Below are 115,343 nucleotides of genomic sequence, written 5' to 3' on the forward strand. Positions count from 1 at the left end.
AAAAGGGGAGTACCCTCTGCTTTAGAACGTTACTTAAAAGTACACACTGTAATATAAATTGAAACGCCGTATACGAGACCCGTATGTACGGTGTTGTGAGAGGGGCGAAAATAAGTTAACTTATTTTCCCTCTACTCGATTCAGTAAAAAGGTGATTAAGATGATTATTACTACTTCAGCAAGAACAAATAGTTTATATATACAAATGGCTAAACAAATTGCGAGTGATTTAGGTGTGAACTATCATGAACGTGGCCGCGACTCGATTCAAGACTTGCAAGAGGCACTTAAAGAAGAAGTCCTTGTAGTTGGGAAAAACCGACTTGAACTATATATCCCGAGCGTTGATCAATCAATATTTTTCCATCCGAATTCAGCAATGTTTCGAATGAAAAGGCTCTTAAGCGGTAATCATGATCCTTTCGTGGAAGCTTGCCAGTTGTCACAAGGAATGTCCATTTTGGATTGTACGTTAGGTCTTGGATCTGATTCGATTGTAGCGAGCTATAGTGTTGGAAGTGGTGGTAGAGTTACAAGCCTTGAAGGAAGCAAGACTTTAGCCTATTTAGTCCAAACCGGATTAAAAACTTGGGATACCCAGATTCCTGTCATGAATGATTCAATGCGAGCCATTCAAATTGTATCTACACCCTATCAAGACTATTTAAAAAAGTGTCAAGACAAATCAATGGATGTTATCTATTTTGATCCTATGTTTGAAGATTCAATTGAAGGGTCTGTCGGTCTACAAGGAGTAAAAAAGCTAGCGATCTATGATGATTTAACAGAAGAATCGATTGAAGAAGCAAAACGAGTAGCCACTGGGCGTATCGTGTTAAAGGATCACTGGAGAAGCAATCGTTTTGAAAGACTAGGCTTTACTCCCATCCATCGAAAATCAGCTAATTTCCATTATGGCGTTATTGAATTAGGATAATCCAAATGATTGTTGGAAAGGTTAAACCTTATGGAGGTGAAGACATGTCTAAACGCAAAAAAGATCCATCAAAAGGAGCATTACACTCTCCAAATGTGGAAGGGCAAGGTACCACTACTACCGAAACAGGCTCGAGTGCCCTTGATTCTTCACGAAAAAAGCAGAAGAAGGGCTAGTAAAACTCGCAGACAACTGCGGGTTTTTGTTTGTTTAATCCTTGAAGTTTTTAGTTAAATACGAATTTCAAAAAAACATAAAAAAAGACCCGTAAAAACGAGTCATCATCAATCGTGGTCTGTTACACACATAAAAGTAAAAAATGCTAAAGTAAGAAGACTAGTTATGGTTAAAATTAGTTCAACATTCATTTATTCTGCCTCCAAAAAAAGTTATGTACTCATACTTTAATCTTACCATGTTTTGACGAATTTATGAAATAAACTTAATTATGTAAAAAAATTGACTAGAATGATAGGCTTCTAGATTTAATTGTTGTATAATATAGAAAATTGAACAAGTAAACAGGGGTGAAGACATGCCAATCTGGATAAGAAAAACCCTTGTGGTAATGTTTACAATTCTTACTTTTGGTCTTGTAACACCGCCACAGTTAATCATTGCAGACACTAAAGCTAGCGATGCAACAAAATCGAACCTTTTAGAGAGCTCTAACGAAACCGAAACCATAACCTTATCGAATACATATATAGATGACTTGCATATTGAGAAGGCATTTATTCAACATGCAATTAATAAAGCAGAACAGCAGTCCATTCAAAAATTTGGTCCCATTATTGAAGAATCAATCGGCGATGAATTTCGAGATGTAATTCTCCCGAAAATTGAGGAAGTCATTATGACCCTTTCTTACTCAATGACAAAAGGTGAACTAAGTAACCTTGTTATATCCAATCATCCATCTGGTGGTACTGGCGAAAAGATATTTCATATTTATGATAGCCAAAGCGGGAAGGATATCATTCGATTTCATGTAAGACGAGATCGTCCACCTCTTGAAGGATACTATTTTAATTTTCACTATCATACTTCACAGGATTCATTTCAAACCCATCATGAACTCGGAAAAATTTATTGGGATAAAAATACACCACCTAACTGGCTAACTTCTTAAAAAAACGGACACATCTTGTGTTCGTTTTTTTCTTGGATGAAGAGGATATCGAAAGCCCGTTGAAATTTTTATATGCCCTCTTCATTTCTATCAAACAATCAAGATCTCATTAATACCATAAATTTCTATTATTCTCCTAAACTATCTCATGATATAATTAATTATTAGAAAATTATATTTATTAGATGCTGAAGGGGAAAACAGCTATGAAAAAGACAATTTCGACCCTACTCCTTTTTATGTTATTATTTATTCCTGTATTAGTCTTTCAAAGAACTGAAGCAAGTCAAAGTGGTCAGCTACTAAAGTATGAAAAAAAACTAAAAGTTCAGGTTTCAGAATTTGCTAATTCCCGATATGTTGAAGATATCATTGTGGTGCCTACTGAAAAGTATCAGAAAGAAGAAGTGCTGAAAATGATTGAGCGGATATCTCGAATCCACCCTACTATTCTAGAAAAGGTTGTTGAAAATAATATCAGGCTCAAATTATTTACTGGCTCACTTACAGATCAACCAGGCTTTACACACCTTAAAGGTTTAAAACCAAGAGGCTATGTCCGTTACACTTGGGATGATGTCCCAGGTGCAGGTGGCACAAAGCTTGCTCATGCAAAAGTGGGTCATAGTGCAAAAGGTAAAGGTCATGGTTCAGTAAACCTTGAATTACATGAGCTTGCCCATTCTATTGATAAGCATGTTTTTCGTTCTTTGAGATCAGATCCTTTATTTATAGAAATTTGGGCGGAGGAAGCGGAATTTTTGTTTGCTGGTCAGCCTTATTTTATTGATCATCCAGAAGAGTATTTTGCTGAGGCATTTGCGATGTATTATTTAGGGTTTTTCACTCGTTCAGAATTAGAGGTACATGCACCGAGAACGTTTCAGTATATTAATGATCTTCATATGATAGAGAAAGATAGGCTTAAACTCGCCCTGTCCTTTGGTTAAGCTTTTGCTCAAATGACGCAAAAGCTTTTTTTTTGTTAGTAGGAACTAATGAAACTAACAAGAAATTCTAGTACAATGGAGAAATAGAAAAGTGGAAGGGTGAAATACATATGAAGCAATACTTGGAATTAGGATCTTATATTCTAAACAACGGTGTAAAAAAGGAAGACCGTACAGGAACAGGTACGATTAGTACATTTGGTTATCAAATGAGGTTTAATCTTCAGGATGGATTTCCTCTAGTTACGACGAAAAAGCTTCACTTAAAATCAATTATTCATGAGCTTTTATGGTTTCTAAATGGAGATACGAATATAGACTATCTGCAAAAACATAATGTCCGTATCTGGAATGAATGGGCAGATGAAACCGGTGATTTAGGACCTGTTTACGGGCACCAGTGGCGTTCATGGACGACAAAAGATGGTGAAACGGTGGATCAAATTTCAAATCTTATCCACCAAATAAAGACCAACCCTGATTCAAGAAGACTCATAGTTAGTGCATGGAATGTGGGGGATATTGAAAAAATGGCCCTCCCACCATGCCATTGTTTATTTCAGTTTTATGTGGCAGAGGGAAAATTATCATGCCAGCTTTATCAACGAAGCGCCGATTATTTTTTAGGCATTCCTTTTAATATTGCATCCTATGCGTTGTTAACCATGATGATTGCACAGGTTTGTGATTTAGAGCTAGGAGATTTTGTTCATACCTTTGGAGACGTTCATATCTACTCGAATCATATGGAGCAAGCGCAGCTTCAATTATCACGCGATCCCAAACCCTTACCCATTATGAAAATAAACCCAGCTGTAAAGGATATTTTCTCTTTTTCGTTTGAGGATTTCGTTTTAGAGAATTATGATGCTCATCCTCATATTAAAGGAGCTGTTAGTGTATGATTTCTTTTGTTGTTGCAATGGATGAAAACCGTGTAATCGGAAAAGACAATGCGTTACCATGGCATCTACCAGCTGATTTAGCCTATTTTAAACAAGTCACAATGGGCAAACCGATTCTCATGGGAAGAAAAACACATGAATCCATTGGACGAGCTCTCCCAGGTCGGGAAAATATCATATTGACTAGAAATACGAACTATCAATCTGCAACTTGTACAGTCATTCATGACCTTGGGGATGTTCAAAGATTAAGCCAAGAGTCCGAACAGGAACTTTGTGTCATTGGCGGAGCTGAACTGTTTAGAGAGCTGCTTTCAACGGCAGCTAAATTATACATGACTCAAATCCATCATGAGTTTGAGGGAGACACTTATTTTCCAGAAGTTGACTGGAAAGAATGGACGGTCATTGACCGAAAACAAGGTGTGAAAGATGAGAAAAACCCTTATGATTATGAATATGTAATCTACGAGAGAATGACGTAAAGTGATGGCCTCTTTTTACCCGAGGTCTCTTTTTTTGCTGAGCAATTGAAGTTTTTCTAGTATATTAATAAAAAAGGAGTCTGATTATGTTAAGAACGATTTATGGTTTTACATCTATGTGGATTTATTTAATTTATAGTATTCCTACACTAAGAAGAGTGAAAAAGCTTTCAACTGTTCAATTTTCTGTTCAGGAAAGGGATGAAAAGGTTCATCAGCTACCAAAGAAGTGGGCAAGACACGTCGTTAATTGCTCTGGTGCCAGAGTTACGTTAAATGGTGAACATCATATTCCTACAGAATCTGTTTTGTTTGTTTGTAATCATCAAAGTAACTTTGACATTCCTCTATTGATGGGCTACTTAAAAAAACCTATGGGCTTCATTTCGAAGGTAGAGGTGAAAAAACTGCCTATTATCTCGGATTGGATGGAGGTTCTTCCTTGTGTTTTTATGGATCGAAAGGACAGGAGACAAGCGGTTAAAGCCATTCAGGACGGGGCAAACCTTTTGAGTGATGGTCATTCACTTGTTATTTTCCCAGAGGGAACGAGAAGTAAGGGGGGACCTATTGCACCATTTAAAACAGGAAGCTTTCGATTGGCGACTAAATCAGGTGTTCCAATTGTTCCAGTGACAATCAATGGTTCCTTCAGACTATTTGAAGAAAAAGGGAATCTATTTCAACCTGGAGATGTTACGATTACCATACATGAACCCATTCGAAAAGAGATTTATCAAAGTATGGATGTGAAGGACTTAGCACAAATGGTGCAAGATCGGATAGATACTACAAAGATTTCAATTCCATTTACCCCTTAACTTGTTAAATCGGACAAGCAAAAAACCTCTCATCGTGAGAGGTTTTTCTTATGGGAGCAGATAAAATAAAACGGAAAAAAAGTGAACGGAGGTTCCACCTATTACAAACAAATGCCAGATTGCATGATGAAACTTAAAGCCGCGCCATATATAGAAAATGGCCCCAACTGTATACAAAACCCCACCAATAACGAGTAAAGTTAGTCCAGTAGAATGCAAGTTTTCAACTAGTGAACTCCAAGCAAAAACGATCATCCAGCCCATTAATACGTATAATAGTGTAGAGGCGTGTAAAAATTTTTTCACGAAGAAAGCTTTGAAGACGGTACCACCAATAGCGAGTCCCCATACAATTCCAAAAAGTGTCCAGCCTAACCAACCTTTAACAGCAATGAACAAGAAAGGTGTATATGTACCTGCAATAAAAAAGTAAATGGAAGAATGATCGAGTATCTCAAAGACATCTTTTGCTTTGCCCTTAGGGAAACTGTGTACGAGAGTCGATGATGTATATAAAAGGACCATTGTTGAGCCAAAAAGTGTAAAACTGACAACGTGCCATGCCGTACCATACAAGGAGGAAAATACGATTAAAATAACAAGGGCAGCAATACTTAAGAGTCCGCCAATACCATGTGTAATGGAGTTCGCGATTTCCTCTCCTTTAGTGAAGGTATGTGTTGTAGCCAATCGCCATCAGTCCTTTCAAACATTTATTTTATTCTATTTTACTATAGTAAAGGATTGGATTGAAGAAAACAATCTTTATCTCTTGAAAAGAACCTTGTATGATATGAATAAGTTAATGAAATTTTGGGGGATTATATGCTTACTTTACTAAAAGGCGGAGAAGTTTACGCACCGGAATACATAGGGAAAAAAGACATCCTTATTGTGAGTGAGTCGATTGGATATATTGAGGATGAAATCAATGTTCCTGAAGGATTTGTTCCGATTCGTGTGATCGATGCTTCAGGGAAAATAATTGTCCCTGGGTTTATTGATTCACATGTCCATTTAATTGGTGGTGGTGGAGAAGGCGGATTTAAGACAAGGACGCCTGAGCTCATGCTGACCGATGCAACTAAGGGGGGCATCACGACACTTGTAGGAGTAATTGGAACGGATGGGACAACACGTACTATGCCAAATTTAATTGCAAAAGCTAGAGCACTAGAGGAAGAAGGATTAACATGCTTCGTTCATACGGGTTCCTATCAGGTACCGGTCAAGAGTATCTTCAATAAAATTGAGGACGACATCATCTTAATTGATAAAGTGATCGGTGTTGGAGAGGTGGCGATTGCAGATCATCGTTCTTCCCAACCTACAATTGAAGAACTGGCGAAAATTGCAGCCACAGCTCGGGTTGGAGGTATTCTTTCAGGTAAAGCAGGGATCGTAAATGTACATATAGGAGACAGTTCAACGAAATTGAGTCTTATCGAAAAAATTGTTGAAACAACTGACATTCCGATTCGTCAATTTCATCCGACCCATATCAACCGAAATCGCGAGCTCTTTGAAGCAGGTATTATTTTTGCGAAAAAGGGTGGATACGTTGATTTTACAACAAGTACCGTTCAAAGGTTTTTAGACCAAGGTGAGGTCAAATGTAGTAAAGGGTTAAAAATGATACTTGACCAAGGTGTGCCCATTGAACAAATCACCTTCACATCAGATGGACAAGCGAGCCTACCTGAGTTTGATGAGGATGGAGAGTTTATAGGTTTACAAGTAGGTAAGGTTACGACACTTTTTAAAGAGGTAAGAGACGCTGTTTTACAGGAAGGAATTCCTCTAGAAACAGCAATTAAGGTCATCACATCCAATCCCGCTGCAGTCCTCAAGCTCAAGAAAAAGGGACATTTACGAGTAAACAGTGATGCGGATCTAGTGATACTTACTAAAGAGGACTTAACAATTGATTCGGTGATTGCTAGAGGTAAAGTAATGATTGATCAAGGTGAAATAAAGATTAAAGGAACATTCGAATAAGCAGGAAAAGAGAATAAGATCAGCTGATTTTATTCTCTTTCTTTTTTAATCTCATAGATGAACAACCTCGGCAAAAAAAAGTAAATAACTATTTAAAAGTGAAGGTAACAAGACATTTAACATTTCTAACACATCATTATTTTTAGTTTTTTGCTTTCAACCCTATAATAAGAAACATGAAGACAAAGAGGTGTGACACTATGGATATTGTGGTTGTAGGTGGAGGGTTTGGTGGACTGACAGCGGCAGCAATGCTTGCCAAAGATGGTTTCTCTGTAACCGTTGTTGAGGCATCCAATGAATGGGGAGGCTGTGCAGGGAAGTTTTCGAGAAATAAATTTACTTTTCCCGTCGGTGCTACACTAGGGATGGGGTTTGAGGAAGGTGGAATCCATCATAGGATTCTTCAAGAGTTAGGAATTACCTATAAGGCAGCCCCATTGGATGAGGTTATGACGATCCATACTCCGAAAGATCGAATGGTTATCTATCGTGACCGAGATCAATTCCTTACGCATGTAAAATCAATATTTCCATCTATTTCTAAGGAGATTGATGGTTTTTATCAAGAGGTCTGGGGGATTGCGAACCAACTCCAAGAATTAATGCGGAAACTTCCGGTTTTGCCACCTAAGACAATTGGAGAATGGACGATGCTTTTACAATCCATCCGATTTTCAAATGTGAGTTTACTACCGTACCTCTACCAAACCATGCACCAAATGTTAAAAAAGCATAAGTTGGAAACTCATTTTGATTTCGTTCATTTTCTTGATGGGATTCTCATTGATTCAATGCAGACAACAAGTAAGGACTGTTCTTTGGTATTAAGCGCTATAGCTTTAGATATTTACCATAGAGGAGCTTTTTATATAGAAGGCGGGTTGTTTGATATTGCGGAAAAGCTTGTTGATTCAATTAAAACGAGTGGAGGTGCTGTTGTAAAAAATTCTAGGGTTGTTTCACTTCAGAAAAATGAAAAGAAGTGGAGGGTAATGGATCACAAGAAAAAAATTTGGGAAGCTGATCATGTCATCTGTAACCTTCCCATACAAGCATTCACAAAGCTACTCGATGACCATACCGTATCCAAATTACCACAATCTTTTCATAAGAAGAAAACGAAACAGCAGTGGGGAGCCTTTACTATATATATGGGACTACATGAAGAATATCTTCCGTCCAATCCACCCTTGTTTCAACAAGTGATCCAAACTACGAATGGAAGGCTAACCGAAGGGGAGCATATTTTCCTCTCACTTTCAAAGTTGGGAGATCAAAAAAGAGCACCGGAAGGATTTAGAACATTAACTGTCAGTACTCATACTGATTTGGAAAAGTGGAATACAAAGGAGAAATATGACGAATATAAACCACAACTCAGGGACAAAATCGTTCAAGGTGTAGCAACTGTTTTCCCACATATAGAAAAAGCCATCCAGCTTGAGGTAATAGGTGCTCCTCGTGCGTGGGAACGTTTCACATCTAGACCAAGTGGAATGGTAGGCGGATACCCACAAACCATTCAAAATAGTTTATTGAATAGTATCTCACATCGAACAGGGATCAAGGGATTATGGCTTTGTGGAGATAGTGTTTTTCCAGGCGCGGGTACCATTGGTGTTTCAGTAAGTGGATATCATGTTTATCAATCCATACAAAAAGAAGGAACCTATACGTAAGATTCCTTCTTACTTGTTATAAGAATCAAGTTCTTGAAGCATAGAGTCAAACTCATTAGGCAAACAGAAATCCTTTGAGGTAAAGTTTTGTTTAACCCATGTAATTAATTCGGAACTAGAGTTGAAGACTTCACCGCTCGTATCGGCCTTTCTGATCATATATCGACCATTATCATCATCAACAGTGACTTCTATAGGACTTCTACTATGAATCGTACAAAGAGAGAATTCCATTCAAACCACCTCCTGTAATAGTATAAGATTCAGTAACAAATGTTATGTACTGTTTTGTAAAGTCGGATAATTTTTACTACATTATCAATTTGTTGTATCCGCTTACAACGCCCGTAGAATATGAAAAATTTTATATTATCTTTACATGAAAAGACAGACTTCGTGAAAATTTTAAAGTATAATGAAGGAAACGGTGAAAAAGAAGGTTGGTACTTTGCTACTTAAGAGTCTAGAATTTACTCATCAAAGTGGTCAGAAGGTCAAAGTTATGGAAATTCCAGTATGGGAGGAAGATAATCTTTTTACATTAAAGGTTAAGTTTAGACTTCAGACATTCATTACAAGGATCAGTACAAACCCCAATCCAAAAAAACTATACTCATTTAGGGACCATTTAAAGAAAACATTAAAATGGCAAGAGTACACAGAAATTTATAAAACAGACATACTAAAAAACAACGCGTAATAGGATAGCAGGGAGGACCTTCACATTGTGAGGGTCCTTGTTTTTTTTCTTAATTACCAACAATTTTGTGACAAGCCTCTTGAATCTTTTTATTTGTGAGACCTTTTTGTTATGATAGAAAGTATTAAAAGTGAAAAGGTGAATAAAATGAATAAAAAAATAGGTAGCCTTTCGATTCTACTTATAATGCTCATGATTTCAGGATGCAGTAGTAGTAACCTGGCATTTCCTGAAGATACAATCGACCAAAAAAGTGAATTGTTTGGAGCGGGAAATATAAAAAACAAAATATTGGTGGTAGATTTCATTTTCACCAATTGTGAAACCGTCTGTCCTCCATTAACCAACAATATGTCTAAGCTTCAAGAAATGGCGAAAGAAAAAGAACTTGAAGTGGAATTTGTATCCTTCAGTGTCGATCCTGAAAACGATACTCCGGAAAAGTTAGTGTCTTTTGCTGAACAATTTGAAGTCGATTTTACGAACTGGCATTTCTTAACTGGCTATTCACAAAAAGAAATTGAAGCATTTGCCCAAGATAGCTTTAAAGCCATTGTTCAAAAGCCAACATCAACTGATCAGGTTATCCATGGAACGTCTTTTTACTTAGTTAATAAAAAAGGGGAAGTTAGTAATAAGTATAGCGGTCTACAAGAGACGCCTTATGACCAAATAATACAGGATATAGAGAATTTACAATAACTCCTATTTTAGGAGTTTTTTTAAATCTGTAATTGCAGTATATGCAATGCAGTATATGCAATGTTTGGTCATTGTTTATCAAAAGTGAGGATACAATATAATACAAGACATCTTGAGGAGGACAGACTTTGTTTAGACTTGTCATCTTAATAGCACTACTAGTTACTTTACTAGTTGTTTATGATTCTGAAAAGGGTAGCCAATCAATGGTAACTGCTGCTAATCATAGCTTACTAGTAAGAGAGAGAGGTCTTTCTACCAAAAAAGTAGATTCTGCCTTTTTTTCAAAAGAAGTAAAAATTGTAGCCTTAGGAGATTCCCTAACTTCAGGGTACGGAGACCAATCTGGAAATGGAGGCTATGTGACCATACTTGAACAGCTACTCGGTAATCAGCGAGGAATTAGCGATATATCAATCTCAAACTTTGCCATCGGTGGATTGAGTTCCGAGCAATTAATTCAAGAACTAGACAAAAAAAGCATACAGGATGAGATCGCTAAAGTAGATTATATTTTGATTACTATAGGTGGAAACGATGTCATAGCGGTCGCTCAAGAAAATATTTTTACTTTATCAAAGGAACCATTCGAAGAAGAAAATAAAAACTTCACTAGAAAAATAAACATTTTGGTTCACAAATTGAGGTTTTATAACCCTAATGCTACATTATTCTTTGTCGGTATTTACAATCCATTCTCAACCTTATTTGCTTCTGTTCCAGAAATAGACCAAATCATTGAGAATTGGAATGAAGGAACAGAGAATGTGTTAACGAAATATGAAAATACGTACTTTATCCCGATTTCTGATGTGTTCAAAGGAAATGAAGAAGAATATTTATACGATGACTACATTCATCCGAACGAAGAGGGATACAAACATTTAGCTAATCGCGTTTTAACATATATTGATCAATACAGTCAGCAATCTGTTTATGTAGACGGAGAAACGGATGAAGGTGATTATTAAGATAATGTTACTAAAACGTAAACTTGACATACTAGATTACTATTCTTTTCCATGATAAAGTTAGGGTATCATCATTTGTTCCAATGAATAAGCTAGCAACAAACGCATTTACTTACTAAACAGGAGGCGTAATCCTACTTTATGATGGAAGCAAAGATTGAAAGAAAAGCATTATATGAAAAATGGTGGGTTAAGTACCCATATTTTAAAGATGTTCTCTTGAAAACTGGATTGTTGTTAAAATATCGTACATGGAATGTACAAAAGCTGCCCAATAAAATATCATTACCTTCATCAAGGACTATTTATATTAATCCAACTGAAAATAGAGGTAGAGCTTTGTTGCTTAGAGATGGGGTCACACAAGAAAGGCTCACTTCTTTCTGGCAAAAGTCTGTTGCTGTGTTTAAACCGACGATTGTTTTAGATATAGGGGTTAATTATGGGGAGTGCATCTTCTCTACAACTTACAACAAGAAAACAACCATCATCGGTGTTGAGGCTAACGAGCAGCTATTATCATATATTGATCAATCGAGATTAGATCATCCGAACCGAGATCAAATTCAGATTGTCTACGGATTTGCCACCAACAGTGAAAAAGAGACCCATTCTTTTTTTGTTGATAAAAATTGGTCGGGGACTTCATCAGGCACAAAGATGGTTGAGCACGACCTTGTAGAAGAATTTCAAGTTCCATCTGTAACCATTAATACACTATTAAAGAATCAAGTTCGAAAGCATGATCGGCTTTTATTTAAAATCGATGTTGAGGGTTTTGAATCCTTTGTGCTTGAAGGTATGTACGATATACTAAAAGAAACGAAGGAAGCAATAGGTTTTATTGAGTTTGATAGTGAGTATATGAAACGAGCAGGCACATCACTCTCTCAATTCTTCGAAAAGCTAAAGGAAGAGTTTCATATTTATGCGTATGTAGCAGATAATCAGATTAAGGATATCACGGCGTTATCCTATAAAGAATTAGAACAGTGGTGGCAATCCGATGAAATTCATACTGATTTAATCCTATCAACAATGCCACTTCCAAGAGAGTTAAAAGTTTAGATGAACTGTGGGGTTTCCCACGGTTCTTTTTTTGCATTTCAACAAACATGGACGAAAATTGTGATTAAGTATGTTTTTTAACATTTTCCCACATTATCGGAACTACATAATTTGATAAGCCCTACCTTTTTCTTGAGTGATCTAATTATCTAAATCAATTCGATTTAACTTGTGAATGAAGCTTTTAAAAACTTTTTCTACTGAACAACTGAATTACGTAGAACAACACCCTGTGTTTTTATCATTCGTATAAAGTCTTAAATGCATCTTGTAATTGTCGCGTAACGGTAAAATGAGTTGGTATGTCAGTTTGGTCCACTTTATTTATAGGAAGAATTTCTGCAGTTGTCTTGTAATAAAAGCCTCATCAGCATTTAGTAAAAATTCAGGTGATAAATGGTCCTCTTTTACTTGGATTTGAAGTTTTTTTGCAAGAATATTTACGGCAAGTCGTGTTATGCCGTGTAAGATGCCTTACGTAGCAGGAGTTGTATATAATTTTCCATTCTTCACAACGAAAATATTGCTGCTTGAGCCTTCCGTAATAAAGCCATCTTTAAAATGGATAGCTTCCTCACAACCATTCATTATTGCTTTTTGCTTGGCTATTACATTTAGTAATAAGTTTAATGACTTTATATAACAATTTGCCCAACGTTCATCATCCAATAACAGCACTGAAACACCGTTATCTTTTTTCACAGTATCCAGTTGTCTTGAAGTTTTTATCGTCATGGAAAGAATAGCTGGAGTGTTAGGAAGACATGTAATCTTGGATAAATCCCTCTTGTTACTTGAAAATAAACATCTGCACAATGTTCAACGGAATGGGCTACTCCTTCAAAAATAATCTCTTTCACTATTTCAATCGTATAAGGAAGCTCTAAAGAAATCGCATCTGCACCTCGTTCTAAGCGCTCTAAATGTTCATCAAGCATAAAAGGTTTCCCGTGGTAAAATCTGACAACCTCATATATTCCATCACCAAATTGATGACCACGCTCCTAAATAGGAACAACGGCCTCATCCATATGGGATAAGAAAGGATCTTTATAAAAAGCAATTTCCACTTGGATCCCTCCCTATTCATTCTTTTAATATATGATTCTGAAATTCTCGTAAAGTGTAAATTTTAGTGGTATCAACCGTTTTATTATTGAAACTGAATCGGTTATTCAGTTGCTAAATAGCAGCTTTATTAAAATATAGTCTTGTTTGTCCAACTCTATGAATAGGATAGAGTAATGAAATTAAGAGGGGATGAATACATGTCGAAATTTGAGGCTTTTATACTTGGGATCATTCAAGGCTTAACCGAATTTTTACCAATTAGTAGTACGGGGCATTTATTTCTAGGGAGGAATCTATTTGGTTTAAATGAAGCGGGCCTATTCTTGGATACCATGCTACATATAGGAACCCTTTTAGCTGTAATAGTCATTTATAAACATGAGTTTCTTTTCATGCTTAGGAACCCATTGAGTAAAAGAACATTATTATTAGTTGTGGGTACCATTCCTGCCGTTGTGGTGGGGTTAGCTTTTAAAGACTTTTTTGAGGAGATTTCAAAAACCGGTGTGACGATTGGTTGGGAGTTTTTAATAACCGGGTTATTTTTATGGTTTGCTGATAATATAAAAAATGGGTACAAACGAATGGAAGATATATCATATTCGGATGCTTTTTTTATCGGGACTTTTCAAGCAGCCGCCATATTCCCAGCCATTTCTCGTTCAGGTTTAACTATTGTTGCTGCACTTGTTCGAAAACTCGATAGGGAAACAGCTGCCTATTTTTCGTTCTTGTTATCCACCCCAGCGATAGCAGGAGCCTGTGTCTTGCAATCCATGGATTTATTCAAAGGAACAGTTGAAAATATCAGTTTATCTGCACTAGCAGTAGCACTCCTAACATCTGCAGTTTTCGGTTATTTCGCAGTGAAGTGGATGATTTCATATTTGAAAAATCATTCCTTAAAGGTGTTTGCTCTTTATGTCTGGTCACTAGGTATAATGATTATAGGTCTACAATGGGCTGGGATCTTTTAGTCAGTCCTTTTAAAAATCATAAGGGGGGAAAGTATGTTGAAATCTGTATTCAATCAATTATCTATAACCAGAAACGAGCTTGTGGATTTAATTGAAATTTTATCAAAAGAGGATTTACTGTATTCGACTCAAATGAGCTGGAGTCTTTCTGAAATTCTAGAACATTTATATCTCGTGGAACAAAAGATCACAAAAGGGATTGTGTTCTATTCAAGCCAACCAGAAGCCGAACCAACAAGCGAAAAACCTATTCACTATATAGTAGACCGGTCAAAGAAAATTCAAGCACCAAAAAATGTTCACCCAACAGGAGTCGAGATTTCAAAAGAGCAGCATCTATTACGATTAGAGGCTTCTCGCAAATCCCTACTGGAAACAGTAAGTTCCATAGATGAACCTATTTTAAAAGAGCGTTCATTTCCACATCCATTTTTAGGACCTTTATCTTTATTCCAGTGGATTGAAGTGGTTAGTTTGCACGAAAACAGACATATCATGCAAATGCAGGAAATACTCGAAATAAAGAAAAAGAAGCTATCTGAGTAAATAACCTAAGAAAAATAGGCATTCGCACATACGGTACATACCCCCACCCACATATGTTATCAATGTAAGTAAGGAAATACAAAAAAAGGAGTGTTAAATTATGATGAATTACGGTTACGATCAATGTCATACGGGATATGGTTACGGTCAACAAACAGGTGGGTACAATAATAGCTTCGCGTTAATCGTTGTATTGTTTATTTTGTTAATTATCATCGGAGCTTCTTACGTAAACTAAGTAAATGTAATTCTTAAGAGCCCATCAGAATTTGTTGATGGGCTTTTACTCTTTCTTGATGTATTATCCAAACAATTACTAATGATACATAAGTAGTTTCTTAAAAGATGTCATACCTACACAAAAAATTCTCAAGGACATAGATGGAGTATTTACCTTGATTGATTTCTAGTAAAAACGAATAATAATTAAATATAACTGTTTATTGTTCGTTTTTAATTGACTTGCTTTTATTCCTTTGTTATATTACTTATGGCTTAAAAAGATAACTATCCATAAGATTGGGGAGTAAATCATGAAAAACACCTATGATGTAATTGTAGTAGGAGCAGGTCCTGCCGGAATCTTTACTTGCTATGAACTTTCGTTAAAAATGCCACATGCAACTATTTTATTAGTCGATAAAGGTCATGATATATATAGAAGAAACTGTCCGATTTTGGAGAAGAAAATTGAAAAATGCCCTCCTGCAACAACTAGGAAAGATTTTGCTGGCTGTTTACCGGCATGTTCCATTACAAATGGTTTTGGTGGTACAGGTGCCTATTCTGATGGGAAGTTCAACATTACAAGTGAATATGGTGGGTGGATGACAGATTATTTATCACCCTCTGAAGTGATTGAACTGATTAAGTACGTTGACGAAATCAACTTAAGTCATGGTGCAACGGAATCCATCACAGATCCTTTAACTGATTAAGTCAGAGATATTGAGAAAAGAGGCTATGCTGCAGGCTTAAAGCTTCTTCGAGCTCAAGTTCGTCACCTAGGAACTGAACAAAATCTAGAAATATTAAAGAGTATTTTTGAATACTTAAAAGATAAAGTAGAGATGTGCTTTAAAACAGAAGTAGAAGATGTCATTAGTGAGAAAATCGACGGAATTCATCATGTAAAAGGTATTCAATTAAAGAATGGTGAAGAAATCATAGCCGAAAAGATCGTCATTGTTCCAGGAAGAGATGGATCAGTTTGGTTGTCAAACATTTTGAAAAAACGTCGCCTTAAAATGACAAATAACCAAGTGGACATTGGGGTGCGTTTAGAAACTTCAGATATTGTAATGGAAGAGATTAATCAAAACCTTTACGAAGGTAAATTCATCTTCAATACCTCAGTAGGAACCCAAGTCAGAACCTTTTGTAGCAATCCTTCTGGACATGTTGTGGTAGAAAACCATTCTGGAATTATGCTAGCCAATGGACATGCCTATAAAGATCCATTGCTCGGAAGTCAAAATACGAACTTTGCTCTACTAGTCTCTCACAAATTTTCTGATCCTTTTAATCAACCTAATGAATACGCACACGAGGTTTCTAGGCTGGCTAATAGTCTATCAAATGGTGGTCTCATTGTTCAAAAATATGGTGATATTTTAAAAGGGAGAAGATCAACGGAAAACAGGATTCGTGAAGGCTTTTTAGAACCAACCTTAAAAGAGGCAGTACAGGTGATCTTGGACTTGTTTTACCTTATAACACAATGAAGAGTTTAATAGAAATGACAGAAGCCTTAAATAAAGTTTCTCCTGGTCTAGCATCAGAGCATACCTTGTTTTATGGTGTAGAGGCAAAATTCTATTCTGCTCGTCCCGAACTAAATGATAAGTTTGAAACAGAAATGGCAGGTTTATATTTAGGCGGAGACGGTGCAGGCGTGACAAGAGGACTAGCACAAGCTAGTGCCTGTGGAGTATGGATTGCTCGGGATATAATGAAAGCTTTAAACGACTAGCAGGGGGACTTTCCCTGTTTTTTTCTATTATCAGTATGATAAAATGACTTTAATAAAACACATCCTTTTGTTACAGCTTTATTTCAATAAAGCTAAATATTCATTCTATAGACTAGCCTCGAATACCATAAATAGAGGACAAAACCTCAGTTATGAAGAATATTCTCTAAGAGGGAGGGATAGTAATGAATATCCTTATTTTAGGTGGTACCAGATTTCTAGGAAGACATCTTGTTGACGAATGTATGAGACGTGGTCATGAAGTGTCGATTTTTACTAGAGGTAAGACAAACTCGGAGTTATACCCAGACATAGAACGGTTAATAGGTGATCGCGATGGAGATATTAGTAGTTTAAAGGGAAAGAAATGGGATGCTGTTATTGATACAAGCGGATATGTACCTAGAATCGTGAATGATTCTACTAGTCTATTAGCCTCGTCGTGTAATGTATATACCTTTATATCTTCCATTTCTGTTTATAAAGATTTTTCTAATAAAGGATTAACAGAAGAAAGTGCGGTCGCAACATTAGAAGATGAAACAGTTGAAGAGATTACAGGTGAAACCTATGGTGCCTTAAAAGCACTTTGTGAGGTAGAGGTAAAGAAGACATTCCCTGATCGTCACCTTATTATTCGACCTGGATTAATTGTTGGACCGTATGATCATACAGACCGGTTCACGTTTTGGCCAAAACGAATGGGATCTGGTGGAGAAATTTTAGCTCCAGGGGATCCAAAAACACCAGTACTGTTTATTGATGTCCGAGACTTAGCGTCTTTTGTTATTCAGCAATTAGAAAACAAATCAATTGGAACATACCATGTAACAGGACCCAATGAAGCATTATCCATGGGAGAATTTTTAGGTGCTTGTCAAGAAGCTCTTACCCCGAATGCAAGGTTAACTTGGGTGGGGGAGAAGTTTCTAGATGAGAATGAAGTGAAGTTTTGGACGGACTTACCTATTTATATCCCAATAGGTGTGGGGATGGACGGCTTTTCCTCAATTAATACCGAGAAGGCATTCCAAGCGGGTCTCACTGTGCGACCTTTAAAAGAAACAATTAAAGATACATACGATTGGTGCCTCACACGTGATGAGAATTATGAATTCTTATCGGGATTACAACCTGAAAGAGAGTTAAGATTGTTAAAGTCATGGAATGATCAAGTAAAGAGTTAATGTATACTTTAGTGTTACTTGGGTAGAATACCTCCTAACTATTTAATTGGGGGGTATTTTTTTATGCATTTTAATGAGTATGAGGCAAAACTAGTATATGATTCAAGACTGCACGAACTTCAAACGAAAAATATAAATACAGCTCAAGGTAAGGAAAAACAATCAAAAAAGAAAATGAAGTAACTGGAGTAGTCACCAGTTACTTTTTCAATTGGAGAGTTCTCTAAGAAAGGAGGAGGAGTATGAAGAAATTTCAATGTATAATTGTCGGTGGTGGGATTGCTGGCTTACAGGCTGCTATTCAGCTTGGTCGATATCAGCACCAAGTCGCTGTCATTGATAAAGGATATGGACGTTCAACCTTATGTAGATGCTATCATAACGTATTAGGCTGGCCAGATGGAATAGATGGAAATAAATTAAGAAATCTAGGTAGGGAGCATGCTGAGAAATACGGTGTGACTTTTTTGAAGGATGAAATAGTGACCGCCCGTAAGACGTCTAAAGGTCTGCTTTTAAAAGGGAGTTCAGCTTTTCAATATGAATGTCAATATTTATTAATGGCTACGGGCGTTTCTGATAGAATACCTATACAAATTCCCAATCTAAAGGAGTGTCTGGGGCTTACGATTTATTTATGTCCAGATTGTGATGGATATGAAGTTATGAATAGGCGAGTCATTGTGTTAGGTTCTGGAGATGTGGGAGCTAATATGGCATTAACATTAACACATTGGACGACTGAAATCATTTATATCAATCATGAGACTATAGAAATTAATGAAGACTTAAATCAACAATTGAAGAAAAAAGATATAAAAGTCTTTACAGAAGAAGTAGAAAAAGTCCTGATAGACTCACTTTCGAATTTTACTGGAGTGACATTGACCACAGGGCAAGAAATAAGCGGAGATCGTGGTTTTTTAGCCTTTGGAGGAACGAAAATAAATACAGACCTATTAAGACAGCTTGGCGTTGAGAGGCTTGAAAATCATCATATAATGGCAGATCCTAGATCAAAGGAGACAAATGTTCCTAATGTTTGGGTTGCGGGGGATATTGTTGCCCATTCAGAGCAGCTAACCATTGCAATGGGGGAAGGATCCCAGGCAGCCATATGGATGCATAAACGTATACTTCAACAATGACAATGCATTATTTATCCTTGTCATTGTTTTTTCTGTTTTACATTATGTCTAATTGTTTTCATGATTGGTCAACTAGAAGAATAAACTTTTAGAAATCATGTTCACTTTTGGGGGGAATAAAAATGAAGGATTCTCGCCTTATCAAACCTTTGTTAAATGAAGAGTACCCCGTAATTAGTCATGGGCTAGGTGTCTATTTATATGACACGGATGGAAATATTTACTTAGATGGTTCATCTGGTGCAGTTACTGCAAGTATTGGTCATGGTGTGACAGAGATTATTGACGCCATAAATGAACAAGCCAAGAAAGTATCCTTTGTCTATAGGTCCCAGTTTACAAGTGTGCCAGCAGAACAATTAGCACAAAAGCTATCTTCTATTTCAGAGAGTGTAAGCTACTATAGTTTTCTAGTAAACAGTGGCTCAGAAGCCACCGAAACCGCTTTGAAAATAGCCATTCAATATTGGCAAGAAATTGGAATAAATACAAAGAAAAAAATACTCTCTCGTAAAATGAGCTATCACGGTATTACGATGGGTGCTTTGTCCATGTCAGGTCACTACCATAGAAGAGCTCGCTTCTCGTCCCTGTTAGAAGAATATCCAACAGTATCCCCGGCCTATTGCTACCGATGTCCTTTCAATGAAACCTACCCAAATTGTCAGCTCAAATGTGCAAGTGAACTAGAACATGCGATTTTAAAAATGGGGGAGGAGCATATTGCAGCTTTTATTATTGAACCGATTGTTGGTGCAGCCGGTGCAGCCATTACCCCACCACCGGGATATTATGAAGAAATTAGAAGGATCTGTGATAAGTATAATATTCTACTAATCTCAGATGAAGTGATGACTGGCATGGGTAGAACGGGTAAAATGCTAGCATTAGAGCATTGGAATACAGTAGCAGATATTGTGTGCTTAGGAAAAGGGTTAAGCGCAGGGTACACTCCACTTGCTGCTGTATTGGTACAAGAGAAAGTTATCGAACCGATTCAGAAGGGTTCGAACGTAATCATGAGTGGGCATACCTTAAGTTGCAATCCTCAGTCTGCTGCTGTCGCCTTAGCTGTTATAGAGTATATTGAGAAAAAACAGCTACTGAAACAAGCGGAAGAAAGTGGTGAGTATTTACGCTCAGAACTTTTGGTCCTCCAGTCTAAACATCCACTTATTGGTGATATAAGAGGGAAGGGGTTATTGCTCGGTCTAGAATTTGTTTCTACTCTAGAGAAGCTTCCTTTTGATTCTAAGTGGGAGATAACCAATTTAATCATTTCAAAAGCAAAGCACCAAGGCTTACTCGTTTATCCAGCTTCTGCTGGAGAAAATGGAATACAAGGTGATGCCATTATCATCGCTCCCCCTTTAACGATAACAAAAGATGAAATCAATGAATTAATTTCCAAATTAAATACAGCATTAGAAGATGTTGAAAAAATCCTCCGTTTAAAAGGGGTCTTGTTATAAGGAAGAGGTGTATATAATGGATAAAATGACAACCATTGAAAACGTTCTGAAGTATATACACGACGGAAGCACAATTATGTTTGGAGGCTTTGGTGGAATTGGAACACCTCCGACGATTGTACAAAAAATTTTAGAGATGGGTGTTAAGAATTTAACCTTAATCGGAAATGACACAGGATTCCCAACAATCGGCATAGGTCCACTTGTTGCAAACGAGCGGGTAAAAAAGATCATTACCTCACATATAGGCTCTAATCCCATTGCAGGCGCATTAATGACTGCAGGAAAATTAGAGGTTGAATTTTGTCCACAAGGTACGTTAGTCGAACGAATTCGAGCAGGTGGAGTTGGATTAATAGGAATCGTAACGGATGTTGGAGTTAATACCATTGTAGAAAAAGGTAAGAATATATTGCATATTAATGGGAAAAAATGCATTCTGGAGACTGCACTAACAGCAGATATCTCTATTGTGTTCGCCAAAAAAGGCGACAGGTATGGGAATTTAGTGTATGACAAAAGTGCAAGGAATACCAATCCTCTTGTCGCGATGGCAGGTGACCTTACCTTCGCTGAGGTAGAAGAGGTTGTTCCAGTTGGAGAACTTTCTCCGGAGGAAATTATTACCCCAGGGTGTTTTGTGAATGGTGTGATCCAAAGTGAAGGGGTGCGCTGGAAATGGGTATGGGAATAGAGGTAAGAAACAAAATAGCGAGACGTGCAGCATTAGAAGTGAAAAATCATACAGTGGTGAATTTAGGAATTGGAATCCCATCACTTGTACCCAATCACTTATCTCCTTCACTTAATGTAATGTTTCATGCAGAGAATGGAGTACTTGGTATGGGGCCTTCTCCTGAAGTAGGATTTGAAGATGGCAATTTATGCAATGCAGGCGGGTTACCCGTTTCTATTATGCCGGGTGCTTCATATTGTGATAGTTCTATTGCCTTTGGAATGATTAGAAGGGGTCTAATAGATTTGACCATTCTTGGTGCTTTGCAGGTTAGTCAACATGGTGACCTTGCGAACTGGATCGTTCCAGGTAAACGAGTACCAGGTATGGGAGGAGCAATCGACTTAGCTCAAAAGGCAAAGCGGGTAATCGTACTCATGAACCACACAAACAAGGATGGAAGCCCAAAGATTGTGAAATCTTGCACCATCCCTATTACGGCAAAGAATTGTGTGAACATGATCATCACAGAATTAGCGGTAATGGAATTTACACAAGAGGGTTTGAGGTTAATAGAAATAATGAATCCTTACAATCTTCGGGATGTTTTAGAGAATACGGAGTCAGAATTACTAGTAGATAGAGAGATTCTTTTTGTAGACTAGGGGGATGGCAAATTGGATGTTCAGGGGAAGATTAAAGAATGGTTAGCTTTGCACAAAAGAACTGGAATTCGATTATTGCAAAGGCTAGTTCAAGAGAAAAGTATTTCAGGCAATGAAAGTGCTGCACAAGCCATTATCATTGAAAAATTAAGGGGGATTGGGCTAGAAATAGATATATGGGAACCCAATTATACAAAGATGCAGCATCACCCATACTTTGTATCTCCAAGAGTTTCCTTCTTAGGAAGCTCGAATGTAGTTGGAATAAAAAGAGGGAGTGGAGGAGGGAAATCGCTCCTTTTAAACGGTCACATTGATGTGGTGCCTGAAGGAGATTTATCTCAGTGGACCAAGGATCCTTTTAGTGCAGAGATTATCGATGGAAAAATGTTTGGAAGAGGTACATCAGATATGAAGGGTGGATCAGTGGCTCTTTTGCTAGCCATTGAAGCAGTTGTTGGCTTAAATCTCCCACTTAAAGGAGACGTTATTTTTCAAAGTGTGATTGAAGAGGAAAGTGGCGGTGCTGGAACACTCGCTGCCATATTAAGAGGGTACAAGGCAGATGCAGCGATCATTCCAGAGCCAACGAATATGAAGATCTTTCCTAAGCAACAAGGCTCTATGTGGTTTAAGGTAACAGTTAAAGGGAAATCCGCACATGGGGGTACAAGATATGAGGGTGTAAGTGCCATCGAAAAAAGTATGATCGTCATTCAAAAAATGCTTGAGCTTGAGAAAAGTAGGAATGCTCGAATTGTCGACCCCCTTTATAAGGCTGTACCGATTCCAGTACCCATAAATATAGGAAAAATAAATGGAGGGACATGGCCGTCCTCAGTAGCAGACGAGGTTATATTAGAAGGTAGAGTGGGAGTGGCACCTGAAGAAAGCATGAAAGATGTTCAAGATGAAGTGGGTAAGCTCCTAAATTCTCTAACCCAAGATGATGAATGGTTTATTCAACATCCAGTGGAGCTTACATGGTTTGGAGCGAGATGGGTACCGGGAACCATTGATCTAGACCATGAGGCAATGAAGGTGCTTCAACACAATTTTGAAAGAGTAAAACGTCATAAACCTTTAATTGAAGCATCTCCATGGGGGACAGATGGTGGACTTTTCACACACGTGGCGAAAGTTCCAACAATTGTGTTTGGACCAGGAACGACTGAAGTTGCTCATCATCCGGATGAATACATCATAGTGGATCAACTGTTTGAAGCTGCAGAAATTTTTGCTCTTATGATTATAGATTGGTGCAAGTAAACGAAAGTGAAAGTGGCTTTCGTTTTTTATATGGAAAAGCTTACATGAAAAAGCGAGTTACGGGAGAAAATGAGGAGGAGTTTCATATGTAAGACTTTTTATGGAGGTATCATGGTCACTATTTCTTATTTACTTGTTTTCGTCGTTTCTGTGGTAATGGTTGGGTTGGGTGATACCTACTTGTATGAAATTTCATTTTTGGACGCAATCCTTTATCTAGTAGTTCCAGAACCGTCAACTAATAAAAGCATTTCTGTGGGAGCAAATGTCGTAGCTCTAATGGTGGCTTTAGGTATTGATTATAGAGTTTGGAAGAAAAACAAAACGTCACCTAAGCAAGTTGAGGGGAAATAACATGAGTAAAGCCTTAACTGAAAAAATATCGTTATGGCAGCTGTTTATCCTTATTTTCATCTTCGAGATGGGAAGTGCCATTATTGTGGGCATTGGAAATGATGCCAAACAGGATGCTTGGATTGCTGTTGGAATTGCTTCAATTTTAGGGATAGGTTTGTTCCTGTTTTATCATAGATTAAGTGCAAGAATAGAGGGTAAAAATTTATTTGAGTTATTGGAAATTGCATTTGGAAAATGGATAGGTAAATTTATTACGTTCATGTATGTGATTTATTTTTTTTACATTGCGGCGCGTGTATTACGAGATTTTGGAGAGCTATTAGTCTCTTCTATCCTTCCAGCAACTCCTATTGAAATAACGGTCATAATGGTGATGTTAATTATTACATACGTGCTTTATCTAGGCCTCGAGGTATTAGGTAGAACGAGTGAAATTTTTTTTCCATACGTGATCTTATTCATAATTGGAATTAGCTTAGGTATTGCCTTTACAGGAGAAATCGAATTGGAGAACTTATTACCTATTCTTCCGGAGGGGGTAAGTCCAGTACTTAAAGCCGTTTTCCCTACGTTACTAACATTTCCATTTGGAGAGCTAATTGTATTCACCCTTATTATGCCATATGTATCCAATGCTAAGTATGTGGCGAGGGTAGGGGTATTAGCCGTTCTAGCTGCAGGAGGATTGCTAGTCTATTCTTCAATCGTTCAGATCACTACTCTCGGATACCAAATGAAGAATCGGTCGAATTTTCCATTATTATCAGCTGCAAGAGAAATATCATTGTTGGATTTTATAGAGCGGGTTGATTTATTAATCGTTTTTATTATGATGTTTGGAGTCATTATTAAAGTTGCCGTATTTACTTATGGTGGTACAAAAGGCCTAGAGCTCATTTTCAACAGACCTTATCGTCAATTCATTTTTCCGTTAACCATGCTTATCGCTTATATGTCGATATTCATTAGCGAAGACTTTGCCGAACACTTAGAAGAAGGTTTAGTATTTGTGCCTCTTTATTTACATCTTCCTTTTCAGCTCGGTATACCTCTCCTAATATTTCCTATTATTTATTGGAAAACAAAAGGTATGAAGGGTGGTAAACAGCGTGATCAATCTAAAGAAATTGTTTAGCTCACAAAAGACTTCACAAGAGCCCACATCGAGTGACGAATTACTATCTACAAATGAGTCACCTAAAGATTTAACGCCCATTTTGACTTCAAGCTATGAGTTTTGTAAAAAGTCCTTTCAAGATACGATCGACTTTACGCAAAGCAGAATGAAAATTGGACAACAAAATGGATTCATATGCTATCTAGATAGTATGATTGATTCAAAGCAAATAACGGAAAAAATGGTCGAGCCTCTTGGTTTAACAATAGAAGATAATGCCAATATTTCGGATGAAACAACTTTTGAGCAAGTAAGAGAAAAGTATTTTATGGGGCTACCCTATGAATTTGTAACGAAAGAGCATGATGCTATATGGTACATCTTATCAGGATATGTATGCCTTTTTGTAGAAGGGGTTTCTTCTGCTCTTTGCCTAAAGATTTATGATATTCAGTACCGGAGCATCTCTGAACCAAGCACACAAACCATCATCCGAGGACCAAAAGATAGCTTTACAGAGTCGATGGAGACCAATGTGAGCTTACTTAGAAGAAGAATAAAAAATCCCCATCTGAGATTTGAATCTTTTATTGTGGGTAAAGATACCCAAACTTCTGTTGTAATTGGTTATATAGATGGAATCACCAATAAGGATCTTGTAAATGAGATGAGAAAAAGAATTAGTCAGATTGACACTAGCTTTATTTTAGATTCAGGGAATATTGATGAATTCATAACGGACAAAACCTTCACTATATTTCCGCTTCTAAATAATACAGAGAGACCTGACAGCGCATCTGCCAACCTGCTAGAAGGAAAAATCATTGTCATCGTAGATGGTAGTCCATTTGTATTAGTTGCCCCTGTTGTTTTTACTGATTTTTTTCAAGCTACAGAGGACTATTATCAGCCGTTTGTGATGGCTTCCTTTATTCGGTTTATTCGATATATTTCATTCATGTTTGCTCTTGTTCTCCCATCCCTATACGTAGCTCTTTCAACTTTTCACCATGAGTTGCTACCAACAACCTTATTGATTAGTATACAAGCGCAGAGGGAAGGGGTACCATTTCCCGCGGTTGTGGAGATACTAGCCATGGAATTTACGTTTGAAGTGCTCAGAGAAGCAGGGGTAAGAATGCCAAGGGCAGTCGGTCAGACTGTTTCGATTGTAGGGGCATTAGTAATTGGACAAGCAGCGGTTGAGGCGGGGTTAGTATCAAATGTTCTTGTTATCGTAGTAGCCTTTACAGCTATCGCAAGTTTTGTATCACCGATCTACAATTTTTCAATATCGACGAGATTATTACGATTTGTCATCATTATTGCTGCTTCGATATTTGGGCTATTCGGGGTGTTACTATTTTTAGTTTTAATGGTGATTCATTTAACGAGTTTACGTTCATTTGGTGTTTCTTATTTAACACCAATTGCTCCATTAATTATGGAGGATCAATCCGACGTTTTTATCAGGTTTCCTTATTGGGCCAATCAGAAGCGACCTACGTATCTTCAAACAGAAGCACCAAATCGTCAAATGAAAACGAAAAAGCCAAGACCTCCTAGAGTTGGGGAGGAATCGACGTGAAAACCATTTCGAAAATAACAAGCTTACTCCTTTTTTTGTTTTTTTTAACAGGCTGCTGGGATCGTGTCGAATTGAATGATGTATCGATTGTAACGGGAATAGCCGTTGATCAGGGTGAGAAGTATAAATACAAAATGACAGTAGAGGTGCTAAACGCAACAGAAAACTCTAAAATGCAAGCACAAGGATTTGCTCCGTCCATTACCTACTCACAAGAGGGAAACTCTTTATCAGAGCTAGCTCGTCGGATGAATGTAGGTATGTCTCGGGAACTTAATTACTCCCATACTCGTGTATTCATTATTGATAAAAAGATAGCGGAAGAAGGAGTCATGGGGTTTATTGATTTTTTAGAACGAAGTGGAGAATTTCGAAATGATTTTAATATATTAATTTTTGAAGGAGATCAGGCTTCACAAGCACTAAAAGTGGCATATCCACTGCAAAAAGTTTCTTCATTAAAAATCAATAAACAAATGGATAGTTTTTACAAGGAATGGGGTGGTAATCCCAACATGAAATTAACTGATTTTATTTCTGCTATCACTTCAGAAGGAAGTGAACCGACACTTGCAACCATTCATGTAGTAGGTGATCCAGATAACGGGAGTTTAGAGAATCTCCAAAGAATTGATCCTAAAGCGATTGTAGAGATAACGGGACTTGGTGTGTTTAAGGGTGATAAGCTTTTAGGAACAATGTCAATAAATGACACAAGAAGCTTTCTTTGGCTGAAAGGATTGAAGGAAACTAGCTTGACTGTTAAGTGTAAAGAGGAAGATGAAAAGTATATAGACGTGAGAATTACAGGCTCAAAGGCAGATATTCAATCAGAAGTTGAGAATGGCATTCCTCAATTTAAGATAAATCTATTTGCTGAGGCAAGAATAGATGGAACTCAATGTATTCCTGATTTAGAAAAAATTAAAACGTATGAAAAGTTCGAAAAAGGTGTTGAGGAACAAATTGAGAAGGAAGTATCCAACACCATTCAAGAAGTCCAAGAAAGCTTTGAATCTGACATTTTTGGATTTGGAGAAATTCTAGAGAGACAGCATTACCATGAATTCAAAAAAATGAAAAAAGAATGGAATCACTATTTTTCAATAGCGGATATTGATGTAAAGGCTACCATCTTCCTTAGAAGGTCTGGTATTCGAAACAAGAGCTATCGAACAGAAGAGGAAACTCAATAGACTCAATAAAAGTCGGCAGATCCTGTCGACTTTTTTATATACATAACATTGAGCATTTAGTCGTAGGATGTAGAAAGAAGTAAGGAGGGAGTAATGTGTCAACTCAACCATTTTACGAAAATAAGCAAATTCAAGGTGACAATTACTATATATCTGCGTGCTTTGATCATTTTAACCAACGACTACGAGTGGATGATTACCGTGGGAATTTGTTTGAAATTGTAAATCAGATAATAGAACATTCCACAAGTCGTTCCTATTCGAAAGTCATTATCTATGCCAGACGGGAGCATGTTCATGTATTTGTGGAAAAGGGTTTTCTATTAGAAGCAATACTAGAGGGCTTCTTTCATGGAAGTCATGCCTATACCTTAGCTATGTATTTGGAACAAAGGAGAAGGCAAAGTAATAAGTGGATAAAGGAAGATGAAATTGTACAAAAGGTTTTAGAAATTCCTTCACTTTGTTCAACTGAGAGTTTGCCAGATGGCTATAGTTTGAGAAAAGGAAATCTACAAGATGCAGAACAACTTGCAAGTCTTTATAACAGTGTATTTCAAATTTACCCTACCCCTCTTAATGACCCTGAATTTATAAAATCATCCATGGAATATGACACGATTTTTTATGTAATTGAGAAGGATGGAACCATTGTTAGTGCGGCCTCGGCTTGTATGAATAAAAAATATTTTAATGCTGAGATATCAGACTGTGCAACACTCCCTGTCCACCGAAGTCACGGATTACTGAAGCACTTAATCCTCCAACTTGAGAAGGAAATGCTGGAGAGAAAGATTTTTTGTGTGTATTCAATCGCGAGAGCACTATCTTTTGGAATGAATGCAGCCCTTCAACAATTACAGTATAAATATAAAGGCCGGTTAACAAATAATTGCTATATCTTTGATAAGCTCGAAGATATGAATGTTTGGGTAAAGGACCTTTCATAAACAAAACTGATTTTTGAAATAAGAAAATAGGATGTTGGCATACTTGTAATCGAATCCATTGGAATAACCGTTTAGAAGTTCCTCACATATAATTAAGGTAAAGCTGATGATTGAGGCTTATTGGATGAGGAGGGTAAAACATGAAACACGATGTTTTTAAATCATCACGTCATTGGAAAGAGATCGAACTATGGAAAGATGTGTCAGATGAACAATGGAATGATTGGCTATGGCAATTAACGAATACAATTCGTTCGTTAGATGATTTAAGAAAAGTGATTGACTTAACGCCTGAGGAAGAAGAAGGTGTTAAAATTGCTACAAAAACGATTCCACTTAATATTACTCCATACTATGCTTCCTTAATGAATCCACATGATTCTAGGTGTCCAATCCGTATGCAATCTGTTCCCATTTCAAAAGAAATCTTGAAAACGAAATATGATTTAGAAGACCCGTTACATGAGGATGAGGATTCTCCGACACCAGGGTTAACACATCGCTATCCTGACCGGGTCTTGTTCCTCGTGACCAATCAATGCTCCATGTATTGTCGATACTGTACGAGAAGAAGATTTTCTGGTCAAATTGGGATGGGCGTCCCCAAAAAACAATTAGATCAAGCTATTACTTATATTAAAGAGCATCCACAAGTAAGAGACGTATTAATCTCAGGTGGAGATGGATTATTAATTAATGACCAAATTCTTGAATATATTTTAAAAAACTTACGAGACATTCCTCACGTTGAGATTATTCGAATCGGAACACGTGCGCCTGTTGTATTTCCGCAAAGAATTACTGAAAACCTTTGCAATATCATAAAGAAGTATCATCCCGTCTGGCTAAATACACATTTTAACACGTCAATTGAAATCACCGAAGAAGCAAAGAAGGCTTGTGAAATGCTCGTAAATGCTGGTGTTCCCGTTGGAAATCAATCTGTTATTCTTGCAGGTATCAACGACAGCGTGGCAATCATGAAAAAGCTTATGCACGACTTAGTCATGATTAGAGTTCGACCTTATTATATTTATCAATGTGATCTTTCTGAGGGTATTGGCCATTTTAGAGCTCCCGTTTCAAAGGGATTGGAGATCATTGAAGGATTAAGAGGACACACCTCTGGATATGCAGTACCTACCTTCGTCGTTGACGCTCCTGGTGGTGGTGGGAAAATTTCTTTACAACCAAATTACTTGATCTCACAAAGCCCTTCAAAAGTTGTCCTTCGTAATTTTGAAGGAGTGATTACGACATATCCGGAACCAGAAAATTATATTCCTGGTCGGGCTGATGAGTATTTTAAAGAAGTTTATGCTGACTATCAAAACAAAAATTCAACCATTGGAATTGCCGGATTAATGAATGATCAACAGTTTAATCTCGTACCAGAAGGAATAAATCGACTTCAAAGACGTATTGAGTATAATGAAAATCCTGAGCATGCCTCTCTCAAAGATAAACGTGAAAAACGTGATGTACTAAAGGAAAAGAAATTCCAGGCACAGCAAAATAAATCCGATAAAGATCCGGCAGATCAAAAAGAAAAGCTTGACAGCCAAACCATAGGGAGTGATTAGGAAATGTATTGTCAATGGTGCGAGGGAGATGCGAGTAATGGGGAAGGCTCTGTGTATTGGGAGCTACCAGATGGATCAAGAGCCATTGAAATTATGCAGACACCTACCATTATATGTACAGACTGTAACATGATTTATCAGACAGAAGAACTAATAAAAGAAATTGAAGACCAATTGTATTTAGTAGATACAAAGAAAATTGTCAAAACTATCACCTATAAAGAGCTAATGGAAATACCGAGATTACTAAAGAGAAACTATTTTGATATTTCTTCTTAGATTTAAAGTTTAAATGGCACTCAGAAATGAGTGCTATTTTGTTTTTTCTGCGTCAATTTGTAAGTTAGAAAGGGACTTTATTCAAATCCAAAATATATTTTTATTTTAAATAAAAAAGGAGTTGTATCTTAACAACTTGTTATATCAAAACAAGGATTGTATTAGCAGTCAAGACATTTTACGACTCCTAAAAATTTTATTAGTAATATATCCAATAAAGCGTGTCTTAAATATGGTGATATTTATTCTGACAATTAATGCTTCTCATAGATATAATATTGATTTCCTTTTTAAAGGGGATTTCGAAGGTAAAAGAGAATATTATTAAATAGTTTGTGAAGTATTACACTGCGCGAAACGTTTCCTTATAAGTGCCAAAGCACGAAATAGGAGAATTGCTATTAAGCAATTACAACTGATTAATTGAAACTCGGAATGAAAGCCGTCATGTTGAGCTGAAACGAGTTATCTGATCCTCCTACATGCACATAATGATAGTAGTTAGAACGTGTATGAAGCTAGGTAAAGTCGGCTGAAATGAACCTAAGTTGCTTATCAAAGAATATGGTTTGTGATAGGTCGGGATGCTACAAAATATCTATGGTGAGAATGTCTAAATGGACTGACGAACTTGCGAATGTACGGGTCTAGAAATTAATACGCTCGAAAGGCGTATGCTGCGAACGCAGTGTCAAACACCGGAAAGTACGAGTAGTGTATAGGAACTTCGGGATATCTAACAAATGAGGATATAGGTTGGCAGGCTTAAAGTGAGCACCTACGGATATATGTAAAGCTAGGTTAATCGGAACGTTGTAAGTAAGAAACATCTACTATTAAACGACTACTATCGGGATGGTGTCTATAAGATAATATATTTATCGAAGTGACTTTACTCTTGCGAAAGTAGGGACACAGTACCGTTGAAGCGTGTAACGAACGTGGAGGGATAGTCTGTACTCACCTATGGATTGTTTCTCCTTCCTAAAGGTCATCAAATATGTCTTGCATACCGTAATATTCTGCATGTCGTAAAGTATGAGCGAAGTAAAAACAATGCTACAAGGGTTTAAGGCCCAAGTCTTCTCTTTGAAAACTAACATAACTAAATGAAACTCACAGGGTCGAGTAAGATGATGGGATTTTCCGCAGAATAAGATGGAACGCCTAATGCGGTGAAAATCGCACGTTGGGTGTGGAGCAGGGGAAAAGATGGAGATTGCATCAAAGTCTTACCTATTGCTATTAAAGAAACGGGCAGGTTAGTGGAAGAAGTCATGTGTTTAGAGCGTTAGTCTAGGAAGGATTAATGTTCTTTTTTGTGGAACAAATTGTACTAAACATTGGCAAATGCATATGATTTTTTAGGACATGAGGATAACGCAATACCTCTGTACGAAGAAGCCATTCGTATAGGTCTTAATGCTGAATATGAAGCATACGCCTTATTGCAATTAGGTAGTTCCTTAAGGAATGTAGGACCAGGGTGGCGTGTAGGCTTCCTTTTCGCCCCAAAAAATATAGCAAAGCATCTTGTAAAAGTTCACCAATATAACGTTTCCTGTGCCACTACGATCTCACAAAAGGCCACGTTTGAAGCGTTAACGAATGGTCAAGATGACGCCATTATGATGAAAGATATATACAAAGAGAGAATGGAATATGTCTATGATCGTTTAGTACAAATGGGGATTGAAACAGTGAAGCCAAATGGGGCCTTTTACTTCTTCCCTTCGATTGAAAAATTCGATCTATCATCCTTCGATTTTTCCGTTGGGCTATTAAAAGAGGCCCCGAGTGGCTGTTGTTCCTGGGGATGCCTTTCCTGAGTATGGAGAGGGATATGTCCGAATTTCTTATGCCTATTCTATGGATATTTTAAAAGAAGCATTGGATCGGTTGGAGAGATATGTTTCTGACCTGAATTGAAATCCAAACAGAAAGTCCCCTGTTTTTTCACATTGGGGACTTTTTGTTTATTCTTTTGAATCAGTACCGCCAAAAGCGATACAAAAACCATCCAAATCTTTTATAGCAAAGCCCTTCCAAGGACCAAACCTCTCTTTTGTGTTACTAGTCTTCTCTTTTCGGAAACATGAGTGCTAACTCTATAGATAAATCCTCTAATATCTGAACTGGGATAGTTTCTTCTCTGTTATAAACACCATGGAGTTCTAATGAATGATTCTTTAAAAGGTACACTTCAACCACCTGATTAGCAGGGTCGATTATCCAGTATTCTTTAACTCCTGCTCGCTGGTAAGCCAGTCTTTTATCTATTCTATCAATCTTTGCGGAAGAAGAAGAAATTATTTCAACAACAAAATCTGGGGCACCTAGAATTCTGCTTCGTTTAATTTTATTTGGGTCACAGACAATAATTAAATCCGGTATAACCCAATTTCTTATGTTTTCATCCGCCCATTTTTTTTGTGAGTCCTCAAATAAGTAGACATCTATCGGGGCAGCAAATGCTCGGCAAACCTTATCTCTAAGATAAGAGCCAATTTCAATCGATAATTGCATCGATATTTCTTGATGCTCTGGAAGTGGCGAAGGGGCCATACTAATGATTTTACCATCTAGCACCTCACACCGTTCTCCTTCATCCCATGACTTATATTCTGCGTAAGTGATTTCCCGTTGGTTCTTATCAGCTACTCCCATTTCCCCACTTCCCCCACTCACAATTTTTATACTCCTATTATACAACACAATCTATTCATTCTCATGTAAAGTCTTGATGTTTACCCGTTCCCCTTAGATTCAATTCTAAGGGGGACTTTTTATGTTTAATAAACTTGGTCCAATAATGCTTAATCTTCATCTAACTTTTTATAATACAATCACCGAGTTGGTGAAATTACTTAAAGTATAGGTTTAGGATTGAAACTTTAAAGGGAATATATCGTAATAGAATATATACAACAAAACAATTTCTACTTCAATAAAAGGGGAGTTATTCATCATGAGTAAGTTATTTTCTAAAATGTTGATGGAGCATGCCTCTCTCAAAGATAAACGTGAAAAACGTGATGTTTTAAAAGAGAAGAAATATCTAGCGGAACAAAAGAAAACACTCGATAAGAGTTAACTACTGATCTTAAAGAGGTGAAGAGATGTAAAATGTGATTGGTGTGAATCAATAGAGATTGAGGCTAGTGAAAATACGGTTCATTGGGAGCTTCCTGATCGTTCAAGAGCCATTACAATTACACAAACACCCTGCATAAAGTGTTCAGACTGTGAAATAATGTCCAAAAAGACCAAGTGATTCAGCTCATTGAAGAGCATATGCTTCTTATTAATTATACACAGCTTGCTGGGACACTAACCTATCAGCAACTAATGGATACTACAAGGTGGCTAAAAAGAAATTACTTTAATCAAGAAACATAAGGTCGTTCGAACAGTTTTATGGTTGGAGAAATTCGTTGTCTCTGTTATAATTTTAATTTATCTAATGATGATGGATTTGTAATAGGAGGCAACACGATTGACTAAGTCATTTTTTCACTTTTTAATGAAATATAGAGCGGCTAAACCAAATGATGAAGTGGCTGAATTTGCTAATGCTGCATATGAAGACCACAGCTTTCCAAAGCAATCATTTGACTATTACGAGCTGACGAATTACCTTGAACTTAACGGATTCTATTTAAAAAGTATGTCCACATTCGATATGGTGTGGGAATTATATAGGCAAAATGAGAAATAGTACTCAACTAATGGGTGCTATTTTTTTGACAAAAAATGAACCTGTCTTATTCGGTATGAATTTAGGAAAAGAGTAAGGTGGTTATTTCGAGTATAGGAAGCAAAGTATAGAGGATTTTTTCTATACTTTTTTTATTTGTTTTGAATTCAAAGGATTCTTCATTGGCGAATTATAGCTGAGTGCATATACTACATTAACAAAAAAGTCACGATGTCTAAAGGGAGTGAAGAACCTTGAAAAATAAGCCGCCCAAATTTAAGGTTGGGGACATCGTCGTTATTACGCATTTTGGAACAGTTTGTAAGATCTCTAGTGTCAGAGTGTTAGAGGGAGCTTATGTTTACGAGCTTAGCAGTCGCGAAGGTCTTTTTTTAGAGGATGCCTTAGAGAGCATTGTCGAATACGAGGAGATCCATCCGAAAAAAGAATTTTTACAAATTGAATATAAGTATTATTTTGGTGACCTTGTTCATGTAAGAGGGTATGAAAAGGATTTATTTAAGATCGTGGGGCTCCGAACAGAAATATGGAGGTACAAAAAGGATTCATGGGAAGATATCATTTATGAGCTTTCAAGGTTAACAGACGGTGAATGGTTAGAAGCTGGAGAAGACGAAATTGTACTAATTGCTGACCACGAGAATGCTCCGATATTTCTGCAAAAGCTAGAAATACACTATTTGAAATCAAAAGAAACTAAAATGATGGAGATGTTGCAATCTATGAATCAGCAGCGAAGAACAGAAAAGGAATTGCTTCGGTTAAAGAAAGAAAGAAAAGCTATCATTGATGGATTACTAGATGTTTATAACGATTATCAATCTCTCCATGAACTCTTTCAGGACGAAGAATATCATCATGTCATGGAGCTAGTCATGGAAAATATATTGAAGTATACATCCGGAAAAAGTGAAGACACATACTAAGACATAATGAGAAATTGAATAAAAATCCATAGAAAATAAGGGATTCCTCCAAATAAGATGACATTAAACATCCCATTTGTTACCTTTTCAATTACTTCGTCAAAAGTTGGATAATCTTCAATGATCGTAAGCTGATTTTGTCCATTGTTTATAGTATTCATTGATTGTTTACTTAATTTCCCCATTTTCTCATTACCCCCATTTGGCTTGTCCAAGTTCTTAGTAAATAGATATGAAAAGGATGACAAAATAGAACGATTTTCACCCTACTAGTCAAAAAAACTTTTTTAATCATAAAAGGTGGGAGGACAACATAAATCGAAATAAGGGGTGATAACATGAAAGAGATTGAAGTGATCATAGACACAGATGAACTTGCTGAATTTATTTATGAGCAGCTTTTGTTAAGAGGTTATGTCCCTAGTGGTGATGAGGTTGAGGAAGTAGCAGATGTTGTTTTTGATTATTTATTATCAAAGCAGGTTGTAGAAGAAGTTTGGGATGAAGAAGATATTGGGTAGCTAAACGACGGGGAAAACTCGTCGTTTTTATATTGTTTAGAGAACGGCCAATCCACCCAATTATTTTTTTTTAGAATATTTTCTATGCCTGGACTAATCGCGGCGCTTTTCGCTTTTTGTTCTGTGTTAAAATAAGTAAAAAGGGAAATGAAGGAAGTGAACAAATGAATAGGGCTGTAATCTTTGATTTAGATGGTACATTACACGACCGAGATCAGAGCTTGTATTTATTCTTACAATCTCAATATGACCGTTTATTTGCTAATTCGTCTACGTTTTCAATGGAGCAGTTCCTTCTTGATTTTATTATATTAGACAAAAATGGCCATGTTTGGAAGGATGTTGTTTATGAAAAATTAGTAACTAAGTATTCGATTTTTAAATATACCAGCGAAGAATTGCTCAATGATTACATCATGAATTTTCAGGCAACGTGCGTAGTATTCAATGGCACATTAGAGATGCTAAAGGAACTAAAAGAAGCGGGTTATAAAATGGGGATTATTACAAATGGAAGGCTGGGGTTTCAAAGAAGTATCTTTCATTCATTAAACCTAGGTCCTTATTTTGATGATGTCATCATTTCAGAGGAAGTTGGACTAAGAAAGCCTGATAAAGAAATTTTTGAACTCTCACTTCAGAACCTATCCGTTAGGGCTAACGATGCGATATATATTGGTGACCATCCTTTTCACGATATGTTGGCAGCAAAAAATGTAGGTTTACATACGATTTGGAAGGAAAATTCAAACTGGGGGGTTGCTAAGGCAGATGCTGTATACCAAGATATGAAAGAATTATCGTCTTTAGTTAGTCTTCTACTAGTACATAAAGATAAAAGCGACGACGTAATGGGATAATCCATCACCTTAATTAGTAAGATTCATATAAAGCTAGCTCATTAGATGACGAAAATAAATGCACGAATGATATACTTTAAATGGATTTTTTTTGAAGGGGGAATCAGTTTGAAAAAAATATTCATGTTTATTTTTCTAGTAATCATTCTTTCAGCCTGTTCTGAAAAGCCAAAACCAGAGGATCGGTTTGCTGAATATGTTGATTTATGGAATGAACAGCAATTTACAAGTATGCATGAAAAATTAGCAAGCAATTCTAAGACGATGTATCCAGAAAAGGCGTTTAGCGAACGATATCAGACGATCTATAATGCCATTGAGGCGACGAATGTTAAGATTAACTTTATAAAACCAAAAGAGGAAGTTGATGTGAAGGATAAAGAAGAAATCACATTTCCCTATTCTGTTTCGATGGACACGATTGCTGGGAAGATTGATTTTACCCATGAGGCAGTAGTAGTAAAGGAAGAAACAGAAGAAGGTGAAGACTGGTTCATAAAGTGGAACTCTAGCCATCTTTTCCCACAGTTGAAGGAGGGGCAAGAAATAAAGGTCTCTTCTACTGAACCTGTTCGAGGGCAGATTTTTGATCGTAATGGGTTAGGACTAGCGGAAAACGGTCAGGTAAATGAAGTAGGGATTGAACCTGGCAAGCTAGGAGAACAACGTCAAGGAACGATCGAACAGGTAGCTGGATTATTAGAAATCTCAACGGAAGAAATTGAAAAAAAGCTAAATGAAAGCTGGGTGAAGCCTGATCTATTTGTGCCAATTAAAAGGATTGACCCAAATAAACAAGATCTCATCCAACAATTAAGTTCTTTTACTGGTGTAACATTTAATACGAAAATTGATTCAAGATACTATCCTCTAGGTGAAAAAGCTGCTCACTTGATTGGATATATACAAACTATAAATGCAGATGAGCTTAAAGAGCTAGAAGGAAAAGGATATACTAAAATCTCAAAAATAGGTCGAGTTGGTCTAGAACAAGTTTTTGAAGAAAGGCTAAGAGGAGAAATTGGCTGGAAAATTCTCATCCCAAAAGGCGAAGTGATTGCTGAAAAAGCTCCAGTGAATGGAATAGATATTACTCTAACAATTGACGCAAATCTTCAACAAAATGTGTTTGAACAACTACTAGGTGATTCAGGAACTGCGGTTGCTATGCATCCGAGAACAGGTGAAACATTAGCACTCGTTAGCTCACCTTCCTATAACCCTAATGGTTTTATCTTTGGCATTTCGACAGCAGGCTGGAATAAGCTCAATGAAGACCCTCTTAAACCATTGATGGCAAGATTTAATAAGACCTTTTCGCCGGGATCCACGCTTAAGCCATTAACTGCAGCAATAGGATTACAAGCCGGTGTAACGAATCCTGACGAGAAAATGTTAATTGAGGGCTTGACTTGGACTAAGGGAGAGTCTTGGGGAGGAAAGTCCATTACTCGTGTGTCATCGACCCTTACAAAAGTCAATTTACACGATGCTCTGCTAACATCAGATAATATCTATTTTGCTCGGACAGCGCTTGCTATAGGAAAAGAGAAGCTTGAAGTAGGGTTGCAATCATTTGGTTTTGACGAAGCAATACCTTTTGAATTTCCTACGAGAAAATCAACCATTACAAATGATGGCTTTACTTCTGAAGGACTTTTAGCCGATTCAGGCTATGGTCAAGGGGAAATACAAATGAGTCCTATTCATATGGCAAGTGCCTATTCTGCATTTGTAAATGAGGGGAGTATGATGAAGCCACAATTGGAAAAGAAAGAAGGATCTATTCCTACATACTGGAAGAAAAGTGTAGTGAGCCCTGAGCACACGAATCTATTATTAAAGAGTCTAATTCAAATTGTTGAAAATCCTTTAGGTACTGCACATAAGCCTGTTGTGAAAGGAATAAGTATTGCAGGAAAAACAGGTACGGCAGAGCTTAAGGCATCAAAAGAAGTAGTGGCACAAGAGAATGGTTGGTTTATTGCGATGAACACACCAGATTCCGACCTATTAATCGCGGTGATGATTGAGAATGTAAAAGATCGTGGTGGTAGCCACTATGTCGTTCCAAAAGTAAAACAGTTATTTAGTGTGGAGTAGAAACTAAGGCTTAAAGAAACAAAAGAAGAATTAAGACACCATGTACTTTAACTCTTTCATTAATACTAAGCTCTTTAAGTCATTTTTATAGTTATTTGTCAGATTGTAAGAAGCCGGTATATAATAATCTGTTAAATGTTTGAATATTTCAGGTGTAGTATACCAATCCGTTTGGTCTTGAAATTCATGCTCATAATTGAACCAGGATTGTTTTAATGTAGGGCTGAAAATGAGGGGGGCTTTAATGCTACTCTTCATTTTAGGCTCTTTTTTTGTGAAAATGTCTGGCCAAAAATCTGCTCGAGAGCCTGTGTGGGGAGTATGAATGGCAAAAGAGGTGGCAGAAGGTAATATCTCGTTAAATAAAATGCCGTATAAGGTTTTGCCAATTGCTATCCGCTCATTCACATTTTCAAAAACCTTAACTGTAACACCTGCTAGATCTATTTTATCTGAGCTTCTTTTATGCGGGAATAATACATCTGTAAACCCAAATCGTTCTTGTGCTTTAAAAAGGATGGTGTTTAGTACCTCATTTTTATAGGTTGGGTGGTCAATTAAACGCTGAATATGGTGTTGCTCATTTACAATAAGGGCTACTGTTAGCAATGGTGAATTCTTTGCTTTCCAAAAATAGTCCCAAATAGGCTTCATGAAGGCGGACACTGATAAATGGGGCAACAAATAAAACAGATTTCTCCCACTTTGTTTGCTGTAGCGATATAGTAAGAGTTGGCTATAGGCATCATGAAAGATAGTTGCATTTGCTTTTTCGAGAAATTCAAAAAAAAGTGGAACCTTTTTTGTCGGCAGAAGTTCCCTAAGTATCGAACCTTTTAAATCCGTCATATTCCATCCACCATTCCTTGATACCATATGTGCTAGGAATGACCAATGAATTTCCTTGTTATTCATATAAAATTCAAGATAGGCCTTTGTTCTAGTGATATTATTTACATTTAAAGATTGGACCTCCTTTCTAATCCTATTTATTATTTCAACTTCTTTCTTTCCTATAAAGTTAATTTTTTCTGATATAGGCATCATCATCAATTTTGATAGCTCTGTTTCACTAATGATGGGTACAATTCTCTTACGGTCTTTCTTACAAAAGAAATTAATCATGTTTGCAAATCCTTTCATCGCCTAGGCCCTCCATTTATGCTTCATCTACTCCAAATTATGAATAACCATATTGTTTCGTGTGCTATAAACGTGTTTTTGGTTTAAATTTTGATTGAACTGCTTACTTATGAAAGGGTTAGCCAGGTTTTTCTAAAAATAGACAAAACTTTCAGTTTATTAAGTATAAGAAACGACAAACTATTTCGTTCTAATTTTGTATGATAGAGAAAAATATGTCCTGGGGTGAGCAGTGATGATCCATCCACCGACAATTCCATCTATAAGAAAAAAGGAAAAAATAAAAAAATGCTATGATATTACGCTCATGCAAACGCCTAAAATCAATCAAAAAAAAGGATACAAGCAAGTATTCAGGTTAAATGTGGATGCATATTGCCATGAAGAGGCTATTTACGAAGTATTTAGAAGATTTAATGTAAGGGATTTAATGCCTAAAAACTCGGAAGCGCGATACATACGAACATGGGATATTCTCTTTTTTGACGAAGGACTAGGTGGGAAAACATACTATCAGCTTCTTCCAGAGGGATGGACGGAGATAGGAAGATTTCAAATTCAGTAAATAAAAAAAAGAAAAAAGAATTTTTCTTTTTTCTTGTTTTTGTTAGATTATGTGTTTTTTCTGCCCTTTGCAGAATTCTCCTTACTATGTGCTTCATGTTCAGCAATTATGGCTTCTTGTGGTATATGGTTATTTTTTTTCGGTGAATGAATACGACTTCTATGCTTTTTACCCATGATAATCCCTCCTTGTTTTTCTTATTTTCCACCAATATTATTAAAAACATGATGGGAAATAATCCAAGAAAAAGGGATGTTTTCAGGAGTTGCAAGTATTAAATATATTAAATTTAGGCTCTTTTCTAAATAATTGCTTTTAGAAAGGAGTTTGTGAAAGCAACCCATTGATAATAAGATGATTTTAAACGTATACGCGAGACTCCTGCGGGAGCATCGGGACAGGTGAGACTCTCCACCCGCATCGCGGAAAGCGAGTACTCGTTACAATCAACCACTCCCCTTTTTGAATAAACAGCAACAAAGTTTACGAAAACAGCCTTATTTTTATTAAATACTTGTTGAATAATCACGGGAATTATGTATAATTAACTAAAATCGAAAATCGACGATGAAGAGAGTAGTGTCAATGCATATGTATAGCGAGTCAGGGATGGTGTAAGCCTGATCATACGTTGTTACGAAGCGCACTTCGGAGATGCATGCTTGAACTAAAGTAGAGCCTGCCGGTATAAGCCGTTATATAAGAAAAGTGGTTCTTAATTGAACAAACTGAGTGGTACCACGGGAATGCAACTCTCGTCTCTATATATTGAGACGGGGGTTTTTTGTTTTTTAGAGGAAGGAGAATATCTAAATGTATATGAATGAGACAGCTGTGATTTTATCGACCTATCTACCAATGAATAAAGAGGAAATCCAGGATTTACTGGAGCAACCTAGACAATCAAGTTTTGGAGATGTCTCTTTTCCATGCTTCACACTTTCGAAAAAATTTAAAAAATCTCCAAGTAGGATCGCATCAGAGCTCTCACAGGAAATCAAGAATCCATTTTTTAGTAAGGTAGAAGCAATTGGTGGGTATGTAAATCTATTCCTAGACCAGACCATTGTCTTCAAGCATGTTATGGAAGAAATGATGAAACAGAGGGAAAAGTATGGTTCACATGAGGTTGGAGAAGGTAAAAAAATAGTCATTGACATGTCATCACCAAATATCGCCAAGCCATTTTCCATGGGGCATCTTCGTTCAACAGTCATAGGTAACTCGATTGGATACTTGTATGAGAAATTAGGATATGAAGTAACAAGAATCAACTATCTAGGTGATTGGGGAACGCAATTTGGAAAGCTTATTGCAGCTTATCAGAAATGGGGAAATGATGATTTGATCCAAGCAAATCCCATCAAAGAGTTACTTGACCTATATGTGAAATTCCATGAAGTTGCTGAAAGTGACCATTCATTAAATGCTGAAGGTAGAAAATGGTTCAAACTTCTAGAGGATGGTAATGAAACAGCTCTACATCTTTGGAAGTGGTTTAAAGACCTGTCCTTAGTTGAATTTGAGCGCATTTATCAATTACTTGGAGTTCGATTTGACAGTGAACAAGGAGAATCGTTTTACAATGATAAAATGATTGAGGTCATTGAAGAGTTAAGAAACAAGCAGTTATTGATTGAATCAGAAGGAGCACAAATTGTTCCACTCAATGAAGAAGACCTTCCTCCTTGTTTAATTTTAAAAAGTGATGGGGCTACATTGTACGCAACTCGTGATTTAGCTTCGATATTCTACAGAAAGAATATGTATACTTTCGATAAAGCAGTTTATGTAGTGGGGCAGGAACAATCTCTTCATTTCAAACAAGTAAGAACAGTCCTTCAAAAAATGAATTACCAATGGTATGACCAGCTAGTGCACGTACCATTTGGATTTATTTTAAAAGATGGGAAGAAAATGTCGACGAGAAAAGGGAAAGTCGTTCTATTAGATCAAGTGCTACAAGAGGCCATTTCATTGGCAATGGAGAATATAGAGGCTAAAAATCCTAAAGCCCAAGATAAGGAAAAAATTGCGAAGGCAGTTGGAGTAGGTGCAATTATTTTTCATGATCTTAAACATAATCGGATTCATGATTTTGAGTTTTCAATTGATGAGATGCTAGCCTTTGAAGGGGAAACTGGGCCCTATTTACAGTATACCTATACGAGAATTCAATCATTGCTTCGTAAAGGGAATTTTGGTGATGGAATACCTTTAAACAATCATGACAAAGAAGCCTGGGAAATCATTAAAATCTTAGTTGGCTTTCCACAGATCATCAAGAAGGCGTGTTATGAACATGAACCCTCCATACTAGCTAGATTGTTACTAGATCTTGCAAAAGAATACAATTCCTATTACCACGCTATAAAAATTATAGATAATAGTGTAATGCAGCAGGCAAGACTTCAGCTTTCATTCATTGTTGGAGTCGTTCTTAAAGAAGGACTTAGATTATTAGGGATAGCTACACCCGATGAAATGTAATTCCTGACTTTGCTATTCATTTTCATGGTTTGAAACTAGTCTATAAGCTAAAGCTACAAATAAAAAGGTGAGATCAATGCCTGAATTACCAGAGATGGAAAATTATCGAAGACTGCTATCAAAACAAATTCTCCATAAAACAATTACAAAAGTAACCATCAATCGTCAAAAATCAATTAACGTCTCAGAAGATGTATTTAGTCAGAAGGTCATCGGTCAGTCGGTAATGGAGATTCAACGAAGAGGAAAACATTTACTCTTTCAATTGCAAAATGGATACAACTTACTTCTCCATTTAATGCTTGGGGGGATTATGTATGTTGGTTCGGTGGAGGATCAACCAAAACGTACAAAACAAATAATCTTTGATTTTAACGAGCGGGAGTTATTCTTTATTGGTCTGCGTCTTGGTTATCTCCATTTGTTAACACATGAAGAAGTAGAAGCTGAATTCCAGGATCTTGGACCAGAACCCTTTGATCCTACATTCACATTAGAAAAATTCAGTGAACTGATAGAAAAGAAAAAAGGAAGATTAAAGACAACCTTGTTAGATCAGCATTTTATTGCTGGAATTGGAAACTGTTATACAGATGAAATATGTTACCACGCAGAGTTCTTACCTACAAAAAAGTGTAATGAACTAACATCTCAAGATATTCAGAAACTCTTTTCGAGTATAAAGCTTGTGTTAAATAGAGCGCTTGAACTTGGTGGGTATATGGAAATGCCGCTTTACCAACAAGACCAGTTAACAGGTGGATATAATGAAAATTGTCTCGTCTATGACCGTGAAGGAGAGACTTGTACTAGATGTGGTCAAAGGATAATAAAAGAAATAATCTCTTCAAAAAAATGTTTTTATTGTGAAGGGTGCCAGCATTGATATACTGTTTGAAATAACTCGGGAAACCGAGTTTTTTCTATGAAAGAAGGAAAATTGGTCAACCTTTTCGAATACTTCATTATAGAAGGAATGAAGAGTTATGTTACATCCATTTGTTGAAGGGATTATTCTACAACTCTCACAAAGAGGGAATAAGCAAGAAGCTGAAAAAATGAGTTAATATATTGAAAATCAATTAAACTATCTTGGATTACGGGCACCTCAACTAAGAGAATTAACCAAGTTATATCTATCAGTCAAGTGCTGCCCAGGACAATCTGAACTCCCAATTTGCATATAGCAGCTTTTTTAAACGAAACAAAGCGGACTTCAAATTGTTGCATTGTATTTGGTGGACAATAAATTTAAAAAGCATGCAGAAGTAGAAGATATTGAACAAATTGAATATATGATTACAAAGAAATCATGGTGGGATACAGTGGATCACATCGCATCTAATCATGTTGGTGGCTATATGAAAAAGTTTCCAGAACAGATTCCGCTCTATATAGATAAATGGCTAAACACCGATAATATATGGCTGAACCGCTCTGCCATTTTGTTTCAATTAAAATATAAAAAACAAACCGATTTTGATCTTCTACAAGCCATCATCAAAAGATGTCTGTCTTGGTACAACTGAATTTTTTATCAATAAGGCTATTGGTTGTGCTCTTCGAGAGTATTCGAAAGTAAACAAGGATGGGTTTTTGTCTTTTGTTGATGCATACCATGAAAAGCTATCAAATTTAAGCATGAGGGAAGCATTAAAGTGGCTTCGGTCAAAAGATCTAGTTTAAGAGATTAGCGGAAAAGGAGAATTCATGATGCTAACGAAGGATTTACTTTACGATAGCCAGATATTAGAAGCTATCATCGATTATGCATATGAGTGGATAGTGGTGGTAGATCATAACGGATTTATCATTTACATTAATCGAAATTATTGTACCTTTTTACAGGTAGTCCGTGATGATGTTATTGGTTCTCACGTGACAGAGGTGATTGAAAACACCAGAATGCATATCGTTGTTACGACAGGGAAAGAGGAGATTGGAGAGCTTCAGTATATAAAGGGCAATTATATGGTAGCAAATCGAATCCCGATTTTCTCAGAAGAAAAAGTCATTGGGGCAATTGGAACCGTACTATTTCGTGATACAAAGGAATGGAAAACGATGAATAGCCATATTAAGGACGCTCTTTTCACGGAATTAGAGGAATCTTTACATTTGGAAAAAGAGTTAAGTGGAGTTAGGTATTCCTTAAACGACATTATTGGAACCACTGCTTCTACGAAAAACATTAAACAGCAAGTGAAAAAAGTTGCAGACGGTGACATTACGGTCCTAATTAGAGGGGAAAGCGGAACAGGAAAGGAACTCATAGCCCACAGTATTCACCTACTTAGCTCTAGAAGTAACAAACCATTTGTTAAAGTCAATTGTGGTGCCATTCCACAAGAGTTACTAGAGTCTGAATTATTCGGATATGAGGAAGGGGCGTTTACAGGGGCAAAAAGAGGTGGGAAGAAAGGGAAATTTCTAATTGCCAATGGTGGTACTATTTTTTTAGATGAGATAGGTGACTTGCCGTTACATATGCAAGTAAAGCTTTTACGGTCTCTTCAAGAACGTGAAATTGAACCGATTGGTAGTTTAAAGCCTATCCGAATCGACGTTCGAGTGATTACAGCAACGAATCGACCATTAGAGCTTATGATGATTGAAAAGAAATTCAGAGAGGATTTATTTTATCGGATTCATGTGATGCCCATTCATTTATCACCTCTTTGTGAAAGAATTGAAGACCTTACTTTATTAGTACCCCACTTCTTAAACAAACTTTCTAAGAAAATTGGAAAACGGGTGAACCATTTTAGTCCTGATGTTATGAATCTGTTTCTCTCTTATCAATGGCCAGGTAATATAAGAGAGCTTGAGAACGTCATTGAAGCAGCGATTCATTTAACAAAAGAAGAAATTATTACAGTTGATTCGTTGCCACCCTATTTGACAAGTGACCGAAGTCCCACTCCCAAAGGGCGAACATATAAGGAAGAATTGGAGGATGCGGATAAGAGGATTCTAACAAGAGCTTTAGCTGAAAATAATTATGATAAACTTCAGGCTGCAATCAGTCTAAAAATAAGCAAATCGAGCTTTTATGAAAAGATAAAAAAGTACGGATTAGGTTAAGTCCATAAACTCGGAAAACATTCCGAATTCGTGGATTTTTTTTGTAATATTGTCGTTTCAATTAAAGTCCTACTTGTTAATCGAGATGGACAAGACGTTGGGGGAAAAAAAGTTCATACTTTTCCGAAAGTCTGGACTTAAGAATGGACTATTTTTCTAAAAGATAGGAAATCTCAATATTCAAACATTGGCACGTTTCTTGCTTGTATATAATACGAGAGTTGAAAACAGGAGGTGCAAGTGTTTCGAGTATCATTGAAAGCGTTTACTATTAATGAAGGGGGAAAGAATCATGTTAAGTATGATCGGTTTAGTTGGTGGTTTGGTCTTATTAATTTTTTTAACGATGAGAGGAATGAATCTCCTTATTGCAGGTCCTCTGTGTGCCCTTGTTGTGGCATTATTTAGTGGGTTGCCATTGTTTCCACAGCTTGCTGAAGAGGGTGCAGCAAATTTTGTCGGGAATTATATGTCAGGTTTTTCAAGTTTTGTAACTGCTTGGTATCTAATGTTCTTGTTAGGGGCTATTTTCGGTAAGGTTATGGAGGATAGTGGAGCAGCAGATAGCGTTTCTGGGTGGATTGTTGGCAAACTCGGTATGAAATTTGCTGTTTTAGCTATTGTAATGGCATGTGCCATTTTAACCTATGGAGGAGTAAGCTTATTCGTTGTCGCATTCTCTGTTTACCCGATGGCATTAAGTTTATTCAAACAAGCCAATTTACCACGTCGATTTATTCCAGCTGCATTGGCTTTTGGATCCGTTACATTTACGATGACTTCTGCAGGTTCACCTGAAATACAAAACTGGATTCCAATTCCATTTTTAGGCACAACACCATATGCTGGCTCGGAAGTGAGTTTAATTGTTGCAGTCTTTATGGCGGTGTTTGGTTATTGGTGGTTGAAGAGAATGATTACAAAGGCTGTAAACAAAGGGGAAGTATTCGAAGCACGTAAAAACGATCCTGTTATGAAGGAAAGGAAGTTACCGAATCCAATCATGGCATTGATACCTTTAGTCGTTGTTTTAATCATCTCTTTTGTATTCCATGACAGCTTAAAACAATCAGCGCTAATCGTTGCGTTGTTAAGTGGAGTTGTTGCAACCTACTTATTAAACAGAACCTATTTTAAAAACTTTTGGGAAGCGGTTTCAGAAGGAACAATGGGTGCACTAATCGCGATTGGTAATACAGCTGCAGTTGTTGGATTTGGAGGAGTAGCAAAAGCAGTACCAGCCTTTCAGGTTGCGGTTGATACGATGACTAGTATTCCAGGTAGCCCGCTAATTGGAGGAGCAATTGCGGTAAGTGTGATTGCTGGTATGACTGGCTCAGCTTCAGGAGGGCAAGCGATCGCCTTACCTATACTTGCACCACATTATCTGGATATGGGTGTTAATCCCGAAGCGTTACACCGTGTTGTATCAATCTCTTCAGGAGCATTAGATTCATTACCACATAATGGCTATGTTGTAACGACGATACGAGCAATATGTGGTGAAACACACCAAGCGGCCTATGGTGCTGTCGGTATCGTTACCGTAATTGTTCCTGCACTTGGAACGATACTAGCCATCGTTTTATTTTCACTGGGCTTAGGCATATAACACACGGAGAGGAGAAGAGCGAATGGTCGATTCAAGAGTTGTATTTGTCACAGGTGCTGCTAGTGGAATTGGATATGAATTAGCTAAAGCATTTGCGATTTCTGGAGCAAAAATTGTCCTAACAGATCTACAAGAAGAAAAAGTAATGAATGTATCTGAGGAACTAAATCGCAATGGGCACGAAACAATCGGAATCAAATGTGATGTGACCAATGAGGGAGAAATGATTGCAGCTATTCATCAAACGATTGACCATTTCGGTACCTTGGATATTTGTATCAATAATGCTGGACTTCAATACGTGTCAGCAATCGAGGATTTTCCAGTTGAAAAATTCGAATTATTGACTAGGGTCATGCTAATCGCTCCTTTTATTGCAATTAAACATGTGTTCCCGGTTATGAAGAAACAAGGATTTGGAAGAATTATTAATATGGCATCGATAAATGGGCTAGTCGGGTTTGCAGGAAAGTCTGCTTATAATTCTGCTAAGCATGGGGTCATTGGGCTAACAAAGGTTGCCGCATTAGAAGGGGCTGAGCATGGTATAACGGTGAATGCCATTTGCCCTGGTTATGTAGATACTCCTTTGGTTCGAAACCAGCTTGAGGATTTGGCCAAAACACGGAATGTTCCACTTGAAAACGTATTAGAAGAAGTTATTTATCCTTTAGTGCCACAAAAGAGGTTATTATCTGTTGAAGAGATTGCCCATTACGCCTTATTCCTTGCTAGTGATCTGGCAAAAGGAATCACTGGTCAAGCGGCAGTTATAGACGGTGGATATACGGCACAGTAAATGGATTAAGAAGGAAACAGGCTGACCGAAAAGTACTCGGTCAGCCTGTTTCAGTTATTGCAAGATTCAATACAATACAACATAAAAGGGATAAAAGGAGTATCCTTTTTCACTTTAATCAATCTTCATGATATGATGAAGCTATGAGGCAGTGCCTTCTTTTGAAGCAAGTAAGAGCTCTTCTAAAGGAGAATCTTCTCGTGTCAAAATCAATGATCCATTTCGAACAAGCCCCTTAAACTGATCAATAGGGAATGCTCCTCTAGATTTTGATTGACCCATTTCAATTTTAACGGTCTTGTCATTAAAATCAGCAATACGTAACGTTTGTGCTTTGCTAAAATTAGGGATAAACTTTTCAGTAATAGAGAAGATCATATTTTCCTGTAGTTCCAATATTCTCACCCTTTGTTAAGATTTACTATTATCATTTCCGTATTTAAACGTATACATACATCAAACTTGGAGGATGAACAATGGAACCCATAATTAAAGACAGCGTGCAAAAATCTTTAGACTTGTTTAAAGACAAGCCGGTTTACTTGCATTTAGAAACCACAAATGGAGCATATGCAAGCCATTTACATGAGAAAATGGTGGTAGGAGCCTATATTCGAAATGGGAAAATCGTATATGAGCAAGGTAAAATTAGTGGTGACGGTCCATATCGAATCGGTTTAAAGATGGAAATGGGCTGGATTTATGCAGAAGGTCTCACCGACTGGGAGACCGACGATAAAGGAAGACTTCTAATAGCAGGACATGATGCTGACGGTAAGCTTGCAGTTGCATTTCAGGTAAGTCAAACACCATTTGAGTAAGGAGCGAATCATATGAAAGAACACATTTTGGTTGTATTACCTCATCCTGATGATGAAGCATTTGGGGCTTCTGGAACCATTACACTATATACGAAAAGAGGAGTTCCTGTTACATATGCCTGTGCAACTTTGGGTGAAATGGGAAGAAATATGGGTGTTCCTCCATTTGCGAACCGCGAACGATTGCCCCATATTAGAAAAAAAGAGCTAGAAGAAGCTTGTGAGGCAATGGGGGTGCAGGATTTAAGACTACTTGGCTTTCGAGATAAGACACTAGAGTTTGAAGATCCAGAACTAGTTGCAGATAGTATTTCTGTTTTACTGAAGGAATTACAGCCTACTCTTGTTATCACCCATTATCCTGGATATGCTGTACATCCAGATCATGATGCATGTGGGGCAGCAACAATATTGGCAGTATCTCGTCTTCCAAAGAACGAGCGTCCGACATTACATACGATGGCATTTTCGAAGAACTGTCGTGAAGTACTAGGTGAACCAGATATAGAGATCAATATTGAGGAAGTATCAGATCAAAAAATAGCTGCTCTAAAAGCGCATAAAAGCCAGACTTCACAAATGATGGTTGGAATAGAGCAGAAATTAAAAGATGGAGATTCTGACATTTCCAAGTGGTTATCTAAAGAAGTATTTTGGACATATCATTTCAAGGAATAACGAGGAGCACGTAAAATGACAACATCCTTTGACTTGCTCTTAAAATCCTTTCAACAGCTTTGGAATAATAGGAGCATTGAGATGAATATAGATTCTCTTTCCATCATTCAGAAGACCATCATAATGGATCTTAAAGATGAACTTTCCCACCCGCGTGCACGTTCAACACCACAAAAAAAGTTTGATTTAGCTGTCAAACGAATTCTTACTTCTTCTATTTCAGGTGAGGATCAGCAACAAATAATTAGGCTATACGAAGAAGAACTAGCTAGACTTAACCCGAAGTAAAGGAAGAAGAAAAATCTGCTTTTGAAGCAGATTTTTTTGAGAGAAAAAAAATTTAAAATTCCCTTCGAATTTTCTTGTAAAACTACATAAATAAAGGTTACCTTTATAATAAGGATTCTTAGTTTACTAGGAAAAGAGAGCGGGAATATAATGAAAAAATTCATAGTAGTACTTCTATTTATAATTATTGCGTTTTTCTTACTTCCTAAAAGCATACCCATTCTTTTAGGACTCTTAACTGCATTCCTTTTTGAGCCGTTTATTTTGTCCTTACAAAAAAGGTGGAAGCTAAAAAGGGTCTATTCTGTCATCATTGTCTTTATTCTATTTTTATCGATGACAGGGTTTATAAGCTACATCTTATTAGCAAAGCTAGTTGAACAACTTCTTTACTTCTCGTCTAATCTCCCATTCTTATTAGCAAAAATAAACACTCTCGTCGGAATGTATATGAATCAATGGGAGGTATTCTCTGCTAAAGTTCCTAAAGAAGTCATAGATGCTATAGAAAATAGCTTTGCTTCCCTAGAGACTTCAATATTGACTGGAGCATCAAACTTAACTCAATCTACGCTCCTACTCATAACAACCATACCGCAAACACTGCTTGAAATATTAGTTTATTTTATCGCCTTATTTCTTTTTAGCATTGACTTGCCAAGGTTGAAGAATAAAATTCTAGGCTACTTTTCAGAAAAAACAAGAGATAAATTGTTGTTTATGACTACCCAGCTAAACCGAGCAGGAATTGGGTTTGTAAAAGCACAGCTATTATTTAGTGTTTTAACCTTTATCCTAAGCTATGTTGGATTGTTAATCATTCAAGCTGACTATCCGATTCTTTTATCAATTGTTATCGTGTTAGTAGACATCTTACCCGTATTGGGAACAGGTTCGGTTCTAGTACCTTACGCGGTTTATTGTTTTTTATCGAACCAGCAAGAAACGGGTGTTGGATTAATTATTTTATTCCTCGTGATTACTGTAGTAAGAAGAGTGATCGAACCAAAGGTATACTCTTCAAGTATGGGGATCAGTCCACTTGCTTCTCTTATTAGTATGTATTTAGGATTCCAGATACTAGGGTTTATCGGCTTGATTGTTGGACCGAGCATCGTAATCTTATTTGACACATTGCGGAAGTCAGGATTAATTAAATACCAATTTAAATTGTAAAAGCGCCTTAGGGCGTTTTTTTTTGATTTATTTAAAGTAACCCGAATGATAACTTTGTCATCTTTTGATAACATTCGTCATAATCAAAAAGCTAAAGAACGCTGTGAGGAGTACTACACTCATACACCACAATTTATATAGTTTGATCTATCTGTTGTGGCTGAGTAAAAATTATAATGGTAAATTATGTATTATTTCTTATGAAAGGTAAATTTCGGCTCATATATTAGAATTTTGGCTTATAAAAATGAAAATCTGACCGTATTTCCAGAATTCGGCTTATATTTCGAAAGTATCCGCTTATATATGAATTTGGACAGACGCAAACCTCCAATATACTATCTAGAGCTGCATCAATTAGCTGAAATCTACATTCCACTGCGCGGAAAATAGGCAGGAAATCAAAATAGTTATGCGTATATAGTAGACTTGTCATCTAAACGAGATTTTTTGCAGGAGGCCCCTGCAATTAATTTTGTTTTGTTTTTTAGAAAATCGGAAATATGTCGCGTCATTCAAATTTTGAGTAGACTAAGTGCCCAGTCGCACTTGTTATCAACTAACAAAAAGAAGAAAAAGTGAGGTTCTTTTCCTTGCTCAGTTTTCTTTTTAAATCATTCCTTAATACTGATTAATTGGCATAATGGTTTTCGTCTCGTCTTGGCTTGGTCTTCGTGCCGAGGCCATTCCTCCCAGAATAAGCTACTTAAACCCACACCTTAAATAAAGAGCAACACTCAAATTCACCAGAGACTAATTTTATATTCTGAAAATTTAAGATTGAATTTTATATAACAACATTATATAATAACGTTAAATATACGTTATAAACAGGAGGCGTTAAAATGTCCGACCTTCTTACCTTTCAATCTTTAACTGAAGAAGAAAAGCAACTGCATTTTATAACACGCATCGAAACAGGGGAAAAAATTGAAGCGGATGACTGGATGCCAATTGAATATCGTTCGGCTCTCATTAAGTTAATCTCCATGCACGCAATTAGTGAAATTATGGGGGCACTACCTGAAAAAGAGTGGGTACCTAAGGCACCTACGCTCCGAAGAAAACTTGGTATCATGGCAAAAGTACAAGATGAGATGGGGCATGGCCAGCTACTATTAAGAGTTACTGAAGATTTAATGAAGCCTGTAGGAAAATCTAGAGACGAAATCATGCAGGATCTATTTTCAGGAGATTTGAAGTTTCATAATGTATTTCATATGGAAGCGCCTACATGGGGAGATGCTGGTCTAATTGGATGGCTTGTTGATGGTGCGGCGATCATTTCACAAACAAATATGCTAGATGCATCCTATGGTCCATATGCTAGAGCCTTAAAAAGGATTTGTGCGGAAGAAGTATTTCATGCTCAACATGGTGAATCCATTATCATTGCATTAGCTGAAGGTAGCATCGAACAGAGGTCAATGATTCAAGACGCTGTGGATCGTTGGTGGGAAGCACTTCTTATGTTTTTTGGTCCGAGTGATGCGACAACAACAGGTACATCAAAACAGGATATAACCATTAAATATAGAATTCGAACAAAAACAAATGAACAACTAAGGCAGGACTTTTTCACAAAATATGTACCTCGAATTCTATCGCTTGGACTAACGATACCAGATTCTACGATGAAGTTTGATTCAGAACTTCAACAATGGAATTATCAACAACCGAACTGGAATACTTTTAAAGAGATTATCCGCAATAACGGTCCGAAATCCAAAGAACGCTTAAGACTAAGAGAGATTTCCCATACGAATAATGCGTGGGTGAGGGAAGCCTTAAGTACTTAATTAGGTTAGCAGGTTAAGATAACAAGGGGGGGGAGACCGTGATAGACAAGGGGAAAAGCTTTTATCATGAATATGAAGTTTTTAGCAAAAGAACAGATACAGCCCCCATGCAATATCAATTCAGTATACTTGCACCAAACGCAGAAATTGCATTAGTAATGGCACAGGAAAATTTTATGAGAAGAGAACCAGCAGCCGATATATGGGTGGTTAAGCGGTCCGATATTCGAAAGATGACACAAGAGGAAAAGCTTTCACTGAACCGCTTGGATAATAAAGATTATCGGAATACAAAGGGGTATGGTTATTTAAAGAAAAAATGGCGCCACTACGAACAAGAGATGCTAGATGAGAAAGAAATCCTTTCATGGGGAGGGAAACAGACAAATCATGAATCATGATATAGAAAGAAGTATTTCAAATCCAGTATATAAAGAGGCATTAACCCAATTGCTATTTCAGCTTGCGGATGATGATTTTATTGTCGCATTTCGTGGTTCTGAGTGGTTAGGACTTGCTCCGCATATTGAGGAAGATCTTGCATTCTCATCTATTAGCCAGGATACAATGGGCCACGCTGCCATGTTCTATCTGCTTTTAGAACAGCTTGGTAGGGGTGACGTTGACGCGCTTGCCCATTCAAGGAAATCTAATGAACGACGAAACGCAATACTTTTAGAAGAAGTCAATGGACCTGGAACATATCTTATTGAACCAGAATATGACTGGGCTTTTGCAGTAGTTAGACATTATTTTTATACAGTTGCGAAAAAAGTACGAATTGAGTCACTAAAGACTTCTAGTTATTCGCCGCTAGCAGAAGCTGCGGTCAAAATTAATATGGAGCTTTACTATCATTTGCTACATTGGAAGACGTGGTTTGAGCAACTCATCAAAGCAGGTGGAGAAGCTAGAGTGCGTATGGAAAAGGCCATTGAAAAGGCCACCAATCAATTAGAGGATCTGTTCCTGTTAGGAAGCTCCGGTTCTGAAATGGTCAACTTGGGACTGATTGAAGAAGAAGATACACTAAAGAAAAGGTGGGTTCTTTTTTTAACACCCATCTTTACTAGTCTTCAATTAGAAATCCCAACTAACATGAGTATGTCAAAGGGGAACGGAAGAATTGGAGAGCACACAGCAGATTTAGATCAAGCCTTGGAAACATTAGGTGAGGTTTATCATTCGGATCCTACAGCTACCTGGTAGATTGTCATACTTCCTGTAAAAAGGTAATAAACTGTAAGGATGAATTCAATGTTCCTTATTAGAGGGTGGAAAATATTGAACAATGAAAGCAGCAGTAGAAATGTTGTCGAACTACAAATTTTAAAGGCACTATCTACCGTAAAAGATCCTGAAATTGATTCAATCAATATTATTGATTTAGGAATGGTAGAAGATTTACAGATTACTAGTAACGAGATTGTTATTCGTCTTTTACCAACTTTCATGGGTTGTCCTGCTCTAGAAATTATTAAGAAAAATGTAGAAAAGGCACTTAACGAAGTGATGAAGAATTTTACGATTAAAGTTGAATTTATCTTTCATCCACCTTGGACATCAGACCGAATTTCAACACTCGGTCGAGAGCAGTTAAAGGAATTTGGAATTGCACCACCACCGAAGCAGTTCGGACCAAATGGGCAATGGCATGTAGATTGTCCTTATTGCTCATCGACCTATACAACACTTGAAAACCTATTTGGACCCACGGCATGCCGCAGTATTTTATACTGCAAAAGCTGTAAAAATCCATTTGAAGCAATGAAGCCAATTTCAACATTAATGTAGTGTTACAAGCAAAAGTAAGAAGAATTCTTTTTACTAGCTTAATAAAATATAAGGGAGACAATAAAAGTGGTAAAATTAATCGCTCTTTACAAGCATCCAGAGGAAAAGGCAAGTTTTGACGAACATTACTTTGGTACACATGCTCCAATCACATCTAAAATACCTGGATTACAGAAAATGGTCGTAACAAAGGTTGTAGGTTCTCCAATGGGCGGAGAAGGGAAATACTACTTAATGTGTGAAATGTTTTATGAGAGTCACGACGCTCTAAAAGCTGCGATGAGAAGTGATGAGGGCAAAGCATCCGGAAAAGATCTAATGTCATTTGCTGGTGAATTAGTAACATTATTAATTGGTGAAGAAGTGAATGAATAAACCATATGATCTGATTCTAACAGAGTCGGTAGATGGAATTGGTTTTATCACATTAAACCGTCCGAAAGTATTGAATGCAATTAATCGACAAATGGTATCGGAAATAGTCACTGCTGCTGAAGCGTTTGATAAGGACTCTACCATACGTGTCATCGTACTCTCTGGTAATGGTCGTGCATTTGCAGCAGGAGCAGATATTGACGAAATGAAGGATATCAGTTCGATAGAATTAGAACTCCTAAATCAATTCGTTGATTGGGATCGACTTGCTATCATTAAAAAGCCCATCATTGGAGCCATTCACGGTTTTGTTCTTGGTGGTGGACTTGAGCTTGCCCTTTGCTGTGATATTCTGTTTGCCGGAGAGAAAACGGAATTCGGATTTCCAGAAGTAGGCTTGGGTGTGATGCCAGGTGCTGGTGGTACTCAAAGACTGACTAAACTTATGGGAAAAATGAAAGCGCTTGAGTGGTTGTTAACTGGGGATCGAATGTCAGCACATGAGGCACTTCAGTATGGTGTAATTAATAGAGTTGTAGCAAATGAATTACTTATGGAAGAAACGGTTAAGTTTGCTAGAAAGCTAGCAGAACGGCCAAGTCTATCACTACGATTAATTAAAGAATCCGTCTTAAAGGCAGTTGATTCTCCTCTAAATGAAGGAATGCAATTAGAGCGGAAAAATTTCTACTTGCTATTTTCTTCGGAAGATCAAAAAGAGGGCATGAAAGCCTTTGTTGAAAAACGAAAGCCAAACTTTAAAGGGAAGTAGGGCTAAATGCATGTATGAAACAATTCGTTATCACATACAAAATGGTGTCGCATGGCTAACGCTCAATCGACCTGAAAAGTTAAATGCCTTTATCGAACAAATGAACAAGGAAATACAGCAGGCTTTGAAATCTGCAGATACTGATAAAGAAGTAAGATGCATTGTCATCACTGGAGAAGGTCGTGCCTTTTGCTCTGGCCAAGATTTAGAAGGTGTCACTACAGACATGGATCATGGGGATGTACTCCGAACAAGATACGCTCCAATGATGAAGCAACTAGCTAGTACAGAAAAACCTGTAGTTGCAGCCATAAATGGGGTAGCAGCAGGAGCTGGTTTAAGCTTAGCCCTTGCATGTGACTTCCGATTAGCCTCTGAAAAGGCAAGTATGATTCAAGCATTTATACACGTAGGGTTAATCCCGGATTCAGGTAATCTATACTATTTACCTAGATTAATAGGACATGCAAAAGCTCTTGAACTTGCCATTCTAGGTGAAAAAATCTCGTCTGCTGAAGCAAAGGAATTTGGATTAGTAACAAAAGTGATACCTCTTGAGTCATGGAACGAGGAAGTCACAGCCTTTTCAGAGCGACTAGCCAATATGCCAACGAAAGCCATTGGTCTCATTAAACGTTCCCTACATACAAGCTGGAATTCTACGTTTGATGAGTATTTAGAAAAAGAAGCACAAGGACAACGAATTGCTGGTCTTTCAATCGATCATAAAGAAGGCGTCACTGCTTTTATCGAAAAACGAAAACCAACCTTTATCGGCAAATAGGATGAAATAGGAGATGAATGATTATGTCAACAGTTAAAGAGCAAACCTTTGGTACTCTTGAAATGAAACGTGAGGTTTACCAACTTATTATTAATGGCCAGCGTGCAGAAAGCACAACGGGTGAAACGTTTACTACATTCAATCCAGCAACAGGTGAACCATTAGCCAAAGTGGCAAAAGCATCAAAGGAAGATGCAGAAAATGCTGTTCTCGCTGCGAGAAACGCATTTGATTTTGGAAAATGGCGTCACTTCCCTGTTAATAAGCGTTCTAGAGTCCTAAATAAGATTGCTTCTATTATGAGATCTCGTTTTAATGAGCTTGTTGAATTAGAGGTGTTGGATAGTGGGAAAGCGTTAACTGCCGCACAAGGTCAAGTCATGCAAGCTATTGAGGATTTTGAATTTTACGCGGGTGCCATCGTTGGACATCGTGGAGCTGTAAATAACGTTCCTGGTGCTTTCCAAAACTATACAGAAAAAGAACCAGTTGGTGTTTGTGCTCAAATTATTCCTTGGAATTATCCGTTAATGATGGCTGCTTGGAAAATTGCACCCGCCATTGCAGTTGGTTGTTCTGTTGTTTTAAAACCAGCTACATTGACGCCGCTTACGGCCATTGTCTTAGGTGAGATTTGTATTGAAGCTGGAGTACCTGAAGGAGTCGTTAACATACTTCCAGGTGAGGGCTCGGAAATAGGGAACTATTTGGTCGAACATCCAAGAGTTGATAAGGTTGCCTTTACTGGATCGACTCCAATTGGTAAAAGCATTATGGAGAGAGCATCTAAAACGTTAAAGCGCGTAACATTGGAGCTTGGCGGTAAATCACCTAATCTAGTTTTCCAGGATGCAGATGTTGATGCTGCCGTTGATGGATCTTTGTTTGGAATTTTTTATAATACAGGACAATCTTGTGAAGCGAGATCTCGTTTGTATGTTCAAGAGGATATTTATGAAGAGTTCTTAGAGAAATTTGTTGAAAAAACAAAGAAGTTGAAACTAGCTAATCCACTTGAAAAAGAAACACATGTAGGAGCTATTATTAGCCGCGAGCAGCTTGAAATCATTGATGGTTATGTAAAATCAGCAATTGAAGAAGGAGCTACGATTGTTACAGGCGGTAAAGAGCTAAAGCTTGAAGGTTTAGAAAATGGTCATTGGTATGAGCCAACCATCATTACGAATGTAAACCATGATATGAAGGTTGTTCGTGAGGAAATCTTTGGTCCAGTCGTTGTTGTGATGAAGTTCAAGGACGAAAAGGAAGCGATCAAACTTGCCAATGACTCTGAGTTTGGTTTAGGCTCTGCTATATGGACAAAAGATCACGGAAGAGCAACGCGTGTAGCTAATCAAATCCAAGCAGGTATTGTGATGGTAAACTGCCCGTTCTCAGCTTTCCCAGGAACACCATTTGGTGGTTACAAGCAGTCAGGCTTTGGTCGTGAACTTTGTATCGAGACGCTCGACCTTTACACTGAAACGAAGAGTATTATTTCTTACTATGGTAGCAGACCATTGAACCCGTTTGGTATTTAAGGGTCAACCCAAAATATAACTACAAAAACGAGCACTTACTCAGTGCTCGTTTCATTTCTTAAAAGTAAAAAGGAGGATTCTCTTGATTAATCATATTACGGTTATTGGGTCTGGGGTTATGGGTAGAGGAATTGCCTATGTTTCTGCAGTTGGAGGGTTTCAAACTACATTAGTCGATGTATTAGATGAACAGCTCCAACAAGCGAAAAGTGAAATTGAGTCGATTTTCTTAAAAGGTGTAGAAAGAGGAAAATTATCTAAGGAAGCCAAAGTAAAGGCACTAGAAAACTTAACTTATACAACAAACCTAGTTGAGGCAGCTAAAATTTCAGATTTAGTCATAGAAGCCGTTCCGGAGAAGGCCGAAATCAAAAAAAGTGTCTTCGAAATTATAGACGTTCATGCACCAGGACATTGTTACTTTGCAACAAATACATCAACAATGAGTCCAACTGAGATTGCCTCATTTACGAAGCGTCCTGAAATGGTCATTGCCATGCACTTTTTTAATCCGGTACATAAAATGCCTCTTATTGAAATTAGTAAAGGCTTAGAAACAAGTGATGAAACGATTGATGCGATTAAACATGTTGCATGTCTTATGGGTAAGGAAACAGTGACAATAAATGAATTTCCAGGGTTTGTGACAAGTAGAATTAGTGCTCTAGTTGGGAATGAAGCGTTCTATATGCTACAAGAGGGTTTAGGTACACCAGAGGAAATTGATAAAGCGATTAAGCTTGGCCTCAACTATCCAATGGGACCGTTCGAATTAGGCGATTTAGTTGGGCTAGATACGAGGTTAAATAATTTAAAGTACCTACACGAAAAGCTTGGTGAAAAGTATCGTCCTGCTCCACTTTTAGAACAATATGTGAAGGCAGGAAGATTAGGTAGAAAAACAGGTAAGGGTGTATACAACTACACGAATGAAGGGGGAGACAAGCAATGAGAGAAGTAGTGATCATTGATGCTGTTCGAACCCCGATCGGCAGGTATAAGGGTGCTTTAAAAGCAGTGCGGCCAGACGACTTAGGTGCGATTGTCATTCGAGCTCTCGTAGAACGTAATCAGAATTTACCTACTGGCGAAATCGAGGAGGTTGTCTTCGGTAATGCCAATGGGGCTGGTGAGGATAACCGAAATGTGGCTAGAATGTCCGGGTTACTTGCAGGTTTACCCGTTGAAGTAGCAGGCACTACTATTAACCGACTTTGTGGATCAGGCCTTGATGCCATTAATTATGCTGCTCGTGCTATTATGGCAGGAGAAGGTGATATTTACATAGCTGGCGGAACTGAAAGTATGACACGGGCTCCTTTTGTGATGGGTAAACCAGATAGTGATTTTCCACGAGGAAACATGGAACTGGTCGATACAACCATTGGCTGGAGATTTGTAAATGATAGATTAGAAGAACAATATGGCATTGATTCTATGCCTGAAACAGCGGAAAATGTAGCGAAAAGCTATGAAATTTCGAGAGAGGCTCAGGATCAGTTTGCTTTTGATAGTCAGCAAAAAGCAAAAAAGGCGATGGAATCAAATAAATTTGAGAAAGAAATTGTCCCTGTAACAATCAAGGATAAACGCGGAAATGTAATGGTCATAGATCAGGACGAGCATCCGCGACCAAGCACGACACTCGAGCAGCTTGCTAAATTAAAACCTTTATTTTCAAATGGTACGGTATCAGCTGGAAATGCATCAGGTGTTAATGATGGGGCCTCAGCGTTACTTCTTATGAGTGCTGAGAAAGCTAGAGAGTTAGACATTAAGCCATTAGCTAGATATGTAGTTTCTGCTACAACAGGTTTAGAACCAAGAGTGATGGGGCTAGGTCCAATCTACGCGACAAGAAAAGCACTTAAGCGGGCAAAACTATCTATTCAAGAGATTGATTTGGTAGAATTAAATGAAGCCTTTGCTTCCCAATCACTAGCATGTATAAAAGAGTTAGAATTAGACAAGGAGATTGTCAATGTAAATGGAGGAGCCATTGCATTTGGACATCCTCTAGGAGCGAGTGGAGCAAGAATCATGACAACGCTTCTGTATGAAATGAAACGTAGAAAAGTCCGCTATGGTCTTGCTACAATGTGTATAGGTGTAGGACAAGGGATCGCTACAATCATAGAGAACATCGATTATACAAAAGAAGGAAGGTATCAAGATGAATATTAAATTTGTACAAAATGGTCACATAGCTCTTGTTACAATCGACCGACCAGAGGCTTTAAACTGTTTTAATTACGAAACGTTACAGGAATTAGGCCAACTTATAGAAACGATTGCTACGAATAAAGAGATTCGTAGTGTTATATTCACTGGGGCAGGTGACAAATCATTTAGTGCAGGTGCTGACTTAAAAGAAAGAAAACACTTAACTCAAGCTGAAGTCAAAAGAAATGTAAAAAAAATAAGAGAAGTCTTTGATATGGTCGCACATCTTCCTCAACCAACTATTGCTGCTGTCAATGGGTATGCCTTTGGTGGAGGCTTTGAACTAATGCTTGCATGTGATTTCCGGATCGCTGTTGAAGATATCGTCATGGGCTTAACCGAAGTAAGCTGGGGTATAATTCCAGGTGCAGGTGGAACTCAACGCTTACCACGCCTAATCGGAGAAACAAGAGCGAAAGAATTGATATTAACTGCAAGAAAGATTTCATCACAGCAAGCACTTGAGTACGGAATTGTTAGCTACGTTGTTCCAAGAGACAAATTGATGGACAAATGTATAGAACTAGCGGAAGAAATGCTACAAAATGCACCAATTGCTCTTGAACAAGCAAAATTTGCAATAACCACAGGGTTAAATACCGATCTTCAATCAGGGCTACTAATAGAAGCGAAAGCGTATGAAGTAACCATTCCAACTAAAGATCGAGTAGAAGCACTTATTGCCTTTAGTGAAAAGAGAAAGCCTCACTTTCTAGGAGAGTAATCGTCCATAGGGTTCCCTATGGACGATTTATCACTTTCTTACTAACCATTAGCTTGTTAAATATAGTAGGATGAGGTATTCTGTTTTTTGACTAATATTACATCACCAATTATTTCTAAGACATAAAAATACCGTTATATGAGAAGGGTATAGAACAGAGGTTGACGAGAAAATGAATACTAGATCAATGATTTTCACTCTATATGGAGATTATATTCGCCATTACGGCAATAAAATATGGATTGGAAGCTTAATCAAATTATTAAATGAATTTGGGCATAATGACCAAGCTGTTCGTGCTGCCATATCGAGAATGCTTAAACAAGGTTGGGTTGAATCTGAGAAGCTAGGGAATAAAAGCTTTTATTATTTATCTCCAAACGGAGCTAAGCGAATTGAAGAAGCAGCTGGCCGCATATTCAAACTAAAGCCTGAGAAATGGGACGGAAAATGGAGAATTTTGATGTACACGATCCCAGAAGAAATTCGAAGTATTCGAGATGAGCTTCGTAAAGAGTTAGTTTGGAGTGGTTTTGGATCCTTTTCCAATAGCTGTTGGGTTAGTCCTAATCTTTTAGACAAGCAAGTATATGATTTAATAGATAAGTATGAGATTAAAGAGTACGTAGATTATTTCGAAGCGGACTATAAAGGGCCTCATGAAGACCAGCGTTTAATTGAAAAGTCTTGGGACTTGCAAGAAATTAATGAGAAATACCAGTGGTTTATTTCAGAGTATAGTCAAAAATATATCATTGATAAAAATAAAATTAATCGGGGTAACATGACATCAGCTGAATGTTTCGTGGAGCGAACAAAGCTTGTCCATGAGTACCGAAAGTTTTTATTTGTTGATCCAGGGCTTCCTGAAGAACTGCTTCCCCAAAAATGGTTAGGTAATCATGCTGCATCATTGTTTAGTGAGTATTACAAAGAACTAGCAGCGCCAGCGTCCCAATTTTTTGAGGAAGTGTTTCAAGAAGGAAATGAACTGACTAAAAAGGATCAACAATACGACATACTCAATCATCCTTTAATGATTGACTGATTGAAAGGCTGAAAGCGCCTTGATCAGTCCCGACAAGCAAATGTTCCAGATCAAATAAAAGGGGATACTTTCCCTTTTATTTGATCTGGGTTATTTGACCTCGAGGGACTAGGCGCTGGAGCTAGACACAAAACCTTTTTAAAAAAGAGCAGTTATGACTACTGCTCTTTTTGTGCTTCAAAGCTCTCCTTATACACTGTACCCTTACCAACATAAGAGTCAATCGACAACTGTATGAGCTCAAGATCCTTATCAGTGATTTCTCTTACCACCTTACCCGGAGAACCAACTACAAGAGAGCGAGGAGGAATGATTTTTCCAGGCGGGATCAAAGTGTTAGCTCCAATAATACATTCTTCTCCGATTTCAGCTCCATCTAGAATAGTGGATCCCATCCCGATGATGCTTCTATTTTTAATCGTGCATCCATGAAGAATGGCATTATGTCCAACGGTTACCTCATCTCCAATAAACAGTGGAGAACCTTCATATAAGTGACAAGTTACATTATCTTGGATACTTGTTCTTTTTCCGATTGTTATAGGACCTTCATCACCACGTAGAACTGCGTTGAACCAAACAGTGGATTCTTTTCCGATTGTAACGTCACCAATTATTCGAGCTCCCGGAGCCACAAAAACGGTTGAATCTAGCTCTGGTGTTTTATCTTGAAACGAATATAGCATATTTATCCTCCGTTCATATTGTCTTAATTTTTCAATTAGTATAACATTAATTATACGGGAGGGGAATTAGGTGAATAAATTAATGGATATACTACAAATTAAATACCCAATTATTCAAGGGGGTATGGGAAATATTAGTAACGCCATCTTAACTGCCAGCATTTCAAACGCAGGAGGACTCGGAACAATTGGCGTAGGAACCATGGATCCTACTGAAGTCGAGGGAATCCTAACAGAGACATGTACGAAAACTAAACATCCATTTTCTGTAAATATTCCGATATCTGTTACGACATATGTAAACGAGATGCTTTCGTTGCTTATCAAATATAAAGTTCCTATTGTCTCCCTATCAGCAGGAAATCCAGCTCCTTATATTCCATTGCTTAAGGAACATGGGATAAAATTAATTTGTGTAGTTTCTTCCGTAAAACAAGCGATTAAAGCAGAACGAGCAGGAGCGGATGTACTCGTTGCAGAAGGGTATGAAGCAGCTGGTATTAATTCCAAGCTTGAAACAACAACTCTAACATTAATTCCTCAAATTGTAGCCTCTGTGCATATTCCGGTTGTAGCAGCAGGTGGTATTGGGGACGGTAGGGGATTAGCTGCGATGCTGGCTCTTGGTGCAAGTGGTGTTCAGATGGGAACTCGCTTCATCGCTACAAAGGAAGCTCCTTTTCATGACCGTTATAAGGAAGCACTCGTGCAGGCATCCGATACTGATACGGTGATTGTTGGCAGATCCGTTGGCAAAATTCGTAGATTAATGAATACAGATTACGCTCATAAGCTTCTTCAAATTGAGAAAAATGGTACAACCTTAGAAGTCTTTGATGAAATGACAACTGAGGACTTTCATAGAAAAGGGGCAATAGAAGGAAATCTAGCTGACGGGTTTATAAACGGTGGTCAAGTTTCAGGCTCTATCCAAGATATTCCTTCTGTCGAAGAATTACTCACTAGAATGATGAAAGAAGCTAAGGAACAAGTTACTGTACTTTCTCAGCTTCTATCTTAGACGCAAAAAACATTTTGATTAAATTTTAAGTAGTTCAGTTTTGGAGTACAGAAATTCAATTCGTACCCTTAAAGGAACTACTTTTTCATATTTAATTGCACACTTATTTGCTAACAAAGAAGTTCGTTTAAGAGGTAAGGGAGCAAACCCACTCAATGTAAATGCGCATGTAATTAGAAAAATAACGCTTAGTAAGGTGAGGCCACTGAAAAAGTAGTTACTATCGAAAAAAGTTAGAACATGAGGAAACTTATGTACCATCCAACGATGAGGTGAGTGACGTGGAGTAAAAATTGCTTCTCTGAAACACGCTATACCGAACAATGGCGGTATCCAGCTCACAGGCTTACAGGAAGCACCTAAGTTTAGAAAAAACATAGCTAGGTTGTAAGGGACTTGGAAAATAAGGAACGTTGATTCAAGGGCTGTCACCCGAAACGGTTGCTATAAGTGATATGGCGAAATGCATTTGTCCTTATGAGGGTAGGGGTACGACCTGTGAAACCTCTGTAATGGAGGTGGAGGAACAGCCCCAAGTCTAGCGATAAGTAATAATTCCACGACTTTGGGACATAGCTTATACTCTTTACACATGTGTTCCATTAAGTAGGCATTATCATACCGAAAAAGGCGAGACAGTTCATTATAATCCAACAGATGATGCTAAACGAATAAAACAAAGAGTTGAATTGTTTTTTGAATCTTACGGTATTGAGGGAATGAAAGAAGGATATTTAGAGATGGTATTGCTAAGATTAGAAGGATTATGTAAATACATGAAAAGAAAAGCCGATGAAGGAGATATTGCTTTTCAAAAGATGATAGATGAAGGGCACTATGAACATTATCAAAACGATATTAAATTCATTCGTGAACATGGAAAAGAGTGGATTTAAGAAGCGGTTTGTTGAACGGGTGCGAATGTTCAATAAGAGCAGTCGCTTCTTGTGTTAACGAAGCAGGATAATTCATTAGATAAAAATCAATTTTTTGGGGGGGAGAGTGCACACTTTGTTAATGGTATTGAGGATAGTGTTTGCCGATCTTGCACTAGGATTATCACTTTGGGCTTTATTTACAGGTATCAATGACTTTTCGCCATATATGTTATTTTTTTTAGGAGCAATGATACTTGTCACTGGTGTTCTGAAAAGAAAGCAGAACGTAAGAAAAATGCTATTATATCGTTCATTGCATCAGCATTTATACTTTTTGTTTCGATTTATATTCTTTTAAGCTAACAGGAGCTTTCATAACGTTAGCTTCTTTTGCTTATCTAGTTAACCTCGTAATACAAACGACGCAGTATTGTTGAAGAAGGAGATAAAATTCATCTTAATAAATTTGTATTTAAAAGGAGAGATAGAATTGGGGCGTTATATAAGTATATTTTTTCTAGCTCTATTACTTGGCGTAGTATTATTTTTTACAATTGCGTTGTCATTGGGGCATTTAGTGGTTGAAATAGATTTATTTATTGGAATGATTTTAATTGTTTTTGGTTCATTTATTATAACCCAACTTTTTTTCATAATAGATTTACTCCAGAAAAACTCTCCTCGTTGAAGTAAAGAGCAGGATTGTTCAATATATGGGGGGAATAGTAATGTGGATAATATTAGGGATTATTGCAATAGTTGTAACTTTTATAAATCTATATATGTATGCAGCAGGAAAGGATTATAAGCTCGCTATGGCGTTAGGATTATCATTTACAGCATTAACACTTTGTGCAGAATACAGTTTTGTATCGGAGTTGGTAATAAAGGAAGATTGGTCAGCTTTAAGGGAAGTGCCCAATTATGAAAGGGCATTATGGTTTTTGACAATTGTATCTATCTTACTAAATCTAGCTCCAATATTTTTAGAACGAAAAGGTAAAAAAAAATGACTTATTGTCACATCATTTATATAATATGAAATTATTGTGTAAGTCACTATATATAACTAACGGTTAGTTAAACAATTTATAAATTTTATAGTTTTAAGTTAATAAATCAATTCTTTGTATGAGGAATGCTCCTTATCTGTGTCTAAACTAAAATTCACTTAACGATAAAATTAATGTTTAATTTAATAATAATTTATTGTAAAACAATAAAATATGTAGTAAAGTTAATTTATATAAAATAAGTGAGGTGCTTTTTATGAAAAAAGGAACAACATTGTTTTTAAAAATAGCTTTATTTCTTATTGGAACTCCAGTTCTTGCTTTGTGTATATTTGGGTTATCTTGGTTAGCTAATAATCCAGTATATCAAGATTATACCCATATACTTTATCCCATTTTAATCATTATGTATGTATCCGTAATCCCGTTTTTCTTTGCGTTGTATCAGGCGTTCCGTCTTCTAAGTTATATTGACAAGAACAAAGCTTTCTCACAAATTTCTGTTAAAGCTTTAAAGAATATAAAATACTGTGCAATGACAATTAGTACTTTGTATGTGGTAATGATGCCATTCGTTTATCTCTTGGCAGAGTTAGGCGATGCCCCGGAACTCATAATAATCGGAATGGTCCCTATCTTTGCATCAACGGTGATCGCAGTCTTTGCTGCTGTTCTTCAAAGACTTTTACAAGAAGCGATTGATATAAAATCGGAAAATGACTTAATAGTCTGAGGTGAAAACAATGGCAATTATAATCAATATTGATGTGATGCTGGCTAAAAGGAAAATGAGCGTAACAGAACTTTCGGTGAGGGTTGGAATAACAATGGCTAACCTATCTATCTTGAAAAATGGAAAGGCAAAAGCAATTAGGCTTTCAACATTAGAAGCGATTTGTAAGGCTTTAGACTGTCAGCCTGGAGACATTTTAGAATACAAAAGTGACATAGATTCTCCAGATTAAAGACTACAATTTCTTCAACGAACGGGCTCTCCTTGAATACTATTTTCCTTGTTCAACTTACCGGACAGTTTCGTGTAACAAGGGTAATAGAATAGAGTTGGTTTTAGGGCAGTAATTGGAGGTGTATGTTCATGCTTTCGAATTTATCAAAATCTCTAAATGAGGGTGATATTTTTTAAGATGATGTATTCTTAAGTTTGGTAAACATTGAAATAGTTGGTGAATACACTAAAAGAGTCTGTTCAAAAAGGAGGACAAAAAGAGCAAAGAAGTTCGAGGAAGCGAAGTCTTGAGCTTCCTGCGCGTATGTTTTGTATACGTGAGGAGCGGAGAGACGAGCTGACGAAGAAATTTGAAGCTATTTTTGCCGGACTTTTTGAACACCCTCTAAAACTGTTTTATGCTAAAAGCACTTTTGACAGCGGGTGTGTTTGTGGAATAAGAGTGAGCATTTTCCGTTAAGGATTATGTTCTTTTTTGTGGTCTAATTTAGAATAATTTTGCACCTCAATTTGCTTATACATTATATTGTTTGTACCTCAAAAATTAATTACTTAATTAAATTTCGGAGTGTTTCTATTATTAATAAAATTGACTAGATATGCGAGTGTATCTATAATATCGATAATTACAGTTTATCGACAATTATATATTTTCCACCTATTCACTTCTCGTCTGGCACTTGCACTTTTCATAATGTAAAAAAGTAATTAAAGGTCCTACTATTGGAATTGATTTTGGAATGAATATTATTTCAGAAAAATAAATTTCAGTAGTTATATAAGAGGATCATTGTAAATTAAGTCATATATTATTATTTTACCAAATTTTCGGAAAATTATTGACATTCAACTAATATGAATGGTAATATAACGTTGTAATAACGTTGAGGTAAAAAAACATCACATTATTTGTAACCGTTTACAGGTGTGGAATCCCTACTTACGTAATATATATCGGTAAATGTAAGAGTAAGTAGATAGGAGCTTTCTTCATCTATTTGCTCTTTTTTTGATACATATTGAAGGGAGTATGAAATGAAGCTAGGACTAGAAGTTGGTTTAACAGCTAGCCTTACTATTACAGTTGATTCAGATATGTTTGCTAGTTTTAATGGAGTAATTGTTCACCGCGCTTATTCAACGGTATCAATGGTTTATCACATGGAATGGGCCTCAAGACTACTTATTCTACCTTTTTTAGAGGATATGGAAGAAGGTATGGGTGCTGAGGTCTCAGTGAAGCATATTGCACCTTGCTGTGAAGGGGATCAACTTACAATAAAAGCAATTTTACATGAAGTTGACGGAAATAAGGTGTTCACAAAAACAGAAGTTATACGTAATGATCTTCTAGTAGGTATTGGTGAAGTGAAACAAGTCATCTTACCAAAGGAAAAAATTCATCAACTATTACAGAAACCAAGTTAAAAATAATAGTGGTATTTTTACATTCTATTAAACTTGTAAGCGATTACTTTTTCTGATTGAGAGGTGGAACCTTAATGGATATGTTTCAAAAAATTAGCGAACATCAGCAGGTTGTATTTTGTAATGATGAGTCCACAGGTTTAAAAGCAATTATTGCTATTCATAACACAACACTAGGGCCTGCCTTAGGTGGCTGTAGGATGCAACCATATAAATCAGTAGATGATGCACTTGAGGATGTTTTACGTCTTTCAAAAGGGATGACCTACAAATGTGCGGCAGCAGATGTGGATTTCGGCGGAGGAAAAGCTGTCATAATTGGGGATCCATTAACCGATAAATCACCTGAATTATTCCGTGCTTTCGGTCAATTTGTGGATTCTCTAAATGGTCGTTTCTACACTGGAACGGACATGGGGACGACACCGGATGATTTCGTTCATGCTCTGAAGGAAACAAATTGTATCGTCGGTGTGGAAGAAGTTTACGGCGGTAGTGGTGACTCTTCATTACCAACGGCTCTTGGAGTGATTTATGGCTTACAAGCAACAAATCAAGCAATATGGGGCACAACTGATCTACATGGGAAAAGCTATGCCATTCAAGGGCTAGGAAAAGTAGGCTTTAAAGTGGCCGAGCGACTAATGGAAGAGGGTGCTGATCTATATGTCACAGACATTCATCAGCATGTGATTGATGAGCTTGTCACAAGATCCAAAGAACTAGGTACTTTGGTAAAGATCGTGAGTAGTTCAGAAATCTATCAGACCCATGCAGATGTGTTTATTCCTTGTGCGATTGGCGGAATAATCAATGATGATACCATTCCAATGCTCGGTGTTAAAGCTGTAGTAGGTTCAGCTAATAATCAATTGCTGGAACTACGACATGGTCAAATGCTCGGGCAAAAAGGAATTCTATATGCACCAGACTATATTGTAAATGCTGGTGGACTTATTCAGGTTGCCGACGAACTTTATGAACCAAATAAAGAAAGAGTACTAAGAAAGACAAAATCTATTTATACATCTCTACTAGATATATATAAGCAGGCAATAGAAGAAGGAATAACAACAGTAGAAGCATCAAATCGATTCTGTGAAGAACGACTTAGTGCAAGAACAAAGCGAAATAGCTTCTTCTCCCATTCCAAACGTGCAAAATGGAGTGTCAGAAACTAAACAGCGCAGTCTCCATTACGATATTGAAAAGGAGTTGTTTACATGGAAAGTCAATTTCCGATCATTCAAGTTGTAGATGAACAAGGAAATATCGAAGATCTAAATGTTGAGCAAAAATTAACGAAGGAATTTGTGCAGCGTTTCTACCATCACCTTGTACGCATTCGTACCTTTGATCGTAAATGTGTGAGTTTACAGCGTCAAGGTCGTATTGGAACGTATGCTCCGTTTGAAGGGCAAGAAGCTTCTCAAGTAGGAAGTGCCCTTGCTTTAAATACAGACGACTGGCTTTTCCCTTCTTACCGTGACCACGGGGCTACTATGACATTTGGACACTCCCTTAGAAATATTCTTTTATTTTGGAATGGTCGTAATGAGGGGTGTGTTCCTCCAAATGGTAAGAAAATCTTCCCTCCAGGAATTCCAATTGCCACACAGCTTCCTCATGCAGTTGGGGCAGCGTATGCTGAACAAAGAAAAGGAACGAAGAATGTAGCCATCGTATATTTTGGTGATGGTGCAACCTCAGAAGGTGATTTTCATGAAGGATTAAACCTTGCCAGTGTGTTGAATGCACCTGTTGTCTTTTTTAATCAAAATAACGGTTTTGCGATTTCTGTCCCTCTACATAAACAGATGAAAACGAAAACTATTGCACAAAAAGCGTTGGCTTATGATATTGAAGGAAAGCGGATAGACGGAAATGATGTGTTTGCTGTTTACTTCGAAACGATGAAGGCGTTAGATAAGGCAAGGAACGGAGAAGGACCTACTCTCATAGAGTCAGTTACTTGGCGTTACGGGGCACACACAACAGCAGATGATCCAACTAAATATCGAGATCAATTAGAGAGCCAGAATCGAAGAGAAAGCACGGATCCTATAACTCGTGTAGAACGATTACTAAAAAATAAGGGTTGGTTTGATCCGGAGTGGGTAACTCAACTAGAGGATGAAGTGTCAAAGGAAATTGATGCGGCCATTATGGAAATGGAGAATTTTCCAAAGGCGAATGCAGTGGACATTTTTGATTATGTTTTTGAAAAACCAACATGGACAATTTCCGAACAAAAGGATGCATTTTTGCAATTAAAAAGAGGTGATCAACATGCAAACAGCCGTTAAAACAAAAACCTTAACAATGGTCCAGGCAATTACCGATGGAATGAGGACGATACTAGAAGAACGGGATGATGTGATTTTACTTGGAGAAGATATCGGCAAAAACGGTGGCGTTTTCCGAGCAACTGATGGCTTACAGGAGCAATTCGGAGAAAATCGAGTTCTTGATACTCCTCTTAGTGAAGCAGGATTTGTTGGAGCAGCTATCGGTATGGCTGTATGTGGATTTCGTCCAGTTGTAGAAATTCAATTTCTTGGCTTTATTTATCCTGCTTACGAGCAAATCATGACGCATGCCACTAGACTTCGTTCCCGTACAATGGGCCATTTTACAGTTCCCATGGTCATTCGTGCCCCATATGGAGCGGGTGTTCGTGCACCTGAAATTCATTCAGATAGTACGGAGGCACTTTTTACCCATATGCCTGGTATAAAAGTTGTGTGTCCATCCAATCCATATGATGCAAAGGGCTTGTTAATTGCGGCTATAGAAGATCCAGATCCAGTTCTTTTTTTAGAACCAATGAGATCTTATCGATCAGTCAAGGAAGAAGTCCCAGAAGGCAAGTATTCAATTGAGATTGGAAAAGGAAAGCGTATTCGAGAGGGAGAAGATGTCTCTATTTTTGCATGGGGCGCCATGATCCCGGTCATCACGAAAGCGGCTGAAGAGATGTCAAAAAGAGGGATATCATGTGATGTTATTGATTTACGTACTCTTTATCCACTTGATCGGGATCTGATTACAGAGTCTGTCCAAAAGACTGGTAGAACGGTTATCGTGCAAGAAGCTCATTTAACGGGTGGGGTAGGGAATGACATCGTTTCCATTATTAATAATTATTCCTTTCTTTATCAAAAGGCTCCAGCTGAGCAAGTTACAGGATTTGATACACCTGTTCCATACTTTGGGTTTGAAGATTTTTACTTACCTACTCCGGAGCGAGTAATCCAAGCAATAGAAAAAGTAGTGAAGTTCTAGGAGGGGCCTATATGATAGAAGTAAAGCTTCATGATATTGGGGAAGGAATGACCGAAGCACATATTACCCATTTCTTTGTTAAGCCAGGTGATCGGGTCAAAGCTGATGAACCTATCGTTGAGGTCCAAACGGACAAAATGGTAGCGGAGATTCCAGCCCCTAGAGCTGGAATTATTAAGGAAATAGTGGTGGAAGCAGGTCAGACTATTTCTGTTGGTACTACTGTGATGATTATCGAAGATGAACCATTGGTAGAGGCGCCTTCTGAGCAGATTATTGTTGAAAGAGGACTAAAAAATGAAAGTGTATTTCACCAGCAATCTACTGAAAAACAACAACGTATTTTAGCCTCTCCATATACTAGAAAAATAGCTAGAGAGAATAATGTCAATATTAATTTGGTAAAAGGATCGGGTCCTGCCGGAAGAATTACAGATGAAGATGTAAAAAACCACTTAACATTGGAAACAAAAGTTAAAGAACCCATTCAAGATTTACATAGTGAGAAAGTCGTTTCTTCAACCGATACACGCATTACCGAGTCAACCACTACTATAACGACCCTTCCATTTAGAGGTAGAAGGAAACAGATTGGGAAGAAGATGCAACAATCATTAAGAACCATTCCACACTGCACGCATTTTGAAGAAATCGATGTTACAGAGCTGATTAAAGTTCGTAGTCAGTTAAAGGCTGAGGGAATCTCAATCTCAGCAACGGTCTTTTTCCTCAAGGCTCTTTCACTTTCACTAAAAGAGTATCCCATTTTTAATGCAAGACTTGATGAAGAAAACGAAGTTATCCAGTTACTTCATGATCATCATATTGGAATTGCAACTGATACGGAAGAAGGCCTTGTTGTGCCGATTGTCAGAAACGTTGAGAAAAAGACGATCAACCAAATTCAATTAGAAATGAAGGAACTTACAAATAAAGCTCTTCAGAATAAGTTAACGGGTAAGGATATAACGGGCGGTACCTTCACCATTAGTAATGTCGGACCACTCGGCGGATCCATTGGAGCAACGCCTATTATTAATCACCCTGAGGTCGGTTTACTCTCTTTTCATAAGACAAAAAAAATGCCTGTTGTAAATAACCAAGATGAAATCGTGATCAGATCGATGATGAATGTCTCGATGTCATTTGATCACCGAGTTGTTGATGGAGCGACTGCGGTCAGGTTCACTAGCCATTTTGCAAAACTCATTGAGAATCCTACTTTTATGCTGTTGGAGTTGATATAAATGGTCGTAGGTGAATTGGCACAGGAACGCGATTTAGTCATCATTGGTGGTGGCCCGGGTGGGTACCATGCGGCAATAAGGGCTGCTCAACTTGGCCTTTCTGTCACACTTGTTGAGAAGAATGAACTTGGTGGAGTTTGCCTAAATGAAGGATGTATCCCTTCCAAAATATTGACTTCTAGTTCTCAGAAGTATGCAGAATTAAGCAGACTTTCAGATGTAGGAATAGAGATTTCAGACCACCGTTTCAATCTAGCTAAGCTTCAGCAATATAAACAAAACGTAGTCAAACAGCTTCGTGCAGGTGTCGAAGCATTATGTAAAGCGAATAAGATTGAACTTATTTACGGTACTGGTTATTTTATAGCAGAAGATAAGCTTGGAGTAGAAAATGGGCATCAATATGATGTATATAAGTTCAAAGATGCCATTATCGCAACAGGCTGCTCTGGGAAGTTGAACAAGACATTCAACCAAGAATGTATAGTAAATGAAAAGACCATCTTCTCCCTTGAAGAAATACCTGACCACTTAATTGTGGTAGGTTCTGATTATATCTCGATTGAAATCGCTATGTGTTTTCAGGCATTAGGAGCAAAAGTGACACTATGCTTACAAGAGTCTGATTTTCAGTTTGACTCATCTATTAATAGTGAATTAACTCGTCTTTGCAAAAAAATGAAGATTCAAGTTTATAAAGATTGCAAGATTGAAGATGTGTCAAAACTTGAAGAAAAGGTTTATGTCACATTCCAAAATAAACAAGATCGTCTTTCAATTGAAGGGTCGCATTGTTTTGTTTCGAACGAAAAACAGGCGAATATCAATGATCTTGGTATTCAACGATTTAACCTATTGCTTTCCTCAGACGGTTTTATAGAAATCGATCAGCAATGCCAAACCTCTCTACCTCATATTTATGCGATTGGAGATGTGACGAACGGACGAAAGCTCGCGGTCACAGCCATCAAACAAGGTAAAGTTGCGGCAGAGGTGATAGCTGGACTCGCGTCTGTTTACAATGAGGTTTTGATTCCTACTGTTATCCACTCTAATCCACCAATTGGATGTGTGGGTTTAACGGAGGAAGAGGCAAAAGAAGAATATCAATCCGTGAGTGTTTCCAAATTTCCTTTTCATGCGAACGGCTACGCTGCTGTCACGAATCAAAAGGATGGTTTTGTTAAGGTTATTTCTGATGCTGACTCGGGTTTGATCTTAGGTGTTCATATAATAGGATCTGGAGCCATTGAATTAATTTCTAGTGGAGTGATAGGGTTAGAGATGGTGGTAAGGGAAGAAGACTTTTCGTTTCCTTATTATCCACACCCAAGTTTAAATGAAAGCTTGCTAGAAACGATCGAGGGACTCTCGGGCAAGTCCATTCATTTACCTCCACAAAAGCAAAAGCAGAAAAAAACACAATCTGTATAAGCTAAACCCTAAACGCTTTATTGCTATAAAGCGTTTTAGCTTTACTCCAAACTCTTGAAAACTTCTGACCAATTATTTTATGATGTATTCAGAATAATAAAAATTCAGAAGAACCAAGGAGGTCTCACTATGCAAGAAAATACGTTACAAACAAGCACAGTTGTAGAAGACTTTTTTCAAATTTCAGATGTTGATTACTTAGAGATTTATTCAGGTAATGCAAAGCAAGCCTGTCACTTTTTTTGTACAGCTTTTGGATTTAAGCCAGTAGCTTATTCTGGGTTGGAGACTGGAAACCGTGAGATGGTATCGTACGTTCTTCAGCAACGTAAAGTACGTTTAGTTGTATCTGGTTCCTTAGCTGAAAGTAGCAGAGTGGCAACATTTATTAAAAAGCACGGAGACGGTGTGAAAGATGTTGCGCTAACTGTGGAGAATGTTGAAAAGGCTTACAATGAAGCTGTGTCTCGTGGTGCAATAGAAATCATGCCTCCTATAGAGCTAACTGACGAATTCGGAACGATCAAAAAGGCTGTTATTGGTACGTATGGAGACACCATACATACGCTAGTTGAGCGCAAGAATTATACTGGGCTTTTCATGCCTGGATATAAACCAGCGGAGTTTACCGTTCCATCCGAGGATGCAGGCTTTATTGGAATTGATCACGTTGTAGGTAATGTTGAGAGAATGGAAGAATGGGTGAACTACTATGCAAATGTCATGGGCTTTAAGGAGTTAAAGCACTTTACGGATAAGGACATCGTCACAGAATACTCTGCTCTCATGTCAAAGGTTATGCATAATGGTGGTCGCATCAAGTTCCCAATCAATGAGCCCGCAGAAGGAAAGAGAAAGTCACAAATTCAAGAGTATTTAGACTTTTATAATGGTCCAGGTGTTCAACATATCGCAATCCTTACAGAGGATATTGTAAAAACAGTAGGAATCTTAAAGAAAAATGGTGTCGAGTTCTTAAATACACCAGATTCATACTATGAAATGCTATCAGAGCGTGTAGGGAAAATCGATGAGGAGATTTCTAAAATACGAGAGTTAAATATCTTAGTCGATCGTGATGACGAAGGATACTTGTTGCAAATCTTTACAAAACCAGTGGTTGACCGTCCAACATTGTTTGTTGAAATCATTCAACGTAAAGGGGCAAAAGGTTTCGGTGAGGGGAACTTCAAGGCACTTTTCGAGTCCATTGAAAGAGAGCAAGAAAAGCGTGGAAATTTATAATAATAGGGAGATGATGGGAGATGCTAAGTCTCCCATTTCTACTATTTCCAGGTAGAAGTTATTGTTAGAAAGGATGGTGGAGTTTGTCAGTGAACATTCAATCACGCCCTGAAGTACAAGCAATTACCCCGTATGTATTAGGAAAGAAAGTAGAGGAAGTTCAAAAGGAATATGGGCTCTCTCCTATACGAAAGCTATCCGAGAATGAGAATGTTTATGGATGTTCACCTAAAGTGAAGGAATTCCTATCTTCCAATTTGGACCAACTTCATTTGTATCCCGATGGGCTAGCATCTAGTTTAGCTGAAATTGTAAGTGATTACTTACATGTTTTACCTACTAATCTTGTTTTTGGAAATGGTTCAGATGAAGTGATCCGTATACTAGTCAAAACCTACATAAATCCTAGTGATGAAGCCGTAATGGCTGATATCACATTTCCAAGATATAAATCGAATATTTTAATCGAAGGCGGTAAGCCTGTAATTGTTCCTGTCATAAATGGTACCCACCACTTAGACGGAATGCTTGAGGCGATTACTGAGAAAACAAAAATGGTCTTTTTATGTAATCCTAATAATCCTACAGGAACAATAGTAGGTAAAGAGGAATTGGAGTCATTCTTACGGAAAATCCCTTCACAAGTGCTAGTTATTATTGATGAAGCTTATTATGAATATGTAACTTCAGCCGACTATCTACAAACCGTCCCGCTTCTTAATGAATTTCCAAACTTTATCATTTTACGAACATTTTCTAAGATTTATGGGCTTGCAAGCTTGCGAATTGGCTATGGGATTATGCATGAAGAGATTGTCACGGAGCTTCGTAAGGTAAAAGATGTGTTTAATGTTAATCAAATGGCACAAATTGCAGCCGAGATATCGATAAAGGATGAAGACCACTTAAACGATTGTAGGGTTCGTAATGATATTGAAAGAAAGTACCTAGAGAGCGAATTTGAAAAACTTGGACTTACCTTCTTTCCTTCCCAATCTAATTTTGTCATGGTAGATTGTCAATGCCTGGCTGATGAGATGACTACCTATGTATTAAAGGAAGGGATCATGGTAAGGTCGGGTAGCCTGCTCGGTGTGCCGAATATGATTCGTTACACGATTGGGACAAAAGAGGATAACGAGCTATTTTTATCTTTACTACAACAAAATCTAATGACGAAAGGTGAAATACTAAATGGACATACGACCTGATACTCTAGAATGGCAGAATGCCTATAAGCTTCTAGTGGGTTCTATTCTGCCTAGACCCATTGCCTTTGTTTCTACCATTGACGAAAAGGGAATTCCCAATCTTGCCCCGTTTAGTTTTTTTACTGCCATTTGTGCGGATCCTATGTTGATATGTTTCTCACCGATGAGAAAAGCGGAAACGGGAGAAAAAAAGGATACATTGGTAAATATAGAAACAACAAAGGAATTTGTCATTAATATTGTTAGTAGTTCTGTAGCTGAGCAAATGAACGAAACGTCGAAAGCGTTTGATCCAAGTATTGATGAATTTGATGTCACTGGCTTAACAAAGGTCAAGAGTCAGACCGTTCAACCACCTCGTGTAAAAGAATGCCGTGTACACCTAGAATGCACATTACACGAAGTTTTACATTTCGGTGATCATCCTGGGGCGGGTAGTCTTGTTATTGGGAAAGTTCAATATGTACATGTAGATGATGAACTTTACTATGACGGGAAAATAGATACTACTAAGCTAGACCCGATTGGTAGACTAGCTGGGCACATGTATACAAGCCCGATGACAGATACGTTCGAGATTATCCGGAAAAGGTGAGGATATGAAGCTAATAACCTTTCAAAAACCAACAGGACAAGTCGTTGGTGGGTGGCTATATAATGAGCAATTTGCAATTGATATGCATGAGGCTTCTGGTGGAGTTCTCCCAAACCATTTATTAGAATATATCGAGCGCAAAAGCCAATATCAAAGGATTGCCGAGAGATTGTCGGAAACGGTGCCAAGTAAAGGCGCATACAACCTCAAAGAGGTCACCTTAAAAGCCCCCTTACAACGACCTACAAGTGTTCGAGATTTTTATGCATTTTTGGAGCATGTTGAAACGGCAAGAGCTAAACGAGGTTTGGATGTAGTTCCAGAATGGTATAAAATGCCAGTATTTTATTTTACCAATCATCTTGCCATTAAAGGACCAAACGAGGGAATACAGCGACCACCCAATTGTGAATGGCTAGATTATGAGCTTGAAATCGCTTGTGTGATTGGAAAAGAAGGCAAGAATATACCTGCAGCTAAAGCAGATGAATATATTCTTGGATACTGCATTATGAATGACTGGAGTGCTCGTGATTTGCAAGTTCAAGAAATGAAAGTAGGTCTAGGTCCAGCAAAAGGGAAGGATTTCAGCACATCCATAGGACCCTATATCGTTACAAAGGATGAGCTGGAGAAGTACCGAGTTGGAGATCGTTACTCGTTAGAAATGACAGCTGAAGTAAATGGAAAACTTCTGTCTAAAGGGAATTTTAAGGATATCTATTATACCTTTGGTGAAATGATTGAACGAGCATCAGCAGGTGTAACTTTGTATCCAGGAGAAGTGATTGGATCAGGTACAGTAGGGTCAGGCTGTCTCTTAGAGCTAGGTCAAGAGGTTCACAGGTGGCTAGAGCCAGGTGATACAGTAGAGTTAGAGATAACTGGCTTAGGAAAATTGATCAATAAAATAATCGAGTAAAAGTAGGTGAATAAGATGTTTTACAGACAAATGGGAGAGATTCCAAAAAAACGTCATACGATGTTTAAAAAAGATGATGGGAACTTATACCGTGAGCAAGTGATGGGAACGAAAGGGTTTTCTGGTACACAGTCCATCCTCTATCACCATTTTTTGCCGACAGAAGTAGTTAAATCCACATTAATAGGTTCATATTTACCTGAATATGAAACAGTAGATTCATTAAGACACCGTCACTTGCTAACTGAAGAAATAACAAAGACTGGTGATGCACTTCATGCACGACAGTATTCACTTGGAAACAGTGACCTACTAATTGGTACAGCTAATGTAAAAAAAGAGATGACGAGCTTCTACCGTAACGGTGATGGGGACGAATTATTATTTGTTCATGATGGAACAGGGAAAATAGAATCAATGTTTGGTTCATTAACGTATCGCCCGGGTGATTATATCGTTCTTCCAATTGGAACAATTTATCGGGTCATACCAACAACCGACACGAAATTTTTGATCGTTGAATCATTTAGCCAGATCACTACACCTCGTCACTATCGAAATGAATATGGTCAGCTTCTTGAGCACAGTCCATTTTGTGAGCGTGATATTCGTGGTCCAGAGGTTTTAGAGACGTACAGTGAAAAAGGGGAATTCGAAGTTGTCACAAAATCACGTGGTTATCTTCACTCACACATACTTGGTCATCATCCACTTGATGTAGTCGGATGGGATGGGCATTTGTATCCTTGGGTGTTTAATATTGAGGACTTCGAACCCGTCACAGGTCGAATTCATCAGCCGCCACCTGTTCACCAAACCTTTGAAGGCCATAATTTCGTGATCTGTTCGTTTGTTCCAAGAATGTACGATTACCATCCAGAAGCCATTCCTGCGCCTTACAATCATAGCAATGTGAATAGTGATGAACTTCTTTATTATGTAGAGGGTAACTTTATGAGTCGAAAAGGGATCAAACGAGGATCCATTACCCTACATCCGAGCGGTATCCCACATGGCCCACACCCTGGTACAACAGAAGCAAGCATTGGAAAGAAAGAAACATTAGAGCTTGCGGTCATGATTGATACATTCAAACCTCTAAAAGTTGTAAAGCAAGCCGAAGAGATTGAAGATAAAAACTATATGTACACCTGGATAGAGAAGTAGCCTAAAGCCCAGTTTGGGCTTTTTTTTTGAGATGATTTTGTAAATTAGTAATTTTTCCTACTTTTCTTAAACATTTATTCCTTGATTCACTTTATAATATAAGAGTCTGTTCAAAAAGGAGGACAAAAAGAGCAAAGAAGTTCGAGGAAGCGAAGTCTTGAGCACCGGAGCGTATGTTTTGTATACGTGAGGAGCGGAGAGACGAGCTGACGAAGAAATTTGAAGCTATTTTTGCCGGACTTTTTGAACACCCTCTATAATAAATAGCTTAGATAATGGAGGAAAGAAATGAACTTACTAACTGTTGTTAATCATCCAGCAGCACTTCTTGAAAAGGCAGAGTCCATGCTGCTAGTAAATGAGGCAAAGAACAATTTAATGCTTGGATTACTGTATCAAGCTCATAAAGCTGAAACTGGTCTTGAAAATTATTTCTTTGCGTATGCTGAGTTAGAGGACGAAATGCGAATGGCTTTCATTAAAACGCCAAATAAAAACCTGATTATTGCTAGCGGCGGACCTATTAGTGAGGAATTTTTGGAGGATGTTATCGCGGAACTTCTTCAACTAAACCTTTCAATACCGGGAATTGTTGGTGAACGGACACTAGCAAACGACTTTGCAACAGTATGGACAAAAAAAACAGGAAAAAAATTAGTTGTAGATGTGGAACAATTAATCTATCAATTAGATGTGGTGAATGAAGAACGGATTGGGTCAGGGGTAATGAGACTTGCCGGAGTTCAGGATCTAGATACAATTAGTCAATGGATCTATGATTTTGCGAAGGTGACACCCGATTTACTAACACCAGAAGTTGCTAGGCAGAAGGCAGAAGACGATGTAAACTCACAAACTATATACCTATGGACTCTGAACAATTCTGTCGTTTCCATGGCAAAAGAAGCAAGACCAACAAATAATGGCGTGGTTGTCACCTTAGTCTTCACTCCCGAAGAATATAGGGGAATGGGATATGCTTCAAGCTTAGTAGCTTCATTAAGTAAGCATCTTTTAGAAGAAGGCTACAAGTTTTGTAGCCTTTACACGGATCTAGCGAATCCAACCTCTAACCATATTTATAGAGAAATTGGCTATTATCAAATTTCAGAATCGATTATGTATTCATTCAAATAGACGTAATAATTCACAATTTAGCACGAGAATTAAGTGCCATCAAGAGCGTACTAACAAAAAAGAAAAGTGAGGGTTCTCATGCGAAAACGAATTGTTTTTACCGGCGGTGGGTCTGCTGGACATGTTGTTTTAAATCTTGCCATCATTCCTTATTTTAAAAAAGAAGGATGGGAAATAAGCTATATTGGCTCAGTAAACGGGATTGAACGTGATCTAATTTCTAAAGTTGAGGGTGTGACCTATTACCCAATTGCGACAGGGAAATTAAGAAGGTATTTTGATTGGAAAAACATGAAAGACCCTTTTAGAGTGCTAAAAGGTACACACCAAGCTTACAAACTATTAAAAAAGCTAAAGCCGGATATTATTTTTTCAAAAGGTGGATTTGTTTCAGTACCTGTCATCTTAGCAGGTAGACTTAGGAATATTCCATCCATTATTCACGAGTCAGACGTGACTCCAGGACTTGCAAACAAACTCGCGATTCCTTTTGCTACGAAGGTTTGTGTGACGTTTAAGGATACAGTTAACTACATAAAACAAAAGGATAAAGTCGTTCACACAGGTGCAGTCGTTAGAGAAGAAATTTATAAAGGTAGTGTTGAAAAGGGACTAAAAAATTATCATTTTCAACGAAATAAAGAGGTATTACTCATTATGGGTGGGAGTTTAGGCTCGAAGAAAATAAATGAGATGATTCGTGCAAATTTAAAGGATCTACTTGAGATGTTCCAAATTGTCCATATTTGTGGAAAAGGAAATCTCAAACATTCCCTCCACCAGCATGGTTATAAGCAAGTCGAATACGTAACAGATGAACTCCCTGATGTTATGGCCATGACTGACATAGTTATAACGAGAGCAGGCTCTAATTCCATTTTTGAATTCCTTGCTCTAAAGAAGCCTATGCTGTTGATTCCATTAACAAAGGAACAAAGTAGAGGAGATCAGATTATTAACGCTGAATCCTTTCGAAAGGCTGGATATGCAGCTGTCTTACAAGAAGAACAACTTACAAAAGACAAATTGATGACTACGATCCAAACGATTTTTGAAAAACGCGAACAATATATCTCAAAAATGAACAAGTACGAAGGTGATTTTTCCATCGACTCTGTTGTTTCATTGATTAAAGAGGTTTCAAAGTAACTAAGGTTGTAAGTATGAGTAGATATCTATCTCTTGGAGTGGTCAATTGAGAAATTGCCTAGCTGAAAGTGGGGGGCCTATGAGATTTTCAGGGAAGTATATGAGTTTACTTGTGGCAAGTCTTATATTCGTTTCTGGCTGTTCAAATACAACTGAATTAGAAAGTATGAAAGCTGAACGTGATCAATTAAAGGCTAGGGTTGTTGCTTTATCGGAAGAGAATCAACAATTACGTCAAGAAGTAAGCCTGGTTACAAAAGTAGTTGAACCACTTTCATTCAATTACCTTGAACCACTTGAAAAAAGAAGATTTGTCCTTAAAGAGCTTCCCTTATTAATTTTACCTCAGGTAGACTCGCAATCCCTGAATACCATTAGTCCAAATACTGTTGTAGAAATCCAAGATTTTGTTGAGGTTAATGGAGAAGTGTGGCTTCATGTCACAATCCCTGTATTCGATTCACCTACGAATATGAAAGGCTGGATTAAGGAAGAGGATTCCGAACTTTATACACTTGAGAAACAAGAGTTCGTAAAGAGCCCTGTTATGGTTAAAGAAGGAACCAATGTATATAAAGTGGACTTAGTGACGGAGCTAAGTACCGTTGAGGCTGAAAAAAATGAGGCAAATCAAACTTGTTTTATTTCAGATGAGCAGGATGAATATCTTGCTTTAGGCTGTGCGGGAGGCACTTCCTTCATTGTGAAAAAAAGTGATGTTGTTTACCCAACTCTTGAATAGACTAACCATAAAAAAGATGGGAACCAAGGATTAGGATTGGTTCTCATCTTTTTTCGTGTCTTTTTTACCCATGATATAGTAGGTGAATCCTAAGCAACCAACACCGACAACCGTACAGAAGTACTGAATAACTTTAAAAACTTCCATCTATGTATCCCTCCTACACTATACTTTTTTCCAATTCAATGAAAATTATCCAGAGAATAAATATAATGGAAAGGGAAAAATCTAAGGTAACAACTTTTAAAGGGGGAATAGAATTTGTTAGCTGGTTGCCATGTTAGCATTAGTGATGGATATTTAGGTGCTGCAAAGTCAGCACAAAATTTTTGTGCAACAGCGTATCAATACTTCCCAAAAAATCCTCGAAGTCTACTAATTAAAGATTTTAACAAACAGGATGCCTTATTGTGTAAAGAATTTTGTTTAGACAATAAAATAGTTTCAGTTGCACACACTCCGTATCCAACAAGTCTTACCCCAGCTGAATCCAAGAGAGACCTGACTGTTCGTTCCTTACTTAATGACTTAGAAATTGCTGAAGCGTGTGGGTCATTAGGGGTTGTCGTTCATTTTGGAAATCAAGTTGATGTAAATAACCCTTTAATAGGTTATGAGCTTATGATTTCTGTATTAAATGAAGTTTTGAAAAAATGGTCTGGAAACGCACTCTTACTAATAGAAAATATAGCAGGAATACCAGGAACAATGGGTACTACCCTAGAGGAGCAAGTCCAAATTCGAAATCTTTGTGAGCATCCGGAGAAAATCGGGTTTTGTTTTGATACATGTCATGCTTTTGCAAGTAGCTTGTGGATAGGAGAAAACAGTAAAGAGTTTATGGAAAAGGGACTGAATCTAGGCTATTTTGAACATTTAAAGGTAATCCATTTGAACAATTCTAAATATGAAAGTGGGTTAGGGATCGACCGTCACGCAAACATTATGACGGGAAAAATCAAGGTTGATTTCATCACCGAGCTCATAACCTCTAAAGAGATGAGCCATTTACTTTTCATATTAGAAACACCTGGGGATAACCATAAAGAAGAAATAGCATTTATAAGGAATCTTTAATAAAATTAAATAACAAATGACATAACAGCTTGGGTCTATTTACTAAAGGATTCCGTTTATTGAAGCTGACCAATAAAATGAACAACAAAATGACGTGTAAATTGGCACACGTCATTTTGTTGTTATATTAAGGATTATCCGACATTTTAAAGGTTAATGACACCAATAATGTTGATGCCCTTGAATCACGAAAAGGGAGAGGCCGGTAACCTAAGGGGCTACAAATAAATAAGCAAGAGTATTTAAAAACTAAAGTATTCGTAGTGTAAAATCAAGTACTTAATTTGAACAAGGATATTTATGAGACATCAAAGAGCTTGAAAGAAACTTCAAGTTGTTATTCGTGCACTAATCTATAAACTAGCAACTTTCTCAAACCTTCTTTGAATATAAAACAATCTCGCAAATAGAAGGATTGCCCCAACAGTTAAGCCGGCACTCAGTCCAATCCAATATCCAAATGCGCCAAATGAAGTATAGACTGAAAATAAGTAGCCGGAAGGAAGCCCGATTACCCAAAACGAAATAAATGAAAGCCCCAAAGTGACATTTACATCTTTATAGCCTCGAAGTGCACCTTGAATGGGCGCCCCGATTGCATCCGACAGTTGGAAGAAGATTGCGTAAAATAGAAAATGCTGGGCTAATACTAAAACAGTTTCATCTTTACTATAAATAGTGGCTATCACATCATTGAAAAGTAGTAAGATAATCCCGGTAAAAACAGCGAACCCTATGGCTAACCCAATACCAAGATAGCTATACTGCTTTGCATCATATGTACGTTTAGCTCCAACCTCAAAACCTACAGAAATCGTTAGTGCCATCGCGATACTTAATGGAATCATATATAGAAAAGAAGCAAAGTTTAAAGCGATTTGATGGGCTGCAATTGTAGCTGTACTATAGCCGCTCATTAGAAGTGTGACCGCTGCAAAAATGCTTGTTTCAAAGAATATAGCAAAACCAATTGGAACTCCAATTAGTAAGATTTCTTTCCATTTAGTAACGGAGATCCGGTAAAGTCTACTAAATATATGATACTGTGAGAATGGACTCCTTTTAAGAATATACCAACTGGCAATTCCTGCTATACACCAATATGTAATTGCTGTTGCATAACCTGCTCCAACTCCACCTAACCTAGGGAAACCAAAAACCCCAAATATAAGGAGATAATTAAACAGTGCATTAATGGGGAGCGCAATTAACGTAATAAACATTGTTACACGTGTTTGACCTAGAGCATCCATAAAGCAACGAAGAACAGAATAAATAAAAAGTGGAATCATTCCAAATGATAAAGCTTTTAAATAATGAAAGGCTATTTCACGGACTTGCGGCTCTAAATCCATTCCATTTAATAGTGGCTTAAGAAAAAGTAAGCCTATGATAAAAACAGCTATACAAAGTACAACGGCTAGATAGACACCTTGAACGACTGTGAAAGATATTTTTTCCTTCTTATTTGCCCCAATAAGCTGAGCAATGATAGGGGTAACGGCAAGTAGTATGCCACTTAATCCAGTAAAGACGGGGACCCAAAGGCTTGAACCGATGGCAACACCTGCAAGGTCATGGGAGCCAGCATGTCCAGACATGATCATGTCTAGAAAATTCATTGCAAAAAGTCCTAGTTGTGTCACTAAAAGTGGAAGTAATAGTTTAAGAAATAAAAATGTTTTTTCTTTCATGCTGTCTGTCTCGTACATTTTGTTCCCTCCTAACCCAACGTAGCAAATTGAATTATAGCATATGAAAAAAAAATAGTAATCTAAGCAAACTTTATACCTAGAAGGAATTTCAATATAAAAGTCGAATTTATACTAGTAGACAAGAAGAAAATAGAGAATTGAGTGGACGAAATGAAGAGATATCGAGGAAGAATCATTGCTATTACAACCGTTTTGCTTGCTATGATTATTTGGAATACACTTTATTACGGCATTAACCAATACCCGATAAACTGGGGATTAGATATCTTATTTTCTATATTCATGCTGATGGCCGCTTGGTTTTTATCAGCCTATTATGACAGAACGAAAGATCTAAATAATCATTTGAAGAAAAGTAAGGAAAATTTCAAATTGCTTTTAGGGAACACACAGGCGGTATTAAATAATTTAAGTGAGGTTGTTTTTCAAACGGATAAGGAGTTAGCCTTTACTGTCTTGAATCCAGCTTGGGCTACTTTTTCAGGATATCATCTCGGAAGAAGCATTGGGACTTCTCTTGAAGCTTATATATTTCACGAAGATCATCCTTCTTTTTTGCAAATGTTTACTAGAAACATTGAGTTGATTCGCTCGGAGTTTCGTTATGAATGCCGTATTAGAACAAGCGGTGGTGGGTTTGTTTGGGCCGAAATGTTCGTTAAATTATCCTTTAGTCCAAATGGTGCATTTTTAGGTGCTACTGGAATTATGTCAGATGTTACAGAAAGAAAGACTAGTGAGAAAGAGCTTATTCAGGTGAACCACTTATTAGCGCAACAATCTGATCGGTTATCTGTCGTTGCTCAACTTGCTGCAGGTATAGCACATGAAGTTAGAAATCCACTTACTAGCATAAATGGTTTTTTACAGCTCATGCATTCCCAATCAACAGAAAATCGAAATTACTACGATATCATTTTTTCTGAAATTAAGCGAATTGAATTAATTTTGAGTGAATTACTTGTGCTTGCAAAGCCTCAAGCCGTTCTTCAGAAAGAATGCAACCTTAAAGAAATTCTTGACCATGTTATTACTTTATTAAATTCAAATGCTATTTTATATAATATTACCATTTTGAAGGAATATGACGATCAGGAAATATGGCTCTATTGTGAAGAAAACCAAATAAAGCAAGTCTTTATTAATTTAATCAAGAATGGAATAGAAGCTATGCCGAGCGGTGGAACGGTTATTGTCCATGTAAAACAGGATGACCAGTATGTGTCTATTTTTGTTCAAGATCAGGGTATTGGAATGAAAGAAGACTTGCTGAAGAATATAGGTCAACCCTTCTTCACAACGAAGGACGAAGGAACAGGCCTAGGTTTAACCATTTGCTTTAAGATCGTGGAACATCATCTTGGAAATATCAATATTACGTCTAAACTTAATGAAGGTTCAACTTTCGAGGTGTCTCTTCCAATTCATAAAAAAACAAGCTAAACAAAAAAATTTCGTGTAGCGAAATAAATTCAGCAATGGTATATTTAGTAGGATAACAACTTTAGTGAACGGAGAACTAAATATGTGGAAAAACAGAAATGTTTGGATCCTTCTAAGTGGTGAATTGATTGCTGGCATTGGATTATGGACAGGTATAATTGGAAATCTTGAATTTTTACAGAAACATGTACCTTCAGATTTTTTTAAGTCATTAATCTTATTTACAGGCTTGTTAGCGGGTGTAATAGTCGGTCCACTTGCAGGTAGATTAATTGACTCTTCTAGTAAGAAAAAAGTAATGATCTATGCGGGTATCGGGAGATTGTTAAGCGTTTTATTTATGTTTTTAGCGATAGAGTTCGAATCTGTTTGGTGGATGGTTTGCTTTATGATTGCGATTCAATTATCTGCTGCTTTTTACTTTCCGGCTCTTCAAGCCCTTGTTCCAAGGGTTGTTGCTGAAAAGGATTTGCTTCAGATGAATGGTGCTCATTTAAACGTTGCCACGATTTCACGAATCATTGGAACGGCACTAGCTGGAGCAATGCTCGCTGTGATTAGCTTATTTTCATTGTATATGGCTTCTTTTTTGGCTTATGGGCTTTTACTCCTGACAACATTTTTATTGAGAATAGATGAAGATAAACCAAAGAATTCTGATAATAAAAACAAAAAACCTGCAAGCTTTAAAGAAGTTTTTCCTATTTTAAAAGGCCTTCCAGTTGCAATGACGGCACTTATTTTAACAATGATCCCGATGTTGTTTATAGGCGGGTTCAATCTTATGGTTATAGAAGTAAGTGAATTGCAAAATGACTCGACCATCAAGGGGCTAATTTATACAGTCGAGGGAATTTGTTTTATGCTAGGAGCATTCTTAGTAAAAAGGGTAGCTGATAAGTATGACCCTACATTGTTAATGTTTATTTTTACAACGGTAGTTGCAGTTGCTCACTTGTCACTTTATTTTTCAGAAATTAAAGTTCTTTCCCTTCTATCCTTTGGTGTTTTTGGATTTGCACTTGGATTCTTCTTCCCGATTACGGCTACCATCTTTCAAACGGGTGTTCCAAAAGACTTCCACGGTCGATTCTTCTCGTTTAAGAGCATGCTAGATCGAGTGATGTTCCAAGTCGTTCTCCTTGCAACAGGGTTATTCTTAGATACAATTGGTTTTCAATTTATGGTGGTAGTGTTTGGAACACTGTCAGTTGGAATCATTATCTTCTTTGCCCTAAGGCATTATAAAGTGTCAAATCAGGGTCCCTTATTGCAGAATCAAGATTCGTCAACTTAACCAAGTGAAAGTTCGTGTAGGCATCTTTTTTGATGTCTTTTCTTTTTGCTTAGGAAATTGTTTAATAGTATCTTCTATGAAATAATAGATGACGGAAGAAACTAATCACAGGTACTTGGAGTGTTTGAATTGAAATATTTTGTTAGCTTATTTAGTTTTATACTACTTTTAACGGGTTGTACTAACATATCTAGTTTAAATAATAACGTAAATGAAAGTGCAAAAGAATCAGCGGAGACTCCGGAACCGACTGCAACAAAAGCATCTGGAAGCACGGATTACGCGAATCATGAATTTTATCAGCCATTAAAAGGAAACTTGATCACACATATCCATGGTATTGGTTATCCAACAAATCAGGAAGCTCTTTTTTTAGCGACACACCATGGATTAAAAATATTTTCTAATGGAAAATGGTTTGAAACCATTGCTAACAACCATGATTATATGGGATTTCAGGCAACAGCTTTAGGCTTTTACAGTAGTGGGCATCCAGAAGTAGGATCTGATTTAAGTAACCCTTTGGGGCTTTTAAAAAGTGAGGACCTTGGTCAAACTTTGAAACAGTTAAACTTTATGGGAGAGTCAGATCTTCATTTCATGTCGGCAAGTTATTTTACTGAAAAAATCTATGTTCTAAACGAGCAGCCAAACAGTCAGATCGGCAGTGGCTTATTTTATAGTGATGATTCAGGGGTTACTTGGACAAATAGTAAGCTTGGAGGACTTCCTCAAACGTCGGCACATACTTTTTCTGTCCACCCAAAGCTTGATAAGATAATAGGGATATCGACACCAGAGGGCTTATTTCTTTCTCATGATAGGGGGAATTCATTTTCACTTGTTTCCGATGCAACGCCAGTGACTTCTCAATTTATTAAAGACGATGCGATCCTTTATGTTATAGAAATGAATGGTCAACTAAAGCTCTTAGAACAATCACTAGAGTCTGATGATGCTCAAACGATTAATCTTCCACCTATAGATGAAGATGATGAATTCATATTCATTGCAGTAAATCCACTTGACGAAGGAAAAATGAGCATTAGTACCATGAATGGAAGTGTCTGGACCACATCAAATCATGGTGAGAGCTGGACAATCCTCTTGGATGAAGGGAAAATACTAAAACAATGAACCTCCATTTTGAAACCTTTACTTTTTTCGCACCGTTATAATTTTTTTGAATGCGAATCATACTAATGGTGAACGTTCAAAGGAGGGTAAGAACATGACAAAACGAAATCGAAAAACCAAGGGCGGTCTACAAAGTGCGAATGCGATTACAGATACTGAAATGGCACAAGAGCGAACTGTAGATAAAAATAAGAAGGTTGAAAAAGCTAGACCCCGTTAAAGCATTGACCGGATATACATTCCGGTCTTTTTTTAAAGTTGATTCAAATAATATAAATCGAATGATTTCGTCATCTACCTCATATGATGAAGCAGGTATGTGAGGAGGGAATTGGATGACGAATCAAGAGTGGGAAGGTAAAATCTCAGAAGGAATTTTAGAAAAGTATGTCTATTTGAACAAAATTGCAAAAGAGGCAAAAGAAGAAATGGACAAGATCAAACATGTGTTCCATTTATACTTCGATGAAACAAGTGGCCCGAATGCAAAAGGGGAAGTAAAAGTTGGCGATTACTTTGTGCAAAGGCAGATTCGGGTTTCTGAAGGGTTTGACGATGAAAAAACAGTGGAACATCTTGAGCAAGTAAACTTAGCGGAATGTATTCAATATGTTAAGAAGGCTGATGGGCAAAAAATTGAGGCGGCAATCCAATTAGGTTTATTAAATGGGGACGAAATCAATCAATTTAAGATAAGTAAAATGACACAAGCCATTTCAGTTAAAAAAATGAAGTAGTTAACATGTCCTATCTTTGTCAATGGAAGATGTGTTCCTTATACTACTGTGATATAAAGGATATACAATATTCACGTTCTCCAAGGGCGGTCGGCTAACCCCAGCTAAGAAAGGGGGTGATGCCTATGACGATGTTCGAAAACTTAGTTGTTATGTTTTCGTTTGCGTGTTTAGTTGTTGCGATATTAAACTTCAACAACCAAAACAACAACCAAAAAAAATAGACCTCCCTTAACCGTAAAGTAAGGGTGAGGTCTATTTTAATTTAATTTTTAATTACCATAAAATGGACGATCCTTTTTGAGTACCGAATATTGTAGGGCCATAGATGCTACAACATCTATGGTATTCTTATTTTATTCTAATTACGTACTATCATAACATAAAATTACTCGTTGACACCAAGAAAGCTATTACAAAATGAATCGTTTTTGTGTATGATGAAAGGTAATAATGAGTAAAAGGAGAGAAATGATGATCCATTTATCCTGGAAAGAAAAGATCACAACAAAGAAAGTAAAGTGTGTTCATACGAATGCTGAAAAATATATGGTTGAGAATGTGCTAACCTCAGGGACTATTTACGATGTAATTAACGAAACGGAAGAGTTTTATTTTGTCGTAGATAACACCGGTATGGTCGGAGGCTTTTATAAAAGTTACTTTGAAGCCGTATGATACATAAGATGAAGATAGGTTTTCAACATGAACCTATCTTTTTATGTTATATTGACATTTAGCCTATAAATATTGACTTTTGGAAATATTTTCAGTACTATAATCTATCTGATTTTAAAAATTCAGCAAAAAGAGGGACGGCATGAAAACAGATCTGTTAAAAGATAAAATTTTATCGCGTAAGACATTCGCCATCATATCTCACCCAGATGCTGGGAAAACAACACTTACAGAACAGCTACTACTTTACGGTGGTGTCATACGAGATGTTGGTACGGTAAAAGGGAAGAAAACAGGAAAGTTTGCAACTTCTGACTGGATGGAAATTGAGAAACAACGTGGGATTTCTGTCACATCAAGTGTAATGCAATTTGAGTACAAAAATCGAAGCATAAATATATTAGATACTCCTGGTCATCAAGATTTTAGTGAGGACACGTATCGAACGCTAACTGCTGTAGATAGTGCAGTGATGGTTATTGATTCCACAAAAGGGATTGAAGACCAAACGATTAAACTGTTCCAAGTATGTCGAAAGCGCGGCATACCCATTTTCACATTTATGAATAAGCTAGACCGTGTAGGTAAGGATCCCTTAGAACTTCTAGCTGAACTAGAAGAAGTTCTCGGTATCGAATCCTATCCTATGAACTGGCCAATCGGAATGGGAAAAGAGTTTTTAGGTGTATACGACCGTTACTACAATCGTATTGAACAAGTGAGAGTGGACGAAAAAGACCGTTATATTCCATTAGATGAAAACGGGGAGGCACCGTCTGATAAACCTATTGTGCAATCTGGATTGTATACGAAATGCTTAGAGGAAATTGAACTTCTAAGAGAAGCAGGCAATGACTTCTCGCTTGAAAGAGTGCAAAGAGGAGATCTTACTCCGGTCTTTTTTGGCAGTGGATTAACTAATTTTGGTGTTCAATCATTCTTAGATACTTATGTGGACCTAGCACCTTCACCACAGCCACGTCATTCTAGTGATGGCGAAATCGATCCGGTTACTACACCATTCTCTGGATTTATCTTTAAGATTCAAGCAAACATGAATCCAGCCCATCGTGACCGAATTGCTTTCTTGCGTATTTGTTCAGGGAAATTTGAAAGAGGAATGAGTGTTTCTATTTCACGAACAGGCAAACAAGTGAAATTATCACAGTCTACACAATTTATGGCGGATGATCGTCAAATCGTTGATGAGGCAGTCGCTGGAGACATTATTGGTTTATATGATTCAGGAACCTACCAAATCGGGGACACCCTTGTGGAAGGTAAGGATTTATTTCAATTTGATCGTCTACCCCAGTTCACCCCAGAATTGTATGTAAAGGTAACAGCTAAAAACGTGATGAAACAAAAGCAATTTCAAAAAGGTTTAACACAGTTAGTTCAAGAAGGAGCGATTCAACTATTCCGTTCTGTTCACCTTGAAGAATATATTTTGGGAGCCGTTGGACAACTTCAATTTGAAGTGTTTGAGCACCGGATGAAAGGTGAGTACAACGTAGATATTACCCTTCAACAGATGGGGTCTAAATTAGCAAGATGGACTGACAATGACCAGGTTTCTGAAAATTTATCTAGTTCTAGAAGCTTACTCGTTAGAGATCGTTTTGATAAAAGAGCCTTTTTATTTGAAAATGACTTTGCTCTAAGATGGTTTCAGGAGAAAAATCCTGAAGTGAAACTTTATAATCCAATGGAGATATAAGGCATTTTAATCGTTTTCCATTTCGATCGAAAAAGGAGATCTCATGTCTATTTCCAAACATACAGACTACAAAAATGAGGTAGAACGTTTAAAATTCACCAAGAATTATATTGAAACGATTATTATTGCAACTGAATCGACAAAAGAAAATTATCGTGATAAGATCTCTGAGGCCTTTCAGGATACGGACTGGTTAGAAAGTAGTTTAAACTACTCTAACATATTAACGAACTCGCAAATCATGGAGCGAACTGTCGAAGAAGTACGTAATCTAAAGAAGATAAGGCCAAAGCCCTACTTTGCAAGAATTAATTTTAAGGCAATTGACCGCCCGGAGGAAGAAATCCTTTATATTGGAAAAGCTTCTGTGTTTGATCGGGAAACTCAGCAGCCTATCATAGTAGATTGGCGATCACCCATCGCCAACGTCTATTATGACGGTCGCTTAGGCTCTGTCGAATATGAGGCAGAGGGCGAAGTGTATGAAGGCTATTTATCTTTAAAAAGGCAGTATGAAATTGAGGGTGGCCTTTTACATAATTACCGAGATGTTGACCTTACGACGAATGATGAATTATTACAAGATTCATTATCGAGAAGTTCTGATAACCGATTAGCCGAAATTGTTTCAACCATACAGGCCGAACAAAATCAAATAATCCGTGCAGATTTAAATCGTCCTATCATTGTTCAAGGTGCAGCAGGTAGTGGTAAGACAACGATCGCTCTACATCGAATATCGTACTTTATCTATACGTTAGGGCAAGAATTTGATCCAGAGAAAATGATGGTCATTGCACCAAATAAACTATTTATCGATTACATATCAGATGTACTACCAGAGCTTGGTGTTGACCGCATTCGTCAAACAACCTACATAGATTACGTTCAGGATTGTATTAAGAAGAAATTAAAGATTATTCCACAAGAGAAGAAATTAATGGATTTAGTTCAGGCAGACATCGAAACGGTTGACAGAATTAAATGGATTTCTAAATTTAAGGGATCTCTTCAATATCAGCAAGTACTTGAAGAGTATATGAAGGATATTCAAGAGACCTTTTATCCGCTTGAGGATTTTGCGGTTGAGAAATTTCGCTTAATGACCGCAAAGAAAATCAAAGGATTATTTGTAAAGGAATACCAATACTTGCCCTATTATCGCCGTGTCGACCGGATAAAAAAGGTTTTACAAGGTGATGTAAAACGTAAAAAGAACCAAATGCTGCATAAGGTACAAGCTATATATGAGTATAAGCTTGATCAGGCGTTAGCTATAAAGGCACCTATGAAGAGAAGAGTGGCGGTTTCAGCCTGTATGGATGAAAAGGTTGCCAGATTAGGTGAGGTAACCAAGGAAATAAGAGTGTCTGTCAACCAATATATGAAACAATTTCCAAAGCTTACTATACTTGATTATTATACTGATTTCTTTACTACAGAACAGTTTACAAAGTTAACGCATGATATATTGACTCCATTTGAGATAAACGAATTTCTTTCCTATCAAGCTGCTTTGTTACAAAAAAATCAGTTTGAGATTGAAGATTTAGCGGCCTTATTGTACTTGCAACATTACTTATTTGGTGTGGATCCTGAGTTAAAGGCGAAAAACATCGTCATTGATGAAGCGCAGGATTATAGCTATTTTCAATTTTATGCTTTAAAAGCATTGCTTGGTACAGACATGTTTACAATCGTTGGGGACTTAGCTCAAGGAATCCATGCTTATCGAGGTATGAATGATTGGAGCGTTTTAGTCAATAAGATCTTCCCGAGAGCTAATTATGTGACGATGCAAAAGAGCTACCGGACAACTGTTGAGATTATGAATGTAGCCAATGAAATCCTTGATTTAATGGAAGAAGATATTCCGAAAGTAGAACCCGTTGTGCGGCATGGCACCAGACCATCGTTTCTTCAAAGTGAAAATTGGAATGAGATTGTACAAAGCGTTGCAGCCGAAATTTCACTTCAAAAGGAAATCGGTCTAAAAACTTTTGCTATTATTACAAAAACTGAAAAAGAAGCAAGAGTCTTAGATACACTCTTTGGGCAAAACCAATCCATCGAAACAAAGCTACTAATTGGTGTGGAAGAAATGACGAAGGAACAAGTGGTCATTACACCTTCCTATATTGCAAAGGGTTTAGAGTTTGATAGTGTGTTTGTCGTTTGTATGGATGATACATTCACCTTATCCGATGTGGATATCAAATTATTATATGTGGCCATGACAAGGCCTCTTCACAAGTTAACTCTTTTGGCTCGTAAAAAAGAACATTTATTACTAGATTATGTAGACGCGCCCCTTCTTGATGAAACACATAAAGAATGAACTTAGCATGCCTGTGCTAAGTTTTTTTACATGGATAAAAATATTTAGCAGTGATAAAACTTGAACAGTTGACAATGGGGGGGTTACCCATTATAGTGGATTTTGTTGAACTCATTGGTCATTGTGTGACTTTAGGGTCAAGTTGTGGAGGTTAAATATGAATAGAAAAGAACAAATCATTGAAGCGGCAACAAAACTCTTTGCTGAAAAAGGCTATCATGCTACAACCATGCAAGAAATTGCAGATCAATTGGGTATTGCAAAAGGCTCGTTGTACTCCGAATTTAAATCAAAGGATGATTTATTATTTTCGATCACTGAGTATTATCAAGCACAAATGTTTGAGAAGGTCTTATTGGTAGGGTTTGATCCTCAATTAAATGCAGAAGAGAAGCTAATCAAGCAAATTTTTGTGCAATTTGAAGACTTCTTAAAGAATAAAGATTTCATTAAGATGCAAATGACGGACCCTACGATACAGCAACAGAAAGAACAAATTCGCTGTATGAAAACGAATATGAGAGAAAAGGTGCTATCTTGGCAGTATGAATCATTAGTAAGTTCATTTGGCATAGAAGTGAAACCATACATTTGGGAACTCGTATTCATTTTTAACGGAATGATAAAGGAATTTATGACATTAATCATCATAGAAAATGTAAAGTTTGATCTTCACGAAGCTTCTGTTTTCATTGCAGCAAGGATGAAAGGGATTGTTCAAGATATCGTCAAGCATCAACCCCCCAGTATTTTTCCAGCTAGGATGATGGAGGAGCACTTTCAACTAAATACTACTACCGAGGTGGATCCTTCATCGATTGATTCTAAAATCAATGATGAAATTAAAATTCTTTTGGATTATGTTCAAAAAGAAGTAGCTGAACTACCATTAAAAAAACAGCTTGTTGAAGGACTTGATGTACTACTTGAGGAGCTTAAACGGGAAAAACCTAGAACGTCTATCGTTATGGGGATTCTATTATTACTAAAGGATTCTATTAAAAACAATCAATCTTTAGAACATCTTGAAAAATGGCTTCAAATAAATAAAAGTAGGATAGGAGTGGTAAAATGGAACATTTAGATATGAGAAAAAAGATAACCATTATGATTGCAGTTGTATCAGTCCTACTGTTCTCAGCCTTAAACATGACAATAGTGGGAACTTCACTTCCAAAAATAGTATCTGAAATTGGCGGATTGGACTACTTTGAATGGGTGTTTACTATCTACATGCTGACATCAAGTATTACAGCTATTCTAGTAGGAAAGCTATCCGACATTTACGGTAGAAAAATTTTCTTGCAGGTCGGAATTATCATTTTTAGTATTGGATCTTTATTAAGTGGTTTTTCAACTGATATCATTGAATTGATCATTTATAGAGGAATTCAAGGATTTGGTGGCGGCATGCTAATGTCGATTTCATTTGCAACAGTCGGCGATTTATTTTCACCACGTGAACGAGGTCGTTGGCAAGGTATCCTTGGAGGGACATTTGGATTAGCAAGTTTACTTGGACCAACCCTTGGAGGATATATTGTTGATAACTTTGATTGGTCATGGGTTTTCTGGGTTTTCTTACCGTTTGGAGTCATTGCTTTTGTATTAATTTCTAGATTATATCCGAAAAAGGAAATTACAGAAAAGGAGTCTGTTGATTACCTCGGCTCTCTCGTTTTAAGTCTGACTTTGATAAGTTTACTGCTTGCGTTTACTTGGGCAGATACTAAGTACGATTGGCTCTCATTTGAAATAATCGGTTTATTTAGTCTTTCCCTTGCTTCACTCATTGCTTTTATCTTTATAGAATTAAAGGTCAAGAGTCCGGTCGTTCCTTTATTCCTGTTTAAAAATAGTGTGTTTACAGTTTCAAATATTGTATCATTCCTGATTGGTGTAGGGATGTTCAGCGTAATTATGTATGTACCATTCTTCGTTCAAGGAGTAGTTGGTGCTTCTGCAACGACATCAGGACTAGTAGAAATGGCCATGACCATTGCGATGGTCATTTCAAGTGGAACAGCTGGTTATTTAATCACGAAAACGGGTAAATATAAAGTCATGGCGATTATTGGATTATCGATTATGACAGTTGGGATTTTCTTAAACACTACATTAACAGCTGACTCAACCTTACTTAATGTCATTCTTAATCTAGTTGTCGTTGGTTTAGGGTTAGGTGTCACCTTTCCTGTTTTCAACCTAACCGTTCAAAATGCGGTCCAACATAAATTCCTAGGTGTGGCGACTGCAACATCTCAGCTGTTCAGAGAGATTGGTGGTACTGTCGGGGTAGCTGTTATGGGTTCTATCATGGGAAGAAGATTAGTTCAAAAGCTAGAGGAAGCTGAAATGCCTCCAGTTGGAAGTGCCAATGGAGGAGAAATGCCAGCAGATTTGGAAAAGTTACAAGATCCACAGTTATTAATGAATCCAGATGCCTTAGCCGAAATTAAGGCTTCGATACCAGAACAAATGCAAGGGTTTTTTGATCAATTTATTGATTTAATGAGAGAGTCACTAAGCTTTGCTCTGTCTGGAGTGTTTACTTTCTCAGCGATTGTTGTAGCAATTGCCGTTCTAGCTACATTCTTCTTGAAAGAGATTCCACTTCGAACGTCTAATGAAGACCCAGATGAAGAGGAAGAGAATAAAGGCAAAGTAGTTCAAGGCACATAAAAGAAAAAGGCATCCCAGTTAGTTTTAAGTAGTTCAGTTATTGTAGAGAAATCATTAAATAACTGTCTAAGTAACAATGGAATTCTCAATTTAAATGATGGTATTAGCATAAAAAAACTCGGAGTTTACGCTCTGAGTTTTTCTTTTTGACTATTTTCATAAGTTGTTGCTTTTAAACGATGTAGAATATTTGTCCGTTGATTTTTCGTTGCAGGTACTTGCTTTTTCGCGGGGAGGGATGCGAGCCTCACACCGCTCTTAGCAAGGAGCCCTCGCACCTTTCCGTTCCAATCAACTTGATTATCAAAGGGAAGAATTTTCACAATTCTTATTTAAAGGCGACGATCTTCTAAAATTAGGCCTATTGGAAGAACACCTACAAATATGTTACAACTGCTTATTCTGAGTTAGCGGAATAATCATTTTTACTCCTTGATTAAAGTTGCGATCGATCATTTAATTTTATCAGGTTTTAATCTTGATTTGACAAAGTCAATCCCAGCATTTAGAAATTCTCCACCACTTCCTTTGCCAGTAAAATCTGGTTTCATACCTAAACCAATATCATATGTATTTGTAGAAATTTGTGAATACTAAAAATAAAATTAATTGAACCTCTTTAGAAACTACATACATAGAGTCACGTCTAGTTTCAAGGTCTAAAAATTCAGCTAAAGCCTTTTCAACAGCTTCCATATTATAAAGAGAATATTCTCCATCACAATGCCAATTACGTTCTATTTCTTCAGTTGCGTCATAATCTGAAATTTATATGTAATAGATACCCCCTCGCACCTTATCCTTTATATACATACATTGACAAATCCCCCTATTTGTTCTGATGATTTTCAATTAGGCTCTTTCTGTAAAGTGTGTTGCTTTTAGCTATTTTTAAAAACGAGAGTGGAATGGAGCGGAAAGCAAGAGCCTGGAGCACAATGTAACGAACAACTTTACAATGAGAAATTTATATAAAAGCAACAAAGTATTCAAAAACAGCCTTAAATTAACACCAAAAAGGATAACCGAAATCGCATACGAAAAAAACGAGTGACAATAACTATTGTCATACTGTTAATTTATATCCTATATTAATTGCAACTTTAATGAAAGGGTGCTAAACCTTTATATATCAACAAAAAAACGAGCATCAAACCATTGCGATTTCATACCCGTTTTCGTATGCTATTTTTATTGGTTTCTCCACTTTATCTGAACTACTTAAGCTAGTCTGGCGATGCCTTTACTATTGTTCTTAATCGACCACAATATACCCAATCATTGGTCCGTTATGATCAATATCCGGGTGTGTAGAACAAATAATTCGATAAGTACCTTCTTTAGAGAAGCGAAGGTTTAGAACAGTTTCCTCACCTTTTTTCACGATACCTTTCACATTGGTTCCTTCTATAATGAAAGGGTGTTCTTTTCCATTTACTCCAAAAATACGAAGTTCAATATCTTTTTCATTTGGCACGACAATCGTACCTGGATCCCACCGATAGGATTCTAGCTCTTTGCCTGAATCATTCTTCGATGAAAATTCCCCTGTCACCATTTGAAAGGTAAACACTTCATGCTCAGAAGCTGAACTTCCGACAGTTGGCATAGCGCTTGGCTTTAGAAATATAATTCCACATACAAGTAAAATAAGTGCTAAGGCCGTAGTAATGACCCACGATTTTTTGATTATAATGAACTTCAATATTTCCCCTCCTTTAGCCTGTCTACTATATACATATGACAAGGAAGGAGATAATTGTCCATTTTTATCGTGATGTAAAAATTAATAAATATGAAAAAATAATTATGCAGACTTTCTGTTGTCATCTTCTATCTGACTTTTTACTTCCCAATAGTATATCTGTGGCATCCCAACGTATAACCATAGGTCTTGAATGACACTTGCAGAAATAAAACACAGTAATTGCCAATCTAGTTGTCTCACGTGAGCACCTCCCTTTAGTTGTTTCTTATTTCTACGATACAGGTCCAAGAAGTTGTCTTATACCGACCATTTGTTAAAAATTAAATTATTTAGAAGAAATAGAGGGTTTTTAACAAAATGGATACGTCAAGAAGTGTTAATTTAGGGATATTTACTTGCCTTTAACTACTTTACAAACCTATTTACTAGGAGTAAGATTACTGACATAAGTTACTAATTTTAAATAGGAGCGGGGGAACGAAATTAGTGAAGGTGATACAAATATGAAAAATAAGTGGATTCGACTTAATCCTTCACAGCTCTTAGTAGTCATTTTTGGATTCTTTATTGTTTTAGGCGGTGCTCTGCTCATGCTTCCCATTGCAACTACTCAGCCAATTTCTTGGGTCGATGCCTTTTTTACGGCGACTTCTGCGATGACAGTTACTGGGTTAGGAGTAGTCGATACTGGAACCATTTTTTCAAGATTTGGGCAGGTTGTGATTGTCTCACTTATTCAGTTCGGTGGACTAGGTATCATGTCATTTGCAGTCCTTATTTTTATTGTGTTAGGGAAGAAAATTGGCATGAAGGAACGTATGATTGTTCAGCAATCCCTAAATCAAACTTCTTTAGGTGGAGTCATTAATTTAGTCAAGCATTTGTTTATTTTCTCCATTACCATTGAATTGATTGCGATGATTTTCCTGTCCATTCGTTGGGTTCCCGAATTTGGATGGGGGAAGGGTCTTTTCTTTAGTTTTTTTCACTCTATTTCTGCTTTTAACAATGCTGGTTTTGGACTATTACCTGATAACTTAATGCAATATGTGGGTGACCCTATAATTAATAGTACGGTTTCTATTTTGTTTATAATTGGTGGGATTGGATTTACGGTTCTTATGGATATAAAGAATAAAAAGAACTTTAGAAAATTATCCTTGCATTCTAAGCTGATGATTTGGGGTACATTGATCATCAATACTTTTGCGATGCTCTTCATTTTCTGCATGGAATATTCGAATTCATTTAGTGAGTTCTCGTTATCTGAGAAGTTATGGGGGTCTTATTTCCAAGCAGTCTCACCAAGAACGGCAGGATTCAATACGGTGGATTTACCGGCCTTAACCGAACCTACTATCCTCTTAATGATTATGTTGATGTTTATCGGCGCAGGGAGTGCCTCAACAAGTGGTGGGATTAAACTAACGACATTTTTTATCATTGTCTTAAGTGTTGTTATGTTCTTAAAAGGTAAAGAAGAAATTGTCATTGCTAGACGCTCTATACAACAGAGAATGATTGTAAAGGCTCTTGCGATAACGATGATTTCCTTGTTATTTGTAATAGTAGCCATCTTTATAATGAGTATGACTGAAGATGCGCCATTGCTATATATCTTTTTCGAAGTTGTTTCGGCTTTTGGAACGGTAGGCTTAACACTCGGTCTTACATATTCGCTCACTACTATTGGCAAAATTGTTATTATTACAGTCATGTTTTTAGGAAAGCTAGGACCGTTAACATTGGCCTATACATTGGCCAAACCCGAAAAGGCAAGAATTAAATACCCAACAGAAGATATCTTGACAGGTTAATGAAAATTTCATTCACTATCCTATGATAGGCGCATATTCTATACCATACTTTTGAAAATCGAAAGGGAGTCTTGTTTATGCCGTCTATTGTAGGTACAATTAAAATTGATAGCGTGGGTGATGGAGCTTTTACAGTAGGAGATGTATTTAGGATCTCTCCCAATGGTTCTGCACAGGATAAAGGAGGGGCTGGATCCTTTAATACGGGTGATTTTATGGTTCTCTTGGATAAAAAGAGTTCGATAAATGTAAATGATGCAGATTTTAACGACCAGTACAGTCTTTCCATAAGACCATTCCTAAATAAATAAGATAATCTAAAGAGAATTGATACGATCAATAGAGGGACTGTATCCAGGTTGTCAGTTTCATATTTGACAATTCCATACTTTTAGAGTAGAATGAGAAATGTATCAAATCATAGTATGTTTTCACTTTTTAGCCATTCACCTAATATAAAGAGTGATCATCTAAATGGTACTTTTTATGGTATGTGAATTTTTTTATGGGAAATTAGCATATAATAACAATATTGGAGGTTTTCGCTTTATGAAAACTGGAACAGTTAAATGGTTTAATGCAGAAAAAGGATTCGGATTTATCGAAGTTCAAGGCGAAGAAGATGTATTTGTACATTTTTCAGCGATCACAGGGGACGGCTTCAAATCTCTTGATGAAGGACAAAAGGTAGAGTTCGAAGTGACTTCTGGAAACCGTGGACCACAAGCAGTAAACGTTGTTAAGCTATAACAAAAAATAGAGTGGTGGCTGCCAATTAGGGTAGTGCATATTCTTAAAATTGTATAGGGGGCAAAGGTAATGGTATTTGGTAAAAAACCAATGGAAGAAATAAAAATGGCAACTACAAAGGTTTGGGAATGTACTTCCGAAACGTGTAAATGTTGGGTACGTGATAATTTTAGAAGTAGAGACATAACGACATGTCCAATTTGCAGCAGTGAGATGGAGATTTCATCTAGAGAATTACAAGTTATTCATAATCACTCCGTAGCAGAATAAGTAACCCTTCAAAGTTTCCACGATTTCTTTTTTCAAAGTTTCTCCATTATCTCTTTTTAACTTTAAATCACAGAAGAATTGTTTATACAGTTTTTTTCCTAATTCTCACTGGCATGACTAAGGAGTCATAAGGATGGACGAGAGGTAGGGCTTTCATTGTTTTAGGGTCGACAAGATAACAAGTTAAAAGATATGCTTATAAAATGGTTGACGAGCATGTCCTTACACAATTGAATACTGCTTATTAATGAAAACACCTATCAAAAAGTGATAGGTGTTTTTGCATGTTCCGAGCTTGGAGTGGCGCAGGAGAGATACGTATTGCCTTTTAATATTGTAAGAATAGAATCCAAACATTCGTTACACGAACTAATTAAAACTATTCTCAAGTTCATCAATGAGGGAGCCTACATAAGATACAGCTTTTCGAATGGCATCTGGTTTTGTCATATCAAGTCCTGCGTGATTGATTAACTCTTGAGGCGTCATGGTTCCTCCCGCTTTCAAAACATCTAACCATCGATCGACAGCTGCTTGGCCTTCCTCTTTTATTAATCCAGCAACTGCAGTTGAAACCGTTAATCCAGCTGAATACGTGTAAGGGTAAAGTCCCATATAATAGTGTGGCTGTCTCATCCAAGTAAGACTTGCACCTTCATCTATTTCGACAGTATCTCCCCAGAAAGCGGAGAGAACTTCTGCTTTTTGTTCACACAAAATAGTAGCGGTAATCGGTTTACCAGCTTCTGCTAAACGATAAACTCTTCGCTGTAATTCTGCTTCCAATAAGTGTGTGACAAAATTATGATAATAGGTCCCTAAAAACTGTATAATCACCCATCGTCTCATACGTGTATCCGTTGTATTAGCTAGAATATGTTGTCCCAAGAGCAGCTCGTTCATCGTGGATGGTGCTTCCACAAAATAAGTTGAAGGTCTAGTATTTAATATAGTTTGGTTTTTATTCGCTAAATAGAAATGACCCGCATGGCCTAACTCGTGAGCAAGAACAAAAGCACCTCTCATTGTATCCGTCCACGTGATTAAGATATAAGGGTGTGCTCCATATGGGCTTGAACAAAAGGCGCCTGTAGACTTTCCGATGTTATCTGGCAAGTCAACCCATCGTTCTTTTAATGCCTTCTCCATGATGGCAACATATTCTGGTCCCATGACTTGCAAGGATTCTAAGATAACCTTTGAGGCTTCCTCATAGGTTGTGGTTGGATTGAAATCAGGATCTATTGGAGCCTTCAGATCACAAAATCTTAATGTATCAAGACCAAGCATACGCTTTTTCAAACGAGCAAACCGTTGCATATGTGGAGCTAGTTCCTGACCAATGACATCTAGTTGGTTATGATACATTTCTTGCGTTACTTGCTGTGGTCTAAGTAACATATCCGTAACAGAATCATAATTTCGAAGCTTTGATAGAGTAACTTGTTTATTAATTTCCGTAGCATATGTAGCGGCGAAGGTGTTTTTATATTTTTTTAGAGTGGAAACAAATGAATCAGTCGCTGCTCTTCTTAATTTAGTGTTTGGGGATTGCTCATAGTGATCCTCATATAATGCAAACGAAACAGGTTGTTCTAAACCATTTTCATCTACAATAGATTCAAACTGCATATCAGAAGATTTACATCTTTGATAAATCGTGTAGGGTGAACCATGAAGCTCTCCTAAAGATGCTAATGCTTTTTCAGTCTCTGGCTGTAATTGGTAAGGCTTTGAAGATAAAATATCTAGTAATACCTTTCGATAAGAAGCTAACTCTGGGTTCTCTTGAAGGAATTGTTCAATTGTTCCATCTGGTAGACTTAGAATCTCTGAGTTAATAAAGGATAAAGAAGCATTAACCTTTGAAATCAATGAACCGACTCTAGAAGTATCAGCTTGATTAGAAGGGTTTGTTCCATCCTCTGAGATTCGTAAGTTAGCATAGGTTGCTACTCTAACTACTTTTTCATGTAAGTCTTCTTGAGCTAATAAACAATTTACCAACTCCTCAGAACCTTGACCGAGTCTGCCTTTAAATTGTGTTACATTTGTGGTGGTTGCAAAAGTGACATCAATGGCTGTTTCAAAGTCTGCATATGTAGGGAATAGATCCTCTAGTTTCCAAGTTAGATCCGCGTTAACTTCTGAACGGGTAGGGCGTTTCACAACAGTTTTCTCCATGACTCATTCTCCTTTTTTTACAAAGTTATGATTTGATATTTCGTGTTACTAACTAAAAATAGTATAGAACATTTCGAGGTGAAATGTCAGTATCTTTATATTTTTTCAGAAAACTGAATAGAAAAAGAATAGCTTTTTAGCTACTCTTTTCGTTTAACAATAATAAAATTCCGCTCTGACCTTAGCTGTGACCGTTTGTAATCCTGGCTGAATGGGTGTGGATTCTGCTGCTGCAAAGGTCTTATACCTACCTAGCGGATAGACTTGATTGGTCGGTTCCTCTTCAATTAGATAAGGGATCGTATGAATTTGAGCTCCCACTTGCTTTGCGAGAGAAAATGCTTTAGTTTGAGCTTCTACTACTGCCTGTTGAAGTGCTTGGAGATAGATCAGTTGATCATTCTCAACGGTGAATTGGATATCTGTTACATTGTTAGCCCCACTCTTGACGGCTGTATCAATGAGTAGACCAATTTTATCCAATTCTCTAACCGTGAGCTGAAGTAAATGACTCACTTTGTAGCCTTTTAATAGCTGCATTTCTTCTCGATACTCATAAACGGGTTCTATTCGATAATCTGCCGTTTGGATCAGGCTTTGTTCTATTCCGAGTGTAGTGAACTGTTGAATCATGAGATTGATAATAGAAGCATTTTCCTTTTGGATTGCCTGTAAATCTTTTCCTTCTGTAACAGCTCCAATCGTTATCAATGCTTGGTTTGGCATAACATTTATTTCGCCTGTTCCGTAAACCTTAATGCTTGGGGGAGATTTATGATTCATTGTATCACCCTTTTCATATGAGAATACCTAATACTATGTTTTTTGGGAGGTTTTCATCACTTTATTCGGGTTTAATGAAAAAAAGAGACGAGTTTATCGTCTCTTTTTTCTACATAGTTGTAGGTCCGTTCTCATAAAGGTCCTGATAAGCAGACTCTGCTGCTGCCTCAGAAGCAAATAGGGCATCATCATCTTCAATCGTGTGAAACGTTTCGTGTAGAAACAAGGCAAGTGCATTTGGATTATGAGGGTGCTGAACTAGCTCTGCTTTCTTTACATTTGATACAGAAGCTGTATGTGGATTGTTATAAATGACATACACCTCATCTCCTGCTTTTGCATCTTTAGGATGGATGGTATCCATTTCATCAGTCCTTTCTACTAAAAGAGCCTGTTCAAAAAGGAGGACAAAAAGAGCAAAGAAGTTCAAGGAAGCGAAGTCTTGAGCACCGGAGCGTATGTTTTGTATACGTGAGGAGCGGAAAGACGAGCTGACGAAGAAATTCGAAGCTATTTTTGCCGGACTTTTTGAACATCCTCTAAAATCAATAGTATTGTTTGCTATAAACAATAACAATATGAGGACTTGGAATAATTAGTACAATCCCTATATTATAGTGGATGAACAGAAGTGTTAAATGCCATACTAAACATATCAATTTTTTTGGAAAAAGTGGTGCTCAGGTGAAAGGATCAGATAATGAATCAAAAAACAGGCATGTGGTTGCGTATGTATCACCATTTGGTACAAATTTAATACACTTAAGAAATCCATGGATACCTGCTTGGTGGTCTGCTGCATTTCCGGGACTAGGACATATGATGCTCTGTAAATATGCTATCGCCTTCGTTCTTGTCTGCTGGGAAGTGTTTATCAATCAAATGTCAGGGATTAACACTTCTATTTATTATTCAATGGTTGGTGACTTTGAGACTGCAAAAGAGTCCATTAATTTGCGGTGGTTTCTTTTGTATATTCCCGTTTATGTATTTGCTATTTGGGATAGTTATTACCGGACCATTAAAATAAATAAAGATTATTTGCTCTGTTATAGAAAGGGATATGTTGTGATTTCAAATACCATTTCAACATTAGAATTAAACAAGCTACAAAAACGTAAGCCTGTCCATGCTGGCATTTGGTCCTTATTAGCTCCGGGCTTTGGTTACTTACATATCAATCGATTCCCTTCGGCTTTTTTACTTGTTTCCTGTTTTGTCATCATTTCATACATGTCTAACTTATTGCCAGCTGTTCATTTTACGATGGTTGGTGATTTTCATTCAGCCACGAATGCAATTAATGTTCAGTGGTTTTTATATATACCGTCATTATATTGTTTTACAGCTTATGATTGTTATGTAAATACTGTGGAATACAATAAATTATTTGAGAAAGAACAATCCAGGTATCTAAAAAAGGAGTATCAAAGTTATCGGTTCAAAATGCCAGAATAAAGTAAGGTGAATGTTATGTATGTTATCGCTTCTTTTCAATATTCGGTGGATTTAGAATTAGCAATTGCTGAGATCGAAAATATAGGAATTCAAAAGCATGAAATCCTAGTTCTTCCGTTAGATAAAAGAACGGAGGGTAATAGGCTTTTTGACTCGATGCACCATTCTGATGGTAAAAGTTTTGTTGAACTAGCTGCAGTTCTAGGGACCATTTTTATGCTTTTAGGATCGATCTATGGATTCGTACTGAAATGGGGACCCATTATTTGGGCATTGATTGGATTAATCTTTGGATCAATGCTTGGCTTCTTTATTGATTACTTTTATTCTAAGTATAAACATGAGAAAGTTCTTACGACTGAGAATTTAACAGAAGTTTTCCTAATGATACATTGCAAAGATTTTCAGGTTGATCAAGTAAAGAAAATTCTTTGGGAACAGCAGGCTCTTGGTTTAGGCACATACATTCAAAATGTACAAATGTAGAAAAAATCGCTCCGATTGAAATATTTTCTTGAAAGAAGCATGTCCATTTTCCCTAAAAGGTGAGAAAATGAAACAAAGGGGGATTTGTACTTGAATATAAGAAAAGTAGGAACACATAGTGGGACATTCCACGCGGATGATATCATTGCATTTATTATATTGGATGAACTATACGGATCGATAGAGCTCGTTCGTTCGAGAAATGAGGATCTTCTATCAACTTGCGATCTTGTTTTTGATGTAGGTGGTGGTGATTATGATCATCATACAAATGATAAAGAGTTCCGTGAAAACGGGATACCCTTTGCAGCAGCTGGTCTTGTTTGGCGTGATTTCGGAAAATCACTGCTAGAGAAAAAAGGGATACCAGCGCATTCGATTGAAAAAGTTCACCTCTATATTGATGAGCAATATATGCAAGGACTTGACGCAATAGATAATGGGGTTCGCTTTGAACGTGAAATGATCATACCTGATTTGGCGACAGATTTACATAGGTTTAACCCGAAGTGGAATAAGGAAGAGGATGAACTTGAGCAATTTTACAAAGCAGTCCAGTATGCTAGAACATCTTTCCTCAATCTAATTGAAGACCAACTCGCTAAAATTGCGGCAAAAAGCATTATTTCAAATGCATATGATAATCGAAAACAAAAAGAATTATTGCTTTTAGATCAACATTGTCCGTGGCATCATGCATTACTTGAAGTTGATATAAAAGAAGAAGTACTTTTTGTCATCTACCAAGATCCTCGTAAGGGCTTCTTAATTCAGACGGTGCCCGTTCATGGGAATACCTTTGAATCTCGAAAAGATTTACCGGTGGAGTGGGCAGGGAAGAGCATGGATGAATTAAATCTTATCCTTGAAATACAGGATGCCGTTTTCGCTCACCCAGCACGTTTTATTGCCGGAACTAAATCAAAAGAGAGTATTATGAAAATGGCAGCTATTGCAATCGCTGACTAAATGCGCTTGTTTCGTGTAAGTAATTAATTTTATAATCACGAAATTGTATAAAATATTCTAATTAATCTGAATTGATGTAAAAATCCCAAATGTGTAGACATATTTAATTTATTGTAATACAATTAATTTTGAAGTGAATTAAATACAGATAATAGGAGATGGGTCTACTAATGAAGAAATTAATCGTAGCAGGTATTTTATCAAGTTCATTATTTTTAGCTGCATGTGCTGCAGAGGAAGCTGAGCCAGCAAAAGAAACAGAAACAGCAACAGAAACAGAAACAGAAACTGAAGTAACAGAAACTGAGACTGTTGATACAAAGGCAGCTCTTGTTACATTCCACATATCTGTGCTTGACAACTTTAAAGATGAGTACCACACATACAAAGCTTACAATGCTGCAGTAGCTGCACATGCAGATGCACTAGCAGCACAAGAGGATGCTGAAGTTCCAGCTGAAGACAAGCCTACTGCTGAAGCAGTAGCTGAGTTAGCAGCAGCAAGTGAAACAGCAAAGACTGCAGCGGTTGGTCTTGCAGATGCTTCAGCTGAAGAAATCCGTAACTTTGCAGTTCCTGCTGAGCTAGAAGCTTCAAGTGCTGATGTTAAATCTGCCCTTGATGACCTTGCTAAGTTCTATGAAGGAATCAAAGCTGACGTTGCTAATGCGGAAGCAAATGGAGCACTATTCCAATCATTCAATGATAAAATGGGTGTTTTATTTGATGCAGAAGGATTACCTGCTCCTAATTACTCTAAAGCATTTTAATTACTAGAAACCGAGACTCGTTGAGTCTCGGTTTTTTTATTGCTTCGTATACTCTTGTTTCTCTTCGATACGTTCACTTTCTTCTTCCAAATTTGATTTCGGCATAAAACGAAACAAATAGTTGGATGTTACCTTTATACTATTTTCAATTTTGTCTGTAAGATGAGAAAACTGTTCAAAAAATATCCCTTTTAAATGCTCTAACTGTCTAGTGATTTTTTGAGATATAGCTTCCTGGTGATCAAGGCGTTCCATAGTTGTCTGATGAAAAACTTCTTGAAGGCTCAGTTTTTCAGTTAGACTTTGATATAACTCTTCTTGTTTCATTAGTTGTAAATTAATGCTGTGTAATACCGATTCATTTTCCTTCAATTTTTGGGCAATTACTTGAGTAAAATGATCTTGACTCGTTAATTGATCCATAATTGCCTGATTGACTAAGTCATCACTCTGAAACTTACTTCTTACATCGAGATCGAGTTTTTCTAATTGATGGACTCTATTTAGAATAGATTTACTTGCTTGCTCTTGATCCAATATCCGATCTTTAAACTGTGTTTGTGAATCTTCATGCTTTGTAATTTGAGTAATCAGCTGATCAAAGTAATATTTCTGCTCTATTTTGGACTCTGTCATGTTTTGGTTTACATGTTGAAATGAATCACTTAATTTTAAATTGGTTTCCTGTTGCTGCTCAATAAACACCTTTATATAATTCGTGCGATATAAGTCCTGATTTGAAAGTTTACTCTCTTTGGAAGAAGAGATAAACACTTTTGGATATACCTCTTTATTCTGAAAAATCATCAGGGGACACTCCTTTACTGAAGGTCACGATTTGGGTTGCTATTGGTTATGTATATGCAAGGAGGGTTTGTGCAAGTTCTACTTATTTTTTTATAGGGAAATGTAGAATTTTGTCGATTTATCAATATTCATGACAACCTTCGTCGAATGGATGTTCATTGTTAGTAAAACTTGTCATAATGAATAGACTTACGCTAAGTAAAGGGCGGATATTGTAATGGATGTAGATAAGTTGATACAGGAAATTGAGAAACAACGTGAAGAAATGACATTACTTGGAATAAATAGAGGGCTTACCAATTGTGATACAGTAAAATCAAGTCAAAAGCTAGATCAGTTGTTAAATCTTTTGCAATTTTCAACATCTAAATCGAAACTTTATAATTAATGCATGAAGTGGCTACTTTGCTGCTTCTATTTTTTTTGTTAAATGATGTATCGAGGACGGAGAATGAGACAAAATAGAAAGGTTACATAGTAACAAATAATTGTAAATATAAGTGGAGGGAAGATATGATTAAGAAAATTCTCGTCTTCATGTTAGTTGGATTACTCGCATTCCCGGTCTTTTCTAGTGCTCAGATAAGTATGTTTAAAGAACCACCGTTTTCTCATTACAAGGTATCTCCTGGTGACTCTTTTTGGTTTATTGCGAAACGTTATGGGTTAGATTATCAAGAATTGATTAGATTAAATCCTGACGTTGAGCCAAGAAATATGCATGTTGGTGAAGTCATTCGTTTAAAAGCAGATGCATCAAATCATAATGCATTTGAAGATCAAGTTGTGACGTTAGTTAATCAACAAAGAGCAAACAATGGGCTTCGAGCTTTATCTCACCGCGCTGATCTAAAAGCAGTGGCACATAAAAAAGCACAGGATATGATTAATTCTAACTATTTTTCTCATACGAGTCCAAACTACGGTTCACCGTTCGATATGATGAAAACATTCGGTATCAGCTATACAACCGCTGGTGAAAATATCGCAAAAGGTCAAAAGACGCCACAAGAAGTCATGAATGCTTGGATGAATTCACCTGGACATCGTGCAAATATCCTAAAAGCTGATTTTGACACAATTGGTGTAGGATTCTATCACGGCGCATGGGTACAAATGTTTATAAAAGCAAGGTAACTTGTTGATCTCCCACTCATTAAACATGTGTAGGAGATTTTTTTTTGCAAAAAAAAGAATTTTTCCTGTTCAAATTGTCTTACTATTCTTTTAAAGGTTAAAATAAACATATATAGTAGTAATGTATTGCCTAGTTGAAATGTAGGGGGGGAACTTTCTTGTCAAAGCAATTTGAAATCACTCGTGGTTCACTGATGAAATTTGTTAAAGAGGTAAATGATCGAACAGCCGATGAACAGCTTCAAGGATTCAATAACACAATACGTTGGCATGTTGGCCATGTATTATCAGCGGGGGAAAGCTTCTTATTTGGATTTCCAAAAAGTTCTACTCATTTACCAATCTCGTACAAAGAATACTTTGGTGGAGGTTCAAGCCCATCCAAATGGACAGATGAAGCGCCTACACTAACTTTACTCATCGAACAACTTGAACAACAAACAAAGCGTATTCGTGAATTATCTCCAGCCTTTTTTGAAGAGAGCATTCCTTTCAAGTTTCCGTTTGGTAACCTAGAAACATACGGAGAACTAATGGGATTTATGCTCTATCACGAAGCGGACCACCTTGGTCAAATGAAGGCAATGAAGCGAATTATTGAGAATCAGTCATAAAACCTATATTCGGCAAACAGAAGGCAAATGGGCGCGTTTAGAGAGACTTGCACTCTGACTTCCTTAAGGGGGGATTTTTCACCCTTTAAAAAGTGATTGGGGATGTCTTCCACGCTCACTTTTTTAAAAGAAAATTTTTGTGTAGATATCGAAAATACTACATAGTTTAACAAATGTAAGGAGTGTCAATCATGCAAGAAAAAAAGATAAGAGTTGGAATTATCGGCACGGGTTTCGGTGCAAAGGTCCACGCACCCATCATGCAAAATCATCCTGGTTTTGAGGTAGTGGCCATTTCTGGTGTGCATCGAGGAAATCTTGAGGTAGTAAAAGAAGAAACAGGTGTAGCTGCTGTTTATGATAATTGGAGAGACATGCTAAGGAATGAAACACTAGATTTACTTTCAGTCGCATCGGCTCCTTATCTCCATTTCGATATGGTTATGGAAGGTTTGAAACAGGGCTTACATATTTTATGTGAGAAACCGATGGCCTTTGATGCTAAGCAGTCCAAAGAAATGCTTTCGGTAAAAAATGAGTTAGGGCTATATGGATTTATTAACTTTGAATTCAGGTTCTTACCTGCAAGGCAGAAAGTAAAAGAAATTTTATCAAGTGGAAGTCTTGGTGAGATTCTACATATTCATTATAAATGTACGTACAATTCCTATCTCTCACTTATTAGCAATAAGCGTGGGTGGCTGGGTCTTGAGCAATACGGCGGAGGGATGTTAGGTGCGATAGGCTCCCATATGTTTGATTCTTTACTATGGTGGGTTGGAGACGATCTTAAGGAAGTTTACGGGCAGTTACCTATTCATGTTCCTTCTATAACGAAGGACTTAGAGACGGAGATCCGTACAGCAGAGGATTCCTTTCAAACAGTGGGCACATTTAAGCAGGGTACCTCTTTTACAGCTGAGCTTATTTCGGCAAGTTTACATAAAGCCAATCAATGGAGAGTAGAAGTGTTTGGAACGAACGGTACTCTTGTCATGACAGATGATAAGCAAGTACAACTGGCTATTGGGGGAGAAGAGCTGACAGAGATTGATCTAAGTCCTGAAATCGAGGAGCCAAAAGATCTTTCAACTCGAACACTAGCTTACTATCAAGCCTTTTACCCAATGTTAGATAAGGTCTATGAAACAGTAAACAGTAGCAAAGTTAGCGACCAAGTTCCTACGTTTGAGAGTGGTCATAGAGTTCAGCTCATTCTTGATGCCATACGTCTTTCTGCAAAAGAAGGTAGGAAAGTAGAACTGTAGTGTCACAACTTAGGCATTAAAGAAAAAAGAGGACTGAATTGAGGTAAATGACCTCACTCTAGTCCTCTTCTTGTAATTGGACCTCAGAAAGTGGGGGAGTATTCATCATCACATAGGGGAATCTAATGGTATGAGAAAATTATTAGGTTTACTTATACTGTTATTTTTCACAATGTATCCAATGACAAGTTTTGCAAAAGAGCTAGTGGAAGTTAAGTTAGTCAATTACATGGGGGATACGTCTAAAATTAATTTTGAATTGAAAGGAGACTATGTTTCACTTGATCCAACTCTAACATTATACGAAGGGATCAACTATATTCTTACTGTGAAGAATGGCATGTTTACTTTAATTGGTGCAGGGGAAACTCAAGAATTTCGAGATTCACTAGTCCTTGTTCCGAGAGAATATGACGAACAACATTTCATTACGATCAATGATCGTCCTTATTTAGGAGCTATTGAATTTCAAATCGAGGATAAGATCAATATTCGCCCTGTGAATCAGCTACCTCTTGAGGACTATTTAAAGGGAGTTGTTCCGTTTGAGGTATTTCCTACATGGGGGATTGAAACGTTAAAAGCACAGGCATTGGCAGCCAGGACGTACGCTGTTTCTCACATGAAAGCAAGTATGGATGACACAATAAAATATCAAGTATATGGAGGGTATTCCTGGAAACCATCCACAACAAAAGCTGTAAAAGAGACAAAAGGGGAAGTGATTACCCATCATAACAAACTCATCGATGCCTTTTACTCTGCTAGTAATGGAGGCATCACGGAGAACAACGCCAATGTTTGGGGAGGAAACCCAATTTCTTATTACCCTATAAAGAGTGATCCCTATGACCCTACACATCCCTGGCAGTTTAATCTGAGCCAAACACAAGTGGAACTTGAGGAAATTAACTGGGACCATCACGCGTGGTGGGAAGAGACTCAAGAAAAGGATGATGTGATCACCCTATCAATGAAAAAATATATTCAGAAAAAAGGCTTTCCAGGTGATATCAAAATTCTCTCCATCCCAGAATTTAAGCTATCAAACGACCGGTTGGATTCAAAACGTGTAACCAATGGATCCATCACGATTCATTTTTTACAAAGATTAATTGATGGAACCATTTTATTTCAGCAGTTGGACCTCGATCAAGTCGAAATCAACCGAATTCGACCGTTGATTGGGGGCAATATCTTCAGAAGCTATTTCGTAGATTCTCTTGAGAGCAATGGAGGGATCTATACAATGAAAGGGAGAGGGTATGGTCATGGTGTTGGGATGAGCCAATGGGGGGCAAATATAATGGGTGAAGAGGGGAAAACGTATGAGGAAATTCTTCAATTTTATTTTCCAGGGACAAAAATCACTACTATTCCATCTAAATAAAGAGTATCCTCTAAAATCAAATTGATTTCTAATAGAGTGGCCGATAAAGTGAGCAGGGACAAAGCTCTATTCAATAAAAATCATAACCCGTATTCTTTCAAATAGAGAGATATTTAATAGGTTTGATAAACTTTTTTTATATTTGATAAACATTTTGATTGCTTTCTTCAGTTTTTCATGGTAAATTAAGAGAAGATTATTTTTGTTTGTTCGGGTCAAATAAAAGTTTGAAAGCTTTTACCCTGAATGTAAGTTTTAAGCAAGAATAGTAATATAAGTGGATTTAATCCACAACAGGAGGCAACACACATGGAACAAGGTAAAGTGAAATGGTTTAACGCAGAAAAAGGATTTGGATTTATCGAAAGAGAAGCTGGAGAAGACGTATTCGTACATTTCTCAGCAATCCAAGGCGACGGTTTCAAGTCACTTGAAGAAGGTCAAACAGTTACTTTTGACGTAGAACAAGGACAACGTGGAGCGCAAGCTGCAAACGTGCGTAAAGCATAATTTTTATAAAAACTAGACAGTCTCATCTTCTTGAGCCTGTCTTTTTTTATTTTATTGACTGCATCATAGAAAATATGCACTTCAACTAGGGTGAAAAGGAGATAATGATATGAAATACACATGTTTAAAAGATTGGGATTTAAAAGGCGAAGTATATTTCAAAAAAAACAAGAGCTATAAAGGTAGAATGGTGAAAACATTAAATAGTAATGGTGTTAACACTGTGAAGATGGTTGGAGAAAATAATATGAGAATTAAATTTGAAGAAGTAAGTGAATATTTTATTGCACAGTAATCGAAAAAAGTGTAATTGAACTTGCCTGATTTGAACCTTAGCGCTTGGCTTTGCCCATCTTATCCATTTCTTCTGATACCACAAAAGCTAGATCATCATTACCATAAAGTGATAAGACGCCAAGCATGGTTTGGTCTGAAATCTGACTAGACTCCATCTTCGAAACGGTTAACAGGGCAGCTTCTTTTAACGCAGGATTGTTTACTTGATTTGGATAGGCTCTCAAGTAAAGCTCCTTAGGATTAAGGTCATGATTTACACACCATTGGGCGAATACAAGTACCATCATTTTTTCTTCGTTTTGGTAGTTTTCAATGATTCTTCCTTCTATATCATTAGGTTTCATTTTCAGTTCTCCTCAAATGTATTTTGTGACTCTTTACTTAGGTCTGGATAATCACAATACTCGATAATGGTACCCTCTGTATCAGCAGGATTTAAATAAATTAATCGTCTCCCATGTTTATTCATTCGTAACGTTTCTTCTAAAATTCGGATCCCTTGAGCTTTAAGCTCTTTTAAGGCTTCGTCTAAATTCTCCACTCGATATGCAAGGTGATGGACACCTTTTCCCTTCTGTTTAATAAAACGAGCAATAGGAGAGGTCGTGTTGTTAGTTGGAGCTAATAATTCAATACGATCTTCATTTACTTCTATCATGGCAATATCACTTTCTACTCCAATTGCCTCACTTAGGTAACGATCGATCAATTTTCCCCCCAACACATTTACATAAAATTCAATACTTTGATCGAGGTTCCGAACGGCAATGCCGATATGATCGAGTTTTTTATCCATATGTTCACTCCTAAGTATAGTTTACGGTTCTATTCTATCACAAAAGGATACGAGTGCTTTATATAGGCTAATTTAAGGCATTAAACTTACTTGTTTATACTATTCACTTAAGGGAATAGTATAATTAGCT

The 115,343-nt window shown here is 37.2% G+C and carries 124 protein-coding genes, 7 pseudogenes and 1 other annotated feature; of the genes and pseudogenes, 112 read left to right on the top strand and 19 right to left on the bottom strand.

What is annotated here, in order from left to right; translation table 11 throughout:
• Positions 1-160 precede the first annotated feature (160 nt).
• The 7 genes from ACOI1C_RS05415 to ACOI1C_RS05445 all read left to right on the top strand — a co-directional run bounded on the left by ACOI1C_RS05415 (position 161) and on the right by ACOI1C_RS05445 (position 5,230).
• Positions 161-937 (top strand): class I SAM-dependent methyltransferase, encoded by a 777-nt coding sequence (locus ACOI1C_RS05415; protein WP_422508780.1) that lies wholly within the window; start codon positions 161-163, stop codon positions 935-937.
• A 44-nt stretch (positions 938-981) separates the two neighbouring features.
• Positions 982-1,113, top strand: coding sequence for a YuzL family protein (locus tag ACOI1C_RS05420; RefSeq protein WP_422508782.1), 132 nt, complete (start codon positions 982-984; stop codon positions 1,111-1,113).
• A 359-nt stretch (positions 1,114-1,472) separates the two neighbouring features.
• Positions 1,473-2,069, top strand: a complete 597-nt coding sequence (locus tag ACOI1C_RS05425) for a YpjP family protein (RefSeq protein WP_422508784.1) — start codon at positions 1,473-1,475, stop codon at positions 2,067-2,069.
• Between the two features lie 206 nt (positions 2,070-2,275).
• Positions 2,276-3,019, top strand: coding sequence for an anthrax toxin lethal factor-related metalloendopeptidase (locus ACOI1C_RS05430; protein ID WP_422508786.1), 744 nt, complete (start codon positions 2,276-2,278; stop codon positions 3,017-3,019).
• Between the two features lie 110 nt (positions 3,020-3,129).
• Complete coding sequence (locus ACOI1C_RS05435) at positions 3,130-3,924, top strand: thymidylate synthase (RefSeq protein WP_422508788.1); 795 nt, start codon at positions 3,130-3,132, stop codon at positions 3,922-3,924.
• Complete coding sequence (locus ACOI1C_RS05440) at positions 3,921-4,409, top strand: dihydrofolate reductase (protein WP_422508790.1); 489 nt, start codon at positions 3,921-3,923, stop codon at positions 4,407-4,409. Before ACOI1C_RS05435 ends, ACOI1C_RS05440 begins: the two co-directional genes overlap by 4 nt.
• A gap of 86 nt (positions 4,410-4,495) precedes the next feature.
• Positions 4,496-5,230, top strand: a complete 735-nt coding sequence (locus ACOI1C_RS05445; RefSeq protein ID WP_422508792.1) for a lysophospholipid acyltransferase family protein — start codon at positions 4,496-4,498, stop codon at positions 5,228-5,230.
• A 48-nt stretch (positions 5,231-5,278) separates the two neighbouring features.
• Here ACOI1C_RS05445 and trhA read toward each other — a convergent pair whose 3' ends face one another.
• A complete protein-coding gene (gene trhA, locus ACOI1C_RS05450; protein ID WP_422508794.1) occupies positions 5,279-5,920 on the bottom strand; it encodes a PAQR family membrane homeostasis protein TrhA in 642 nt (213 codons plus the stop codon).
• Between the two features lie 135 nt (positions 5,921-6,055).
• Between trhA and iadA the strand changes: the two genes are divergently transcribed.
• Both iadA and ACOI1C_RS05460 read left to right on the top strand, forming a co-directional pair.
• On the top strand, positions 6,056-7,228 hold the full coding sequence (iadA, locus tag ACOI1C_RS05455) for a beta-aspartyl-peptidase (protein ID WP_422508796.1): 1,173 nt from the start codon (positions 6,056-6,058) through the stop codon (positions 7,226-7,228).
• Positions 7,229-7,428: 200 nt separating this feature from the next.
• Positions 7,429-8,910: a phytoene desaturase family protein gene (locus ACOI1C_RS05460; RefSeq protein WP_422508798.1), complete on the top strand. Its 1,482-nt coding sequence runs from the start codon at positions 7,429-7,431 to the stop codon at positions 8,908-8,910.
• Between the two features lie 9 nt (positions 8,911-8,919).
• Here the strand turns inward: ACOI1C_RS05460 and ACOI1C_RS05465 are convergent, their stop codons facing one another.
• Positions 8,920-9,144: a hypothetical protein gene (locus ACOI1C_RS05465; protein ID WP_422508800.1), complete on the bottom strand. Its 225-nt coding sequence runs from the start codon at positions 9,142-9,144 to the stop codon at positions 8,920-8,922.
• A 214-nt stretch (positions 9,145-9,358) separates the two neighbouring features.
• On the opposite strand from ACOI1C_RS05465, the gene ACOI1C_RS05470 reads away from it, so the two are divergent.
• The 4 genes from ACOI1C_RS05470 to ACOI1C_RS05485 all read left to right on the top strand — a co-directional run bounded on the left by ACOI1C_RS05470 (position 9,359) and on the right by ACOI1C_RS05485 (position 12,351).
• Complete coding sequence (locus ACOI1C_RS05470; RefSeq protein WP_422509188.1) at positions 9,359-9,610, top strand: DUF2535 family protein; 252 nt, start codon at positions 9,359-9,361, stop codon at positions 9,608-9,610.
• Positions 9,611-9,757: 147 nt separating this feature from the next.
• Positions 9,758-10,312 (top strand): SCO family protein, encoded by a 555-nt coding sequence (locus tag ACOI1C_RS05475; RefSeq protein WP_422508802.1) that lies wholly within the window; start codon positions 9,758-9,760, stop codon positions 10,310-10,312.
• A gap of 128 nt (positions 10,313-10,440) precedes the next feature.
• On the top strand, positions 10,441-11,283 hold the full coding sequence (locus tag ACOI1C_RS05480) for a GDSL-type esterase/lipase family protein (protein ID WP_422508804.1): 843 nt from the start codon (positions 10,441-10,443) through the stop codon (positions 11,281-11,283).
• A 141-nt stretch (positions 11,284-11,424) separates the two neighbouring features.
• A complete protein-coding gene (locus ACOI1C_RS05485) occupies positions 11,425-12,351 on the top strand; it encodes an FkbM family methyltransferase (protein ID WP_422508806.1) in 927 nt (308 codons plus the stop codon).
• Between the two features lie 324 nt (positions 12,352-12,675).
• Here ACOI1C_RS05485 and ACOI1C_RS05490 read toward each other — a convergent pair.
• Positions 12,676-13,086, bottom strand: a pseudogene (locus ACOI1C_RS05490) (aminotransferase class IV).
• Positions 13,083-13,289 carry an aminotransferase class IV gene (locus tag ACOI1C_RS05495; protein ID WP_422508808.1) on the bottom strand — a complete coding sequence of 69 codons (207 nt, stop codon included), beginning with the start codon at positions 13,287-13,289 and terminating at the stop codon, positions 13,083-13,085. The pseudogene ACOI1C_RS05490 and the gene ACOI1C_RS05495 overlap by 4 nt, the downstream one beginning before the upstream one ends.
• 330 nt (positions 13,290-13,619) lie before the next feature.
• On the opposite strand from ACOI1C_RS05495, the gene ACOI1C_RS05500 reads away from it, so the two are divergent.
• The 19 genes and pseudogenes from ACOI1C_RS05500 to ACOI1C_RS05590 form a co-directional block, all read left to right on the top strand.
• Positions 13,620-14,399, top strand: a complete 780-nt coding sequence (locus ACOI1C_RS05500) for an undecaprenyl-diphosphate phosphatase (protein ID WP_422508810.1) — start codon at positions 13,620-13,622, stop codon at positions 14,397-14,399.
• Between the two features lie 33 nt (positions 14,400-14,432).
• Positions 14,433-14,945, top strand: a complete 513-nt coding sequence (locus tag ACOI1C_RS05505) for a DinB family protein (RefSeq protein ID WP_422508812.1) — start codon at positions 14,433-14,435, stop codon at positions 14,943-14,945.
• 100 nt (positions 14,946-15,045) lie between these two features.
• The gene (locus tag ACOI1C_RS05510; protein ID WP_422508814.1) at positions 15,046-15,183 is read left to right on the top strand and encodes a YjcZ family sporulation protein; all 138 of its coding nucleotides are present in this window, start codon (positions 15,046-15,048) and stop codon (positions 15,181-15,183) included.
• Between the two features lie 295 nt (positions 15,184-15,478).
• Positions 15,479-16,917 (top strand): annotated as a pseudogene (locus tag ACOI1C_RS05515) (NAD(P)/FAD-dependent oxidoreductase).
• A gap of 185 nt (positions 16,918-17,102) precedes the next feature.
• On the top strand, positions 17,103-18,104 hold the full coding sequence (locus tag ACOI1C_RS05520; RefSeq protein ID WP_422508816.1) for an NAD-dependent epimerase/dehydratase family protein: 1,002 nt from the start codon (positions 17,103-17,105) through the stop codon (positions 18,102-18,104).
• 242 nt (positions 18,105-18,346) lie between these two features.
• The gene (locus ACOI1C_RS05525) at positions 18,347-19,252 is read left to right on the top strand and encodes an NAD(P)/FAD-dependent oxidoreductase (RefSeq protein WP_422508818.1); all 906 of its coding nucleotides are present in this window, start codon (positions 18,347-18,349) and stop codon (positions 19,250-19,252) included.
• Between the two features lie 122 nt (positions 19,253-19,374).
• On the top strand, positions 19,375-20,724 hold the full coding sequence (locus ACOI1C_RS05530; RefSeq protein ID WP_422508820.1) for an aspartate aminotransferase family protein: 1,350 nt from the start codon (positions 19,375-19,377) through the stop codon (positions 20,722-20,724).
• A gap of 16 nt (positions 20,725-20,740) precedes the next feature.
• Positions 20,741-21,418: a 3-oxoacid CoA-transferase subunit A gene (locus ACOI1C_RS05535; RefSeq protein WP_422508822.1), complete on the top strand. Its 678-nt coding sequence runs from the start codon at positions 20,741-20,743 to the stop codon at positions 21,416-21,418.
• The gene (locus ACOI1C_RS05540; RefSeq protein WP_422508824.1) at positions 21,403-22,065 is read left to right on the top strand and encodes a 3-oxoacid CoA-transferase subunit B; all 663 of its coding nucleotides are present in this window, start codon (positions 21,403-21,405) and stop codon (positions 22,063-22,065) included. Before ACOI1C_RS05535 ends, ACOI1C_RS05540 begins: the two co-directional genes overlap by 16 nt.
• A 12-nt stretch (positions 22,066-22,077) precedes the next feature.
• On the top strand, positions 22,078-23,334 hold the full coding sequence (locus ACOI1C_RS05545) for a peptidase (protein WP_422508826.1): 1,257 nt from the start codon (positions 22,078-22,080) through the stop codon (positions 23,332-23,334).
• Positions 23,335-23,445: 111 nt separating this feature from the next.
• Positions 23,446-23,688: a hypothetical protein gene (locus ACOI1C_RS05550; RefSeq protein WP_422508828.1), complete on the top strand. Its 243-nt coding sequence runs from the start codon at positions 23,446-23,448 to the stop codon at positions 23,686-23,688.
• A gap of 1 nt (position 23,689) precedes the next feature.
• Positions 23,690-24,826 (top strand): GerAB/ArcD/ProY family transporter, encoded by a 1,137-nt coding sequence (locus ACOI1C_RS05555; protein WP_422508830.1) that lies wholly within the window; start codon positions 23,690-23,692, stop codon positions 24,824-24,826.
• Positions 24,801-26,396, top strand: a complete 1,596-nt coding sequence (locus ACOI1C_RS05560; protein WP_422508832.1) for a spore germination protein — start codon at positions 24,801-24,803, stop codon at positions 26,394-26,396. Before ACOI1C_RS05555 ends, ACOI1C_RS05560 begins: the two co-directional genes overlap by 26 nt.
• A complete protein-coding gene (locus tag ACOI1C_RS05565) occupies positions 26,393-27,592 on the top strand; it encodes a Ger(x)C family spore germination protein (protein ID WP_422508834.1) in 1,200 nt (399 codons plus the stop codon). The genes ACOI1C_RS05560 and ACOI1C_RS05565 overlap by 4 nt, the downstream gene beginning before the upstream one ends.
• A 95-nt stretch (positions 27,593-27,687) precedes the next feature.
• Positions 27,688-28,542, top strand: a complete 855-nt coding sequence (gene ablB, locus ACOI1C_RS05570; RefSeq protein WP_422508836.1) for a putative beta-lysine N-acetyltransferase — start codon at positions 27,688-27,690, stop codon at positions 28,540-28,542.
• 140 nt (positions 28,543-28,682) lie between these two features.
• Positions 28,683-30,125: a lysine 2,3-aminomutase gene (gene ablA, locus ACOI1C_RS05575; RefSeq protein WP_422508838.1), complete on the top strand. Its 1,443-nt coding sequence runs from the start codon at positions 28,683-28,685 to the stop codon at positions 30,123-30,125.
• Between the two features lie 3 nt (positions 30,126-30,128).
• Positions 30,129-30,404 carry a YokU family protein gene (locus ACOI1C_RS05580; protein WP_422508840.1) on the top strand — a complete coding sequence of 92 codons (276 nt, stop codon included), beginning with the start codon at positions 30,129-30,131 and terminating at the stop codon, positions 30,402-30,404.
• Between the two features lie 1,343 nt (positions 30,405-31,747).
• Positions 31,748-31,873, top strand: a pseudogene (locus ACOI1C_RS05585) (tetratricopeptide repeat protein); the annotation flags it as partial.
• Positions 31,874-31,888: 15 nt separating this feature from the next.
• Positions 31,889-32,333 (top strand): annotated as a pseudogene (locus ACOI1C_RS05590) (aminotransferase class I/II-fold pyridoxal phosphate-dependent enzyme); the annotation flags it as partial.
• A 144-nt stretch (positions 32,334-32,477) separates the two neighbouring features.
• Here ACOI1C_RS05590 and ACOI1C_RS05595 read toward each other — a convergent pair.
• Positions 32,478-33,071 carry a Uma2 family endonuclease gene (locus ACOI1C_RS05595; protein WP_422509190.1) on the bottom strand — a complete coding sequence of 198 codons (594 nt, stop codon included), beginning with the start codon at positions 33,069-33,071 and terminating at the stop codon, positions 32,478-32,480.
• A gap of 331 nt (positions 33,072-33,402) precedes the next feature.
• Here ACOI1C_RS05595 and ACOI1C_RS05600 point away from each other — a divergent pair.
• From ACOI1C_RS05600 to ACOI1C_RS05615, 4 genes and pseudogenes are all read left to right on the top strand, one after another.
• Positions 33,403-33,498, top strand: a pseudogene (locus ACOI1C_RS05600) (hypothetical protein); the annotation flags it as partial.
• A gap of 42 nt (positions 33,499-33,540) precedes the next feature.
• Positions 33,541-33,803: pseudogene (locus ACOI1C_RS05605) on the top strand (YokU family protein); the annotation flags it as partial.
• A gap of 97 nt (positions 33,804-33,900) precedes the next feature.
• Positions 33,901-34,122: a YozE family protein gene (locus tag ACOI1C_RS05610; RefSeq protein ID WP_422508842.1), complete on the top strand. Its 222-nt coding sequence runs from the start codon at positions 33,901-33,903 to the stop codon at positions 34,120-34,122.
• Between the two features lie 233 nt (positions 34,123-34,355).
• The gene (locus ACOI1C_RS05615) at positions 34,356-35,048 is read left to right on the top strand and encodes a hypothetical protein (protein ID WP_422508844.1); all 693 of its coding nucleotides are present in this window, start codon (positions 34,356-34,358) and stop codon (positions 35,046-35,048) included.
• On the opposite strand, the gene ACOI1C_RS05620 is transcribed toward ACOI1C_RS05615, so the two are convergent.
• Positions 35,045-35,233 (bottom strand): hypothetical protein, encoded by a 189-nt coding sequence (locus ACOI1C_RS05620; RefSeq protein ID WP_422508846.1) that lies wholly within the window; start codon positions 35,231-35,233, stop codon positions 35,045-35,047. The two genes, ACOI1C_RS05615 and ACOI1C_RS05620, sit on opposite strands and share 4 nt — an antisense overlap.
• A gap of 153 nt (positions 35,234-35,386) precedes the next feature.
• On the opposite strand from ACOI1C_RS05620, the gene ACOI1C_RS05625 reads away from it, so the two are divergent.
• The 3 genes from ACOI1C_RS05625 to ACOI1C_RS05635 all read left to right on the top strand — a co-directional run bounded on the left by ACOI1C_RS05625 (position 35,387) and on the right by ACOI1C_RS05635 (position 38,532).
• Positions 35,387-35,569, top strand: a complete 183-nt coding sequence (locus ACOI1C_RS05625) for a YozD family protein (protein ID WP_422508848.1) — start codon at positions 35,387-35,389, stop codon at positions 35,567-35,569.
• A gap of 164 nt (positions 35,570-35,733) precedes the next feature.
• Positions 35,734-36,429: an HAD family hydrolase gene (locus ACOI1C_RS05630; protein WP_422508850.1), complete on the top strand. Its 696-nt coding sequence runs from the start codon at positions 35,734-35,736 to the stop codon at positions 36,427-36,429.
• Between the two features lie 108 nt (positions 36,430-36,537).
• Positions 36,538-38,532, top strand: coding sequence for a penicillin-binding transpeptidase domain-containing protein (locus tag ACOI1C_RS05635; protein WP_422508851.1), 1,995 nt, complete (start codon positions 36,538-36,540; stop codon positions 38,530-38,532).
• A 30-nt stretch (positions 38,533-38,562) separates the two neighbouring features.
• Here the strand turns inward: ACOI1C_RS05635 and ACOI1C_RS05640 are convergent, their stop codons facing one another.
• Entirely contained in the window at positions 38,563-39,675 is a 1,113-nt protein-coding gene (locus tag ACOI1C_RS05640; RefSeq protein WP_422508853.1) for a DUF2515 family protein, read from the bottom strand.
• Positions 39,676-39,910: 235 nt separating this feature from the next.
• Between ACOI1C_RS05640 and ACOI1C_RS05645 the strand changes: the two genes are divergently transcribed.
• Positions 39,911-40,240, top strand: coding sequence for a hypothetical protein (locus ACOI1C_RS05645; RefSeq protein ID WP_422508855.1), 330 nt, complete (start codon positions 39,911-39,913; stop codon positions 40,238-40,240).
• A gap of 47 nt (positions 40,241-40,287) precedes the next feature.
• Here ACOI1C_RS05645 and ACOI1C_RS05650 read toward each other — a convergent pair whose 3' ends face one another.
• Positions 40,288-40,416 (bottom strand): hypothetical protein, encoded by a 129-nt coding sequence (locus ACOI1C_RS05650; protein WP_422508857.1) that lies wholly within the window; start codon positions 40,414-40,416, stop codon positions 40,288-40,290.
• 379 nt (positions 40,417-40,795) lie between these two features.
• Positions 40,796-41,006: a binding site (T-box leader), on the top strand.
• Positions 41,007-41,053: 47 nt separating this feature from the next.
• Here ACOI1C_RS05650 and argS point away from each other — a divergent pair.
• The 7 genes from argS to ACOI1C_RS05685 all read left to right on the top strand — a co-directional run bounded on the left by argS (position 41,054) and on the right by ACOI1C_RS05685 (position 48,225).
• Positions 41,054-42,730, top strand: a complete 1,677-nt coding sequence (argS, locus tag ACOI1C_RS05655; RefSeq protein WP_422508859.1) for an arginine--tRNA ligase — start codon at positions 41,054-41,056, stop codon at positions 42,728-42,730.
• A 76-nt stretch (positions 42,731-42,806) separates the two neighbouring features.
• Positions 42,807-43,616 (top strand): DNA-formamidopyrimidine glycosylase, encoded by an 810-nt coding sequence (mutM, locus tag ACOI1C_RS05660; protein ID WP_422508861.1) that lies wholly within the window; start codon positions 42,807-42,809, stop codon positions 43,614-43,616.
• A gap of 334 nt (positions 43,617-43,950) precedes the next feature.
• Positions 43,951-44,259, top strand: a complete 309-nt coding sequence (locus ACOI1C_RS05665) for a DNA alkylation repair protein (protein ID WP_422509192.1) — start codon at positions 43,951-43,953, stop codon at positions 44,257-44,259.
• Positions 44,210-44,416 carry a DNA alkylation repair protein gene (locus ACOI1C_RS05670; RefSeq protein WP_422508863.1) on the top strand — a complete coding sequence of 69 codons (207 nt, stop codon included), beginning with the start codon at positions 44,210-44,212 and terminating at the stop codon, positions 44,414-44,416. The genes ACOI1C_RS05665 and ACOI1C_RS05670 overlap by 50 nt, the downstream gene beginning before the upstream one ends.
• A gap of 27 nt (positions 44,417-44,443) precedes the next feature.
• The gene (locus tag ACOI1C_RS05675) at positions 44,444-45,814 is read left to right on the top strand and encodes a sigma-54 interaction domain-containing protein (RefSeq protein WP_422509194.1); all 1,371 of its coding nucleotides are present in this window, start codon (positions 44,444-44,446) and stop codon (positions 45,812-45,814) included.
• Between the two features lie 292 nt (positions 45,815-46,106).
• Entirely contained in the window at positions 46,107-47,426 is a 1,320-nt protein-coding gene (locus tag ACOI1C_RS05680) for a GntP family permease (protein WP_422508865.1), read from the top strand.
• Between the two features lie 22 nt (positions 47,427-47,448).
• On the top strand, positions 47,449-48,225 hold the full coding sequence (locus ACOI1C_RS05685; RefSeq protein ID WP_422508867.1) for a 3-hydroxybutyrate dehydrogenase: 777 nt from the start codon (positions 47,449-47,451) through the stop codon (positions 48,223-48,225).
• Between the two features lie 141 nt (positions 48,226-48,366).
• On the opposite strand, the gene ACOI1C_RS05690 is transcribed toward ACOI1C_RS05685, so the two are convergent.
• Positions 48,367-48,621, bottom strand: a complete 255-nt coding sequence (locus tag ACOI1C_RS05690) for a hypothetical protein (RefSeq protein ID WP_422508869.1) — start codon at positions 48,619-48,621, stop codon at positions 48,367-48,369.
• 80 nt (positions 48,622-48,701) lie between these two features.
• On the opposite strand from ACOI1C_RS05690, the gene ACOI1C_RS05695 reads away from it, so the two are divergent.
• From ACOI1C_RS05695 to paaX, 16 genes are all read left to right on the top strand, one after another.
• Entirely contained in the window at positions 48,702-49,046 is a 345-nt protein-coding gene (locus ACOI1C_RS05695; RefSeq protein WP_422508872.1) for a YojF family protein, read from the top strand.
• Positions 49,047-49,058: 12 nt separating this feature from the next.
• The gene (bshB2, locus tag ACOI1C_RS05700; RefSeq protein ID WP_422508874.1) at positions 49,059-49,724 is read left to right on the top strand and encodes a bacillithiol biosynthesis deacetylase BshB2; all 666 of its coding nucleotides are present in this window, start codon (positions 49,059-49,061) and stop codon (positions 49,722-49,724) included.
• A 15-nt stretch (positions 49,725-49,739) separates the two neighbouring features.
• Positions 49,740-50,012 carry a hypothetical protein gene (locus ACOI1C_RS05705; protein WP_422508876.1) on the top strand — a complete coding sequence of 91 codons (273 nt, stop codon included), beginning with the start codon at positions 49,740-49,742 and terminating at the stop codon, positions 50,010-50,012.
• A 150-nt stretch (positions 50,013-50,162) separates the two neighbouring features.
• On the top strand, positions 50,163-51,188 hold the full coding sequence (ytvI, locus tag ACOI1C_RS05710; protein ID WP_422508878.1) for a sporulation integral membrane protein YtvI: 1,026 nt from the start codon (positions 50,163-50,165) through the stop codon (positions 51,186-51,188).
• 845 nt (positions 51,189-52,033) lie between these two features.
• Complete coding sequence (gene paaA / locus ACOI1C_RS05715) at positions 52,034-52,987, top strand: 1,2-phenylacetyl-CoA epoxidase subunit PaaA (protein WP_422508880.1); 954 nt, start codon at positions 52,034-52,036, stop codon at positions 52,985-52,987.
• Between the two features lie 38 nt (positions 52,988-53,025).
• Positions 53,026-53,388, top strand: a complete 363-nt coding sequence (gene paaB / locus ACOI1C_RS05720; RefSeq protein ID WP_422508882.1) for a 1,2-phenylacetyl-CoA epoxidase subunit PaaB — start codon at positions 53,026-53,028, stop codon at positions 53,386-53,388.
• The gene (gene paaC, locus ACOI1C_RS05725) at positions 53,378-54,196 is read left to right on the top strand and encodes a 1,2-phenylacetyl-CoA epoxidase subunit PaaC (protein ID WP_422508884.1); all 819 of its coding nucleotides are present in this window, start codon (positions 53,378-53,380) and stop codon (positions 54,194-54,196) included. Before paaB ends, paaC begins: the two co-directional genes overlap by 11 nt.
• A 48-nt stretch (positions 54,197-54,244) precedes the next feature.
• A complete protein-coding gene (gene paaD / locus ACOI1C_RS05730) occupies positions 54,245-54,781 on the top strand; it encodes a 1,2-phenylacetyl-CoA epoxidase subunit PaaD (protein ID WP_422508886.1) in 537 nt (178 codons plus the stop codon).
• A gap of 66 nt (positions 54,782-54,847) precedes the next feature.
• On the top strand, positions 54,848-55,156 hold the full coding sequence (locus ACOI1C_RS05735) for an EthD family reductase (protein ID WP_422508888.1): 309 nt from the start codon (positions 54,848-54,850) through the stop codon (positions 55,154-55,156).
• The gene (locus ACOI1C_RS05740; RefSeq protein ID WP_422508889.1) at positions 55,149-55,928 is read left to right on the top strand and encodes an enoyl-CoA hydratase/isomerase family protein; all 780 of its coding nucleotides are present in this window, start codon (positions 55,149-55,151) and stop codon (positions 55,926-55,928) included. Before ACOI1C_RS05735 ends, ACOI1C_RS05740 begins: the two co-directional genes overlap by 8 nt.
• Positions 55,929-55,938: 10 nt before the next feature.
• Positions 55,939-56,712, top strand: a complete 774-nt coding sequence (locus ACOI1C_RS05745; protein ID WP_422508891.1) for an enoyl-CoA hydratase-related protein — start codon at positions 55,939-55,941, stop codon at positions 56,710-56,712.
• A gap of 23 nt (positions 56,713-56,735) precedes the next feature.
• A complete protein-coding gene (locus tag ACOI1C_RS05750; protein WP_422508893.1) occupies positions 56,736-58,253 on the top strand; it encodes an aldehyde dehydrogenase family protein in 1,518 nt (505 codons plus the stop codon).
• Positions 58,254-58,335: 82 nt separating this feature from the next.
• Positions 58,336-59,205, top strand: a complete 870-nt coding sequence (locus tag ACOI1C_RS05755; protein ID WP_422508895.1) for a 3-hydroxyacyl-CoA dehydrogenase — start codon at positions 58,336-58,338, stop codon at positions 59,203-59,205.
• The gene (gene pcaF, locus ACOI1C_RS05760) at positions 59,202-60,437 is read left to right on the top strand and encodes a 3-oxoadipyl-CoA thiolase (protein WP_422508897.1); all 1,236 of its coding nucleotides are present in this window, start codon (positions 59,202-59,204) and stop codon (positions 60,435-60,437) included. Before ACOI1C_RS05755 ends, pcaF begins: the two co-directional genes overlap by 4 nt.
• Positions 60,427-61,200, top strand: a complete 774-nt coding sequence (locus tag ACOI1C_RS05765; protein ID WP_422508899.1) for an enoyl-CoA hydratase-related protein — start codon at positions 60,427-60,429, stop codon at positions 61,198-61,200. The genes pcaF and ACOI1C_RS05765 overlap by 11 nt, the downstream gene beginning before the upstream one ends.
• Positions 61,201-61,372: 172 nt before the next feature.
• Entirely contained in the window at positions 61,373-62,248 is an 876-nt protein-coding gene (paaX, locus tag ACOI1C_RS05770; RefSeq protein WP_422508901.1) for a phenylacetic acid degradation operon negative regulatory protein PaaX, read from the top strand.
• Between the two features lie 158 nt (positions 62,249-62,406).
• On the opposite strand, the gene ACOI1C_RS05775 is transcribed toward paaX, so the two are convergent.
• A complete protein-coding gene (locus tag ACOI1C_RS05775) occupies positions 62,407-62,934 on the bottom strand; it encodes a gamma carbonic anhydrase family protein (protein WP_422508903.1) in 528 nt (175 codons plus the stop codon).
• A gap of 70 nt (positions 62,935-63,004) precedes the next feature.
• Here ACOI1C_RS05775 and ACOI1C_RS05780 point away from each other — a divergent pair, with 70 nt between their 5' ends.
• From ACOI1C_RS05780 to ACOI1C_RS05890, 23 genes and pseudogenes are all read left to right on the top strand, one after another.
• Positions 63,005-63,955, top strand: coding sequence for an NAD(P)H-dependent flavin oxidoreductase (locus ACOI1C_RS05780; RefSeq protein ID WP_422508905.1), 951 nt, complete (start codon positions 63,005-63,007; stop codon positions 63,953-63,955).
• 557 nt (positions 63,956-64,512) lie between these two features.
• Positions 64,513-64,851 (top strand): annotated as a pseudogene (locus ACOI1C_RS05785) (aminoglycoside phosphotransferase); the annotation flags it as partial.
• Between the two features lie 213 nt (positions 64,852-65,064).
• A complete protein-coding gene (locus ACOI1C_RS05790) occupies positions 65,065-65,196 on the top strand; it encodes a DUF3953 domain-containing protein (protein WP_422509196.1) in 132 nt (43 codons plus the stop codon).
• 127 nt (positions 65,197-65,323) lie between these two features.
• Positions 65,324-65,521: a hypothetical protein gene (locus ACOI1C_RS05795; RefSeq protein ID WP_422508907.1), complete on the top strand. Its 198-nt coding sequence runs from the start codon at positions 65,324-65,326 to the stop codon at positions 65,519-65,521.
• Between the two features lie 40 nt (positions 65,522-65,561).
• Entirely contained in the window at positions 65,562-65,846 is a 285-nt protein-coding gene (locus tag ACOI1C_RS05800; protein WP_422508909.1) for a hypothetical protein, read from the top strand.
• Between the two features lie 256 nt (positions 65,847-66,102).
• A complete protein-coding gene (locus ACOI1C_RS05805) occupies positions 66,103-66,579 on the top strand; it encodes a DUF2975 domain-containing protein (protein ID WP_422508910.1) in 477 nt (158 codons plus the stop codon).
• 10 nt (positions 66,580-66,589) lie between these two features.
• Entirely contained in the window at positions 66,590-66,811 is a 222-nt protein-coding gene (locus tag ACOI1C_RS05810; RefSeq protein ID WP_422508912.1) for a helix-turn-helix domain-containing protein, read from the top strand.
• A gap of 219 nt (positions 66,812-67,030) precedes the next feature.
• Positions 67,031-67,273, top strand: coding sequence for a hypothetical protein (locus tag ACOI1C_RS05815; protein WP_422508914.1), 243 nt, complete (start codon positions 67,031-67,033; stop codon positions 67,271-67,273).
• 575 nt (positions 67,274-67,848) lie between these two features.
• Positions 67,849-68,241, top strand: a complete 393-nt coding sequence (locus ACOI1C_RS05820) for a thioesterase family protein (RefSeq protein WP_422508916.1) — start codon at positions 67,849-67,851, stop codon at positions 68,239-68,241.
• A 74-nt stretch (positions 68,242-68,315) separates the two neighbouring features.
• Complete coding sequence (locus ACOI1C_RS05825; RefSeq protein WP_422508918.1) at positions 68,316-69,422, top strand: Leu/Phe/Val dehydrogenase; 1,107 nt, start codon at positions 68,316-68,318, stop codon at positions 69,420-69,422.
• A gap of 42 nt (positions 69,423-69,464) precedes the next feature.
• Entirely contained in the window at positions 69,465-70,547 is a 1,083-nt protein-coding gene (gene pdhA / locus ACOI1C_RS05830) for a pyruvate dehydrogenase (acetyl-transferring) E1 component subunit alpha (RefSeq protein ID WP_422508920.1), read from the top strand.
• Complete coding sequence (locus ACOI1C_RS05835) at positions 70,531-71,526, top strand: alpha-ketoacid dehydrogenase subunit beta (protein WP_422508922.1); 996 nt, start codon at positions 70,531-70,533, stop codon at positions 71,524-71,526. The genes pdhA and ACOI1C_RS05835 overlap by 17 nt, the downstream gene beginning before the upstream one ends.
• A 14-nt stretch (positions 71,527-71,540) precedes the next feature.
• On the top strand, positions 71,541-72,773 hold the full coding sequence (locus tag ACOI1C_RS05840; protein WP_422509198.1) for a dihydrolipoamide acetyltransferase family protein: 1,233 nt from the start codon (positions 71,541-71,543) through the stop codon (positions 72,771-72,773).
• Entirely contained in the window at positions 72,774-74,207 is a 1,434-nt protein-coding gene (gene lpdA / locus ACOI1C_RS05845) for a dihydrolipoyl dehydrogenase (protein WP_422508924.1), read from the top strand. It begins immediately after the preceding gene.
• A gap of 129 nt (positions 74,208-74,336) precedes the next feature.
• Positions 74,337-75,452 carry a 4-hydroxyphenylpyruvate dioxygenase gene (hppD, locus tag ACOI1C_RS05850; RefSeq protein ID WP_422508926.1) on the top strand — a complete coding sequence of 372 codons (1,116 nt, stop codon included), beginning with the start codon at positions 74,337-74,339 and terminating at the stop codon, positions 75,450-75,452.
• A gap of 89 nt (positions 75,453-75,541) precedes the next feature.
• Positions 75,542-76,663 carry a histidinol-phosphate transaminase gene (hisC, locus tag ACOI1C_RS05855; protein WP_422509200.1) on the top strand — a complete coding sequence of 374 codons (1,122 nt, stop codon included), beginning with the start codon at positions 75,542-75,544 and terminating at the stop codon, positions 76,661-76,663.
• Complete coding sequence (locus ACOI1C_RS05860) at positions 76,647-77,258, top strand: flavin reductase family protein (RefSeq protein ID WP_422508928.1); 612 nt, start codon at positions 76,647-76,649, stop codon at positions 77,256-77,258. Before hisC ends, ACOI1C_RS05860 begins: the two co-directional genes overlap by 17 nt.
• 4 nt (positions 77,259-77,262) lie before the next feature.
• The gene (locus ACOI1C_RS05865) at positions 77,263-78,180 is read left to right on the top strand and encodes a fumarylacetoacetate hydrolase family protein (RefSeq protein ID WP_422508929.1); all 918 of its coding nucleotides are present in this window, start codon (positions 77,263-77,265) and stop codon (positions 78,178-78,180) included.
• A 15-nt stretch (positions 78,181-78,195) separates the two neighbouring features.
• On the top strand, positions 78,196-79,347 hold the full coding sequence (locus ACOI1C_RS05870; protein ID WP_422508931.1) for a homogentisate 1,2-dioxygenase: 1,152 nt from the start codon (positions 78,196-78,198) through the stop codon (positions 79,345-79,347).
• A gap of 288 nt (positions 79,348-79,635) precedes the next feature.
• Entirely contained in the window at positions 79,636-80,484 is an 849-nt protein-coding gene (locus tag ACOI1C_RS05875) for a GNAT family N-acetyltransferase (protein ID WP_422508933.1), read from the top strand.
• Positions 80,485-80,562: 78 nt separating this feature from the next.
• Positions 80,563-81,633: an undecaprenyldiphospho-muramoylpentapeptide beta-N-acetylglucosaminyltransferase gene (locus ACOI1C_RS05880; RefSeq protein ID WP_422508935.1), complete on the top strand. Its 1,071-nt coding sequence runs from the start codon at positions 80,563-80,565 to the stop codon at positions 81,631-81,633.
• A gap of 79 nt (positions 81,634-81,712) precedes the next feature.
• The gene (locus ACOI1C_RS05885; protein WP_422508937.1) at positions 81,713-82,375 is read left to right on the top strand and encodes a hypothetical protein; all 663 of its coding nucleotides are present in this window, start codon (positions 81,713-81,715) and stop codon (positions 82,373-82,375) included.
• Between the two features lie 261 nt (positions 82,376-82,636).
• Complete coding sequence (locus ACOI1C_RS05890; protein WP_422508939.1) at positions 82,637-83,452, top strand: deoxyribonuclease IV; 816 nt, start codon at positions 82,637-82,639, stop codon at positions 83,450-83,452.
• A gap of 353 nt (positions 83,453-83,805) precedes the next feature.
• Here ACOI1C_RS05890 and ACOI1C_RS05895 read toward each other — a convergent pair whose 3' ends face one another.
• On the bottom strand, positions 83,806-85,164 hold the full coding sequence (locus ACOI1C_RS05895) for an MATE family efflux transporter (protein ID WP_422508941.1): 1,359 nt from the start codon (positions 85,162-85,164) through the stop codon (positions 83,806-83,808).
• Between the two features lie 153 nt (positions 85,165-85,317).
• Here ACOI1C_RS05895 and ACOI1C_RS05900 point away from each other — a divergent pair, with 153 nt between their 5' ends.
• The 10 genes from ACOI1C_RS05900 (at position 85,318) to ACOI1C_RS05945 (ending at position 97,199) form a co-directional block, all read left to right on the top strand.
• Complete coding sequence (locus tag ACOI1C_RS05900) at positions 85,318-86,610, top strand: ATP-binding protein (RefSeq protein ID WP_422508942.1); 1,293 nt, start codon at positions 85,318-85,320, stop codon at positions 86,608-86,610.
• Positions 86,611-86,692: 82 nt separating this feature from the next.
• Positions 86,693-87,907, top strand: a complete 1,215-nt coding sequence (locus ACOI1C_RS05905) for an MFS transporter (RefSeq protein WP_422508943.1) — start codon at positions 86,693-86,695, stop codon at positions 87,905-87,907.
• Between the two features lie 129 nt (positions 87,908-88,036).
• Complete coding sequence (locus ACOI1C_RS05910; RefSeq protein WP_422508945.1) at positions 88,037-89,044, top strand: F510_1955 family glycosylhydrolase; 1,008 nt, start codon at positions 88,037-88,039, stop codon at positions 89,042-89,044.
• A gap of 94 nt (positions 89,045-89,138) precedes the next feature.
• The gene (locus ACOI1C_RS05915) at positions 89,139-89,264 is read left to right on the top strand and encodes a hypothetical protein (protein ID WP_422508946.1); all 126 of its coding nucleotides are present in this window, start codon (positions 89,139-89,141) and stop codon (positions 89,262-89,264) included.
• Between the two features lie 115 nt (positions 89,265-89,379).
• The gene (locus tag ACOI1C_RS05920; protein ID WP_422508948.1) at positions 89,380-89,781 is read left to right on the top strand and encodes a hypothetical protein; all 402 of its coding nucleotides are present in this window, start codon (positions 89,380-89,382) and stop codon (positions 89,779-89,781) included.
• A 474-nt stretch (positions 89,782-90,255) separates the two neighbouring features.
• On the top strand, positions 90,256-90,459 hold the full coding sequence (locus ACOI1C_RS05925) for a DUF6501 family protein (protein WP_422508950.1): 204 nt from the start codon (positions 90,256-90,258) through the stop codon (positions 90,457-90,459).
• Positions 90,460-90,601: 142 nt separating this feature from the next.
• Positions 90,602-92,179, top strand: a complete 1,578-nt coding sequence (locus ACOI1C_RS05930; RefSeq protein ID WP_422508952.1) for a peptide chain release factor 3 — start codon at positions 90,602-90,604, stop codon at positions 92,177-92,179.
• A 43-nt stretch (positions 92,180-92,222) separates the two neighbouring features.
• Positions 92,223-94,517, top strand: a complete 2,295-nt coding sequence (helD, locus tag ACOI1C_RS05935; RefSeq protein WP_422508954.1) for an RNA polymerase recycling motor HelD — start codon at positions 92,223-92,225, stop codon at positions 94,515-94,517.
• A gap of 157 nt (positions 94,518-94,674) precedes the next feature.
• Complete coding sequence (locus ACOI1C_RS05940; protein ID WP_422508956.1) at positions 94,675-95,601, top strand: TetR/AcrR family transcriptional regulator; 927 nt, start codon at positions 94,675-94,677, stop codon at positions 95,599-95,601.
• On the top strand, positions 95,589-97,199 hold the full coding sequence (locus ACOI1C_RS05945) for an MDR family MFS transporter (RefSeq protein ID WP_422508958.1): 1,611 nt from the start codon (positions 95,589-95,591) through the stop codon (positions 97,197-97,199). The genes ACOI1C_RS05940 and ACOI1C_RS05945 overlap by 13 nt, the downstream gene beginning before the upstream one ends.
• 1,255 nt (positions 97,200-98,454) lie before the next feature.
• On the opposite strand, the gene ACOI1C_RS05950 is transcribed toward ACOI1C_RS05945, so the two are convergent.
• Together ACOI1C_RS05950 and ACOI1C_RS05955 are read right to left on the bottom strand one after the other, a co-directional pair.
• Positions 98,455-98,904 carry a cupredoxin domain-containing protein gene (locus ACOI1C_RS05950; protein WP_422508959.1) on the bottom strand — a complete coding sequence of 150 codons (450 nt, stop codon included), beginning with the start codon at positions 98,902-98,904 and terminating at the stop codon, positions 98,455-98,457.
• A gap of 102 nt (positions 98,905-99,006) precedes the next feature.
• Positions 99,007-99,147, bottom strand: coding sequence for a hypothetical protein (locus tag ACOI1C_RS05955; protein ID WP_422508961.1), 141 nt, complete (start codon positions 99,145-99,147; stop codon positions 99,007-99,009).
• A gap of 263 nt (positions 99,148-99,410) precedes the next feature.
• Here ACOI1C_RS05955 and ACOI1C_RS05960 point away from each other — a divergent pair, with 263 nt between their 5' ends.
• From ACOI1C_RS05960 to ACOI1C_RS05975, 4 genes are all read left to right on the top strand, one after another.
• Positions 99,411-100,724: a TrkH family potassium uptake protein gene (locus tag ACOI1C_RS05960; protein WP_422508963.1), complete on the top strand. Its 1,314-nt coding sequence runs from the start codon at positions 99,411-99,413 to the stop codon at positions 100,722-100,724.
• 77 nt (positions 100,725-100,801) lie between these two features.
• Positions 100,802-101,035, top strand: coding sequence for a spore germination protein (locus ACOI1C_RS05965; protein WP_422508965.1), 234 nt, complete (start codon positions 100,802-100,804; stop codon positions 101,033-101,035).
• A gap of 238 nt (positions 101,036-101,273) precedes the next feature.
• Complete coding sequence (locus tag ACOI1C_RS05970; protein WP_422508967.1) at positions 101,274-101,474, top strand: cold-shock protein; 201 nt, start codon at positions 101,274-101,276, stop codon at positions 101,472-101,474.
• A gap of 69 nt (positions 101,475-101,543) precedes the next feature.
• The gene (locus tag ACOI1C_RS05975) at positions 101,544-101,744 is read left to right on the top strand and encodes a cold-inducible protein YdjO-related protein (RefSeq protein WP_422508969.1); all 201 of its coding nucleotides are present in this window, start codon (positions 101,544-101,546) and stop codon (positions 101,742-101,744) included.
• A gap of 369 nt (positions 101,745-102,113) precedes the next feature.
• On the opposite strand, the gene pepF is transcribed toward ACOI1C_RS05975, so the two are convergent.
• From pepF to ACOI1C_RS05990, 3 genes are all read right to left on the bottom strand, one after another.
• A complete protein-coding gene (pepF, locus tag ACOI1C_RS05980; RefSeq protein ID WP_422508971.1) occupies positions 102,114-103,928 on the bottom strand; it encodes an oligoendopeptidase F in 1,815 nt (604 codons plus the stop codon).
• A gap of 153 nt (positions 103,929-104,081) precedes the next feature.
• Positions 104,082-104,711 (bottom strand): SIMPL domain-containing protein, encoded by a 630-nt coding sequence (locus ACOI1C_RS05985; RefSeq protein ID WP_422508973.1) that lies wholly within the window; start codon positions 104,709-104,711, stop codon positions 104,082-104,084.
• A gap of 109 nt (positions 104,712-104,820) precedes the next feature.
• Positions 104,821-105,141: a transcriptional regulator SplA domain-containing protein gene (locus tag ACOI1C_RS05990; protein ID WP_422508975.1), complete on the bottom strand. Its 321-nt coding sequence runs from the start codon at positions 105,139-105,141 to the stop codon at positions 104,821-104,823.
• 28 nt (positions 105,142-105,169) lie between these two features.
• Here ACOI1C_RS05990 and ACOI1C_RS05995 point away from each other — a divergent pair, with 28 nt between their 5' ends.
• The 5 genes from ACOI1C_RS05995 to ACOI1C_RS06015 all read left to right on the top strand — a co-directional run bounded on the left by ACOI1C_RS05995 (position 105,170) and on the right by ACOI1C_RS06015 (position 108,394).
• A complete protein-coding gene (locus tag ACOI1C_RS05995; protein WP_422508977.1) occupies positions 105,170-105,310 on the top strand; it encodes a hypothetical protein in 141 nt (46 codons plus the stop codon).
• A gap of 85 nt (positions 105,311-105,395) precedes the next feature.
• The gene (locus ACOI1C_RS06000) at positions 105,396-106,169 is read left to right on the top strand and encodes a hypothetical protein (RefSeq protein ID WP_422508979.1); all 774 of its coding nucleotides are present in this window, start codon (positions 105,396-105,398) and stop codon (positions 106,167-106,169) included.
• Positions 106,170-106,184: 15 nt separating this feature from the next.
• Positions 106,185-106,655, top strand: a complete 471-nt coding sequence (locus ACOI1C_RS06005; protein WP_422508981.1) for a hypothetical protein — start codon at positions 106,185-106,187, stop codon at positions 106,653-106,655.
• A 90-nt stretch (positions 106,656-106,745) separates the two neighbouring features.
• Entirely contained in the window at positions 106,746-107,624 is an 879-nt protein-coding gene (locus ACOI1C_RS06010) for an MYG1 family protein (protein WP_422508983.1), read from the top strand.
• A gap of 170 nt (positions 107,625-107,794) precedes the next feature.
• Positions 107,795-108,394 carry a hypothetical protein gene (locus tag ACOI1C_RS06015; RefSeq protein ID WP_422508985.1) on the top strand — a complete coding sequence of 200 codons (600 nt, stop codon included), beginning with the start codon at positions 107,795-107,797 and terminating at the stop codon, positions 108,392-108,394.
• A 36-nt stretch (positions 108,395-108,430) separates the two neighbouring features.
• Here the strand turns inward: ACOI1C_RS06015 and ACOI1C_RS06020 are convergent, their stop codons facing one another.
• Positions 108,431-109,201 (bottom strand): hypothetical protein, encoded by a 771-nt coding sequence (locus ACOI1C_RS06020; protein ID WP_422508987.1) that lies wholly within the window; start codon positions 109,199-109,201, stop codon positions 108,431-108,433.
• A gap of 217 nt (positions 109,202-109,418) precedes the next feature.
• Here ACOI1C_RS06020 and ACOI1C_RS06025 point away from each other — a divergent pair, with 217 nt between their 5' ends.
• The 7 genes from ACOI1C_RS06025 (at position 109,419) to ACOI1C_RS06055 (ending at position 114,415) form a co-directional block, all read left to right on the top strand.
• Positions 109,419-109,589, top strand: a complete 171-nt coding sequence (locus ACOI1C_RS06025) for a Spo0E family sporulation regulatory protein-aspartic acid phosphatase (RefSeq protein WP_422508989.1) — start codon at positions 109,419-109,421, stop codon at positions 109,587-109,589.
• A gap of 125 nt (positions 109,590-109,714) precedes the next feature.
• The gene (locus ACOI1C_RS06030) at positions 109,715-110,338 is read left to right on the top strand and encodes a CAP domain-containing protein (protein ID WP_422508991.1); all 624 of its coding nucleotides are present in this window, start codon (positions 109,715-109,717) and stop codon (positions 110,336-110,338) included.
• 158 nt (positions 110,339-110,496) lie between these two features.
• Positions 110,497-110,952, top strand: a complete 456-nt coding sequence (locus ACOI1C_RS06035; RefSeq protein WP_422508993.1) for a DinB family protein — start codon at positions 110,497-110,499, stop codon at positions 110,950-110,952.
• A 191-nt stretch (positions 110,953-111,143) separates the two neighbouring features.
• The gene (locus tag ACOI1C_RS06040; RefSeq protein ID WP_422508995.1) at positions 111,144-112,220 is read left to right on the top strand and encodes a Gfo/Idh/MocA family protein; all 1,077 of its coding nucleotides are present in this window, start codon (positions 111,144-111,146) and stop codon (positions 112,218-112,220) included.
• A gap of 130 nt (positions 112,221-112,350) precedes the next feature.
• Positions 112,351-113,610, top strand: a complete 1,260-nt coding sequence (locus ACOI1C_RS06045) for a SpoIID/LytB domain-containing protein (protein ID WP_422508997.1) — start codon at positions 112,351-112,353, stop codon at positions 113,608-113,610.
• A gap of 309 nt (positions 113,611-113,919) precedes the next feature.
• A complete protein-coding gene (locus tag ACOI1C_RS06050) occupies positions 113,920-114,120 on the top strand; it encodes a cold-shock protein (RefSeq protein ID WP_422508999.1) in 201 nt (66 codons plus the stop codon).
• Positions 114,121-114,229: 109 nt separating this feature from the next.
• The gene (locus ACOI1C_RS06055) at positions 114,230-114,415 is read left to right on the top strand and encodes a hypothetical protein (RefSeq protein WP_422509001.1); all 186 of its coding nucleotides are present in this window, start codon (positions 114,230-114,232) and stop codon (positions 114,413-114,415) included.
• A 37-nt stretch (positions 114,416-114,452) separates the two neighbouring features.
• Here ACOI1C_RS06055 and ACOI1C_RS06060 read toward each other — a convergent pair whose 3' ends face one another.
• Positions 114,453-114,761 carry a hypothetical protein gene (locus ACOI1C_RS06060; protein WP_422509003.1) on the bottom strand — a complete coding sequence of 103 codons (309 nt, stop codon included), beginning with the start codon at positions 114,759-114,761 and terminating at the stop codon, positions 114,453-114,455.
• A gap of 2 nt (positions 114,762-114,763) precedes the next feature.
• The gene (locus tag ACOI1C_RS06065) at positions 114,764-115,213 is read right to left on the bottom strand and encodes a VOC family protein (protein WP_422509005.1); all 450 of its coding nucleotides are present in this window, start codon (positions 115,211-115,213) and stop codon (positions 114,764-114,766) included.
• Positions 115,214-115,343 lie beyond the last annotated feature (130 nt).

The organism is Bacillus sp. DJP31, assembly GCF_049310945.1.
Classification (GTDB): Bacteria; Bacillota; Bacilli; order Bacillales; family SA4; genus Bacillus_BS.

What these genes read in the sequence shown, in the direction of transcription:
- ACOI1C_RS05430 (WP_422508786.1), top strand. Translation starts at nt 2,276, where the DNA reads ATGAAAAAGACAATTTCGACCCTACTCCTTTTTATGTTATTATTTATT.
- ACOI1C_RS05810 (WP_422508912.1), top strand. Translation starts at nt 66,590, where the DNA reads ATGGCAATTATAATCAATATTGATGTGATGCTGGCTAAAAGGAAAATG.
- ACOI1C_RS06015 (WP_422508985.1), top strand. Translation starts at nt 107,795, where the DNA reads ATGAAGAAATTAATCGTAGCAGGTATTTTATCAAGTTCATTATTTTTA.
- ACOI1C_RS05550 (WP_422508828.1), top strand. Translation starts at nt 23,446, where the DNA reads ATGGTCACTATTTCTTATTTACTTGTTTTCGTCGTTTCTGTGGTAATG.
- lpdA (WP_422508924.1), top strand. Translation starts at nt 72,774, where the DNA reads ATGGTCGTAGGTGAATTGGCACAGGAACGCGATTTAGTCATCATTGGT.
- ACOI1C_RS05925 (WP_422508950.1), top strand. Translation starts at nt 90,256, where the DNA reads ATGATCCATTTATCCTGGAAAGAAAAGATCACAACAAAGAAAGTAAAG.
- ACOI1C_RS05765 (WP_422508899.1), top strand. Translation starts at nt 60,427, where the DNA reads ATGAATATTAAATTTGTACAAAATGGTCACATAGCTCTTGTTACAATC.
- paaD (WP_422508886.1), top strand. Translation starts at nt 54,245, where the DNA reads ATGTTCCTTATTAGAGGGTGGAAAATATTGAACAATGAAAGCAGCAGT.
- ACOI1C_RS05500 (WP_422508810.1), top strand. Translation starts at nt 13,620, where the DNA reads ATGTCGAAATTTGAGGCTTTTATACTTGGGATCATTCAAGGCTTAACC.
- ACOI1C_RS05920 (WP_422508948.1), top strand. Translation starts at nt 89,380, where the DNA reads ATGACGAATCAAGAGTGGGAAGGTAAAATCTCAGAAGGAATTTTAGAA.
- ACOI1C_RS05805 (WP_422508910.1), top strand. Translation starts at nt 66,103, where the DNA reads ATGAAAAAAGGAACAACATTGTTTTTAAAAATAGCTTTATTTCTTATT.
- pdhA (WP_422508920.1), top strand. Translation starts at nt 69,465, where the DNA reads ATGGAAAGTCAATTTCCGATCATTCAAGTTGTAGATGAACAAGGAAAT.
- ACOI1C_RS05510 (WP_422508814.1), top strand. Translation starts at nt 15,046, where the DNA reads ATGATGAATTACGGTTACGATCAATGTCATACGGGATATGGTTACGGT.
- ACOI1C_RS05525 (WP_422508818.1), top strand. Translation starts at nt 18,347, where the DNA reads ATGAAGAAATTTCAATGTATAATTGTCGGTGGTGGGATTGCTGGCTTA.
- ACOI1C_RS05415 (WP_422508780.1), top strand. Translation starts at nt 161, where the DNA reads ATGATTATTACTACTTCAGCAAGAACAAATAGTTTATATATACAAATG.
- ACOI1C_RS05685 (WP_422508867.1), top strand. Translation starts at nt 47,449, where the DNA reads ATGGTCGATTCAAGAGTTGTATTTGTCACAGGTGCTGCTAGTGGAATT.
- ACOI1C_RS05640 (WP_422508853.1), bottom strand. Translation starts at nt 39,675, where the DNA reads ATGAAAGGATTTGCAAACATGATTAATTTCTTTTGTAAGAAAGACCGT.
- hppD (WP_422508926.1), top strand. Translation starts at nt 74,337, where the DNA reads ATGCAAGAAAATACGTTACAAACAAGCACAGTTGTAGAAGACTTTTTT.
- pepF (WP_422508971.1), bottom strand. Translation starts at nt 103,928, where the DNA reads ATGGAGAAAACTGTTGTGAAACGCCCTACCCGTTCAGAAGTTAACGCG.
- ACOI1C_RS05680 (WP_422508865.1), top strand. Translation starts at nt 46,107, where the DNA reads ATGTTAAGTATGATCGGTTTAGTTGGTGGTTTGGTCTTATTAATTTTT.
- paaA (WP_422508880.1), top strand. Translation starts at nt 52,034, where the DNA reads ATGTCCGACCTTCTTACCTTTCAATCTTTAACTGAAGAAGAAAAGCAA.
- ACOI1C_RS05895 (WP_422508941.1), bottom strand. Translation starts at nt 85,164, where the DNA reads ATGTACGAGACAGACAGCATGAAAGAAAAAACATTTTTATTTCTTAAA.
- ACOI1C_RS05820 (WP_422508916.1), top strand. Translation starts at nt 67,849, where the DNA reads ATGAAGCTAGGACTAGAAGTTGGTTTAACAGCTAGCCTTACTATTACA.
- ACOI1C_RS06040 (WP_422508995.1), top strand. Translation starts at nt 111,144, where the DNA reads ATGCAAGAAAAAAAGATAAGAGTTGGAATTATCGGCACGGGTTTCGGT.
- ACOI1C_RS06005 (WP_422508981.1), top strand. Translation starts at nt 106,185, where the DNA reads ATGTATGTTATCGCTTCTTTTCAATATTCGGTGGATTTAGAATTAGCA.
- ACOI1C_RS06030 (WP_422508991.1), top strand. Translation starts at nt 109,715, where the DNA reads ATGATTAAGAAAATTCTCGTCTTCATGTTAGTTGGATTACTCGCATTC.
- iadA (WP_422508796.1), top strand. Translation starts at nt 6,056, where the DNA reads ATGCTTACTTTACTAAAAGGCGGAGAAGTTTACGCACCGGAATACATA.
- pcaF (WP_422508897.1), top strand. Translation starts at nt 59,202, where the DNA reads ATGAGAGAAGTAGTGATCATTGATGCTGTTCGAACCCCGATCGGCAGG.
- ACOI1C_RS05645 (WP_422508855.1), top strand. Translation starts at nt 39,911, where the DNA reads ATGATCCATCCACCGACAATTCCATCTATAAGAAAAAAGGAAAAAATA.
- ACOI1C_RS05555 (WP_422508830.1), top strand. Translation starts at nt 23,690, where the DNA reads ATGAGTAAAGCCTTAACTGAAAAAATATCGTTATGGCAGCTGTTTATC.
- ACOI1C_RS05440 (WP_422508790.1), top strand. Translation starts at nt 3,921, where the DNA reads ATGATTTCTTTTGTTGTTGCAATGGATGAAAACCGTGTAATCGGAAAA.
- ACOI1C_RS05965 (WP_422508965.1), top strand. Translation starts at nt 100,802, where the DNA reads ATGCCGTCTATTGTAGGTACAATTAAAATTGATAGCGTGGGTGATGGA.
- ACOI1C_RS05835 (WP_422508922.1), top strand. Translation starts at nt 70,531, where the DNA reads ATGCAAACAGCCGTTAAAACAAAAACCTTAACAATGGTCCAGGCAATT.
- ACOI1C_RS06025 (WP_422508989.1), top strand. Translation starts at nt 109,419, where the DNA reads ATGGATGTAGATAAGTTGATACAGGAAATTGAGAAACAACGTGAAGAA.
- ACOI1C_RS05475 (WP_422508802.1), top strand. Translation starts at nt 9,758, where the DNA reads ATGAATAAAAAAATAGGTAGCCTTTCGATTCTACTTATAATGCTCATG.
- ACOI1C_RS05420 (WP_422508782.1), top strand. Translation starts at nt 982, where the DNA reads ATGTCTAAACGCAAAAAAGATCCATCAAAAGGAGCATTACACTCTCCA.
- ACOI1C_RS05870 (WP_422508931.1), top strand. Translation starts at nt 78,196, where the DNA reads ATGTTTTACAGACAAATGGGAGAGATTCCAAAAAAACGTCATACGATG.
- ACOI1C_RS05885 (WP_422508937.1), top strand. Translation starts at nt 81,713, where the DNA reads ATGAGATTTTCAGGGAAGTATATGAGTTTACTTGTGGCAAGTCTTATA.
- ACOI1C_RS05860 (WP_422508928.1), top strand. Translation starts at nt 76,647, where the DNA reads ATGGACATACGACCTGATACTCTAGAATGGCAGAATGCCTATAAGCTT.
- ACOI1C_RS05505 (WP_422508812.1), top strand. Translation starts at nt 14,433, where the DNA reads ATGTTGAAATCTGTATTCAATCAATTATCTATAACCAGAAACGAGCTT.
- ACOI1C_RS05905 (WP_422508943.1), top strand. Translation starts at nt 86,693, where the DNA reads ATGTGGAAAAACAGAAATGTTTGGATCCTTCTAAGTGGTGAATTGATT.
- ACOI1C_RS06065 (WP_422509005.1), bottom strand. Translation starts at nt 115,213, where the DNA reads ATGGATAAAAAACTCGATCATATCGGCATTGCCGTTCGGAACCTCGAT.
- ACOI1C_RS06020 (WP_422508987.1), bottom strand. Translation starts at nt 109,201, where the DNA reads ATGATTTTTCAGAATAAAGAGGTATATCCAAAAGTGTTTATCTCTTCT.
- ACOI1C_RS05530 (WP_422508820.1), top strand. Translation starts at nt 19,375, where the DNA reads ATGAAGGATTCTCGCCTTATCAAACCTTTGTTAAATGAAGAGTACCCC.
- helD (WP_422508954.1), top strand. Translation starts at nt 92,223, where the DNA reads ATGTCTATTTCCAAACATACAGACTACAAAAATGAGGTAGAACGTTTA.
- ACOI1C_RS05495 (WP_422508808.1), bottom strand. Translation starts at nt 13,289, where the DNA reads ATGCTTGATGAACATTTAGAGCGCTTAGAACGAGGTGCAGATGCGATT.
- bshB2 (WP_422508874.1), top strand. Translation starts at nt 49,059, where the DNA reads ATGAAAGAACACATTTTGGTTGTATTACCTCATCCTGATGATGAAGCA.
- ACOI1C_RS05970 (WP_422508967.1), top strand. Translation starts at nt 101,274, where the DNA reads ATGAAAACTGGAACAGTTAAATGGTTTAATGCAGAAAAAGGATTCGGA.
- ACOI1C_RS05745 (WP_422508891.1), top strand. Translation starts at nt 55,939, where the DNA reads ATGTATGAAACAATTCGTTATCACATACAAAATGGTGTCGCATGGCTA.
- ACOI1C_RS05940 (WP_422508956.1), top strand. Translation starts at nt 94,675, where the DNA reads ATGAATAGAAAAGAACAAATCATTGAAGCGGCAACAAAACTCTTTGCT.
- ACOI1C_RS05800 (WP_422508909.1), top strand. Translation starts at nt 65,562, where the DNA reads ATGTGGATAATATTAGGGATTATTGCAATAGTTGTAACTTTTATAAAT.
- ACOI1C_RS05485 (WP_422508806.1), top strand. Translation starts at nt 11,425, where the DNA reads ATGATGGAAGCAAAGATTGAAAGAAAAGCATTATATGAAAAATGGTGG.
- ACOI1C_RS05445 (WP_422508792.1), top strand. Translation starts at nt 4,496, where the DNA reads ATGTTAAGAACGATTTATGGTTTTACATCTATGTGGATTTATTTAATT.
- ACOI1C_RS05975 (WP_422508969.1), top strand. Translation starts at nt 101,544, where the DNA reads ATGGTATTTGGTAAAAAACCAATGGAAGAAATAAAAATGGCAACTACA.
- ACOI1C_RS05465 (WP_422508800.1), bottom strand. Translation starts at nt 9,144, where the DNA reads ATGGAATTCTCTCTTTGTACGATTCATAGTAGAAGTCCTATAGAAGTC.
- ACOI1C_RS05705 (WP_422508876.1), top strand. Translation starts at nt 49,740, where the DNA reads ATGACAACATCCTTTGACTTGCTCTTAAAATCCTTTCAACAGCTTTGG.
- ACOI1C_RS05995 (WP_422508977.1), top strand. Translation starts at nt 105,170, where the DNA reads ATGTTTTGTATACGTGAGGAGCGGAAAGACGAGCTGACGAAGAAATTC.
- ACOI1C_RS05865 (WP_422508929.1), top strand. Translation starts at nt 77,263, where the DNA reads ATGAAGCTAATAACCTTTCAAAAACCAACAGGACAAGTCGTTGGTGGG.
- ACOI1C_RS05620 (WP_422508846.1), bottom strand. Translation starts at nt 35,233, where the DNA reads ATGGGGAAATTAAGTAAACAATCAATGAATACTATAAACAATGGACAA.
- ACOI1C_RS05985 (WP_422508973.1), bottom strand. Translation starts at nt 104,711, where the DNA reads ATGAATCATAAATCTCCCCCAAGCATTAAGGTTTACGGAACAGGCGAA.
- argS (WP_422508859.1), top strand. Translation starts at nt 41,054, where the DNA reads ATGTATATGAATGAGACAGCTGTGATTTTATCGACCTATCTACCAATG.
- ACOI1C_RS05930 (WP_422508952.1), top strand. Translation starts at nt 90,602, where the DNA reads ATGAAAACAGATCTGTTAAAAGATAAAATTTTATCGCGTAAGACATTC.
- ablA (WP_422508838.1), top strand. Translation starts at nt 28,683, where the DNA reads ATGAAACACGATGTTTTTAAATCATCACGTCATTGGAAAGAGATCGAA.
- ACOI1C_RS05535 (WP_422508822.1), top strand. Translation starts at nt 20,741, where the DNA reads ATGGATAAAATGACAACCATTGAAAACGTTCTGAAGTATATACACGAC.
- ACOI1C_RS05520 (WP_422508816.1), top strand. Translation starts at nt 17,103, where the DNA reads ATGAATATCCTTATTTTAGGTGGTACCAGATTTCTAGGAAGACATCTT.
- ACOI1C_RS05650 (WP_422508857.1), bottom strand. Translation starts at nt 40,416, where the DNA reads ATGGGTAAAAAGCATAGAAGTCGTATTCATTCACCGAAAAAAAATAAC.
- ACOI1C_RS05675 (WP_422509194.1), top strand. Translation starts at nt 44,444, where the DNA reads ATGCTAACGAAGGATTTACTTTACGATAGCCAGATATTAGAAGCTATC.
- ACOI1C_RS05695 (WP_422508872.1), top strand. Translation starts at nt 48,702, where the DNA reads ATGGAACCCATAATTAAAGACAGCGTGCAAAAATCTTTAGACTTGTTT.
- ACOI1C_RS05960 (WP_422508963.1), top strand. Translation starts at nt 99,411, where the DNA reads ATGAAAAATAAGTGGATTCGACTTAATCCTTCACAGCTCTTAGTAGTC.
- ACOI1C_RS05540 (WP_422508824.1), top strand. Translation starts at nt 21,403, where the DNA reads ATGGGTATGGGAATAGAGGTAAGAAACAAAATAGCGAGACGTGCAGCA.
- ACOI1C_RS05945 (WP_422508958.1), top strand. Translation starts at nt 95,589, where the DNA reads ATGGAACATTTAGATATGAGAAAAAAGATAACCATTATGATTGCAGTT.
- ytvI (WP_422508878.1), top strand. Translation starts at nt 50,163, where the DNA reads ATGAAAAAATTCATAGTAGTACTTCTATTTATAATTATTGCGTTTTTC.
- ACOI1C_RS05580 (WP_422508840.1), top strand. Translation starts at nt 30,129, where the DNA reads ATGTATTGTCAATGGTGCGAGGGAGATGCGAGTAATGGGGAAGGCTCT.
- ACOI1C_RS05875 (WP_422508933.1), top strand. Translation starts at nt 79,636, where the DNA reads ATGAACTTACTAACTGTTGTTAATCATCCAGCAGCACTTCTTGAAAAG.
- ACOI1C_RS05460 (WP_422508798.1), top strand. Translation starts at nt 7,429, where the DNA reads ATGGATATTGTGGTTGTAGGTGGAGGGTTTGGTGGACTGACAGCGGCA.
- ACOI1C_RS05625 (WP_422508848.1), top strand. Translation starts at nt 35,387, where the DNA reads ATGAAAGAGATTGAAGTGATCATAGACACAGATGAACTTGCTGAATTT.
- ACOI1C_RS06045 (WP_422508997.1), top strand. Translation starts at nt 112,351, where the DNA reads ATGAGAAAATTATTAGGTTTACTTATACTGTTATTTTTCACAATGTAT.
- ACOI1C_RS05825 (WP_422508918.1), top strand. Translation starts at nt 68,316, where the DNA reads ATGGATATGTTTCAAAAAATTAGCGAACATCAGCAGGTTGTATTTTGT.
- ACOI1C_RS05750 (WP_422508893.1), top strand. Translation starts at nt 56,736, where the DNA reads ATGTCAACAGTTAAAGAGCAAACCTTTGGTACTCTTGAAATGAAACGT.
- ACOI1C_RS05900 (WP_422508942.1), top strand. Translation starts at nt 85,318, where the DNA reads ATGAAGAGATATCGAGGAAGAATCATTGCTATTACAACCGTTTTGCTT.
- ACOI1C_RS05915 (WP_422508946.1), top strand. Translation starts at nt 89,139, where the DNA reads ATGACAAAACGAAATCGAAAAACCAAGGGCGGTCTACAAAGTGCGAAT.
- ACOI1C_RS05435 (WP_422508788.1), top strand. Translation starts at nt 3,130, where the DNA reads ATGAAGCAATACTTGGAATTAGGATCTTATATTCTAAACAACGGTGTA.
- ACOI1C_RS05425 (WP_422508784.1), top strand. Translation starts at nt 1,473, where the DNA reads ATGCCAATCTGGATAAGAAAAACCCTTGTGGTAATGTTTACAATTCTT.
- ACOI1C_RS05595 (WP_422509190.1), bottom strand. Translation starts at nt 33,071, where the DNA reads ATGGGAGTAGCTGATAAGAACCAACGGGAAATCACTTACGCAGAATAT.
- mutM (WP_422508861.1), top strand. Translation starts at nt 42,807, where the DNA reads ATGCCTGAATTACCAGAGATGGAAAATTATCGAAGACTGCTATCAAAA.
- paaX (WP_422508901.1), top strand. Translation starts at nt 61,373, where the DNA reads ATGAATACTAGATCAATGATTTTCACTCTATATGGAGATTATATTCGC.
- ACOI1C_RS06060 (WP_422509003.1), bottom strand. Translation starts at nt 114,761, where the DNA reads ATGAAACCTAATGATATAGAAGGAAGAATCATTGAAAACTACCAAAAC.
- ACOI1C_RS05740 (WP_422508889.1), top strand. Translation starts at nt 55,149, where the DNA reads ATGAATAAACCATATGATCTGATTCTAACAGAGTCGGTAGATGGAATT.
- ACOI1C_RS05775 (WP_422508903.1), bottom strand. Translation starts at nt 62,934, where the DNA reads ATGCTATATTCGTTTCAAGATAAAACACCAGAGCTAGATTCAACCGTT.
- paaC (WP_422508884.1), top strand. Translation starts at nt 53,378, where the DNA reads ATGAATCATGATATAGAAAGAAGTATTTCAAATCCAGTATATAAAGAG.
- ACOI1C_RS06050 (WP_422508999.1), top strand. Translation starts at nt 113,920, where the DNA reads ATGGAACAAGGTAAAGTGAAATGGTTTAACGCAGAAAAAGGATTTGGA.
- ACOI1C_RS06055 (WP_422509001.1), top strand. Translation starts at nt 114,230, where the DNA reads ATGAAATACACATGTTTAAAAGATTGGGATTTAAAAGGCGAAGTATAT.
- ACOI1C_RS05880 (WP_422508935.1), top strand. Translation starts at nt 80,563, where the DNA reads ATGCGAAAACGAATTGTTTTTACCGGCGGTGGGTCTGCTGGACATGTT.
- ACOI1C_RS05630 (WP_422508850.1), top strand. Translation starts at nt 35,734, where the DNA reads ATGAATAGGGCTGTAATCTTTGATTTAGATGGTACATTACACGACCGA.